Raw genomic sequence first — 115,343 nt, 5'->3', positions numbered from 1 at the left:
ACGGCGGATGCGATCGCTCAGGAAGTCGATGCGGATCCGGAGGACGTCTATCACTGCCTCACCCACCTGGCAGCCAACGGCGAGGTCCAGATCTCCATCGGCAAGACGCCTGCGGAGGATACCTTCCAGCTCTGAGGAAACTCCGACGCCAACCGGCCGGGCCGCTTGTCATCACTCCCGGAACGGAGCGCGGACTTCAGTCCGCTTGGTTTCGCAAAGTCCGGATTCTCCGGGGCGGACTGAAGTCCGCGCTCCAATGAGTCTATTCCGTAGCCGTGATGATGCGCCGGGTGGACGCGGATTTGTGGCCGGGATTCATTTCACCATCGGGTAGTCCGTGATCTGTTCCAGCTTCACCCCGTAGATCCGCGCGATTTCCGGAGCATCGGAGACGTGGTAGGTTTCGTGATAATAGATCTCCTTGATTCCATAGGAACACAGGGTCTGCATGCAGGCGGTGCAGGGCATGGTGGTGGTGGCCACCAGCTTCACCTCCCCCCGCTTGAACAGGCTGCAGAGGTTGATCTCCGCATGGAGCATGAATTTCTGCCGGGCATCGCGGTCCGCCCAGAATCCGTCCGGAGCGATGAACCCCGGAGCCAGGCCGTTGTAGGCCGTTCCGATCACCCGGTTGTCGAAATCAAGCGCCGCGGCCCCCACTTTCCGGTACGGATCCTCCGACCGAAGGCTGGCGACATGCGCCAGCGCCATCGCGTAACGGGGGATCGAAAGACGCTCGGAAGACATGGGTGGACATTGGCCGTCCGTCCGGACGTTGCCAAGCGCAACCCTTGGGGCGTGGCGGCCTTTGGAATACGGTAGGCCGCGACCGCCGGGCGCGCCGATACTTCCGGGCTGGGACCGCGGAATTCATTCCGCTTGGTTTCGCTGGATTCTACGGGGCGGAATGAATTCCGCGGTCCCAGTCCAGGCCAGCCCTACCATTTGCTACTGTACCACCCTTCCCCACCTGGACACATTCCCTCTTGGATTCCGCACCGGCCGCCGCCAGATTCCGCGGAAGTGAACCCATCCCGCTCCGGAGTCCTGGCCGCCATCGCCGCCTTCTTTCTCTGGGGTGTGCTTCCGGTGTTCTGGAAGCTGCTGCATTTCCTGCCTCCCATCTCGATCGTCGCCCAGCGGACGCTCTGGTCGCTGGTGATCCTCCTGCTGATTCTCCGCCTGCGGCGGGAGACCGGCTCGCTCTCCGCCGGACTGAGATCCCCACGCGCCGTTTTCTGGCACCTGCTGTCCGGAGTCATGCTGTCCTCCAACTGGCTGCTCTACATCTGGGCCACGCTGAACGACCACATCATCGAGGGCGCGCTGGGCTACTATCTGAATCCGTTCTTCAACATGCTGTTCGGCGCGCTCTGGTTCGGGGAAAGGCACAACCGGGGGCAGCTCGCCGCCATCGCCATCGCTTTCTGCGGCGTCCTGCTGCAGGTGCAGGCCATCGGCAGGTTCCCATGGATCGCGGTGACGCTGGCGGTGACGTTCTCCCTCTACGCCGTCATCCGCAAGCGCACCCCTCTCGGCTCGCTGGCAGGACTCACCGCGGAGACAGTTTTGCTGGCACCGCTGGCCCTGGGATGGCTCATCCTCCATTCCTCCACCCCTGCGGATGCCTTTGGCACCTCCCCGTCCCAGTTCCTGCTGGTGGCCGCCACCGGGGTGGCCACCGCCGCACCGCTGCTGTGCTTCGGCTACGCGGCGCGGAAGATCAGCCTGACCACGCTGGGCATCCTCCAGTTCATCGGGCCGACGATCCAGTTCCTCATCGGCTGGCTGCTCTATCAGGAGGAGATGGGAAGCCTGCGCCTGGCCTCCTTCGCGCTGATCTGGGCCGCCGTCCTCATCTACGCGTGGGATGCCATGCGTGCGCGGAGAACCCCGGTGGCTTGAGCCACGAACGGGGCTTGCCCCTCGCCCGGCGGGCGGCTACCCATGGGCATGCTTGATGAAGTGCGCTCGTTGTTGATTCTCCAGGACCGTGACCGCCGCCTGCTGGCGCTCGCCAAAGACCTGGACAAACTCCCCCAGGACGAGGCCCGGGCGAACGCGAAGCTCGCCGCCGACCAAGCCGCGGTCACGAAAGCCCACGATGCCCTCCGCGAAGCCGAGCTGAAGGTGAAAAAGGTCGAGCTGGATGCCAATACCCGCCGGACCAGCATCCTCCGCCTCAAGAACCAGCAGTTCGAAACGCGCAAGAACGAGGAGTTCCAGGCGCTCGGCCACGAGGTCACCCGGTATGAGAAGGAGGTTGATGAACTCGAAACCCAGGAGCTGGAACTGATGGAGGAGGTGGACCGGCTGCGGAAAGTCCTCACGGATGCCGAAACCGCGAGGAAGCACACCCAGGGCCTGATCGATGAGGATTTGAAAGGCATCCGTGAACGCAAGGAACGCCTAACCGCCACCCGTGATGAAGTCCGGGAGGAACGGGCGCCGCTGGCCGCCGACATCGAAGGTTCCCTGCTCGCCTACTACGAGAGGCTGATGAAAACGAAGGATGGCCTCGCCGTCGCCCCCATGTTGGACGGCGGCCGGTGCGGCGGCTGCCAGATGAAACTCATCGCCTCCACCGTGGTGAAGGTGCAGGCAGCCTCGGAACGCGCCACCTGCGAAAACTGCGGGCGCATCCTCCACGCCGGCTGAAGATCACCAGAACTCCCTGCGGCGTTCCTCGATCACCACCAGCCAGTTCATCATGGTCACCGGCGGGAGATCCGCCGGGTCGATGAGCGGACGCAAGTTCATGGTGGTGTTCGCCGGGTTGAGCAGACCGTCGTTGATGCCACGTGAATCCAGCGGCCTTGCGGGAGTATCGCCGTCCTTGGCAGCCAGCGACCCGATCTGCCCGGTGACCCCCACGCTGTAGGGGGAGGAATCCGCGCCGAACCGCTTCTCCGGAGCGAACAGGGAACATGGCGGATAATATGGGAGCGTCCCGCTGTAAGCCGCGGGAGCCGCGATGCTGACGGTGTTGAAATCACTGCCGATGTAGAGCCGGTAGTTCGTCACCAGGGAGAAACCCTTCGTGAATGACGAAAGATTCGCGCATTCATTGAGGATGAGGCCGAAATCCCCGCTCGCGGCAGGGAACGAAGGTTTCTTCACCAGAACATTCGAACGGTAGTCCGAATTGACCACCAGGGAATGGTTCACCGTCACGTTGTCCCCACCGATCGCCGCGAGGAATTTCGGGAATCGCTCCGGGAAGACGGAGACACAAATCCGTCCCTGCGGTCCCACCGCCGTGGTGAATGGCACACGGGGGCGGTAGTAGCCCACGCGGGTCCCGCTGCCCGACCATCCGAAGGCGGCATCACTGAAAGTGATGGCACCGGAGACACCCGATTTGAAATAGAGCTTTGAAGTGGTGCCGTAGGCCACATCCACGGGCTCGGTGAAGGTGTAGGTCTCATTCCGGTTGGCCACCTTGACGAAACCGATGGGGAGTGAGGTGGCATTCCCCTGGATCGGAGGAAAGAGATCGGAGCGCCGTGAGCCTCCCTTGTAGTACTCGAACCTGAATTCCGTCGGTGACGGGGAGGTCCCGGCGGTCACCTTCGTGACATCCAGACGCATGGCGCACTGCTTCGCCCCGGAACTGTATTCGTTCCATCGGGTGGTGGAGAGGGTATTGGTCTCGTCATCGTTTGTCACCGAATGGCGGTCGAAGAAATCCTCCCCACGGTTGATGGGGATGAACGCCGCGCGTCCGCTTTCCGAGGGCATGGAAATCGGGAAATACCCGCCGTTGGCCACCTCGAACTGTTCGCGAACTCCCGGCTGGAAAGGATTTCCGTCGAACTTCTGCCCACCGACCGTCGCATTCCGGCTGAGTGTCAGACCGCTCCGTGTGGAAAGGCCGGGCAGTGTGACGCCGGCTTCCACGACCGCACTGTCCGCAAAGACATTCCCCGAGATGTCGATGTTGTTCCAGTCCACCCCGTCCTTGTATTTCCCCAGATTGACGAAGGAGGAGGCGGAGATCGCCAGTTGGGACGGCACCTCGTAGATGGAGAGCACGAACTGCCTGCGGGACAGGGCGGCGGAGGTCAACCCATCGTCATGGTCCGCCAGATCCATCGAGAACCCCCACCAGTTCCTCTTCGCCAGGAAGTTCTCGCCGGGCTTCGCGTATCCGAAATTGATCGCAGGGTATTGCAGGGTCTTGTACTGCTTCGCCGCCAGGCCGCTGTAGTTCTTGTTGTTGGCGATGATGGGATAGACCAGGTCATTGGTGTTCACCGTGCCGTCGGTGGAGACGAGCGCCTCCGGAAAGCCGGTGGAAGCGGTGCGGTTGATTCCTGGCGTCACATACACGGTGCTGGCCGCTCCATGAACGTTGCCGAACATCAGGTTGGTGGTGCCCAACGCCCCATCTCCGGCGTTCGACGAAACGCTGTTCGTCTGGCCGATGTTCTTCTTCCCGTCCGTGGTGATGGAGGTGCCTGCGTTCGCCTGGATGACGGCGTCCGCGAAAATGTTCTGCCACCGCAGGGAATCCCTCGCCGCGCCCGATGCGGCGGATCCATTCTGCATCGCCCTCATCGCCCGGTTCGGCGTGATCGCCACGATGGAACGCAGGATGACATCTTCCTTCTCGCCATAGTCCATCCTGAGCTGGATGTCCGACTGGACGGACTGTGAGAGCAGCGCCCGCTTGTAGGCGAAGATCAGCATGAAGGTGAGGATCGCGGCGGTGGAGATCACCATCACATACGCGACATAGCCCCCCGGGAGGCGGTGTTTCGGATTCGTCTTCATTGCTGCATGGTTCCCGAGTAAGTGAGCCTCTCCTGTCCCGGCCCCGTGAGCTGCATGCGGAGGATGCCATCGGTCACAAAAAACGAGACATTCGCCGCCTTGCGGGTGATGGACCATTGCCGCGTTCCAAGGGTGGGGCTCGCGGATTCCGGTACCAGGTAGTAGTTGAGTTCGTCCCTGCCATCCTTTTTCTCGAAGGCGAGGATGGCCGACCGCATCGTTCCATCCGGCTGGCGGAAGTTCATCAGCATCACCGGGGATGCCGTCAGCCTGGGATTTCTTCCGGCCAGCGCATCGGAAATATTGTCATGGAGCCGGAAGCGGTCCGCCTTTCCCGCCATTTTCCCCACGTAAAGGCCGATCATCGGCGCTTCCTCGCTGAGGAAACTCTGGGCTCCGAGGATCCTCAGAAAGGCGATCTGCTGGTTCACGAGCAGCAGGACGATGGCGGCGATCGCCATCCCCACGCCCATGGCGAGGGTCAGCTCGACCAAGGTCATCCCCTTCCTCATCGCACGGTGCCGGAGTTTCATTGCGTGCGGACGATGGTTCGGGATTTGATGTACTGGCGGCCACCGATCTGGTAGCTCACCACGCTCTGGAGACGCCACACCTTCATCCCGGCGGGGTTGGAGGCAGCGGTGCCGGTCCCGCCATCCGCCGGAAGGTTCCCCGGATCCGCCGTGCGCGAGCGGTAAACGGTCCCGGTGATGGGCCGGTCACCGGGCAGGCGGCCCAGTTCGACCGTACTCTGGGTGGTGTTCGGATAAATGGGCCAGGGAGACGTGTTGGAGGTGATGGTGTCAAAGGGCACCCGCTGCGCGTAGGCCCGCTCATAGGTCATGTAGGCGTCCGTCACCGTCTGCTGGAGCGCCCATTGCCGGGGATGCAGGACGTTGAGCGAGAGCTTCAGCAACACCAGTCCCAGGATCGTCAGGATCGCCATGGAAAGCGTCGCTTCAACAAGGACGAAGCCCCGGCGGGATCCCGGCTTGCGGAAACCGCCGACATTGCGGAAAGTGCGCGTGTGACAGGTGCCGCCAGGATTTCCGGACTGATCCTCATCTTCCTGCTGTGTGCGGCCCGCACCGCGGTCGGCCAGGCGATCCTCGAACCTCCGTTCGGCCTGCAATGGGGTGATTCTCCGCAGAAACTGATTGACTGGGCGGGGAGACATTCGCTGGACGTTAATCTTTTTCTCCCGGGGGATCAACCTGCATTGCGGGTGCTCAGAATCCAGCCGCGGAAGGGCTTCCTGCCGGACACCCAGGCCGGCTCCGTCGAAGGCCGGTTCCTCGGGGGCAAGCTTTACGAAATCACGGTCCATTACTTCGATCCGGAAGCCTCCCCCCAGATCATGGAAGGAAGGTTCGAAGACCTCCGCAAGCAGGTCACCGCGGAACAGGGCAAGCTGACCAACAACCTCCAGCAGAGGACGGTCAGCGACCAGTTCGCCACCAAAACCCAGTCGTTTCATCGGGAGCCGGTGAAGGGGTTGTTCATTTTGCTGGCATTCACGGAGGTGGAGGATCTCCTGCGGAAAAAGCGTGAATCGAAATTCTCACTGATCTACCGCAACGACAATCTGAGGGAGGAGATCAGGCAGGTTCTCGCTTCACCGGAAAAGTGATTCATTCCATGGTTCCCAGCATGCTGTTCACATGCAGGCTGCGGCTCACCTGGAAGGTCAGTTTAGCAAGACGGTCGATGCCGAAGGGAGTGGAGGTGAGCAGCTCCACCGTCCAGGTCCCGTCTGAAGTCACGTATTGGTCCAGATCTACCGGGCGGGCATCATCCTTCGGCACGTTGGCGTCCCCCAGCATGACGGACGAGGGCACCACGATCCCTTCCGTACCAAGAACGGCCGGCCCCTTGTAAATCTGGAGATACGCCCGGGAGTCCGGATACAGGTCGTTGGCAGCCACGGTCAGCGTCCGGATCTTCGCCCGGAACACCTCCCCCTCCGCAATTCCAGAGATGCTGCCGTTCGCGACCGGCCAGATCTGGATGTACTGGGAGGCCAGTTGGGAGGCCGGTGAAAGCAGATCAGGAAGTGAGAAGATGGAGAAACGCTCCTCCCCCCTCACCTTGGTGCGGTCCGCTCCCGCGATGGACGTCACCTGGAAAGAGAACCGCCGCTCTCCATTGCCGGTGATGGAAACCTGTGACAGCAACGTGGCGAGCAGCCGGTCCAGATTGAGTCCCAGACCGCCGGTCCCATAGGACTGCGTATGCTGCAGGAAGGTCACGCTCCTGGCGGCGGCTGGGGCGGTGGCATCGGACGAAAGCCCCGTGACATTCACATCCACCCAGAACGGACGGTCCGCACGCGTTCTGGGTATCGTGGTGTAGGTGTCTTCGGAACGGATCGTCAGCGTGGCCGACGGGATGTAGGCACCCACGAATTTGCTGTCGAGGAGATAGGAGGTCAGGGGGTTGGACTTCACCGTCCACAGCTCGAAACGCGCGCCGTCATTCGCCACGGACAGGCCGGACTGGCGCTCGCCACTTGCGCTGATGTTGCTCAACTCCCACTCCACACCGGACGGCATCTGGATCTGCCGGATGAAATTGGTGTAAGTATAGGTCGTCTGGGCGGACAGGGACGCGACCGTGAAAGCTGTGGCCGAAAGAATCCGGAAAAAGCTCGTTTTCATCAGATCAGTTGGTTGGGGGGGCTGGGGGGGTAGGTTGCAGCTTCGAAATCGGACCGCCCTGCAAGGTGGAGACGACGACGTTGGTGCTCTTCGCCAGACGTTCATTGAGCGCCTCCTCCAACGGGTGCTCTCCGCGTGCCTGGGCGAGCGTGATCTCCTGGGATGTCAGCCAGCCGCGGTTCGCGGCATAAAATTCATTCCAGCCCACCAGCTTGGCTCCGGGCTGGATCCCGACACGGTCCGCGAAGCGGGCGGGCAGGGCCAGAATCGACTTCTTGGGCACCAGGGTCGCCATGCCGTTGAAACAAAGGACGTCCGAACGGCTGATGAGGTCCTGGGGGACGTTTTCCTTGCTGGGATCCTTCCCTTCCTGGCGTGGCAGCTCGCCGAGCGGATCATTGGCCTGCTGCTGCTTCAGAACGCCCGCGAGCTGCTCGTGGGTCGCCGCATCGCGCATCTGCTGTTTCTGCTGTGCGGAGGCCGCGGTGATGGCCATCACCAGACCGGCGGTTCCAAGGATGAGGTGTCGTTTCATGAGGGGGGGTGGTTTTGGAAAGCATCGGCGGCAGGTCACTTGACCTCCCGGAAGGTTACCAGGAGCGCCAGGTCCTGGAGGTCGAACCCACCGTCGTTTTTGTTGGTGTGGGTGAGTTCCATCAGGTAAATCACATCCTTCGGCCCGATCTTCACGCGTCCCTGTCCGTCCAGATACTGGCGGATGAAATCGTCGATGGTGGGCTGCTGGTAGAGTGGCGTGGTCGTGGGTGGCATGTCACCGGTCACCAGAGCCACGACGTTTCCGTTCGGATTGGTGGATCTGAATTGCGTTGACCAGCCGTCGAAATAGTAACGCCCGGCGAAGTTGATGTCATTCCCCGGCTGGATGGTGCCGGTATAGACCACCGTCGAAGGATTCACCTTGTCCTGGGTGTTGTAGAAGATGCGGGAATAGTTGCCGTTGTTGATGCTGATCTGGGCTTCGGTCGGAGCCCATTCCCAGCGGGTGATCTGCCCCCACAGGTTGGTCCAGACAACCTTGACGGAAGCCCCGATGACCCGCACGTCCATCGCCACCTTCACCTTCGGAGTGCAGGTGCCCGGAGGGGTGATCCTGATGATGTCCTTCACCACCGCGGGGTAGGTGATGTCCCAGCTCAACAACGGCCTCTCGCCAATCTGGACGTACGTCGGCGTCGCGGACAGGGATCCGACCGGCACCGGTGGATCCTGGGCCCGGACGTTTCCGGCACAGATCCCGCAGATGGTGAGTGCAACCGCCCGTATGGCGGCGGCTGCGCGGCTTGTTTTCATGGCTGGGTGTGAAAGTGTGTGGCATCCGCCGCTCCGCCAGCCCATGGCCGGAGAAGCCGCCGATCTGGATCAGAGCGGCACGTGCGGTCTTCACCGTTCGTGCCGATTCGGGACAGAATACCTGATCCAGACCGGCCGGAGCAGCACCTATCATAGTCCTGCTCCTGAAATTATATATTACGTGAAGACGGGAGGGGCGGATGTGCGGGGTGTGGGTTTTTGACAGCGGTGGCAGGAAAGCCATTCAGCGGTTGGCGGAGGGATCACTCCATGATTTCCAAGGACCGGCGGGAATTTCGTAATCCTCGGCGAAACGCCACTCCACCGTGGCTCCGCTGCGGAGGTTGAGGAAATCCCGGACAGCCGGACTGAGATCGATGCCCGCCCCATGGTTGCGGTTCGGACGCGGAGGTTCGCTGCCGAAAACATATTGGAAATGATCCGTTTCGAACGGCCCCACATCCTCCCACTGGGCATAGCAGACACGTCCGCCGTGATGGATCACAAGCCACCGTCCCTTGCAGACGGACACATTGTCGCCCCGGTAGCTCCGCCAGAACCAAGGGATGACCTCGCTGGCTTCCGGCCGGTGGCGGCCATCCTTCCCGATGTCATTGTAGGGAAGCGCCACGTAAAAAGGGTTCAACCGCGGAGCGAAACCCACCGGAGCATAGCCGTTCCGCTCCTCCGGGTGATCATACCCGCCGAAGCTGGCCTGCCAGCTCTGGTCCCAGGCGCTCTTCACGTTGGGGGTCGGGTTGTTCCCGGAAGGCTGCTCCCCCACCCAGAACACGGTGGCGGTGATGTTCCGTTTCCATGGCATGTTCGCCCGGATCCTGTCTTCGGACTGCTCCGCCACCCTGCGGGCCACCCGGGGGACTCCGAATGGATCGCTCAGGGAGGAGATCGCCGACCTGCGGTCTTCAAGAAGACCCTGATGCGCTGCTTCCAGCCGGTCGCTGAAAAGAATCGATGCGTCAGTCCCTGCGAGACTGACAACGATCCATCCCATCACCGCTATTAAATTTTTTGTCATTTGCGCGCAAAAAACTCGAACACAGATGCCTTCGGAATGCGCGGAGATTAAAAATATTTTGAAATCTTAACAAATAAAAAATGAATTTATTTGAACAAATTTAAAACTCACCTGTCGCCGCCTCTTTTTCCTCACCCTATGCGGGTTACACCCTCACAGCCACCTGATGAACGGGAGGTGTCATTTTCCCGATCCGGGTCCAAACTTCCCGGGAAGTAACCTATTCATCTAAAAAATCAAGATATTTTAAAAATCTTTAATGTTTGGTTCAACGAAGTTCCCTGCCACCGCTGAAGCGTCTCGCCAACTCCTGGAGGCTGATCTCGCTCAAAGTCGGCCTGCCATCCGCCGCACAATAGGGAAGCTCACACAAGAACAGCTCATCCAGCAAAGGCGCCGCTTCCTTCAGGCTGGCCTTCACCGGCTGGGCGGCCTTTTTCGCCAGCAGCTTCGCCAGCCTTTCGAAGGCAAAGCGTTTCCCCGGAACCCCATCGTGGAGGAGTTCGTCCAGAAGTTCCCGCATGAAAACGACCGGCTGGTCCACGGGGATCGATGCCGGGAGTCCTGATATCTGGAGCGTGTTCCCACCAAATCCGGCCACTTCGATCCCGATGTCACCGAGTGCTTGTCTTTCGTTCAGAACCACATCCAGGTCGCGTGGATCCAGTTCGATCAAGACCGGAACAAGCAGCCCCTGGACCGATATGCCCTCCCCATGGCGGCGCAGCAGTTCTTCGTAGAGAATCCGTTCACGGGCTGCCTTCGGATCGAAGATCACCAGCCCCTCCACACTTTCCAACAGGATATAACGTTGGTGGAGCAGGGCCAGGACGCGGAAACGGGCCGGGGCCGGATCTTCCAGCGGCACTTCCACCGCATCCGGGAGCACCTGCCCCTGCGCGGAAACCGGCAGCGGAGGTTGGATCGCCTTGGTGACGGTCGCCCATGGTTTCAACACGGGCGCGGATTCCCGGACCGGCCGGAATGAGGGGCCGGAAGCGACATCCGCCACCGGCACCACGACGGCTGCGGGGACCACGGGTGCCGGGGGCGGACGCAAGGCGTCGGCCACGGCTTCGACAATGACATCCTTCACATCGAGCGGCCGCCGGAACCTGACCTCCCTCTTCGCCGGGTGGACGTTCACATCCACCAACGACGGTTCCAGATCGATCCACAGCCAGGCGGCGGGGTGCATACCCTCCGCCAGCGCACCCCGGAAACCCTCCACCAGCGCCCGGGAGATCACGGGATCCTCCACCGGCCGGCCATTGAGAAAGACGAACTGGTGGCGCCGTCCCTTCCGCGCATGGCCTGTAGGCAGCAGCAGGCCGGAGACGGTCACGCCATTTCCGCGGGTTTCAGGCACCGTGATCAGCTCACGGGCCAGGTCCGTTCCCACAATCTGGCGGACCCGCCCGATGGCGGAGTCGGCGGGAGGAAGATCAAATACCTCCCGGTCATCCCGCCGCAGGCGGAACCTCACCCGGGGAGCGGCCAGCGCGTGGAGCCTCACCTGATGCTCGATGTGGGCGGACTCCGTGCTTTCCGCGCGCATGAATTTCTTCCGCGCCGGCATGTTGAAGAAAAGCGCCTTCGCCTCGATCACCGTGCCGGGGGCGCAGCCCGCATCCCTCACATCCCTCACCTTTCCCCCATCGACGGAGATTTCAGTCCCCACATCCACCCCGGGCTCCCGGGTGACCATGCGGAAACGGGACACGCTGGCGATGCTGGGCACCGCCTCTCCGCGGAAGCCCAGCGTGCGGATCTCTCCGAGGTCCGCCGAGGTCCGCAGCTTGCTTGTCGCGTGGCGCTCCAGTGACAGCAGCGCATCCTCCCGCGACATCCCGCAGCCGTCATCGCTCACCCGGATCAGCGCCGCGCCCCCCCGGTCCGTATCGACGCGGATCTCCCCCGCCCCGGCGTCGATGCTGTTCTCCACCAGCTCCTTCACCACGGACGCCGGGCGTTCCACGACCTCCCCCGCCGCCACCTGGCTGGCGAGGATGTCTGACAAAACCCGGATCTTTGGCATCGCGCCCCGAATTAACCCGTCTTCCTCCGGGGCATCAATCCCCAACCCTCTCCGTGAGGACAGATGGCATACCAGAACTCGGAGCCGTCTTTCCGCCCGGAAAAACACTCATTCCGTGCTTGTGTTCTCCACCGAAACAGCGTTTGCGTCTGCGTCCCGCGCCAACGGATCCGTTTTCCAAAGGCGTTCTCAGCATCGCACGTCTTATGGATACGCCTCCTTTCTCCGAACTCGGACTCCCAGACCAGCTCCTCGCCGCCGTCGAGGCGCTGGGTTATGAAAAACCTTCGCCGATCCAGGCGCTCAGCATCCCTCCGGCCCTCGAAGGCAAGGACATCCTGGGCCTTTCCGCCACCGGATCGGGAAAAACCGCCGCATTCACGCTGCCCGCGCTGGCAAAGCTGGATGTGAAGCTGGCCGTGCCGCAGGTCCTGATCCTGTGCCCCACCCGCGAACTCGCCGTGCAGGTCTGTGAGGAAGTCCACCGCCTGGGTGCGAAGCTCCCCGGCCTGCACGCCACCCCCGTCTATGGCGGTGCGCCGATGGACCGCCAGCTCCGCGCCCTGCGCATGGGCACCCAGCTCGTCGTCGGCACGCCCGGACGCCTGCTGGACCACCTGCGCCGCGGATCGTTCGATCCGTCCAACATCCGCATGGCCGTCCTCGACGAGGCGGACCGCATGCTGGACATGGGCTTCAAGGATGAGATGGACGAGCTGCTCGCCGCCCTCCCCGCGGACCGCCAGACGCTGTTCTTCTCCGCGACGATGAATCCCGGCGTGTCCCGGCTGATTCAGAAGTTCGGCAACGATCCGCAGAAGGTGGAGATCCAGCAGAAGGCGAAGACCGTCTCGACCATCGAGCAGTCCTACTTCGAGGTGCGCCAGCGCTCGAAGGTGGAGGTGCTTTCCCGCATCCTCGACATGAACCCGCCACGGCTGGGCATCATCTTCTGCAACACCAAGCGCTCCGTGGACGAGTGCACGGAAGACCTCATCAACCGTGGCTACGCCGCCGACCGCCTGCACGGGGACATCACCCAGCAGATGCGGGAGCGCACGCTGAAACGTTTCCGCGACGGCTCCGTGGAACTCCTTGTCGCCACCGACGTGGCCGCACGGGGCCTGGACATCGATGAGATCGACATCGTCTTCAACTACGACCTGCCGACGGACCCGGAGGACTACGTCCACCGCATCGGCCGGACGGGCCGCGCCGGACGCTCCGGCCGCGCCGTTTCCTTCGTCTTCGGCCGTGAAATCTACCGCCTGCAGGCCATCGAGCGCTATATCCGCCAGGTCATCAAGAGGGAGAAGATCCCGTCCGTGGAGCAGGTGGAGGGCCGCCGCGCCGACCTCATCTTCGAACAGCTCAAGGAACGCCTGGAGTCCGGGAAGTTTGATTCCCACCAGGAACACATCGACCGCCTGCTGGAGCAGGGCCACACCCCCACGGATATCGCCGGGGCGCTCGTCACCATGCTGCGTGAATCCTCCGGCCGCGAGGGCGAAGCAATCGAGGAGGACCGCGAGCGTGAACGCCCGGCCCGCCCCGTGCGCGAGCCCCGTCCGTTCCAGGAAAGGGAGGACCGTGGCCCGAGACCGGAACGCGGTGCCCGCGGCCCGATCGACAGGGAACCCGGCATGGCCCGCCTGTTCCTTTCGCTGGGCAAGACCCACGGCGTGCTGCCGAAGGAGATCGTCGGCATGATGTACCGGGAAGCCGGTCTGCCGGACGGCTGCCTGGGCCGCATCACCCTTTTCCCGAAGCACTCGCTCGTCGATGTCCCGGCGGAAATGGCCGACCAGGTCCTCCAGCGCACCCGCAACGCCCGCCTGCGCGGCAGACCGTTCCGCATCGATTACGACCGCGGACCGGAGTGATCGCGTGATCGGATGATCTCCCATATCGGAGAGGGGCGGGCGATGTCCGCCCTTCTTTGTGTCCATTCATCACCGGCGTTTCTTTCCAAACGGAAGAAACGTCAGTTCCCGCCGCTGGCTTCGTGCAGGTATTGGCAGATGAGGGGTATCCTGTCCGCCACGGCGTCCATTTCCAGCAGGCGCTGGCGCAGGTCGGGTTCATGGACGAACTGCTGGCTGACGATGTCCGTCATGAGTGCGGGGGTGTCCGCCCGGTCGATCAACGCGAGGATGCCGTCCCGCACCACCTGCGGCAGGGAGCTGATGGAGTCTTCCACCGCCCCGCGGAGCGTCCGCATGGCTGCCTGAGCCTGATGCTCCGGCTGGAAATGGGAAACGAGTGGCTCGATGGTGGCGGAGGGATAGGGTTCATCCGAGTGCCACCGCAGGAAACGCACCCTCATCACCCCGTGCAGCAGCAGATGGGAGGTCCCGTCGTCCTGCTCACGCGAGGCCCTCACCAGACCGATGGTTCCCACAGGGGCGGAACAGTCCGCGGGGCGGGTGCTTTCATCCCCGAGCAGCCGTGTGACGGCGAAGAAGCAGTTCCCCTCCATGGCCTCTTCCAGCATCCGCCGGTACCTCGGCTCGAAAATATACAGCGGCAGACCGCCATGCGGGAACAGGGTGCAGTCCGGCAACAGCATGACACCGCATCTTTCCGGAAGTTCCAACCCTGACATTTCCCATCAGATAAACACCGCAGGGTGTCGCGCGCAACCGTATCCGTGAGCTTTTGGCTTGAAAAGATCGCCCACCCTGTTTTTTCAAACAGCAATCCGGACCTGCGCCGCTAAGACGCCTGTCTCACCAATCATTCCGTCTCTCATGATCGAAGTCGAAAACCTCACCAAATCCTTCGGAACCAAAGTGGCCGTGGACAACCTGTCTTTCTCCGTGAAAAAGGGAGAAGTGCTGGGATTCCTGGGACCCAACGGCGCCGGCAAGTCCACCACCATGCGGATGGTCACCGGGTTCTTCCCACCCACCTCGGGCGAAGCCAAGGTCTGCGGCATCTCCGTGACGGACCGGCCGGCGGAGGCGAAGACCAAAATCGGCTACCTGCCGGAGTCCGCCCCCCTCTACAATGACATGACCGTCACCGGTTTCCTGAAGTTCTGCGCCAGCGTGCGGGGGCTGCGCGGGAGCGACCGCAACGATGCGGTGGAAAAAGCCATCGAGACCTGCTTCCTCCAAAGCGTGGCACGGCAGTCGATCGACACCCTTTCCAAAGGCTACCGGCACCGCACCTGCCTGGCCCAGGCGCTGCTCCATGACCCGGAGGTGCTGATCCTGGACGAGCCGACGGACGGCCTTGACCCCAACCAGAAGCACGAGGTCCGCCAGCTCATCAAGCGGCTGGGCCAGAACAAGGCGATCCTGTTCTCCACCCACATCCTGGAGGAGGTGGAGGCCTCCTGCACCCGCGCCGTGATCGTGGACCGCGGCAAGATCGTCGCGGACGGCACCCCCGCAGAGCTGATCGAGCGTTCCGGCACCGGCTCCCTCACCGACCTGTTCCGCTCCGTCACCACCCGGGACACCGCAGCAGCCTGATCCCCCAACAGCCCATCTTTTCCCAAATCCATGTTCACGATCTACAAACGCGAGCTGAAAAGCTACTTCACCCAGCCCACCGCCTACGCGATCATCGTCATCTTCCTGCTGTTCGCGCTGGGCTTCACCTTCTCGTTCGGCGCTTTCATCGCCGCGGGCGACGCCTCCCTGGAGTGGCCGTTCTTCGCCTGGCATCCCTGGCTCTACATGCTGCTGGCACCGGCCGTCGGCATGAAACTGTGGGCGGACGAGCAGCGCACCGGCACCATCGAGCTGCTGGGCACCATGCCGATCTCCACCTGGAGCGCCATCATCGGCAAGTTCCTGGCCCCGGCGACGGTCTGGTTCCTCGCCCTGCTCCTCACCTTCCCCATCGTCATCACCGTCAACTATCTCGGTGAGCCTGACAACGGGGCGATCCTTTCCGGCTACCTCGGCAGTTTCCTGGTGTGCTGCACGTTCATCGCCATCACCATGCTGGTGTCCGCCTGCACCCGGGACCAGGTCGTCTGCCTGATCGTTTCCTCCGCGGTCTGCGCCATCATGGTCATCGTCGCCTATGAGCCGGTCGTCACGGAGCTGCGGAAAATCGCCGCTCCTTCGGTGGTCGAGGTACTCACCTCCTTCGGCGTCTGGGAGCATTTCCGCTCGCTCACCCGCGGGCTGTTCCGCGTCCAGGATCTGATCTGGTTCGGCAGCCTCATCATCCTGCCCCTCCTCGGCACCGGCGCCATCCTTTCGGCCAAGCGCGCCTGACCATCCGCAACCCAATATTCCTTTCCTCCACCAACCATGGCCAAAACCACACATCCGGTTACCCGGGCGGCCCTCGGCATCGCAGCCCTCACCGCCATCGCCATCCTCGCCAACTGGCTCATCTCCCTCACTCCCTTCGGGAACAAGGGGGTGGACTTCACCGAAAACAAGATCCTCACGCTCTCCGAAGGGACTCGGGGTCTGGTTTCGGAGCTGGATACCCCGGTCGTCATCCGCTACTACGCGACCCGCAACTCCCCCTACATGCCGGAGGATCTGAAGATCCACATGCGGCGCGTGGACGACCTGCTGAAGGAGTATGCCTCCCTTTCCAACGGCAAGATCCGCATCGAGAACATCGACCCGCAGCCGGACACGGACGCGGAGGACTCCGCCAACCTGGATGAGATCAGCGGCCAGCGCATCAACGACGAGAACCTCTACCTCGGCATCGCCGTGGCGTGCCTGGACAAAACCCGCGTCCTCCCGTTCCTCGATCCGAACCAGGAAACGATGTTCGAGTATGAACTCTCCAAGGCCATCTCCGAGGTGAGCACTCCGAAGAAGCCGGTGGTGGGCGTGATGTCCGCCTTCAACCTGGCCGGCCAGCCGGCGATGATGCCCGGCCAGCAGGGCACCCCCGCCTGGGTCGTCTTCCAGCAGCTCAAGCAGTCCTATGAGGTGAAGTACCTGCCGCTGAACCACACCGAGCTGGATCCCAAGGAACTGAAGGTCCTCCTCGTCTTCCACCCCGCCGGCATCACTCCGGAAGGTGAATTCGCCATCGACCAGTACCTTCTCGGCGGCGGCACCGTGGTCGCCGCCCTCGATGCCTTCTCCGTCTCCGCGCAGATGCTGGGCGGCAACAGCAACCCGATGATGGGCCAGCAGGGTACCCCGGTCAGCTCCAACCTGCCGGAGTTGCTGCCCGCATGGGGCGTTTCCTTCGAGTCCGTGAAGGTGTTGGCGGATCCCACGCACTCCACCGCTCTCGGTGGCAACCGCCAGGGACTCGCCGTGCTTTCCCTGCCGCAGTCCTCCATGCCCCAGAAGGACAACGTGATCACCAAGGACCTCGGCTCCGTGGTGCTGTTCCTCCCCGGCGCGTTCAGCCGCACGGGCGGCAGCGGGGTGTCCGTCAACACACTCATCCGCTCCTCCACCGAAGCCGGATTCGTGGATGCCGTCCGCGCATCCCAGATCGACCCGAGCCTAGCCACCTCCCTCAAGCCGGAGGGCAAGGCATTCGATCTGGTCACCCACCTGAGCGGGAAGTTCAAAACCGCCTTCCCGAAGGGCAAGCCAACCGCGGACGGGGAGGAACCGAAAGAAGAAGAGAAGAAGGAAGGCGAAGCCGCCAAGCCCACCCACCTCACCGAAAGCGCGCAGGACGGCAACGTGTTCCTCATCGCGGATGTGGACGCTTTCTATGACCGCTTCGCCTACAACGTGCAGAACTTCGGGGGCATGCAGATGGCCAGCCCCATGAATGGCAACGCGACGATGCTCTTCAACATCATCGACCAGGCCATCGGTTCGAAGCACCTCATCGGTTCCCGCTCCCGTTCCGCCCTCCGCCGGCCGTTCACGGTCGTCCAGGAGATGGAAGCGGAATTCAACAAGAGCGTGGGAGCGAAGATCACCGAGTTCGAGGACAAGCAGAAGGAAGCCCAGCGGAAGCTTTCCGAGCTGCAGGCGCAGAAAACGCAGGGCAGCGAGCTTTACCTCTCCCCGGAGCAGGAGGCTGAGATCCGCAAGCTGCGCGCGGAGCAGGTCAACTACGCGCGGATGGTCCGCGACCAGCAGAAGGAACTGCGCCGCCAGAAAGATGAACTGGGCGGCAGGATCACCCTGCTGAACGTGGCCGCCATGCCCGCCCTCGTCGTCCTTTTCGGCTTCGGCCTCTTCCTGAAGCGCCGGTCATCCACCCGTGCCCGCTGATACCGCGGGAACCCGAGTCACCCAACCAAAGCAATTTCCCCATTTTCCCATGAACAAACGTCAGGTCATCATCCTCTGGATCGTCGCCGCCGTACTGGCGGCCTCGGTCGCCCTCATCAAACGCGGAAAGGACAAGGAGATCAAAAGCGCAACGAACCGCGCCGCAGGCCAGACCCTGCTGGAGTCCTTCCCCGCCGGCGATGTCACCACCGTTGAAATCAAGGGCGCGGACTCCTCCGTGACACTTGAAAAGAAGGACGGCAAGTGGGTCATCCCACAGCGCGAGAACTTCCCGGCGAAGTCAGGCGGAGTGAACAGCGTCAACGATCTGCTCCGGACCGTCGGTGAACTCAAGATCGCCCAGAGCATGCAGGCGGGCCCGTCCTTCGCCGCACGCTTCGGCATGGATGACAGCTCGGAGGATCCGAAGGAGCGCGGCATCAACGTCACCTTCAAGGACTCCGCCGGAAAGGAACTGGCCCACATCACCGTCGGCAAGAACATCGAATCCGCATCCGGCAGCGGGGTTCCGCTGGCAGGCGGCGGATCCACCGGCCGCTTTGTCCGCAACCATGCGGATGACTCCGGTTTCTACGCCGTCAGCGAGCTTTTCTCCAGCCTCAGCGACCAACCGAAAAGCTGGCTCGCCGCGGACGAATTCCTCCGCGTCGAGAAGATCCAGTCGATCTCCGTGACCCAACCGGGCAAGGAAGACATCGCCTGGAAAGTGGTGCGGGACAAGGAAGACGCCGAATTCACCCTTGATGGAGCTGCCGCCGGTGAGGCCATCGACCCTGCGGCCGCCACCTCCCTGAAGAGCCTGCTCGCCTACAACCGCTTCGACGATGTCGTGACCAAGGCCGAGGTGGAGAAGCGGGCCGTCGCGGACCAGAAGCGCGTGGCCAGCATCAAGACCTTCGAAGGCATCACCTACACCATCACCTTCACCCCATCGAAGGCGGCGGACAAACCCGCATCCTCCAACCCGGAAGATCCCTCCCCCGCCGCGGAAGACACCTATCTGGTGACCGTCGCCGTGGAGGCGGACATCCCCAAGGAACGGAAGAAGGAGGAAGGCGAAAAGCCGGAGGACGCCAAGGCAAAGGATGAAGCGTTCGCCACGCGCACCAAAGAGCTGAATGATACGCTGGCCAGGGTGAAGGCATTCGCGCCCTACACCTTCCAGGTGGCGAAGGCCAGTTTCGAGCAACTGCTCAAAGACCGCGCGACCCTCACGAAGCAGCCCGATCCCCAGCCACAGGATCAGGGTGCCCAGGGCGCTCCCCAAGGAGGAGGTTTCAACCTCCCTCCCGGCATGATCGTCCCGGGAAGCGGCCCGGCCAACCAAGCGGTGACGGAGCCGGTCGAAGCGGTCACCCCTCCGGTCAGCATCCCCGCCGCCGATGAGAAAGCGGAGGGAGAGAAGGCACCTGAAGAGAAACCCGCCGAAGCCCCTGAGAAGGAGTAATCCCTTTCACATCCGATCAATTCAAATGGCCCGGTGACACCGGGCCATTTCTGTTTGGAGGCAGAGGGAGATCACCACTGCACTGTCTCCCATCAGGGAGAACCGCTCCTTCGCCACCCGGTCCGCCGGAAGCGGATGCCCCCCAAACCTGAAAAATAAACGAAAAACCGGGATTTACCCACACGTATTCCGCTGCAACCCAAAGCTTCGGACCTGTGATTTCCCGCCACGCCACTCTCCTCATGCTCTCCGCGCCGTTCGCCGTCGCCGCGGACAAGGTCACTTTCGACGATCACGTCCTGCCCGTTTTCCAACAAGCCTGCCTCAACTGCCACAACCCCGACAAGGCCAGGGGAGGCCTCGACCTCTCCACCTACGGCGCGACGCTCAAAGGTGGTTCGGGCGGAAAGATCGTTGAGCCAGGGGACGCCGGTTCCAAGCTGCTCGGCTGCGTCATCCAGTCCGTCGAACCGAAGATGCCGCCTGAAGGTGACAAGATGGCGGGTGCGCAGATCGACGTCCTGAAGCAGTGGATCGAAGGCGGCCTGCTGGAGAACAAGAGTTCTTCCGCAAAGAAGCCTTCGAAGCCGAAGTTCGAGACCACCATGGGTTCCGACCCCGCCAAAAAGCCGGATGGCCCGCCGCCGATGCCGCAGCATGTCCTGCTGGAGCCGGAGGTGATCACTCCGAAGGCATCCTCGGTTCATGCATTGGCGGTCTCGCCGTGGGCTCCGCTGATCGCGGTGACCGGCCAGCGGCAGATCCTGCTGCACGATACGAACACCCTGGAACTGGTGGGCATCCTGCCTTTCCCGGAGGGTGACCCCATCTCGCTCGCCTTCACTCCGGACGCCCGCTATCTCATCGTGGGCGGTGGCATCCCCGGCAAGTCCGGCATCACGGTGACCTTTGACGTGACGAACGGCTCGCGCCTGCTTTCCGCCGCGAAGGAATTCGACTCCATCCTCGCCGCCGACATCAAGCCCGGCTTCGACATCGTCGCCACCGGCGGTCCATCCCGCCTGCTCAAACTCTGGAAGACGGAGGACGGCGAGATGATCACCTCCATCAAGAAGCACACCGACTGGATCACGGCGCTGGACATTTCCAACGACGGCGTCCTGCTGGCCAGCGGCGACCGCAACGGCGGCGTGTGGGTCTGGGAAACGGACAGTGGAAATGAATTCCACACCCTGCGGGCGCACCAAGCGGGCATCACCGGCCTCGCCTTCCGCTCTGACTCCAACATCCTCGCCTCCGCTTCCGAAGACGGTTCCGTCCGCATGTGGGAGATGAACAACGGCGGCGAGGTGAAGAAGATCGACGCCCACCCGGGCGGGGTGACCGCCTTCGCCTTCGCCCGCGACGGCTCTTTCATCACCGCCGGACGGGACAAGAAGGCGAAGCTGTGGAAAGCGGACTTCAACCTGCTGAAGGAAATCGGCCCGTTGCCGAAACTCCCCACCTCCGTGGTCATCGACGTCGAGAGCAAGAAGGCCTTCGTGGCCGATGCGCTGGGCACCATCCGCGCCTTTGACACCACCGAGGGCAAACCTCTCGGCGAGATCCATGCCAATCCTCCGGCGATCGAAACCCGCATCAAGACACTGGCCGAACGCGCAGGCACCCAGAACCAGCGGCTGGCGGATGCGGAGGCGGCCGCCAAGCAGAAGGCCGCTGCCGTGGAAGCCGCCAAGAAGGCGCTCGCCGATGCCGAGAACACCCTCAAGCAGTCCAGGGAAATCGCCCAGGCCTCCAAGGCGGGCGCGGACAAGGCGAAGCAGGAACTGGACGCCCGCAGAGGCGCGCGCCAGAAGCAGCAGGAGGAAATCAACCGCCTCGCGGAAGCGAAGAAGGCCGCACAAGCTGATACCGACGCGAAGAGAGCCGCGCTGGCCGCACTGCCGGAGGACCAGCGCGACCCCGCCCCGCTATCCGCCGCGGAGCAGAAGAACCGCGAGATCGGCGACCAACTGGTGAAACTCCAGCAGGCCTTCGATGCCCCCGCCAACCAGGAAGGCCCGCTTGCCTCCGCCTTTGAGATGGCGAACAAGACGGCAGGCGTCGCCCAGGCCCGGATCAAACCCGCGGAAGACGCCCTCCCTCCCCTGCGCAAGGCCGTGGAGGAAGCGGGCAAAGGTGCGGCCGCCGCCGTCGCCGCTGCGGAAGCGGTGAAGAACGAACTGCCGCAGATCAAGGTCGCGGAGAAGCACTGGCTCGCCGCCGCCATCAACGCCAGCGCCATCAAGGCCACGGCGAAGGCGGAAACCGCCACCGAGGAATCCGAAGGCGAACTCGCCGGCTTCACGGATGCCCTCAAATCCCTCGAAGCCCAGTTCGCCGTCATCACCGCGAAGCGTGATGAACTCGGCAAGCTCCAGGAACGTCTCACACAGGCTGATCTCGCCGCACCGATCAGGGAGGAATTGACCGCCACCGCCACCGCCGTCGAGGCTGTCATCCAGCGGGAAACCGCCACCCTGCGGAAGCTGCAGGACGACACTCTCAGCGCCCGCTCGACCGTCGAACAGAAGCTCCCCGCCGCCTACCTCGCCTCTTCCGAAGCGAGCCAACTGAAGGCCGCCTACGACAAGGCACGGCAGTAATCCCGGCTGGCCGCATTTCACCAGATTCCCGGCTACGGTCCGGGAACGGTGGAGATCCGGGCGAAGTGCCTCCTACTTCGCCTGTCCCGCTTTCTGCAGGACTTCCTCCGCTTTTTTCATCACGGGATCCCCCCACGCCTCCACCTTCTTCCGCTCCGCCTCATCGAGGGAGTCCGCGCGGTTGCGCTTCTCGAAATTATCGCGGTCCATGTCCTCCAGTGCCACGGGCACATCCGGAGTGATGCCGACACGGTGGGGAGTGCGCCCGGAGGGTGTGTGATAGGTGGCGATGGTGAGACGCATGGCGGTTCCCTGCCCCAGCGGGATGATGTTCTGCACGGAACCTTTGCCGAAGCTCAGCTCCCCGATGATGGTCGCCCGCTTGAGGTCCTGGAGCGCGCCGGCGGTGAGTTCGGACGCGGATGCGGACATGCGGTCGATCAGAACCGCGATGGGATACTCCCGCTTCCGGCGTTGCCGTGAAGGGGTCTTGAGCGATTCCTCCGCCTCATTCCGGCTGCGGGTGGTGACCACGGTGGTGTCCGGGGGAACGAAAAGGCCGAGGATTTTCACGGTTTCATGCAGATCCCCTCCGCCGTTGCCACGGAGATCCAGGATGAGTGACTTCATGCCCGCGTCCTCCAGATCATCGAGGGAAACTTCCATCTCCTTCGCGCAAGCGGCACCGAACGAAGCGAGCCTGATATAGCCGGTGCCCTTTTCCTTGTTGATGATCTTCGCGTCGGCAACGGACCGCTCCTCCACCAGTCGGTGGACGAGGGAAACTTCGGTGGGCTTCGGTTCTTCGGGGGACTTCAGCTTCAGACGGCTCGTCTCCCCCGCTTTCTTCCGCAGGGTTCCGACCAGATCCTCGAACTCCCCTCCCTCCGTGGGCCGCCCATCGATCTCCAGCACGGAACTGCCTGTGGTGATCCCGGCACGCCCTGCCGGGCCGGGAGGAGCCACCGCCATGACATAGAGGCCGGTATCCCGCAGACCGAGCGTCATCCCCAGCGAAGGCACCTCCGGATCGAGCTTTTCATTCGATTTCATCAACGCCGCCATTTCCGGGTGGATGAAGGAGGAAAAGGGATCCAGCCCTTCCATCATCCCCTCCAGCGCGTGGTTGACCAACCGTTCATAAGCCAGCCGATCCGTATCCGGATGGTTTTTCCTGACCGCTTCCAGCACCTGGATGAACCTTTCGATGGCCGGATAGGCGGCTTCCTCCGCATCCGGCGGACCCGCCGGGGCGGCGATGGAAAGCGAAGGAAGAAGCAGGAAACCGCACCACCATTTCATGACCGTCTCTAACACCGCCCACCCGGCTTGGCGCGGGAAAAATTCAATCGGATGGAACACCAGATTTTGGTTGCGGGGGGAGGGATCGGATTTACTCTGTCCAACGACTGCTGTGTGCGTTCGATTTTGGCAGCTAGCCCGAACCGATATCACTACCACGGGATCATAATCCGGCCAATCAGGTCATGCCTTCACAGGAAGACCCACCTAGTCCGGACGGTCCCACTTGTTGAGCTTACGGAACGTGGCTCATAGCGCCAAGAACGGCACAGCGGTTTTCTTTTCCCACCCCGCTCCCCCTGACCTTCAGGGGTTGATTTCTCCCCGGAATCCACGAGCATGTAGCTCTGATGAATCCCTTCAGCGCCGCCTTCTTCGCGTTCCTGGCAGGAACGGGAGTGCTGTCTGCAGCCGCTCCCTCCCAAGACGCCCCCAACACCCAGGGGAGCGCTGCGGAGGCAACCGTCAGGGCGCTGATTTCCGACCTTTCCTCGGAGAACTTCGGGGTGCGTGAAAAGGCGACGCTCAAGCTCTGGACCCTGGGCGAACCGATCCTCGGGGAATTGAGGAAAGCCGCCGCAGGAGATGATCCGGAAGTGGCGTTCCGCGCATCGAAGCTCATCAGGGACATCGAGCATTTCATCACGCCGGACACGGACCCGGAGCTGATCCAGCACGTGGAGGACTACAAGAAGGCGCTCCCCGGGAACAAAGCGGATATTTTCAAGAAGATCGCCATGAAACGGGGATGGCACCAGATCCTGAAACTTTATGCCGCTGAAACGGATCCCGTGATCCTGGGGAAACTGCTGGATCAGGCCTACGAAGCCGCCATCATCGGGGCACGGGAAAAGCTCATCCAGGGGAAGGATGATGAAGCGCGGAAATTTCTGGAGTTGGCACCGCGCGATGCCCGGTCGCTGATGGCCCTGGCCTGCTTCCACCGCACGAATGGAACACTGGAGGAAGAACGCCTGAAGGCGGCCTCCGGACCGGCGGACTGGCGTGTGGCATTGGCCCGTGTGGCGGGTGACACCGCCACCGCGGCGGCTGCGGCGAAGGAAGCGGGTGATCCGGAACTGGCGGCGGCGATGGGGTTGTTCAACGGTGACCTCCTGCCCTGGCTGGATCTCATGAAGGAGGACGGTGAAAACTCCTCGAGAAAACCCTACATGGACATCGTCGGAGGCCGGTGGGATCCCAACCGGCAGGAGGAAGCAAGAATCGCCCTCCGGCAACTGTCCTCCGAAGCCACCACTTCACGGGATGGGGCTGCACGCGCCGGCGCTGCATGGAATCTTTTCCTGGCAGGCTATCCCGACCTGGCGGAAGCCGCGTTGCCCAAGGCTCCGTTGCTCCAGACGATCGACTACTACTCCTCGATCGAAAGGTATGATGAAGCGCTTTCCGCGTTTGGGCTGGATCCTGAGGCACCCGACTTCAAGGGATGGGTGGAGGGGAAATTCGGAGTCTATCTGAACCAGAGGAGATTCGAGAACGAGCGCGCGGAGAACGAATCCGGCGAGGCGGAAAAGGAACTGAAGAGACTGGCTCTCCTCCTCCACCAACTGGGCCTCGAAGCGGAGATGCTCTCCGCCTTCGAGAAGCCGCTGCTTTCAATGGCGGAGACGGATCTGGACGATTTCCTGATCCTGCTGGCCTCCCTCTTTTCCGGAGATCACGGCCCCGGCCCGTGTGACACCGCCGTCCTGGCACAGGCGGTCGCCACGAAATGGGCGGGAGAGGATGAGGGACGCTGGCGCCAGCTGGTCAATCTGGCGTTCAGCGAGGATGAAGTCGCCATCCAGTGGTGGGACTGGCAGGAGGTGCTGGACGGGGATGCAACCTTCGCGGACCGGTTCGAGGGACTCCTTGGATTGTTCGGAGTCATCCCGGATCCGAAACGGACCCGCGACCGCTGGCTGGGCCTCGCATGGAAGGCGGTCGAAAAAGCAACACCCGCCCAGAAGCCGCAGTATCTCAAGCGGATCGCCTACCCATCCGATTTCTCCCGGACGGAGGGCCGGTTCGCGGATATGGCCACCTCCCTGAAGGTGCTGGGCATGCAACCCGCCGCCGACCAGAGTTCCTCCCTCCAGACGCAGAGCTTCATGGGCCTCTCCATCCGGGGTGAGTGGGGGCAGGTGGCGGATATTTTCACGAAGATGATCGCCGGAGACAAAGGCGACAAGGTTTCGCTGAGGCGTCCGGAACTGCATGCCTACCTCGCCGCCAGCCTCAGGCGGGCCGGGCGGGAGGAAGAGGCGGTGGTGCATGATGGCTGGGCCGAAAAGCTGTCGCTGGGTGACTCCGGCTCCTCCATCATGATCTCGAACGCCTATGCCTTCGGTGGCGATATGGAAAGATCCGCCATCTGGCTGGCCCGCTACACCATCGAATCATCGCCCTCCTCCGAACCCTATGGGGATCTCATCAGCGGCTACTCCTTTGATGCCCTCAACCGCTACTCCGTCCAGCTTCTGGAGCAGGGCCGGTGGAAGGAATCCGCCGCGCTTGCGGAAGCAATGGCGCTTCGTGCGAATGACAATGACACGGACCTGTCACAGGCCCAGTTTCTCCTGAACATGCGCCTGCGGGCGGATCTCCCCCACGGTCTGTCCCTCATGGAAAGCGACCGGGAACGGGGTCTCGAAATGCTGGGACGGTGCCACTCTTTCTTTCCCGGGGTGGGCCATCTGGCGGATTACTTTTTCCCCGCTCTGCGGAAGGCGGGCCTGATCAAGGAACATGACCAATATTTCGAGCGGTCCTGGAAGGTCATGTCCGGACTGGCCGAACGCTTCCCACTCTCCGGACAGACGCTGAACGGCAGTGCCTGGCTGGCAGCCCGGGCCGTACGCCGCCTGCCGGAGGCGGAAGCGCTGTCCCGCAAGGCGCTTGCGCTGAATCCGGACGAAGCGGCCTACCTGGACACCCTCGCCGAGGTCCATTTCGCCAAAAAGGACAGGAAAGGGGCGGTGAAATGGTCCATCCTGGCCACGAATTTCGCACCCGGGGACTCAATGATCCGCCGCCAGTATGAGCGATTTTCAACCGATCCGTTCCCCGGGGATTAGATTCCCGCATTCCGGGAGCTTTCTTGGGGGCCGGAGATGAGCATGGCTTGACAGCGGGGCTTCTCTCGGGCGGGATTCCCCGCCCATGGCCAAACTCTCGATCCGCGATCTCGACGTCAATGCGAAGGAAGTCCTCATGCGTGTGGACTTCAATGTTCCTCTCAAGGACGGAGCCATCACCGACGACACCCGCATCCAAGGTGCCGTGCCATCGATCAAGCACCTCATCGCAGGTGGCGCGAAGCTCGTCCTCTGCTCCCACCTCGGCCGTCCGAAGGGCGGACCGGACGCCCAGTTCTCCCTCGCTCCGGCAGCGGCCGCCCTTTCCGAAATCCTCGGTCAGGAAGTGAAGCTCGCCCCGGACAGCATCGGTGAGGAAACCGCCGCGCTCCGCGCCGCGCTCCAACCGGGCCAGGTCCTGCTTCTGGAAAACACCCGCTTTTATCCAGCCGAGGAAGCGAACGAAAAGGACTACGCGAAGGCCCTCGCCGGCAACGCGGAGATCTTCGTGAACGATGCATTCGGCACCGCCCACCGCGCCCACGCCTCCACGGAGGGTGTCACCCATTTCATCCCGAAGGCCGCTTCCGGCTTCCTGCTCGACCGCGAGCTGGAATACCTCGTCGGCAAGCTGGAGAACCCGGAGCGCCCGTTCCTCGTCATCATGGGCGGAGCGAAGGTGTCCGACAAGATCCAGGTCATCAACGCCCTCATGGAAAAGGCCGACGCCTTCCTCATCGGCGGTGCGATGGCGAACACCTTCCGCAAGGCCCAGGGCTACCACACCGGCAACAGCCGCGTGGAGGCGGACAAGCTGGACCTCGCGCTTGAGATCCTCGCCAACGCGAAGGCGAAGGGCGTGAAGTTCCTCCTCCCCGCCGACACCCGCATCACGCAGGAGTTCAAGGAAGGTGCCGAAACCAAGAGCACCCAGCCCTACGAACAGGGTGGCGAAACCCCGGACGGCTGGGAAGGCATCGACATCGGTGACGTGGCCGTGGACGAGTTCGTCGCGGAGGTCGCCAAGGCCAAGACCATCATCTGGAACGGCCCGATGGGCGTGTTCGAACTCGACAGCTTCGCCAAGGGGACCAAGGCCGTTGCGGAAGCGATGGCCGCCAACACCGGCACCACCATCGTCGGTGGCGGAGATTCCGTCACCGCGGTCAACAAGTTCGGCCTGGATGACAAGATGACCTTCATCTCGACCGGCGGTGGCGCCTCCCTCGAACTCCTCGAAGGCAAGGTGCTCCCTGGCGTGGCCGCACTTTCCGACGCTTGATTGAATTACCTGCCAGCTTTTACGTCAAAACACCCGATCCCAACGATATGAACCGCAAGCCGATCTTCGCCGCCAACTGGAAAATGAACAAAGGACCTTCGGAAACGGAGGACTTCGTGAAGAGCCTGCTCTCCAAGCTCCAGGGTTCGAATTTCAACAGTGAGATCGTGATCGCGCCGCCGTTCGTGTCGCTGGCGAAGCTGGCGGACCAGCTCCACACGGCCACCGCCGTCCAGAACGCCCACGCCATCCAGATCGCGGCGCAGAATTGCTCCGAGTATGACTCCGGCGCCTACACCGGTGAGGTGAGCGTGCTGATGCTGCGCGAGTTCTTCGTGCACTACGTGATCCTCGGCCACAGCGAGCGCCGCTCCATCTTCGGTGAGACGGACGCCGTCATCAACGCGAAGATCAAGAAGGCGCGCGAAGCGAACCTGAAGCCGATCTTCTGCATCGGTGAAACCCTCGCCGAGCGTGAGGCCGGCAAGCTGGAGGAAGTGCTCCGCACCCAGATCACCGGTGGCCTGAAGGATGTCTCCGAAAAGGACCTGGCGGAAATCGTCGTCGCCTATGAGCCCGTCTGGGCGATCGGCACCGGCGTCACCGCCACCTCCCAGCAGGCGCAGGAGGCCCACGCCTTCGTCCGGTCGGTGATTTCCGAGCTGTACGGCGCGGACGCCGCCGGCAAGATCCGCATCCAGTATGGCGGCAGCGTGAAGCCGAACAACGCCGCGGAACTGATGGCCTGCCCTGACATCGACGGTGCCCTCATCGGCGGTGCCTCGCTGGAGCCGCAGAGCTTCTTTGAAATCGTCCGGAACGGCACCCAGTCCGCCTGACCGGCCGACGCCACCGGAGCGTATGAAGTTCAAAGGACCCGGTTCCCACGAACCGGGTTTTTCATTTGTCTCAGGCATCCGGACCTTCTACCTTCCCCGCCATGAGACTCTTCGCACGGCTCGCCGCCCTGTTGTTCCTGCTCCTTTCCGGCATCGCCAGCGCGGAGCACGTCATCGTATCCGGCGGTCCATCCCTGAGAAAGTGGGAGAACCTGCGGGTGCCGGATGACCAGCACGACCGCTGGTGGGCGAACTTCATCCGCGCGGCCACCCTCCGCATGGCGGAGGTCCGGCAGGCCTACGGATCGGACGCAGCCATCGTATGGATGGTCCACCAGAGGAGCTACCAGGCCCGTGGCCGGGAGGACGGAAAGCCCTACACCACCTGGATCAACGAGCAGGCGGCGAAGCGGCGCGTCACCCTGATCTGGGTGAACACCACCGGGGACCTCATCCGCGCCATCAACTCCCGTCCGCGCGGTTCCGTCCAGACCTTCGACTACTTCGGCCACTCGAACCGCCACGCCTTCATGCTCGACTACGGCAGTGACATCATGGCGGCGTCCACCGCCTGGCTGCATGAGCGGGATCTGCCGAAGATCAAGTCCTCCGTTTTCTCGAAAAACGCCTACTGCAAGAGCTGGGGCTGCCATACCGGCGAAAGCATGACCAGGGTGTGGAGGAACACCGTGGGCATCCCTCTGGAGGGTGCCAGGGGCAAGACGCTCTACACTTCCGTTGGCCAGGGGAAAATGCCACTCATCGATGGCGGCTGGGCACGCTGACCCGATACCAAGACCGGCATATCCCCCTTCCCTTTCCCATTTTTCACTCTCCCACATGATTCTCTCCGAACTCCAGGCACTCTACGACCTTCCCTTCTTCGAACTCATCCAGCGTTCCCGGAAGGTGCATGAGGCCAACTGGCCGGACGCCGAAGTCCAGCTCTGCACGCTCCTCTCCATCAAGACCGGCGGTTGTTCCGAGGACTGTTCCTACTGCGCCCAGTCCGCCCGCTACAACTCCGGCGTCCAGATCGAACGGCTGATGGAGAAGGAGCAGATCATGGAACGCGCGCGCGCCGCCCGTGAGACAGGCTCCACCCGCTTCTGCATGGGCGCTGCCTGGCGCGGTGTCCGCGGCGGCACCCAGCGCTTCGAGCAGGTGCTGGACATCATCAAGGACGTTTCCACCCTCGGCATGGAGGTCTGCGTCACCCTCGGCGAACTCGGCCCGGAGGAAGCGGTCCGCCTGCGTGAGGCGGGTGTCACCGCCTACAACCACAACCTGGACACCTCCCCGGAACATTACCCGAACATCGTTTCCAGCCATACCTACGACGACCGCCTGCGGACCATCCGCAACGTGCAGGACGCCGGCATGTCCGTCTGCTGTGGTGGCATCCTGGGTCTCGGGGAAACGATCACCGACCGCCTGCGGATGCTGGAGGTCATTTCCAGCTTCAACCCGCAACCGGAAAGCGTGCCGATCAACTCCCTGATGCCGATGCCGGGCACGCCGCTGGCGGAGAATCCCCAGGTCGATCCGTTCGACCTCGTCCGGATGATCGCCGTCACCCGCATCGCCATTCCGAAGGCGAAAGTCCGTCTTTCCGCAGGCCGCACCCGCCTTTCCGATGAAACACAGGCGATGTGCTTCTTCGCCGGCGCCAACTCCATCTTCTACGGAGACAAGCTGCTCACCGCGAAGAATCCGTCCGTGGAGAAGGACCGTGCGCTGCTCGCCAAGCTCGGCCTCTCGACGCTCGCCCCGAATCCGTCGCTGGAAGCCCCGGAGGCCGACTGCGGACTGCCCGCCAGCCCTGCGTGTGCGGGGGCGGGTTGTTGCTGAGGAGGGAGGACATTGCGGCAGAGCCGCTATGTCCGCTTCGCTCCCATTCCTGTCCTCCGGCGGCATTGGCGGAAGAAGGAGGAGAAGTTTTCAGTTCTTGGTTTTCAGGGAAAGGAAGAGGCTGACCACGAGTCTGGCGAATTTGAAGAGTTCCATACTCTTTCTTGGCGAGCTTGGCGTCTTGGCGGTGAATTTTCTCTGATTCGCCAATGCCGTCGGAGGACAGGAGTGTCCTCCCTCCTTACTTCTCCTTACTTCCAGCGGTAGTGGCCGGTGAGAGGATAGGCCGCCAGCACGTCCTCCTCCCTCGCACCGCCACCGATGTTATGTATGACCAGCGGCCTACCATCGGCGGTTTTCTTATCACTCACGATCATGATGTGCGGCAAATGTGGCGGCACGGTGCAGGTGACCAGATCACCGGGTTGGAACGCGGCGTAGTCCACGGGTGAGGCCAGCCTGATGCCATATCCCTTCCGTTCGAAGTATTTCCGCAGATTGGGCACACGCCGGTGGTCGATGTTGCGGTCGGTGCGGCTCAGCCCCCAGTTCTTCGGATAGCTGCCGAAGTTCGCTTTCATGTCCTCGTGGACCAGCTTCTGGAGATCCTGCGAAAGACCATCCCGCAGGGCACGGATCACCACATCCGTACAGACCCCTTTCTCCCGCGGCACGTCGCCATTGGGATAGGAGAGCGACGTGTAGGCAGGGTCATAGGTCAGCGTGACCCCGATCTGCTTGCGCGCCGCCCCGACGATCTTATCCCCCACCTGCGCGTGCAGCGGGACGAGAGCAAGCAGCCAGCAGCATAATGCGGCGCGGATCATTTGAGGGATGTCAGCTCCAGCTTCCGGAATTCCACTTCCGTTCCCTCCGCCTGGAGCGCGAGCTTGCCGGAGGATGCGGTGCTTTTCGAGCCATGGTTCACAAGGACGCCGTTGACGTGGACGATCACCTCGTCGCCCTTGCACTCGATGATCATGGTGTTCCATTCACCCAGCGGTTTCTCGGCTCCGTCGTTGAGGTTGAGGATGCGGCGGGCATCGGCCGGACCGCCGCCGAAGTTCTGGCCTTCCTTCCGCGGGCGGCGCTTCTCCATGTCCGGCACCTCGATGTTTTCACCGATGCACCAGAAGTCCCCCGCGTCGCCGGAGTTCATCTGCACCTCGATGGACTTCGGGAACATCTGGTAAAGATTCCGCGGCTCCGAGGCATGGATGAGCACGCCGCAGTTCCCGCCCTTGCCGGGGAAGCGGTACTCCACCTCCAGCTTGTAGTCGGAGTAGGACTTGTCGCTGACGAGGTGGCCCTTCGGATCCCCTTTGCTGACGAGCAGGCCGTCGCGGACGATGAAGCTCGGAGGCGTCTCCGGCTTGCCGTCGGCCGAGGGAACATCAGGCGTCCAGCCGCTGAGATCCCTGCCGTTGAAAAGCGGTTCGGCGGAAGCGAGCGTGGGAAGGAAAAGAAGTGCGAGGAACGTGGATTTCATAGGATGGGAGGTGATGGGCTGTTGCGTTACCTCTCTACTACGGGCAGCGCCCATCTGTTTCAAGGAACGATCGGGCGTTCCGCTCCTCCGGTGACATCCATTCCGGAAAAAATGGCGCCCTGTCCGAAGCGACGGGATTTCAGGGTTGTATGGTGGCACCGGGACATCATACAAACATGAAACCCCATGAAAGCCCCCGCATTCATCACAGGCCTTTTGTGCCTGGGTTCCGCCGTTTGTGAAGCGACGGTACTCCTCCACCAGGATTTCTCCAGCTATCCGTCCGGCTCCATCCACGGCAGGACGGCGACAGGACCAAATGTCTCCGGAACATGGACCGCCACCAATGACAGCTACGGGACATTTTCCGCCAATGGCAGCCTCCTCTCCTTCGCCCGCACCCAGACGACATCGACCACCCCGATCTCGAAATACGCCCAGTTCACCGTCGCCTCCACACCTGACTCCACCGCCCTCCACCAGGAATTCTGGACCATGGCGACGATTTCCACCGATACGATGCAGGCGGCATTCGTCTCCATTCCCCTCCACCGCGACTCAGGGGCCGCAGGGCAGAGGATTATTTTCGGAATCGACGGCGGAAAGGCATTCCTGGCGACCGGGGCATCCGGCGCGACCCTGAACGGCCAGGTCCTTTCCACCACCACTCCGGGCACCTCCGCCCACACCCTGCTGGTCCGGATGGCCCAGGGATCCAATACCAACGACGACATCTACCATCTCTGGATCGATCCCGACCTGGGCGCAGGACAGGGCGCACTGGGCGCTCCCGATGTCCAGATCACCGGCCAGAATTTCATCTGGAACGGTGGCAGTTCCCTGGGGTCCAACACCGTCGCCGCCAATGTCAGCTTGGGGATCATCACGACCCTGAACGCCACCCAACCGCAAGGCGGCAGCTTTTCCGACATCCGCGTGGCCACGACGTTCGAGAGCATCCTTGTTCCCGAACCCGGGACGACCCTTCTGTTGGTTCCCGGCCTCGCCCTCGTGTGTCTTCGGCGGAGAACGGTTTGACCGGGGTCACGTTGCCCGCTGAAGAGTCCGGGCTGCCCCACAGCCGCGGTCCTCAGGAAACACCTTCGAGAATGCGCGCCGGTTTGCCCTTGCGCAGGGCATTGCGCTGCCATTTGCGGAAACTGAAGTCCCGCTGGCGGAGAAGTGTCTCAAGGGAAGCACCGTCGTGCTCCAACTGGAGGTGGGAGGCGAGGATTTTCCGGAGACGGTAGAACGGGAGATAGTGGTCCTCCTCCAGCTTCCGGCGGCAACCGAGGAAGCACTCAAGGACTTCCTCCCAGTCGGTGCCGTGAATGAGGAGGCCGCGCAGATCGAGCAGGTCATTCCAAGCAGCTTCCGGAGTCGTCCGGAAAAGCTCCTCCACCACCTTTGCGGCGCTCACACGCCAAAAGCGGGCTGGTTCATTGCTCGGGCAACCATTGCTCACGGGCCGACCGTAGCATTTTGAGACTGCGTCGCAATTAAAATCTTCAGCAAATGCATCCGTGTGAGAGGTCATTGCGCGGGATGATACGGTGAGGCCAAGCATTCTCTTGCATCGTTCCGCCCCCCCACCTAGCCTCCGCCCCGCCGTGCCGAAATCCGCTATTCTCGCCTTGGAAGACGGACGCTGTTTCGAAGGAACCGCGTTCGGAGCCACCGGAACCACCACCGGGGAAATTTGTTTCAACACCTCGATGTCGGGGTATCAGGAAGTCATCACCGATCCGTCCTACCGCGGCCAGATCGTGTCGATGACCTATCCGCAGATCGGGAACTACGGGATCAACCTGGAGGACGACGAGTCCAACGGGCCACACATCCGGGGATTTGTCATCGGGGAACTCTGCGAAGTACCGTCAAACTGGCGCTCCCACAAGCCGCTTTCCGAATGGCTCGCCGAGCACGGCGTGCTGGGCATCGAGGACATCGACACCCGCGCGCTTACCAAGCACCTGCGCTCCCGCGGTGCGATGCAGGCCTGCCTGACGACCGAACTGGACAAGGAAGCCGCCATCGCCGCCGCGAAGGCCGCGCCATCCATGGCCGGGTCCGACTACGTGAAGGAAGTCTCCACTGCGGAGGCCTACGACTGGACAGCGGAATCCCGCGAGTGGATCCTGCCGAACGCTCTCGCCGAGATCAGCGGTCCCTACGCGGACCTGCCACCGGTGAAGCACCGCATCGTCGCGTATGACTTCGGCCTGAAGTACAACATCCTCCGCCGCCTGCGGCAGGCCGGTTTCGAGGTGGAGGTCGTTTCCTCGACCACCCCGGCATCCGAAGTGCTGGCGAAGAATCCGGACGGCGTCTTCCTTTCCAACGGCCCCGGGGATCCGGCGGCCCTCGGCTACATCCATGAGGAACTGAAGCAACTCATCGGCAAGAAGCCCATCTTCGGCATCTGCCTGGGGAACCAACTCCTCGCCCACGCCTTCGGCGGCACCACCTTCAAGCTGAAGTTCGGCCACCGCGGCGGCAACCAGCCGGTGAAAGACCTGCGCAGCGGGAGGATTTCCATCACCTCCCAGAACCATGGCTTCGCCGTGGACCCGGATTCCCTGCCGGACGATGTGGAAGTGACCCACATCAACCTGAACGACGGCACCGTGGAAGGCATGCGCCACAAGACCCACCCCGTCTTCAGCGTGCAGTACCACCCGGAAGCCGCCCCCGGCCCGAATGACGCCGCCTACTTTTTCGAGGAGTTCTCCGCGCTCATCGACGAATCGAAGAAGTAGAACCGTCCGCAAAATGCCCCGGAGTGGGAACACATCGTCCTCTCCTCACAACAACCCTCTTCATTAGCGTGAATCCGCGTCCATTCGCGGTTCAAATTCTCCAATCCGTATGAACACCATCGTCGTAGGTCTCCAGTGGGGAGACGAAGGAAAAGGCAAAGTCGTCGATTACCTGACGGAAACCGCTGACGTGGTCGTGCGCGGCCAGGGCGGGAACAACGCCGGCCACACCGTCATCGCCAAAGGCGTCCGCTACATCCTGAACCTGCTTCCTTCCGGCATCCTGTGGGATGGCAAGACGAACGTCATCGGCAACGGCGTCGTCGTTGATCCGGTGGGCTTGGTCGCTGAGATCGAGCGCAACGAAGGCCAGGGCGTGTCCATCACCCCGGAGAAGCTTCTCATTTCCGACCGTGCGCACGTCGTCCTCCCCTTCCACAAGGAACTGGATGCAGCCCGTGAGATCGCGCTGGGCGACCAGAAGATCGGCACGACGAAGCGTGGCATCGGCCCGACGTATGCGGACAAGGTGAACCGCTGCGGCCTGCGCATCGCGGACCTGCTCGACAAGGAATTCACCATCGCCCAGGTCACGCGCCGGGTTGCGGAAGTGAACGAAGTCCTCGCGAAATACGACCTGCCGCAGTTCACCGCCGAACAGGTGATCACGGAAGTCTATGCGGCGTTCGAGCGCCTGCGTCCGCACGTGACCAACACCATCCCCGTGCTGCACAAAGCATGGAAGGAAGGAAAGACCGTCCTTTTCGAAGGCGCGCAGGGCACGCTGCTGGACATCGACTACGGCACCTACCCGTTCGTCACCTCCTCGAACACGACCTCCGGTGGTTCCTGCACCGGCTCCGGCCTGCCACCGAACGCCATCCAGCGCGTGGTGGGCGTGTGCAAGGCCTACACCACACGGGTCGGTTCCGGTCCGTTCCCGACGGTCGATGAAGGGCTTTCCGAATACCTGCATGGCTTGGGCCGTGAGTTCGGTGTCGTTTCCGGACGTCCGCGCGGCTGCGGCTGGCTGGACACCGTGTTGCTCCGCTTCGCCTGCATGGTGAACGGCGTCACCGGTCTGGCCGTGACGAACGTGGACGGTCTGGACGAATACGAGACGCTCCAGATCTGCACCGGCTACGAGATCGACGGCGTGGTCCATGAGCTTCCTCCCGCCGACCGTTCCGCATGGGATAAGGCGAAGCCGGTCTATGAAACGCTGCCCGGCTGGCTGAGCGACACCACCTCCACCACCCGTTACGAGGATCTGCCCGCGAACGCGAAGGCCTACCTCTCCCGCCTGTCGGAGCTTTGCGGCGCGCCGCTGGCCTTCGTCGGCGTCGGACCGGACCGGGTGCAGACGCTGGTGGTCTGACAGCTCTGATTTCGCGGAAAACGAACGCCGTCTTCATCATCCCGCCACAAGTGTTGGTTTCCCTTTCCCCGTGAAATCCGCCACACTCACCGAGAATCCGCCGAGCCAATCCATGCCCCAGCATCCGGACATCCCCCGCCACATCGCCATCATCATGGATGGCAACGGGCGCTGGGCGAAGGAGCGGGGCCTGCCGCGGCGGGAAGGCCACCGCGCCGGAGCGGAGTCCATCCGAGAGGTGATGGAGGCGTGCAAGGAACTGGGCGTGGAGTATCTCACGCTCTATGCTTTTTCCTCGGAAAACTGGAACCGCCCGGAGGATGAGGTGCAGGCGTTGATGAACCTGTTGGACCGCTTCCTCGACGAACAGGCGAAGGAACTGGACAAGCAGAAGGTGCGCCTGCAGGCCATCGGCCAGCTCGACCGGCTGCCGCCGAAGACGCGCGAGCGTCTGGACAGGATCATCGCAAGGACCGCCGGGCATCGCTCGATGACGCTGGTGCTGGCTCTTTCCTACGGAGCGAGGGAGGAAATCGTCGCCGCCGCCAGGGCGCTCGCCGAAGATGCGCTGGCCGGAAAAATTTCGCCGGAGGCGATCAATGCGGAGGCGTTTTCCTCACGCCTCCAGACCGCCGGCATCCCGGATCCTGACCTGCTGGTGCGTACCTCGGGCGAGCTGCGGGTTTCGAATTTCCTGCTGTGGCAGATCAGCTACGCGGAGATCGTGATCGTGAAAAAATTCTGGCCCGACTTCCGCCAGGGGGACCTCTTCGATTCGGTGAAGGAGTACCAATCCCGCCACCGGCGTTTCGGCGCGCTCTGAGAAATCCCCCCTCTGTAGGTGATCTTCACCTTTCCTAAAGGTAGCGGAGGATAGTTTCACGCCATCCGCCGATGAAATCCGCCCGACTGCTGATCCTCCCCCTCGCCGCGCTGTTGGCCGCTGGTTGTGCTTCCCACACCGGCCTGAATGCCGACCAGCCCCTGCCCGCGGACTGGAAGAATGCCGGAGGATTCCCCGTCGCCTCCCCTTCCCGCGACCTCTCCCGCTGGTGGACGAAGTTCAACGACCCTGTGCTGAACCGTCTGGTGGGCACGGCCCTGGAGAACAGCCCGGACATGGCCACCGCATCGGCCCGCATCCGTGAGTCGCGTGCGAATTTCGACGCACAGCGGTCCGCCCTTTTCCCGAGCCTCAGCGGATCCGCCGGCACCAACTATAACGCGGCGAGCAACAACAGCATCGGCACCACCTCGAATTCATTCTCCACCGGTCTCAGCGCGTCATGGGAGATCGATCTGTTCGGCAGGCTCCGCAGCCAGCTCCAGACCGCCGCCGCCAATCTGGGTGCCACGGAAGAAAATTATAACTCCGTGCAGGCGGCCATCGCCTCGGAAATGGCAATCTCCTACGTGACGCTGCGCTCGCTGGAGTCCCGGCTCGCCACCGTCAGGGCCAGCCTGGGAAGCCGCGAGGAAACCTACAACCTGGCGAAGTTCCGCCAACAGGCCGGTCTCATCGACACGCTCGAAGCGGACCAGGCACTCACCAGCCTGCAGCAGGCACGCGCCTCCATCCCGTCCCTGGAGCAATCCTCCGCGCAGACCCGCAACCTGATCAACCGGCTGGCCGGAAAGAACCCCGGCTCCCTCGACGGACTGCTCAACTCCGGACGCAAAGCCGTTCCGAACCCGCAGAAGTCCCTCGCCATCGGGATCCCCGCCGACACCATCCGCCAACGCCCGGACGTCCGTGTGGCGGGCTACCAGTTGCTGGCCGCCGCCGCCAGCGTCCGCTCCGCGGAGGCGCAGAAGTATCCTTCGCTGAACCTTTCCGGTTCTCTCGGCCTGAACACCATCACCTCCGGCAAGCTGTTCAATCCGGAGACCGCCAGCGCCGGACTGGCCGCCGGGATCACCAGCCCCATCTTCGACGCGGGGCGCATCCGAGCGCAGATCGCCGCGAACAAGGCCTTCGAGGAACAGGCGGTGCAGACCTACCGTTCCAACGTCCTGACCGCCCTTTCGGAAGTGGAGGACTCCCTCATCGCCTGCCGGAAATCCGCCGAGCGGCTGGACACCCTGCGGGAGGCGGAAACGTCCGCCAGATCCGCCGCGAATCTTTCCCAGCAGAGATACGAGGCCGGTGTCACCGACATCCTCACCGTGCTCGATTCCCAGCGCACCCTCCTCAGCCTGGAGGAAAGCGTGATCTCCTCCCAGGCCGACCGCGCGATCGCCTACATCCAGCTCTACAAGGCGCTGGGCGGCGGCTGGTCGAAGTAATTTCCCCACACCACTCTCCCATGAAATCCGAGTCCTCCAAAGACCTCGCCACCATCGTCCACAGCGGCCGCCCGAAGCCGGTGCGGAAATGGATCGCCATCATCCTCGTTCTCATCGCGGTGATCGGCGGCTTCCTCTACTACCGTGCGAAGTCAGCCGCTGATGAAGGGAAGCCCGTCTTTGTCACCGAGCCACTGAAGCGCGGCAACATTGCCCTCGGCATCACCGCGACCGGCAACCTGCAGCCCATCAACAAGGTCACCGTCAGCTCGGAACTGTCCGGCATCTGCGAAGCGGTCTATGTCGATACCAACGACGAAGTCACGAAAGGGCAGGACATCGCGAAGCTGGACACCCGCAAGCTCAGCCAGCAGACGGAGAAAACGCGCGCCACGCTCGCCGCCGCGGAAGCCCGCGTCCAGCAATCCCAGGCCACGGTGCGCGAGTCCGCCGCGAATCTTGAACGGCTGGAGGAACTGCACAAACTGTCCGGTGGCAGGACTCCATCCAAAGCGGAGATGGAAACCGCCATCGCCGCGGCGGACCGGGCGAAGTCCGACCTCGAGAACGTCAACGCCGCCGTCGCCGGAGCGAAGGCCGACCTCCTCGCCAACGAAAGCGACCTTTCCAAGGCCATCATCAAATCCCCGGTGAACGGCGTGGTGCTGACCCGCTCGCTGGAGGTGGGGCAGACGGTTGCCGCATCCTTCAACGCTCCCGAGCTGTTCGTCATCGCGGAAGACCTGCGGAAGATGGAACTGCTGGTGGCGGTGGCGGAAGCCGACGTCGGCCAGGTCGAGGGCGGGCAGAGCGCGTCCTTCACCGTCGTGGCGTGGCCGGGCCGCACCTACAACGCCAAGGTGAAGAAAATTTCCTACGGTTCCACCATCCTCGACAACATCGTCACCTATCAGGCGGAGCTGGAAGTCACCAACGACGATCTGACCCTCCGCCCCGGCATGACGGCGACCGCCACCATCGACGTTGCCAAGCGGGAGCAGGTGCTTCTCGTCCCGACCACCGCACTGCGCTTCCGCCCCCAGGACCCGAACGAGAAATCCGCCGCACCCCAGCAAAAGAAGACCTTCATGCAGTCCATCACCTTCCAATTCCCGCGCCGCCGTGGCAGCGGGCGTCCGGGCGGCGGCCGAGAAGGAGAAGGAGGCGGAAAATCCGACCAGGCACAGATCTGGATCCTTTCCAATGGCGAGCCGGAGCAGGTGACCGTAAAGACCGGTCTCACCGACGGCCGCCGGACGGAGATCATCACCGACAAGCTGAAGGAGGGGGATGAGATCATCATCCGCCAGATCATCGCGCCGACCACTCCATGAGCCAGCCCTCGCCAAGCCACAGCGGGGCGATCGAACTCCGCAAGCTCACCAAGACCTACGGTCAGGGTGACGCCGCTTTCCAGGCCTTGCGCGGGGTGGATCTGGACATCCCGGCGGGGCAGTTCCTCGCGGTGATGGGCCCCTCCGGCTCGGGAAAATCCACGCTCATGAACATCCTCGGCTGCCTGGATGTCCCCACCTCCGGGCGCTACAACTTCAATGGCATCGCCGTGGAGACGCTCGGTTCGGATGAGCGTTCGCTGCTCCGCCGCCACGCGCTCGGCTTCATCTTCCAGGGGTTCAACCTGCTGGCCCGCACCTCCGCGCTGGAGAATGTGGAGCTGCCCATGCTCTACCGCGGGGTGCCGAGAAAGGAACGCCATGAGAAGGCGCACCAGGCGCTCAAGATCGTAGGACTGGAGTCGAAGTACAAGAACACGCCCGCCGAACTTTCCGGCGGCCAGCAGCAGCGGGTGGCCATCGCCCGCGCCATCGTCACGGAACCGGGCACGCTGTTCGCGGACGAACCCACGGGCAACCTGGATTCCACCACCACCGTCGAGATCATGCAGCTCCTCCGCAACCTGAACGAGGAGCGCGGCATCACCATCATCATGGTCACCCACGAGGATGAGGTCGCGGCCTACGCGAAGCGCATCATCCGGGTCAAAGACGGCCTGATCGAATCCGACATCTCAAAGTGATCCTCCGCCATGTTTTTCAACACCTTCCTCATCGCCCTCCGGGAGATCCGCCGCAACCTGATGCGGGCGTTCCTCACCGTGCTGGGCATCGTGATCGGCGTCGCGGCGGTCATCACCATGGTGACCCTCGGCCGCGGTGCGACGGAGACGGTCAAAGCACAGGTTTCCAACCTCGGCAGCAACCTTCTCGTTCTCCGTCCCGGCATGGGCTTCGGGCGGGGTGGCGGGCCGGGTGTCCCGCAGTTCAGCGTGGAGGACGCGAAGATCATCAGCGAGCAGGTCGGCGGTATCCGCGCGGTCGCGCCCATCGATGAAGCCTCCTTCAGCACGCAGTATCTCGACAAGGCGCGCACCACCCGGACGTCAGGAACCTATCCGGAGTACTTCAGCATCGGGAAATGGAAGCTGGCGGAAGGACGGTTGTTCGATGAGACGGACATCGCGGAAGGGCGGGCCGTCTGCGTCATCGGCCAGACCGTCAAGCGGGAGCTGTTCGGCAATGAGGATCCCATCGGCCAGCGCATGAGGATCAAGGACGCGTCCATCCAGGTGATCGGCGTGCTGGGGGTGAAAGGCCAGACCGGCTTCGGCCAGGACCAGGATGACACCATCCTGATCCCGCTCACCACCTTCGCACGCCGGATCAAGGGAGCGGCCTCGTTGAAGTCCATCGACCAGATCATGATCTCCGGCGAGGACGGGGCGTCCACGGAAGGGATCATCAACGAAGTCTCCGCCCTCATGCGGGAGCGGCGGAACCTGTCCCCCCATGAGGACGACAACTTCAACGTCATGGACACCCGCCAGATCGCGGAGACGCTCAGTTCCACCACCAAGGTGATGACCACCCTGCTGGGTGCGGTGGCGGGAGTCAGCCTGTTGGTCGGTGGCATCGGCATCATGAACATCATGCTCGTCTCCGTGACGGAGCGGACGCGGGAAATCGGCATCCGTCTGGCCATCGGCGCGCGCGCGCGGGAGGTGTTGCTGCAGTTCCTGGTGGAAGCCATCACCCTTTCCTCCTTCGGCGGCGTGGTCGGCATCAGCCTGGCCTTCGGCCTGTGCGTGTGGCTTTCGAAATTGATCGAGGTGCCGTTCCTGTTCGACCCGAAGATCAACGTGATCGCCTTCATCTTCTCCGCCGCCGTCGGCATCCTGTTCGGCTTCATGCCCGCGAGACGGGCCGCCGCCCTGGATCCCATTGAAGCACTCAGACATGAATAGTTGGAGGTTGTTGGTTGAGAGTTGAGGGAAAGAGATCCTTTCCAACTCCCAACACTCAACTCTCCGCTCTCAACCATCCACCCATGCGCCTCCTCCTCATCGAAGACGATCCCCTGCTCCAGCGCAGCCTCGCCACCGGCCTGCGCGAGGAGAACTACGCCGTGGACACCGCCAGCGATGGCGAGGACGGACTCTTCAAAGCCGGATCGAACGCCTATGACTGCATCATCCTCGACGGGATGCTGCCCGTTTTCGACGGGTGGGAGGTACTGCGGCAACTGCGCCCGGACAATACCACGCCGGTTCTCATGCTCACCGCGCGGGATGCCATCCCGGACCGCATCCGCGGCCTGGATGCGGGGGCGGATGACTACCTGACGAAGCCCTTTGACGGGGAAGAGTTACTGGCAAGGATCCGCGCGCTGATCCGCCGCAACAGCGGACAGGTCAGCAACCTGCTTGAGATCGGGGATGTCACCATCGACACCGCGGCGCGCACCGTTTCCCTGTCCGGTGAAGCAGCCTCCCTCACGCCGCGTGAGTATGCCCTGGTGGAATACCTGGCCCGCCACCGGCCGAAGGTCATCTCACGCAGCGAGCTTTATGAACACCTCTTCGACGAGGATGACGATACTCTCTCCAACCTCCTCGATGTCCACGTGTCGAACGTCCGCAAAAAACTCGGCCATGATTTCATCGTCACCCGGCGCGGCCATGGCTATGCCATCGAGTGACATTCCCATCCCTGAACGCTCTTGATCGGTTTCCTCCATTCCCTGCGCTGGCGTGTCCAGCTCTGGCACGCGCTCATCCTGGGCGTGGTGATCACGGCGCTGTGCCTGCTCGCCTACCGGCTGGCCGCGGAGGACCGCGCGGAGCGGGTGGGGCGGGAGCTGGAGAACTTCGAGCGGTCCTTCATGCGCCGGGTGTGGGAAAAGGCCACGGACTCCAAGCCTGACAGCCCTCCCACCACGGAGGACATCCGGGCGCTGCTGGCAGGGCTGAACACCGCCAGCGACCTGCCCCATTTCATGCGCGGATTGTTCGATCCGAACGCGACGGAGAGTGTCTATCTCGGCTACTGGGATCATGAGGGCAACGTGCTGTTCCGCTCCGCGAACGCACCGGCAGATCTCGTCCGGCCCACGCGCGAGGAGATCGACGACCGGGCAAAACGGACGGACCACGGCCTGACCCGTGAGGTGATCCGGCGCGGCCCGCGTGGTTTCAATGGCATCGTGGGACGGGACATTTCGCCGGACATCGCGGACCTGCGGACGATGGCACTGCAGATCAGCGGACTGGGTGCGGGGCTGTGGCTTTTCGGCCTGCTCGGTGGATGGTGGCTGTCCGGTCGGGCGATCCGCCCCATCGAAAAGATCAGCCGCACCGCCTCCCGCATCACCAACGGGAATGTGTCGGAACGGATCGACATTTCCGACACGGATAACGAGCTGGGCCGTCTCAGCCGGGTTCTCAATGACACCTTTGACCGGCTGGAGTCCGCCATCCACCAGCAGCGGCAGTTCACCGCGGACGCCTCCCATGAACTGCGCACGCCCCTGACGGTCATCCTTTCCGAAACCTCCCGCGGCCTGAAGCGTGACCGCCCCGCGGAGGAATACCGCGACATCCTCTCCACCACGCGTGATGCGGCGGAACGCATGCGCTCCCTGGTGGAGTCCCTGCTGGTGCTCGCCCGGCAGGACGGAAACTCCTCCACGCTCACCAAGGAGTCCTGCGATCTGACCACCATCGCATCGGACGCGGTGAAACTCCTCCGCCCGCTGGCCGATGAGCGACAGATCCGGATCGAGGCCTGGCTTGATGAAATCTCCATCCCCGGCGATGCGAGATCCCTTTCGATGGTGGTGGTCAACCTGCTGTCGAACGCGATCCATCACCAGGATCCCGGCGGCAGTGTCACGGTCCGTGTTTCCGGTGACGCTGACAGGGCCTTGCTCGATGTGGCTGACACCGGCAAGGGCATCGCTCCGGAGCATCTTCCCCACCTGTTCGACCGCTTCTACCGGGTCGATCCGGCACGCGCCGCGACCGGCGGGCATTCCGGATTGGGATTGGCCATCGTGAAAGCCATCGTGGACAATCATGAGGGCACCATCGATGTCACCAGCGCACCCGGCGAAGGCACGGTGTTCCGGGTGTCGCTGCCGAAGGGTTGAGGCAGGGACCGCATTCCATGCGGTCCGGCGGGGGCAATGGCATATGCCGCAGGATGACCGACTCTCCTATTGATCCCCCTTTCGCGAAGGCAGGAAAATCGTTCCAGAAGCGGAATCGCGGGATAATGGAAATCTTCACCGCCTGACCGCATGGAATGCGGTCCCTGCCCTTGCTTCTGTAAATCCGAATTTACACTAAACCCGTTGTCCTGACGGGGCAGGCCGGTTATCCAGATAGGTGCGATGCACCTTTCGAACCAACGCCTGTGGAAGATCATCTGGGGCGGTGCCTTGGGTGCAGCCGGTGCCGCGGTGGTGGTCGCCATCCGTCTGGCCATGGCACCGCATCAGCCTGCGGCGGAGCAGGCGCACGCCGCCACCGTCAGGGAACGTGAGGCGTCTGTGATGAAGGAAGACATCACCGCCCTGCTCTCCAAGGACACTGAAGGAAGGCTGGAGCGATGGATGGAAACGGACCCCGCCGGGATGATGGCGCACATCGACTCGATGGAAGACCGTGGGTTGGCCGCGGAGCTGGCCGGGAGATTCGTGAAGGCCATCCGGAATCCGCACCACGATCTGCTGCTGGATTGGCTCACCCGCCAGAAAGACGGACGCATCGCGGCTCTGGTTTTCCAGGCGATATCGCCCCGCCTGGCCCGGGAGGATGCGGACCGCAGCATTGCCCTGTCATTCAACCTCGGTGATGGACCGGAAGCTCGCACCGCCCGGGAGGCCCTTTTTTCCGAACTGCCGCTGGAGCAGCGGATGCGGCTGCTGGAGCAACAGAAGCCGGACGAGCGTGCGGAGCTGTTGGGAAAGAAGGCCGCCGGTTTTGGAGCGCGGGCACCGGAGGCGTGTCTGGAAATGATCGCAGAACTGCCTCCATCCGCGCACCGCAGCGAGGCGGTGGCGGGGCTGATGAAATCCTGGGCCAACGGAGCGGATACTTTCCGGTTGGCGGATCCCGTTTCGGCGGTGAAGGCGGTGCTGGCCACCAAGGATCCGGAACTGCGGAAGGAGTGCCTGAGGCAGGCCGTCCTGGAGTGGTCCGACAGGAATCCGGATCTGGCCTCCGAATGGATCACGAAGCTTCCCACCGGACCGGACAAGGACGCGGCCATCGGTGCGTTGGTCACACGTCTGGCCCCGGCGGACCCGGCCACGGCGACCGAATGGGCGGCGACTATTGCCGATGAGGCGCTGAGATCGGAAACCATCCGGCGAGTGGGGGCGCAACCATCCGGCAAGCTGAAGAAGGAACCATGAAAGCCACCGCGAAATTCATGACCATCACCCTGGCTGCGGGCTGCCTTTTGGGAGCGGTGATCCCCCTTCCCCCCAGCAAAGGAAAAGCGAGTGCCGCACCATCCGTCGCTACCGCCCGGTCCGGCGTTAACTCCAATCCCGGAAAGGAGGCGCATGATCTGGATGGCATCACCGCCGCCGATGCCGCCGCAGCCGCGACCACGGACCCACGGGGATTTTTCCAAGCCCTGCTCAAGGCGGACCCGCAGCCGTCACGGGAGATCGTGGAAGCGTTCTTCAACGCATGGATCGCGGCAAATCCGGATGCGGCTTTCCAGGCGGCGCTGCTGCTGCCCGGAAGGTTCGGCTACGAAGGGAGGAGCCAGTTCTTTCCCCGGCAGGTGCAGGAACTTTTCCAAACGCATCCGCTGGTGGCGTTGCGCTGGGTGGGACGGATCGAGGGCGTCATGGGTCATGACATCACGCTCCACACCAGGATCGACCGGCTGGATGAACTCCGGCAACTGGACCCGCAGGAGGTCAGCCACTGGCTCAACCGCTGCCCGGTGGGTGGGGTGTCCGCAGGGATGGCGAAGACGTTCGCTGAGGCGCTGGCGAAGGAAGACCCGGCGGCGGCAATCCGCTGGGCGGAGTCCCTGAACGCGGAATACCAGAACGTGGTGCTGCCGATGATGCTCCATCATCTGCGGGCGAAGGACCCGCAGGCGGCGATGGAATACGTCCGCAACGCCCCTTCCCACGTCAGGCAGCATGTCACCCTGTTCGCCATGCAGGCGGACTCCGCCGGGACCATCCTGGGGCAGATGAAGTGGTTGGCCGGGGAGATGGGAGTCACCTCCCACAGCGGCATCAACAGCCTGCTGGGAAGCCTCTACAACAAATCACCGGAGACGGCGATCGCCCATGTGGTTGCCATGGAAGGCACCACCCAGGGAGTGGACGCCGCGCGGGGACTGGGGACCGCCGCATGCCTCTATGGACCCGCGGCAAAAGCAGTGAACATGATCGCCAAGCTGCCGGACTCCCTGCAGGCGGACGCCTTCCGTTCGGCCATGCTTTTCCGCATGCCGGGGGATTTTCCGGCCTTCCTCGGGCCGCTGGCGGATGGCTCGATCCAAGGAGCGAACCTCGATGCCTACATCCGTGAGTTGGTCGGATTCGTGGACGGGGAAAGAGGAACATCATTCGGCCGACCGCAGATCACATGGGGGGTGGCGGAATCCCCGCAGCAACTGGAGGCCTTCCAAAAGTGGATCGGCGACCACCCCGGCCCGCAGCGGGACAAGTTCATCCGCCAGACCATCGAGGTCCTGCGGGACAGGCCCGAGCTGCGGGACAAGGTGTTCGGCAACCTGCCACCGGAGGAAATGAAGCGGATCATGGAGGAGCGGTAGGGCTCCTCTATTTCTCCACCTCGACATCCGGCAGTAGCACCGTCGCCAGGCCCAGCAGCGGCAGGAACGCGCAGATCTGGAAGACGAAGTTGATGCCGTGGATGTCCGCCACTTTTCCCAGCACGGCGGAGCCGATGCCGGCGATGCCGAAGGCCAGCCCGAAGAACAGGCCCGCGACCATCCCCACCTTTCCCGGAAGCAGCTCCTGGGCATAGACCAGAATCGCGGAAAAAGCGGACGCCAGGATGAGGCCGATGAAGACGCTCAGGATGCCGGTGGTGAGGAGGTTCACGTGGGGCAGGGCCAGCGAGAACGGGGCGACACCGAGGATGGAACCCCAGATCACCCGCTTGCGGCCGATGCGGTCCCCCACCGGACCACCGACGATGGTGCCCACCGCCACCGCGAACAGCAGCAGGAACAGGTGCATCTGCGCGCTCTGCACGGAGACATGGAAACGGTCGATCAGGTAGAAGGTGTAGTAGCTGGTGAGCGAGGACAGATAGACATACTTCGAGAACACCAGCACCACCAGCACGCTCATGGCGAGGATCACGCGGTTCCGGCTCACCGGACTCACGGCGGCACCCGCGGCCTTCGGCTTGCGGTGGATGCGGTGCAGGTTGGCGCTCTGCCATTTCCCGATCTGCCACAGCACCAGCACACCCAGCAGGGCGATGGCGGAGAAGACGACCAGCGACTTCTGCCCGTGCGGGACGATGATCCATGCCGCCAGCAAGGGGCCAATGGCGCTGCCCGCATTTCCGCCCACCTGGAACAGGGACTGGGCGAAGCCACGCCGCCTGCCCGCCGCCATGTGCGCGATGCGGGACGCCTCCGGGTGGAAAATGGCCGAGCCACCGCCCACCAGCGCGGCGGAGATGAGGATGGAGTGGAAGCTCCCGGCGTAGGCCAGCGCAACCAGCCCCAGCAAGGTCATGCCCATCCCGACAGGCAGCGAATAGGGCATCGGCCGCCGGTCCGTGACCAGGCCGACCACCGGCTGGAGCAGGGATGCGGTGAGCTGGAAGGCGAAGGTGATGAGGCCCAGTTGCGTGAACGTCAGGGCGTAGTCGTGCTTGAGGATGGGATAAATGGACGGAATCAGCGCCTGGATCGTGTCATTGAGCAGGTGTGAGAAACTGATCGCGAACAACAGGGCGAACACCGTCTCATGGGAGTTCGCCCGCGGTGTGGCCTCCGGAATGGCCGTTGAGTCTTCCATGCCCGCGAAGGTGCTCCCGCCCCTTCCCCCGCTCAATCCAAGGGGCCGGTGCTAACCGTGGTCTTTCTGGTATTTTTCTCGGATCTTCTTCCGGAACTCCGCCGGGCTCATCCCTTCACTGCGTTTGAAGAAGCGGCTGAAATACGATGGATCCGCGAAACCCAGCCCGTAGCCCACCTCGGAGACGCTCATGGTGGAGTGGAGGAGCTGGCGCTTGGCATCGAGCAGCCGCCGCTCCCTGAGGTGCTCCCCGGCGGACTGCCCCGTTTCCACTCTCACCGCATCATGGAGGTGGTTGGTGGTCACTCCCAGCGCCTTCGCGTAGTGGTCCAGCGTCTGCCATTCGTGGTGATGAGCCTCCAGTTCCTGCCGGAAGCGCCGGACCAGGACGGCCTGCCTGCCACGCGCCATGACCGGACTTTCCACCCCATACCACCGTGCGACCTTCACGAACAGGACGCGAAGCAGGCAGCGGGCTACCTCCGCGAATCCCTGCGGTGCGGCATCGTATTCTTCCTGCAGTTCACGGAAAACACCCTCCACCCATGGCAGGCGGTCGTCGGCCAGCCGCAACCAAGGTGCCTGTTCCGTCGTGAAAAAGAATGGGAGATTCATCAGGAAACCGTCCTCCACCCCTTCCTCGAGAAACTCACGGGTGAAGGAGACGATGGTTCCCGACATGCGCGGCCGCGGGACGATGGTGTGCACTTGGCCGGGACTCAGGAAAAAGAGAGTCGCACCGCTGGCCTCAGACTCGCGGAAGTCATGCATGAGCGAACCGTCCCCTAGCAGCAGCGAAACCTGGAAAAAGTCATGATAATGCGGGCGCAGCCGTGTGGGATCGATGGTGAAGGATTCGTTCAGCGGCAGGGTCACGAATCCACCCTCCCGCAGACGATCCTCACCATAGGAAATCATCCCGATCCTCGGCACCTCGCGGCGATTCATGACGATGATCTGGCACCTTTCTCCACAGGGAATCGAGTCCTATCATCTGTACAAGCCCCTATTCTTCCCACCTGCCGGTCCCCGGAGTCCCGCTGGCTGGACATCAATGGCATGCGTGGCGAAAATCGCCCTGTTCCCGATGATCATCCTCATCAAAACCTTCCTCGCCCTTTTCCTCGTCGCCTGGTCCATCTTCGGCGTCTGGATGCTGGTGAAGTTCAATATCCTGTTCGGGCCGCACCGTGACGATCCTGCGGAAACGCCCGGCGCGAGATCCTTCGGAGTCGCCCACGTCGCGTCGGTCTGGTTCGGGTTCTTCGTGCTGGCGCTATATTTCCTGTTCCGTTGAACGGTTGGCTAGGGATCGCCATTCCAATGGCACCCGGTGGGGCGGCTGAAAAACCCGCGATACAGGAATCATCACGCCCCTGTCCGAAGATGGCTTTATGGGCCCCAGGATGGAATGGGATCGGGCGATGATGGTGGATCTCCCAGCCGGACGCCATGGAATGGCATCCCTGCCTGCATGCGCGCCGCATCTATGGCATCACCAAAAAAAGCCGCAACCGGTGCCTCGCCATTCTGTCTTCCCCCCGGATAACAGAACGGCGTCAGCGGCCGGTTGCGGCTTGAGTGAACATTTGATAGCGGGTCCCCACAATCCCGTGAAGGAGTAATTCCCACGCGATCGCGTAGGGGGCCGACCGTGGATCATGCGTGGATGCCCTCGGCGAGTTCCTCGCACATCTTCGCACAGAACGCGGGCAGGTCATCCGGCTTGCGGGAGGTGACGAATCCATTGTCCACCACCACCTCGGAATCCTCCCAGTCCGCCCCGGCATTCCGGAGATCCTTTTCCAGAGCCGCGTAGGAGGTCATGTGGCGTCCCTCCACCAGACCGGCATCGATGAGGAGCTGCGCTCCATGGCAGATGGCGAAGACGGGTTTCCCGGCGTCGAAAAAGTGACGGGCGAACTCCCGTGCCTGTTCCTCCTGCCGGAGTGCGTCGGAATTGATGACGCCACCAGGCAGCAGAAGTCCGTCATAGTCGAGCGGGCTGGCGTCATCCAGGGCCAGGTCCGCCGTAATCTCGTGCCCCCAGTCGTCATCGGTCCATCCTTTGATGGGTTCTCCCGACGGACTGATGATGGACACCTTCACGCCGTGTTCCCGGAGCGCCCCGACGGGTTTTGAAAGCTCGGACTGCTCGAATCCGTCGGTCGCCAGCACCGCCACCCGCTTTCCGCTGAGATCATACTTCGTCTTTTTCGTTTTCATGGTGGAAGCTCCGGCGCAGCTCCCATGCCCAGCCTGCCAGACAAGCATCCACAATGACTTGCCTTCTTTTCCCATCCCGGAGCCGGTGCATCGTGCATGCCGCGGGGGATGCTTTGCATTCAGTTTGGCTTCGGTGTCTTCGGGTCTGAGATGACGCGGAAGGCATATTCCGCGAGCGCCTTGTGCCCGGCCGGGGTGGGATGGAGGCCATCGGCGGAAAAAAGGTGGCGGCTGTCATTCGCACCTTCCGTCACGCTGACGAAGCCGAATTTCCCCGGATCCGCCTCGACCTCATTGAACATGGCGTCCATGTCCAGCTTGATGATCTTCAGCCCGGCGTTCTTCGCCTGGAGCCTCACGATGGCCGCATCCATCTCCGCATTGAACGCTTTGCTAGCATCGGAAACCGCCTTGAGGGCGATGGGCGCCATGTCACCGAGAATAGCCACCCGGCGGACGAGGGATGGGAATTTCGAGCCATCGGAGAGATTCCCCCACATCACGTATTTCACGCCCGCGTCCGCCATGGCCTGAATCTGTCCCTCCACATCCACCACCACCTTCGCCGCTTCCTGGCTGAGGGTGGTCCAGGCTGAGCCGATCTGTTCCGGCTGGATCGCCAGCGCCATCAGATCATTGGTGCCGATGCGGACGATGTGCAGCGCGTCTTTCTTCACCCCGTCCTTGTTGAATTCCGGGTTGAGGTACCGCTTGCTGATCTGGACCGTGAGGTTCTGGCCCTTATTCTGGTCCCGGCCCTTGGCGGCGGCGTAGCCGCTGGTCGATCCCCCCACGGCATAGTTGGTCCCGCCGAAGTAGAAGCCATTCATGCCGGAGGGTTTGAAGCCGGGAATGTCCAGCATTTGCGGACCGGCGAGCTGGGCGACCCAGGTCGGACGGAATTTCACATCTTTCTTATCCGGACCCACCGACCGGTTGCCCATGTCGGTGAGGCTGTCGCCGAAGGTGACGAGTTCCTTGAAACCGCCGGCATGGCAGAGGGCGGCCAAGGAGAGGAACAGAAGCGGGACGAGGGATTTCATGGGTCTTGTCTGGTATGGGAGAGCTTTGGAAGCAGGGGGAACGGTCAGTAGGACTTGGGGAAGAGCGTATTGAAGCGCATGAGATTTTCAATCTGCCCTTGGTTGAGCGCGCCATCGAAGATGTAGATCTCATCCAGATCCCCGCGGAAGAAGCCGGTGCCGCGGCTGCGCTTCGGCTCCTCGTGCCGGAGACTCCTGGCGATCCACACCGGGCGGGCCCCTTCCTCCGAACTCGTGTGGATCCGGGTGACAACCCCCTTCGACGCCGTCGCCTCCATCTTCCCATCCACATAGAGCAGGGCGGGAATGCGGTGGCCGTTCCGTTCGTCCTTGTAGAGAACGACCGCACAGTGATGCCAGCGGCCGTCGCGCAGGTCCGTCGAACCGGTCACCAGCGACGGGTAGATGCCGACGCGCAGCCTGCCGACCGGACCTTCGTGGATGTAGGGATTGACCGATATCTGCCATGCGTTCCCCGTCTCCGCCAGATCCCCCCAGGAGATGATCCCATATCCCTGTTCCGAATCAAAGTCCTCCGGCAGGCGGAGCCAGAAGGCCACCGTCCGCGCGGCGTCCCCCACCACCCCGGGAAAGTGGGTTTCCAACGCGTTCCCCAGGCCATCAAAGGCAAGCGCCTTGCCATAAGGTCCGTCGACCCACTTTGGCAGGGCACCCGGCATTCCTCCGAAGTCCCTCAGTTCCGCAGGGCGGAAATCGCCCGCCGTCAGTTTTCCGAGGGACTTGGTGGAGGTTCCGGCCCCTTCATCCAGCGCCCAGTGGGCATACTCCGGAACACCCGGTGCCTGCGGTGGCATGCTGGTGACGAACGCATTCGCATCGATCCCCCCGCTCTTCCACCAGATTCTGCCGCTGGAGATGAACTTTTCGTTCGTCCCCAGCATCACTTCCCCACTTCCATGGCGCGGACGCACCCGGATCTTTCCTTCGAATACCTCCGCCTCCGTCTCCCCGTCCGCGGCGACATGGAGGCCGAAGGCTTTTCCGGGATCCACCACGCTGCCTCCGGGACTGCCCAGCCTGAATCGCCGGGCTTGTTCCGGGATCCGCACGGAGACCCTGCCCTGATGGATGAAGCCCTCATCCCGCCCCCGGATTTCAAAATCCGCCGGACCTTCCAGAATGACTTCCGCGCCAGTGGCGAAATGGATCTCCGCCAGACCGCTGTCCAGTTGCAGCCGCATGCCCGCCCGCAGGTCTTCCCCTGCCGGAGGCGCCATCCACTTCGCGGAGTCCCCGCGGTGCAGCTTCGCGGCGGTGCCGCGGCCATGGAGGGAAAGTCCCAGCCAGAGAATGAGCAGCGCGGCGATCCCCACCGCCGCCGTCAGCCACCGGGTCTTCCGGCGCGACACCCGCTCCACCCGGTCCATCACCGAAGCGACGAAAGGCGCCCCCACCTCCCGCTCATCTTCAATCCGCTGGATCACGCTGCGGGAAAAGCCGGTGCCAGCGGTGAGATCCCTCAACGCGATCTCCAGGAAACGATCCACCTCCACCTGCCGTCCGAACATCCGGGCAAGCCCGGGATGTTCCCTGCACAGGGTGGCGAGCCTGGACATTTCCTCCCTTTCCAGTCCGCCTTCCAGCGCCCGGATCATCAAACCGCGGAATTCGTTCTCAGTGCCGGTGTTCATGACGTTCCGGAGTTGACTCCCATTTCATTTTCCACGCAGAGGGCCAGCACTTCGCGCAAGCGATAGAGCTGGGTGGTGAGTGCGGAATATCCCTTTCCCGATCTCTCCGCCAGTTCCCTGACACTGGTCCCTTCCAGATAACGGTCGTGCAGCAACTCCCGGGAAGGGCCGTCCATCCTGGAAAGGCAATCCCGCAACGCGGCAAGCCGTTCCTCCGGTCCGCCCGGCCTGTCCCTCTCCTGCCCGCGCCAGAGGATCTCAAGCTCCTGGTAGCCGCCCACCCCCTCCGCGCGGAATTTCCTGCGGTGGTTCCGCACCAGATGATGGGCGATGCGGCGCAGCCATGCGCCGAGGGAGGTCCCTGGATCGAAGTCCGCGAGCTTCCGCCAGGCGATGACAAAGGTTTCCTGCGCCAGATCCTCCGCCTCGCAGCGCACGGACATGCGCAAGGCGGCGAAGGCACGGATGCTCGCCTGATAACGGCCCACCAAGGTGCCGAACGCCGCGAGATCCCCACGTTGCGCCCTCCGGATCAGGTCCGGTTCGTCATCGGGAATCGAGTCAGCGGGCGCTGCCACCATCTGATTGATGTGCCATCAGGGGAAGATGTCACACCCTGATCCCTTTTTTTCCGATGATCGGAAAAAATTTCACCTTTCCGGAGACATCCCCCCCTTCCGGGACATGGAAATCCGGAAGCCCGCGCTTCCCGCAGGGTCTTATCCCTGATGAACCAACCAAGCCGATGTTGAAATCCCCATCCACACTTCCCCGTTCTCTCGCTGGCACGATCTCCTCCGTCATTCTCTCCGCCGCTGCCGCCCATGCGGCGACCGTGACCGTCCCGTTCAGCGAAAATTTTTCCGATACCAGCAAGACCACCGCAGCCGCCTTCCTCTTCACCCAAAGCGTGGGGGGCCTGACAAACATCGTCGGCTCTGGAGATGCCCGCAGGATGCAGATCCTGCTGTCCGCTTCCCAGAACGGCCATGTGAGCGTGGATCACGCACTCACCGGACCGAATGATTTCACGGTGTCATCGTCGGCTCTCCCCTATCTTCTGGATACGGAAGCGACAACCGCCCCCACCATCATGCGGTTCGCCCTTGTCGCCTCCGGCACGGGGAGCAATCTCCATACTTCGGACGCGTACCGCGTCAGCCTGGACTTCATGGCTGGCACGGTCAGCCTGTTGAAAGGAACAGGTACTGCTTTCACTTCCCTCGCGGCGGCATTCACGGGTAACATACCGACCTTCTCCCCATCAACCCCCCTCTCGATGTCCTTGGCCGGCACTTATCTTTCAGCCACATCGGTCCTTCTCACCGGAGAAGTTTCCGATGGGACGAACACGTATTCCTTCACCTACACGGACACGGACGCCCTGGCAGGCGCCTACTACGGATTCCACGGCATCAAGAACGGCACGAGCAGCGGCACGGATACGGAGCGATCCCGCCTCGGAGTCCAGGTGGACAATTTCCAGCTCGATGTCGTCCCTGAGCCATCGTCCGCGCTGCTGGCCGCCGCCGGTCTTTTCGCCTTCTCCACCCGCAGACGCCGCCAGGGATGAAAGCCAGCACGGGGAGCCGGAAGTTTGCCCGCACCGCCATGCTCTGCGTGGCGGGGTGGTGCGCCTTCCCGGCCACATCACATGCCGCGGAACGGTATGACGTGGTGGTCTATGGCGGCGTTCCCTGCGGTATCGCCGCCTCCATCGCGGCGAAGAGAGAGGGGGCGAAGGTCCTGCTGATCGAGCCGACCCGCCATGTCGGCGGGTTGAACACCAGCGGCATCAACACCGCGGAGTCCGAGCACATGCTGAAGTGGACCTTCGGCGGAATCTCGCTGGAGTTCTATGAGAACATGGGCAGGCACTACGGGAAGCAGGAACCCGCCTTCTACTTCGAGTCTTCCGTGGCCGAGAAAACCTTCCTTTCCATGCTGGGGAAGGAGGAGATCCCGATCCGCTACGGCTCCCGTGTCTCCACCGTGGAGAAGGAAGGCACTGACATCCGGAGGATCACCCTGGAAAACGGCTCCACCTTTTCCGCGAAGGTGTTCATCGATGCCAGCTACGAGGGCGATCTGATGGCCCGCTCCGGAGTCGGCCATGCTTCCGGCCGCGAATCCCGTGAACAATACGGGGAAGAGGCCGCCGGTATCCGCTTCGACAAGACCACCCGCAAGGCGGCCACCGTGGATGAAAACGGCAAGCTGCTGCCCGGCATCGACGGCTGGGTGAAGGACTTCACCGAAGGAGCCGCGGACCCGATGGTGATGAACTACAACTGGCGGCTCTGCTTCACCGACGACCCCGCCTTCCGCCGCCCGCTCCCTGCTCCGGCGAACTATGACCGTGCCCGCTACCGCCTGCTGGAAAACTGGATCCACGAGCGGATGGCCTCCCGTGGCAAGGTCGCGCTCAACGAACTGGTCGCCCTGCTAGGCGGAAGGCCGGACCCGAAAAAGTGGGAGGTCAACAACCGCCAGTCCGCCGTCATTTCCACCGGACACTTCGGGGGGCAGAAGGGATATCCGGATGCGGACTACGCCGGACGCGACCGCATCGTGGCGGACCACACGGACTACACGCTGGGTTTTTTCCATTTCCTCGCCACGGACGCCAGCGTGCCGGAAAGCCTGCGCGCGGAAACGTCACGCTGGGGCCTGCACAAGGATGAGTTCGCGGACAACGGCAACTGGCCCTACCAGCTCTACGTGCGGGAAGCCCGCCGGATGAAAGGCGCCTACGTCGTCACGCAGAAGGATGTGCAGGAGGACCGCCGGAAGGAGGACGCCATCGCCATCGGCAGTCATTTCATCGACTCGCATCATGTCCGCAGGCTGGCCGTTTCCCCGACGGAGTTCCTGAACGAAGGGCGTATCTGGCGGCGCGGACATGCCTACCAGATCCCCTACCGCGCCATCACACCGAAGTCCGGTGAATGCACGAACCTGCTGGTTCCCGGCGCGGCCAGTTTCTCCCACGTCGCCTACTGCACCTACCGGGTGGAAAGCACCTGGATGATGGGAGGCCACGCCGCCGGAACCGCCGCCGCCATGGCTGCGGCGGGCGGCATGCCGGTCCAGTCCGTCCCCATCCCCACGCTCCAGGAAAAGCTCCGGAATCAAAACCAGGTCATCGACTTCAAGCCCGGAGCCCCCGAGCTTCATCCCAAGGAAATCTCCACCGAGTTCTGAAAACCCCGCCCGCCATGCAACGCCGCCATTTCCTCCACACCGCCCTCGCCGCCGCCTTCGCCACCATCCCTGCCGTGGCGCAGGGCAAGCGCCCGCCGAAGATCGTCCTCCGTTCCTCCTGGCAGACGGTGAACATCGGGGACATCGCCCACACGCCGGGCGTGCTGGCCATCCTGGAGAATTACTTCCCCGAGGCGGAGGTGATCCTCTGGCCGTCGAGCGTGGCGGATGGAGTCGAGGAAATGCTTCTCCGGCGTTTCCCGAAGCTGGTCATCACGAAGGACCGCAAGATCATCGATGGCTGCGACTTCCTGCTCCACGGCTCCGGCCCCTACCTCACCGCCCACCGCGATGTGGAGATATGGAAGAACGAGGTGAAAAAGCCCTACGGGGTCTATGGCATCACCATGGCCCCCGCCGGCGACCCGGGGATGAAGATCATGAACAACAGCGGCCTGGACGAGCGGACCAAGTCCCTCCTCGACACGGCCGCCTTCGTCTTCCTGCGCGACCCGAAGTCCCTCCAGGTGGTGAAGGATGCCGGGGTCAAGTCACCCATCATCGAGTTCGGCCCGGACGGTGCCTTCGCCTGTGATGTCCGGAATGACGGGAAGGCCATCGCGTTCATGGAAGCCCAGGGTCTGAAGGGGGGCAAGTTCCTCTGCTGCATCCCGAACCTCCGCAATGCCCCTTACTGGCGCATCAAGCGCGGAACCAAGTTCAATCCCGCGAAGCACGAACAGAACGAAAAGATGAAGGAGCACGACCATGTGCTGCTGCGCGAGGCGATCATCCGGATCATCCAGGAGACGGATCTGAACGTCCTGATCTGCCCGGAGGATTCCACGCAGATGCAGGAAGGGAAGGAACTGCTTTTCGACCCCCTGCCGGACGAGGTGAAACCGAGGGTCGCGTGGCGGGACAAGTTCTGGCTCACGGATGAGGCGCTCAGCGTCTATGCCCGCTCCGCCGGATACTTCGGCAGTGAGATGCACACGCCCATCATGTGCGTCGGCAACGGCATACCGGCGATCGTCTGCCGCTTTGTGGAACAGACGACGAAGGGCTTCATGTGGGAGCAGATCGGGCTGGGTGACTGGTTGTTCGATCTCGATGACGAGGAGAACCGTTCGCGGTTGGTCGGGACGGTGCTGGCCATGGCGAAAGATCCCGCCGCAGCCAGGGAGAAGACCGCCAAGGCCCGTGAATACGTCGTGCAACGGCAGAAGGAAACCGTCGCGATCCTGAAGAAGAGCGTGTGATTTGCGCGGGATAGCGAAGCTCGTGAGAGCTCCGGCGGGGTGGATGCCAAAGGATGGTCCGGCTGCGATTTCCCGTCGGTGTTCCCTCGGATGAAGAGATGCAATGAACCGCAGATGAACGCAGATAGGAAAGAGGTAGGAATGGATCTCTTTCATCTGTGGCCATCTGCGGTTTCTTCTATTTGATGGAGATCATCGGGTGAACCGGCTGCGGTTTTCCATGGACTTCCGCCGCCCTCCGAAAGTGGGACCATCACCCCGGAGGAATTCCTTTGAAGAATTTCCGGCTCCTGCCATTTCTCTAGGAAACCCACCCGTCATTTTCGTGAAACCCGTTGCCGCGCTCGTCGCTTCCGCCGCGCTTGTACCTTTGTCCGCCCATGCCGCGACACCACGTGATTTCGCCGTGGACCTGCAGGCCACCGTCTCCGACACCGCCCCGCACATCACCCTTTCCTGGACGGTACGGATACCCGTCACCGGCACGACGCCCATCACCGTCACCACGCAGAGGATCCACCGCCGCCCGAAGGGCTCGAATATCTGGACGCTGCTTTCCACCCTGACAACGACGCAGACATCCTACACGGACACCACCGCCGTCCTCGGTGAATCCTACGAATACTGGCTGGAGAGAAGATTCAGCAGCGGATCTCCGAACATCGCCATCGGATACATCTCCGCCGGGGTGAAGGTTCCGGAGGTTCATTCCCGGGGCATCCTGCTGCTGGTGATCGACGACACGATGATCACCCCGCTGGCCGCCGAAATCTCCCTGCTGAAAGCCGACCTGGCAGCCGACGGATGGACGGTCCGCACCATCACCGCTCCCCGCAGCGGCACCGCCATTTCCACCAAGGCGCTGATCAAGGCGGCCTACGACGAGGATCCGGTGAACACCAAGTCGCTGTATCTGTTGGGACGGGTGCCGGTTCCCTACTCCGGAAACATGGCCCCGGACGGCCACTCCCCCGACCACGTGGGCGCATGGCCCAGCGACGGCTACTACGGGGACATGAACGGGAACTGGACGGACACCACGGTGAACAACACCAACGCCAGCGGAACCCGGAACGACAACGTGCCCGGCGACGGAAAATTCGACCAGAACACCTTCCCCAGCGCGATCGAACTGGAACTCGGCCGGGTGGATCTGGCGGGCATGAACCGCGCCCCGTCCGGCGGGGTCACGGAAGCATCCCGGCTGCGCCGCTATCTCCAGCGGGCCCACCAGTTCCGGCACAAGACGGGAGCCTACGCGGACATCCCGCGGCGCAGCATCATCCGGGACGGGTTCGGGCATTTCAACAACAGCGAAGCCTTCGCCGTCCAGGGCTGGGCAACCGCGCTGACGGCGGTTGGCCCTGTCGTTGACACTCCTGGGAACAACCAGTGGTTCACCCCGGCCTTCGCCTCCGGCAAGGACTACCTCTTCGGCTACGGTTGCGGCGGCGGTTCCTATGACAACGCCTCCAACTTCGGCAACTCCCGGGACTTCGGCACGAAGGCGAGCCGCGTCGTCTTCACCTCCCTTTTCGGCAGCTACTTCGGGGACTGGGCGTCCGACAACAACCTGATGCGCGCGGCCCTGTGCGGGAATGCGGAGGGCACGTCACTGGGGCTGACGTGCTTCTGGAGCGGCCGGCCCAACTGGTTCACCCACCAGCCCGGCCTGGGAGAGACATGGGGCCACGCGGCACGCGCGTCCATGAACTCCGGCCTGTCCGGCGGCACCAACTACACCCCGCAGGCTTCCTTCGGAAACTACGCGCACATCTCGCTGATGGGCGACCCCGCCCTGCGCCTGCACACGGTGGAACCACCACGATCCCTGACCGCCACCAGTTCCAACGGCGGAGTCTCATTGAACTGGGCCGCCTCCACCGAAACCGGAGCGGCGGGTTACCATGTGTACCGCGGCCCCTCTCCGGACGGCCCGTTCACCCGGCTGACCGCGGAACCCCTCGCCATCCCCGGCTACGCCGATGCGGCGGCACCTGAGGGAGCACCGCTCACCTATCTGGTGAAGACGCTCAAACTGGAGAACGTCCCCGGAGGTTCCTACTATAATCTCAGTATCGGATCCCCCGCCACCATCACTCCATCCGCCGCCACACTCGCCGGACCCGCGAATCCGTCGGAACTCGAGGCGATGTTGTCCCTCCCCACCGTTCTCGCCGGATTCCACCGGTTCGAGAACAATTCCAGCGCCGGAGAAGCCGCTGAAGAGACCGCAGCCGGTGTCACCGCCTCCCTCACGAAGTCCACCGACTCACGTTCATCCGGAGGCAGCGACGACAAGTTCTACGGTGACAGCAGGATCAAATCCCCCAACACGTCCGACGGATTCCTCCGCATGACCGGGCCGTTCACCATCACGGTGAACCACGGTGGAGCCACCCCATGGCTGCTCGACTCCCTCCTCCTGGATGCCACCTCCCTCAGCGCGGGTTCGGCACTGAATGTATCGTATTCCGTCAACGGCGGGGCATCCGTGGGCATCACCCCCACACCGCTCGCCCTGCCGACATCCATCGACTCGACCGATCCCCAGCCTTACGGGGACTTTTCCGTGCCCATCCCCGGAGTGACGCTCAATCCCGGCGATGCCATCGTCTTCACCGTCAGCTTCGCGGCGGGAAGCGGCGCCCGTCTGGACAACATCGCCCTCACGGGCGGGCCTGTGACGCCCGCGACCACCATCACCCTGACATGGGCCGACAACTCGGACAATGAAACCGGCTTCCGCATCGAGCGGAAAAGCGGCCAGTCAGGCACCTACGCCACCATCGCTACGGTCCCCGCGGACACCACCCGCTACACGGATACCACCGCTGCCTATCAAGCGGGCATCTACATCTACCGCGTCACCGCGCTCGGCACGGCGGACTCCATCCCGTCCAACGAAGCTTTCCACGAGCCGATCCCGGGGATCGTCGAGTTCACGCAGGCCCTTGCGAAGTATGACCGGACCACCGGCACGGCGTTCATCCCCGTCACCCGCGGCTCCGGCTCCCATGGACAGGCCAGCGTCTCCTTCACCACGGCTAATTCCTCCGCCACGGCGGGCACCCACTACACAGCGACCACCGGCAGCGTGACATGGCAGGACGGGGAGTCCGGCACGAAGTTCATCAACGTGCCCATGCTGACGACGCCGAGTTTCCCCCGCCAGTTCAAGGTCACCCTCAGCAATCCCACCGGCGGCATGGGCCTGGGGCTGCAAACCACCCACTCCGCCCTGATGGAGGATCCGGCAGCGCCGCTGGACGCGCCGTGGACTTCCGCCACCTTGGGCACCATCACCTACAACTCACCCGCGGTCACCGTGGACGGAGCCATCGGTGACGCGATCATCGGCGGCACCGCCCCCGTCGCCGCAGGAACCGCGGAAAGCGGCCATTTCATCCACCAGACGCGCACGGGGGACGGCTCCCTCGTCATGCGGGTGCGGGGTTCCAACCCCGCGCAGAACAACGCCCGGTTCGGCGTGATGGTCCGCTCCGCCCTGACGACCAACGCGCAGATGGCGGTCACCCTTTCCTCGTCCAACACCGGCTTCGGCACGAAGTTTCTCCACCGCACCACCACCGGCGGAGCCACCGTGGCACCGGCGGCACCGGAATGGCCGAACAACACGAACGCCACCATCATCGCATGCTGGGTCCGCCTGACGCGCATGGGGGACCTTTTCGTTTCCGAGGTATCCACCGATGGCACCAACTGGACCCATCTCGCCAGCCAGTCAATCAGTGGATTCCCCGCCACCGCCTACTGGGGCATCTACCACTGCGCGGATTCCGCGGTGGTGGACTACCAGTTGGGCGTCTATGAGAACGTGGCCCTCACCTCTCCGCCTCTGCCCGTCACACCCGGGGGATTCACCATCACCTCCACGGCCTCCACCGGGGCGACGCTCAACTGGAATGCCCAGGCCATGGCGACCGGCCACCAGATCGAGCGGCGCGGAGATGATGGTTCAGAGACCACCTTCAGCGCGTCCGGCCCGGGTTCCCATGCGGACACCACCGCGCAGCCGGACACTTCCTACGAATACCGCATCACCGCGGAGAATCCCGGAGGAAACAGTTCCCCCACCGCCTTCATCCGCACCACCACTCCTCCCGTCGCCGCGGCACCGCTGCGGCCGGGCTTCCTCACTTCCACTGCCACTCCCGGCACCGGCATCGTGCTTTCCTGGTTCGATGCCCCGGCGAACTCCGACACGGTTGAGATCGAGCGGAAAGCCGTCCATGGAGACTGGGTTGCGCTGCACACACTGCCATCCGGAGGCACCGCCTACAGCGACACGTCCGTCCTCCCCGGCGTCCACTACCACTACCGGGTGCGGAACGCCCCCGCAGGCCAGTTTTCCTCATGGGCCACGCGGTTCCCGATGCCATCCGCTCCGGCGGTGGCCGCCCCGGGCACTGCGACCGGCTACCAGCTCTGGCTGCTGGAAAACCAACTGCCGATGGACGAAAGCGGACCCGGCAATGCCACCGCCATTCCTTCCGACGGCTCCGCGCCGCTGCTGGTGAAATACGCCCTCGGCTTGTCCGCAGGTGCATCCAACCTCTCCGGAAAGCTCACCCAGGGAACCCACCAGGACGGCGGACAGACCTATGCCACGTTTTCCTTCACACAGCCGGATCCTCCGCCGCCAGGAATCACCTGCGAGGTCGAGCGGAGTCCTGATCTCTCCCCCGGAAGCTGGAGGACGGACGGAGTGGTTTTCCACGCCAGCACTCCGCAAGCCGGAACTGTCACCACCACCTACCGCCTCGCGGAAACGCAGTCATCCACAGGAAAACAATTCCTCAGGCTGAAAGTGACGAAGAACTGAATCCCCGTCACAGCGTCCCGCCCTGCGGGAGGACACCTTTTCCGGCGGCCTCCAGCAGCATGGCTTCCACCTCCTGCCAGAGGGTGGGCGAGCTTTTCGCTATCACCACATTGCGCTCGTGCACTTGCTTCCAAGTGACGCCGTGCTCCCGCCAGCTCTGGCCGTTGTTGTTGAGGTTCTGGATGAGCGGCAGCAGGCGATCCAGGGCATTGGCAAAGGCGGCCTCGGGCGTTTCCCCCGCCTCGAACTCATGCCAGATGTCCATGAACTCACGGCAAAGTTCCGGAGGTAGCAGGGCGAAGATGCGGTCCGCCGCGGCCTGCTCGCACTCCGCCTTGTCCAGTCGGGCGGCATAGCAGAACGTGTCCCCGGCATCGATCTCCACGATGTCATGGAGGATGACCATCTTCAGCACCCGGAGCTGGTCCAGCGAGGCGGGCATGTGGGGGAAAAGCCCCATCGCCAACAGCGCGAGGCTCCAACTGTGTTCGGCGGAATTTTCCCTCCGGTCCGTGCCGACCACCTTCGTGCGGCGGAGCACGGATTTCAGTTTCTCACACTCGACGATGAACGGGATGACGGTTTCCAGCATGGGTCTGCGCCCGCAAGGACGGCAGGGATTTTCCCGGCAGTCCAGAACCTTCCCCAAGATGGAGGATCACCGGAAGAATGGCCTGCTCGCCCATCACCCCCAAAAACTCGTTTTTTTCTCCACCCGCGCGAGAATGTCCCGTATCTAGCCGCCCGCCCGCTTTCCATGGATTACTCCGCCGTCATTTCCAAACGCCGCCAACGCTTCGCCGGACTCGAGGAAGCCATCGGCGACCCGAACCTGTTCGACAACCCGAAGCGGGCGACGGAGATCCTGCGGGAACACCGGAACCTCAAGGCATCGCTCGACCTGTGGGAGAAGCTGGAGGACACCAGGCGGCAGCTCGCGGACAACGAGGATCTCGCGAAGTCCGGTGACCCCGACTTCGCCGGGATGGCCGCCGAGGAGATCCCCGCGCAGCAGCAGCTCATCACACAGCTCACGGAGGAACTCCAGTATGCCCTGCTGCCCGCGGATCCTACGGAGGACCGCGACGCGCTGATCGAGATCCGCGCCGGAGCCGGTGGGGATGAGGCATCACTCTTCGCCGCCGAACTGATGCGGATGTACCAGCGCTATGCCGACGGGCGGGGCTGGAAATCGGAGCATCTGGAAAGCAGTCCATCCGAGGTTGGCGGCTTCAAGGAAGTGATCCTGAAAATCACCGGCGAGCAGGTTTTCCGCTACTTGAAATACGAATCCGGCGTCCACCGCGTGCAGCGCGTGCCCGCCACGGAAACACAGGGCCGCGTGCATACGTCCACCGTCACCGTCGCCGTGCTACCGGAGGCGGAGGAAGTCGATGTGGAGCTGAAGCAGGAGGATCTCCGGATCGAGGTCTGCCGCGCGGGTGGCGCGGGCGGACAGCACGTGAACCGGACGGAGTCCGCCGTGCAGGTATTCCACCTCCCCACCGGCATCTATGTCCGCTGCGAGGACGGCCGCTCCCAGATCAAGAACAAGGAGATGGCGCTGCAGATCCTCCGCTCGAAACTCTACGAACAGAAGCTGCGCGAGCAGCAGGAGGCGTATTCCTCCCACCGTCGCTCGCTCATCGGCTCCGGCGACCGCTCGGAGAAGATCCGCACCTACAACTTTCCGCAGAGCCGGATCACGGACCACCGCATCGGCCACACCTCGCACAACCTGACGGGTGTGATCGCCGGGGATCTCAGCGAGTTCACCAACGAACTGCAGAAGGCGGAGATGGCGGATCGTCTGGCGGAAGCGGGGCTTTAACCCCTGAGGGTAGCGAAGGTCGTGAGACCTTCGGCTGGGGGGAAGCCCATGGTGAACCGGTGTGGTAGGGGTGTGGGATTGTCCGCCCTGCCGAATCTCTCACGGGATTCGCTACGCCACGAAATCGTAGGCGGCCTCCTTGCCTGTCCCAAAGTTGAATTGGGGTTCCCGCGCGGACAGCATCCCTTCACGCTCCAGTTCTTTCAGGAGGTTCCGGATGCGACGCAGGACGGACCGGCGGCGGTCCGGGCTTGAGGTCGCTATGCGGTGCAACGAACCCTCCTCCTTGAGAACTCGGCCTGCGGTCCATACCACCCGGTGACGTTGTTGGGTCCGGACAATCACTCCGAGAACCTCTTCAAGGGTGATGTCCGGTGATGGAAGTTCTGAGAACGGCAAGCTCCGGCCATTTATCCATCCGGTGGCCGCGTCCGCCAGTCAAAAGGTCCCTGCGGCTGGGGGGGAAGTCCATGGTGAACCGGAGTGGTTGGGGTATGGGATTGTCCGCCCCGCCGAACCTCTCACGAGGTTCGCTACCCACCGGCCAGCGCTTCCTTCGGGCCGAAGAACTCGAAGTGCACCTGCGAGCCGGGCACGCCCCACTCCAGGAGTTGTTGGTAGATGCCGACCATGAAGGGCTTCGGCCCGCAGAAATAGAACTCGCAGTCCTTTTCCGGGATGAGGCTTTCGATCAGTTCCGCATCGATGAAGCCCACGCTGTCATGACCATCATCGCCGGCTTGCGGATCGCTGTAGCGGAAGTGGGTGGAGACGTTCGCATGGGCTGACGCCAGCTCACGCACATCCTGTCCGAAGGCATGGGTCCGGCCGTTCAACGCCCCGTGGATGAAAACCACCCGCCGTTCCGGCTGTGATTTCACCACCGACTCCAGCATGGCCAGCACGGGGGTGATGCCGACACCCGCGGACAGCAGGACCAGCGGCTTGGAATTCCTCACCTCCGGATCGAGGAAGAACTCCCCGCATGGCGGGCCGATCTCCAGCTCCGTCCCCTCCGGCGATCCATGGAGGTATCCGGAGACATGGCCGCTCTCCTCCGCCTTCACGCTGATGCGGAACCCGTGCTCCCGCGGCGCGCCGGAAAGGCTGTAGTTCCTCATGGTGGTGGCTCCGTTGCCATCCGGCACGCGGACGGTCAGGTATTGGCCGGGTTTGTAAGGTGGGACTCCGCCGCCATCGACCGGGCGCAGATGGAACGAGGTGATGACCGTGCTTTCGGCCTTCTTCCGATGGATCACAAACTTGCGGAAACCGCTCCAGCCGTTCGGCGCACTTTCCTGTTCATCATAGATCGAGCGTTCGCGGCCGATGAGGATGTGGGCGAGAAATCCGTAGGCCTCTCCCCAGGCGCGGACCACCTCATGGTCCTCCGGAATGCCGAGCACCTCCTGGATGGATGCCAGAAGGTTCGAGCCGACGATGGGGTAGTGCTCCGGCTTGATGCCCAGGCCGGCGTGTTTCTGGGCGATGCCCTCCACCGCCGCGCCCAGCACCTCCAGCCGGTCCACGTTCGCGGCGAAAGCACAGATCGCCCCCGCCAGCGCGCGCTGCTGGGTGCCGCCGTGCTGGTTCTTCGCATTGAACAGCGGGGCGACCTCCGGGTTCTCCCGGAACATCCGCTGGTAGAAATGGCGCGTCAGTGTTTCGCCATGCTCCTGGAGCACCGGCGCGGTGCTTTTCACGATGCGGATGACCTCTTCGCTCAGGCTGGGTTCGTTGGTGGCATTCATCGGTGCCAGCGGACAACACGCCGGGAGCGCCCGCAATCATGCCGCAAGCGTCTTCTTGATCCATGTCAAGAAACCCACAGGATCGCCTCCATGAAACCTTCCGCCATCCGCCGCGCGGCGCTCGCCTCCGCGCTCCACCAGGCCACCATCTTCAACGGCCTGCCGGAGGATGTGTTGCTGCGGATCGCCGGGTACTCTTCGGTGCGGAAGTTGAAGAAAAACGACATCCTTTTCCGCGAGGGCGAGAAGGTCGTCGGTTTCTTCGTGGTGACGAAGGGCATCATCGAGGCGTTCCGCGCGGATGAGTCCGGACGGGAGCAACTGATCCACCTCATCCACGCGGGCGAGTCGTTCGCGGAACCCGCCGTGGCCGGACTGCCCGGCTACCCCGCCCACACCCGTGCGCTGGAACCGACGGAGGTCATCCTCATTTCCGGGGACGAATTCCTCGCCCACCTGCGGGAGCGTTCGGACCTCGCCATGCGCATGCTCGGGTCGCTCAGCCGCCACCTGCACGAGCTGGTCTCCACCATCGAAAGCTACAAGCTGCGCGATGCGGAGACGCGGCTGCTCCACTGGCTGCTCCAGCGTTGTCCCGCCGGAGGAAAGCCCGCCTCCATCCAGCTCCATGTCTCGAAGCTGGTGCTGGCGGCGGAGCTGGGCACGCGGCAGGAAACCCTTTCCCGCATCCTGGCGAAGCTGAAGAAATCCGGTCACCTGTCCGTTGCCGGCAGGCAGATCGGGGTGCCATCCCCGCAGGCGTTGCGAGAGCTGTTCGAGAGCCAGCTCGCGCCGAAAGTTTCCCTTCCATAGGCTCCCGGGATTTCGCAGGTTGGTAGAAACCCACCTTCGTTTGAAGATCCCGCCCCTCCCATTCCTGGCGATCATCATCGGCCTTCCCGGCCTGCAGGCGCAGCTTGTGAATCCGGGCTTCGAATCGACGCCCCTCACCTCCGGCTGGACGTCCACGGAGGTGACCGCGCAGCAACCGGGGCTGGACGGCAGCGCGAACGCGGCGCGGCTGCCCTACAATACGACGGCCACGCTTTCACAGGCGTTCACCGCGCGCGGCGACTTCACCTTTGACGTGCAGGTGGCCGTTGCGGGCACCACCACCGCGCGGTCGTTCCGGGTGCTGCTGGACACCGGCGCGGGCAATGCCATCGAGCTGCAGGGCGCGCTCGGAAATGCGGTGCAGTTGAACTCCGGCGGCCAGTTCCACCATGTGACATCGCTCGCGGCGGGCACCACCTTCACCTTCCCTGCGGATCGGCTGATGCGCTTCCGCATCATCGGCCGTGGGTTCGGCACGCTGTCCGCCAACTATGACCTGGTCTGGTCCGACCATGGCTCGACGACGCTCAAGCACGCGGCGTTGAACCTCACCGCTTTCACCAATGCCGCCGCGGCGGGTGCCTCCGGCATCTCCGTCATCCGCTTCGACCGGCCGGACAAGGCCGCCCATTCCTATTGGGTGGACAATGTCTCGATCACCACAACGGCGGAAGCCCCGCCCGCAGCGACCCACCAGCTCGTCCTGCCCCCGCCGCCGGAACCACCGAAGATCGTCAACATTTCAGGGGTCTATCCCCACCTGGCCGTCACCAACAGTGAGAACGAATGCGGGATCGGCGCGGTGGTGCCGTGGCAGGGGGATCTGTGGGCCGTCACCTACGCCCCCCACCGGCCGGATGGCAGCAATGACAAGCTCTACCAGATCTCCCCCGCCCTGTCCCTGGGCATCCGTCCGGAGTCCATCGGCGGCACCCCGGCGAACCGGTTCATCCACACCGCGTCGAACCAGCTCATCATCGGCCCGCATTTCATCGACGCCGCGAAAACCGTGCGGACCATCCCCTACTCCCGCGCGCCGGGGCGCATCACCGCCACCGCCGCGCACCTTTCCGATCCCAACCGCGTCTATATGTTCACCATGGAGGACGGCCTCTATGACGTGGACACCCGAGATCTCAGCGTGATCACCCGCTACCCGGACCGGCAGAGCGGCGGGGATGACTTCCTCTTCGGCTACCACGGAAAGGGAGCCTACACCGGCGGGGGCAGGTTCATCGCCGCGAACAACGGCCGCCACGACTACTCCAGCGACCCGGCGCAGGAATCCGGCGTCCTCGCCTCATGGGACGGCTCCGTCCGCGGCACGGCGGACACGAACCCGGAGTGGATGACGGCGTGGACGGAGCACTACCGCGTCCAGACCTGCGAGGTGACCGGCCCCGGCGGCATCTACGGAAACTCCAGTAGCAGCGACCCGGTGTGGACGACCGGCTTCGATGCGAACTCCGTGATCCTGCGGACGTTTGAAGACGGGATCTGGCACACCTGGCGGCTGCCGAAGGGTTCCCGCACCCACGACGGAGCCCATGGCTGGCACACCGAATGGCCGCGCATCCGCGAGGTGCTGCCCGGACACCTGCTCATGCACATGCACGGCATGTTCTACGATTTCCCGAAAACCTTCTCCTCCGCCAACTTTTCCGGACTCTCCCCCATCTGTTCCCATTACAAGATGCCGGTCGATTACTGCACATGGGAGGGCCGGCTGGTGATGGCGAAGAACGACACCTCCAAGTTCAGCAACGACCTGGTGCCACGCGCCCAGTCGAACTTCTGGTTCGGCCAGTTGTCGGATCTCCGGAAATGGGGGGCACCGCAGGGCCACGGCACGCTGTGGCGCACGGCGACGGTCGCGCCCGGCCAATCCAGCGATCCATTCCTGGTGGCGGGCTTCCTCAATGGCACGCTCCATGTGCGCAACACCGGCACCGCCATGCTGCCGCTGGATCTCATGACCTCCGATGGTGTGGGTGGATGGCAGCGCTGGAAAAGCATCACGGTTCCCTCAGGCGGCTATCTGCATGAGCTGCTGGAAAACATGCCCGGCACCTGGTTGAAACTCACCTCCAGCTCCGGTGCCGCCGTCACCGGAATCACCGCCACCATCTTCCTTTCCAATCCGCACCCACACGTTACGCCCGCCTCCGCGGGCACGGACGAGTTCGCCGCGCTGGCGGACATCCGCGACACGGGTGCCTCCAGCGACGGACTCATCCGCGTGATGTCCGGCACGGACCTCAAGCTGGAGTTCGCCTCCAGGCACCAGCCCGCGTCCGGCCCCGCGACGACCGGCTACCACCAGATCGGCGGCGGCATGCAGCTCCAACCGGTCGCAGCCCCCGCCACGGAATCCGCGATGCGGACCGCCGCTGCGACGACGAAGGAGTTCGGATCGGACGCGGCCTCCGCCTGGGTCACCGTCAGTGCTTCCAACACGGCGAAGCTGCGGCTGCCGAAAACCGACCCGCGCTACGACACGGAGTTCCTCTCCGGCTGGGCGCGGGGTTTCCGCGAAGCGGTCACGGAGCGTGTGTTGCTGAACTGCCACGGCACGTTCTATGAGGTGCCGCGTGACAACTCCGGCGGCAGGCGGAAGCTGCAGCCCATCTCCACCCATGGAAAGCGCATCACGGACTTCGCCTCCTGGCGTGGCCTGCTGGTGCTCACAGGTGTGCTCGATTCCGCGCCGGAGTCGGATTCGCTGGTGAAATCCGCCGACGGCTCCGCGCTCTGGCTGGGCGAGATCGATGACATCTGGCGCATGGGCGAGCCGCGCGGCACCGGCGGTCCGTGGCTGGACACCACCGTCACCGCCAACGCGCCATCGGATGCCTACCTGATGTACGGCTACCGTAGTAAATCACTGGATCTCGCCCACCGGTCGCCATCCCCCGTCACCTTCACCGTGGAGGTGGACTTCCTGGCTGACAACACCTGGTCCACCTACGGCACCTTCACCGTCCAGCCGGGCCAAACTTTCACCCATGCCTTTCCGGATGCCTTCCAGGCCCACTGGGTGCGGGTGAAAGCAGGCACCGCCACCACCGTCACCGCACAATTCACCTACGGTCCCGCCGCCGTCCGTGACCGCTTCCTCGACTGGGCCAGGGATGCGGGCCTCGCCACCGGGGCCGGGCGTTCCGCAGTCGCCGCGGACGACTCCGACCATGACGGGCACCCCGCCATCCTGGAATATCTCCTGGGAACGGACCCCACGGGTAATGCCCCCCTGCCGCTGGCCGCCCATCACGGACGGTTCGAAACGATCCTGCGCAGCGGCTCCGCCGACGACCGGCTGGGGTGCACGCTGGAAATTTCCGATACCCTGGAAAACTGGACGCCCAGGCCGGACCTCCTCCAGCCCTCCGCCGACCAGAGCGGGGTTGCCTCCGGATTCATCCGGATGCAGGCGGAAGTCCCTTCCGGATGGAACAAGTGTTTCTTCCGTCTGAGGGCAGGGTTTGCCGCCACCCCTTGAGTGAGCCGTATTTCCGGCGAAGATTTCTGGCAAAAAAACCGTGTCACCAGGGGTAAAATCCGCGTGAATTGCCGTGGAACAGATTCATTGTTCCACCTCAGACACTTTCCCGATGTCCTCCATCCAGATCCTCAACCAATCGCGCCTCCCGCAATCAGGCGCCCTCGTTATCCCGGGTCGCCTTGATTCCCAGCATCTTGCACCCATCGAAAAGCTCTTCTCCGGCCGGAAAATCACTTGGCTGATCGAGGAGCACGCCACCCTGGAACCCGCGATCCGCTCCCATCTGGAGAAATCCGGGTCCGGGGCCATGTATTCCGCGGCGGACACCGCCCCGGCGGCTGCCGGCAACCAGCTCAAGGGCTTCCTTGAGAACGGCGGCGTGCTGATCCACGTCCCGGGCAAGGCGAAGGTGCGCGTTGGCAGCGCCTGCCACATCCCGTCCGCCCACCTGAAGGCTCTCACCGCTTTCGGCCTTCCCATCGTCCCCATCGCCATCGACACGCCCCGGGACTCCCACCTTTCCATCGAGAGCAGTTCCTCCCTGCCACAGGCGGTCATCTCGGTAGGGGAGCCGATCCCTGCGGAAAAAGCGAGCGTCGCCGCCTACCAGCAGAGCCTGCTGACCGCATTCGAGGCCGCGTATTCCTCCCGACCGCTGTTCAAGAAATCCCTGGCGATGGTCCTGCTGCAGGGCCTCAAGAAGCATGCCACGAAGCACAAGGTGCTGGATGGCTCCGATGATTCCGAGCTGGGCTTCGACAAGATCCTCGGCGCGGCCATCGCTTTCTCGAAGCATATCCAGGAAGAGACGGACAAGCCGCGCGTCGCCATCGTCCTGCCGCCCGGAAAGGCGGGCCTCATCGCCAACCTGGCCGTCATCTTCGCGGGGAAGACTCCGGTGAACCTCAACTTCACCGCCGGCCATGATGCGATCAAGTCATCCATCCGCCAATCCGGCGTGGACCGCTTCATCACCGCGGACCCTTTCGTGCGGAAGGTGTCGAGCTTCCCATGGCCGCCGAACCGCGACCTGATCTTCATCGAGCGCACACTGCCCACGCTGAAGAAGCAGATCGTGAAGTGGGTGCTGCTTTCCAAGCTGCTGCCCGCCGCGGTGCTCGGCAATATGCTGGGCCTGAACAAGCGCCGCGACAGCGATGAGGCGCTGCTGCTTTTCACCTCCGGCTCCTCCGGCGAGCCGAAGGGCGTGGTGCTGACCCAGCGCAACGTGCTGGGCAACGTCTGCCAGTTCGCCACCCGGCTGAACCTGCCGCCGAAGTCCTCCATCCTCGGCTCCCTGCCGCTTTTCCATTCGTTCGGCTGCACGGTCACGCTGTGGTTCCCGTGCATCGAGGGCATCAACCTGGTGACCTACCCCAGCCCGCTGGAGACGAAGCGGCTGGCGGAACTCATCGGCCTGCACGGGGTGGACCTGCTGCTGGCGACGCCCACGTTCCTGCGCGGCTACATGAAGCGCATCGAGCCGGCCCAGCTTGCCTCGCTGAAGATGGTGGTCACGGGAGCGGAGAAGCTTCCGCAATCCCTGGCGGACGCGTTCCAGGACAAATTCGGCATCCGTCCGCAGGAAGGCTATGGCCTCACGGAAACGTCCCCTGCCACCAACGTCAACCTGCCTGACCTCCAGGGCGGTTCCGGCGTGCCCGTGCTGCCATCCACCCGCAACGGCTCCGTCGGCCAGATGCTGCCCGGCCTGGCCGTGAAACTCACCGACGCCGCCACCGGCGATGACATCCCCCTCGACAAGCAGGGCATCATCTGGTTCCGCGGTGTGAACATCTTCCCCGGCTACCTCGACCAGCCGAAGAAGTCCGCCGAGGTGCTGGTGGACGGCTGGTTCCGCACCGGCGACGTCGGCCGCGTGGACGAGGACGGTTTCCTCTACATCGAAGGCCGCCTTTCCCGTTTCTCGAAGATCGCCGGTGAGATGGTCCCCCACGAAACGGTGGAAGGCGCCATCGCCAAGGTGCTGGGCCTGGACTCCGAAGCGGAGCGGAAGATCGCCATCGTCGGCGTGCCGGATGAGCAGAAGGGCGAGGCGATCCTGCTGCTCTCCACCATCTCCGGACCGGCGCTTGAGCAGGAGTGCATCGACCTCCGCTACAAGCTGCTCGACCAAGGACTTTCCTCCCTCTGGTGCCCGAAGGCGATCATCCCGGTGAAGGAGATCCCGGTGCTGGCCTCCGGCAAACTCGACATCAAGGGCTGCGAGGAACTGGCGAAAAACCGCTGAGAGCCATCCGGACAGGGTTTCCGGATGGAAACACGGGCTAACAAGGTTTGACCCCGGCAGGTGTGGCGGGGTTTAATCCCGCATCGCTGGAATACCCTTTTCCATGACCGGAGCAAATCACCCGCTGGCCAAGGTCACGCTGCCAATCCTCTTCCTCGCCTGCGCCACGTCCGCAAGGGCGAAGATCGATGATAATGGCAACGGCATGAGCGATGTATGGGAGGCGGCCTATGGCAAATCCCTCATCCCTTCCGAAGATCCGGACAAGGATGGATTCAGCAACCTGCTGGAATCGATCGCGGGCACGGATCCGCACGACGCGAACAGCTTTCCCAAGGTCGAACGGCTGGAGCTTCATCCTGACACGCTGAAGCAGGTCTGGAAAAGCGTGACCGGCGTGAAATACCAGCCGCTCTTTTCCACCGATCTCGGCGCATGGGCACCCTTCGGCCCGATGGTGGTCGGCACCGGTGGCGAGATGGAACTCACCATCGACCGCGCGACCGCCTTCACCTCCGGCGGCGTGGAGCATCTGGTGTGGGACGAACTCACGGGCTGGGGGCTTTCCCAAATCAAGGAACGGGTCACGAACCAGACACCGCCCGCTTTCCGTGGCCGGCTCAGCGCGCTGGACATCCCGCAGTCCAATCCGGACAAGGATTTCTTCGGCCAATGGATCCGCGGTTGGATCATCCCGCCGGAAACGGGTGCCTATCAATTTTTCATCGCCAGCGACGACCAGTCCGAGCTTTGGCTTTCCACGGACAAGGAACCCGCCAACAAAAGACAGATCGCGTCCGTGGCGGAATGGACATCCCACCTGGAGTGGGACAAGTTCCCTTCCCAGACATCGGCCGCCATCACCCTGGAGGCGAACACGCCCTACTACTTCGAGGTCTATCAGGTGGAGGGAAATGGCGGCGATAACCTCTCCGTCGCCTGGCAACGGCCGTCGATGGCGGCAGGGGCGAAGGAGATCATCGGTGGGGCGGCCCTTTCTTCGACCGGCCTATCACTGGCGGAAATGGGGGCCGAGCGGTTGTTCTCACGGATGGAGATTTCCGATGCGGACAGCGACGGCGATGGCCTGACCGACTACGAGGAACGCCTGCTGGGCCTCGATCCGTTCAATGCCACCACCACCCCGCGCGTCGCGGATCTGGATGCGGCGAAGAAGACGCTGGCCAGCCCCAGCAGCGTCAATCTGGGCGTGTCCATCGCCAGGGGTTATGAAAGCACGGGCAGCCCTGCGGAGTTCATTGTGTTCCGCGCAGGTGGCATCGAGCCGCTGACGGTCCACTACACGGTGTCCGGAACGGCGCAGCCTGCCACGGACTACCTCACGCTGTCCGGCAGCGTGACCATCCCCGCTGGCGCGCGGTCGATGAAGATCCCGGTCACGCCCGTGGACGACGGCGAAGTCGAGCCGCAGAAAAATGTGACCCTCACCCTCCAACCGGGAACGGGGTTCACGCTCGGCACTCCGGCGAGCGCCAGCGTGCAGATCGACGACAGCCCGGATGTGCTTTTCATCGCCCAACTGCGCGGCAGCGGGGCCACGCCGTCCGCAGGGACCGGAGTGGCGGCGGTGACCCGCAGCGGCAATGCCCTCACCGGCCATACCAGCCTCAGCTTCGGCGGGATGGGCGGCGCCCAGAGCGGCGCGGAGATTTTCATTTCAGATGATGGGATCTCCGGTCCGGCGGTTTTCACGTATCCCCTCGCCCAAGTGCCCGGCTTGCCGTGGGACTTCCCGCCCGCAGGGGAATTCACCCGCCAGCAGATCATCGACGCTCTGGATGCCAACCGCCTGTGGGTCCGAGTCCTCAGCGGCACACCCGGCACGGTGGAACTGGTGGGCCGACTGCTGCCCGCGCCCGGGTGGGATCAGATGCCGCAACCGGCCACGCCGCCCGCCGCACCGACAATGGCCACCGGAGTCGCGGAGGCAGCCCGCTTCCTCACGCAGGCAACTTTCGGCCCGAATGCCGCGGCTCTGGCCACACTGGAGACGCAGTCTTTCCCGCAGTGGATCGATGCGCAGATCGCGCTCCCTCCTACCTGGCACCTGCCGCTGATGCGCCAGCGCCGGGATGAGTGGCTGGCACGCGGCAGCACCGGTGGTGGCTGGCAGGGGCCGCGGCTGGAGGCATGGTGGCAGACAGCCGTGGATGCACCGGACCAGCTCCGCCAGCGGGTGGCGTTCGCCCTCAGCGAGATCCTCGTCATTTCCCAGAACAGCGCGCTGGACATCGAATACGAGGGCACCGCGATGTACTATGACATCCTGGTGAAACACGCGCTGGGCAACTACCGCGAGCTGCTGGATGAGGTGACGAAAAGCCCGATGATGGGCACCTACCTCAGCATGGCGCGCAACAAGAAGCCGGATCCCGTCACCGGCCACCAGCCGGATGAAAACTACGCGCGGGAGGTGATGCAGCTTTTCTCCGTGGGTCTCAGCATGCGCCACACCGACGGCTCGCTGAAACTGGATTCACGCGGCCTGCCCATCCCCACCTACACCCAGGAGGACACCGTGGGCCTCGCGCACGTCTTCACCGGCTGGGGCGCGCACTACGATCCGGAGGACCCGCCGCACTGGGACTGGGATGGACAGCCCGCCGGGCGACTCGACTGGTTCCACTGGGGTGCGGACCCGCTGCGGCCGATGAGCTTCTACCCGGAGTTCCATGACCGGCAGGACCGCCGCATCCTCGGTGGCGTGACCATCCCCGGCTCGCTCGACGGGGAGCAGCGCATGACGATGGCGCTCGATGCCATCTTCAACCACCCGAACGTCGGCCCGTTCATCGCACGGCACCTGATCCAGAAGTTCGTCACCAGCAATCCCAGCCCCGGCTACATCCACCGCGTGGCCGCCGTCTTCAATGACAACGGTAACGGCGTGCGCGGTGACCTGGGCGCGACGATCAAGGCGGTGCTGCTCGACCACGAGGCACGCGCGCCGGAGGCACGGAATTCCTTCAGCTACGGCAAGCCGTCCGAGCCGCTGATGCGTGCCACCCGCCTGCTGAGGCTGGTCCCCATCGACCGCCCGCTCGCGGCCAGCGGCGACAACCGTCTGTTCCTGAACCTGGACTACCACTTCCCGGAACAGTCCCCGCTCAACGCGCCCTCGGTCTTCAACTTCTTCTCGCCCGCTTACTCCATTTCCGGACCCATCGGGGATGCGGGCCTGATTTCGCCGGAGTTCCAGATCTTTTCCGAGACCACCGCCATCCGCCAGGCGAACTTCTTCCTCGGCGCGATGGAATGGGGCCTCTGGGTTTCCGAGCCGGAGGATGAGGACTCCAACATCGTCCTCCACTTCAACTTCTCCGAACTGGTCGCCATCCTCAACACCCCGGGCAAGACTCCGGTGGAAGCGCAGGGCCTCCTGCTGGACCACCTGAATGACCGCATGCTTTTCGGAGAGATGAGCCCCGCCCTGCGTGCGGAGATCCTGGCCGCCTACGCCGCCCTGCCCGGATGGCTGGACTACTCCTCCACGCCGCAGGGGCAGCGCGCGAGGATGGCCATCTACCTCATCGTGAATTCACCCGAGTTCTTCGTCCAGAAATGAAAGACAACCCATCCCATCCCGGACGCCGCCAGTTCATCGGCCAGGCCGCGTGCGCCGGACTCGGCCTCACGGGGGTGATGTCCACGCTCGGCACGCTGCGCCTTTTCAATGCCTCCCTGCAGGCACAGGGCATCCCCTCCACGCTGGACGACCACAAGGCGCTCATCTGCCTGTTCCTCTATGGCGGCAATGATGCGAACAACCTGCTGGTCCCGCGCGATACCACCGCCTACGCCGCCTACCAGCGGGACCGCGGCGTGCTGGCGCTCAACCGCGACGACCTGCTGCCACTCAGCATCCCGAACGACGATGGCCGCGAGTTCGGCCTGCACCCGGCGATGGGCGCGCTCCACTCCGTCTTCAGCGAACAGAAGATGGCGATGGTCTGCAACGTCGGCACGCTGGTGGGACCGATCACCAAGGCGGAATACCTTTCCGGCGGAGCGGCCATCCCACCCTATCTTTTTTCCCACAACGACCAGCAGATGCAGTGGCAGACCTCCGTGCCGGACTCACCGCGCACGGTCGGCTGGGGCGGCAGGCTGCAGGACCTGCTCCACGCCAGCAACGGGGACTCACAGATCTCGATGAACGTCTCCATCGCGGGGTCGAACTACTTCCAGGTCGGCGAAAAGTTCTCCCAATACCATGTCACGCCCGGCGGCAGCATCGGCCTGGACAACTACCGGGACGACTGGTCGCCGCGGAAGGAGATGTACCAGTCATTCGACCAGATGATCGCCCGCAGCTACGGGCATATCTTCGAGCAGGAACACGCGAAGATCGTGAAACGGGCGATCTCCAATGACACGCTGCTCAAGACGGCGCTGGCCGCCAATCCCCTGCCGACGGAGGCCGCCGCCTTTCCGCTGAGCCAGACGACTACGGAGAGTGGCATCACCTACCTGGCCGCCCAGCTCCGCATGATCCTCAGGATGATCCACGCCCGCCAGGCGCTGGGTATGAAGCGACAGATCTTCTTCGCCGCCATCGGTGGCTTCGACACGCACGACGCGCAGCTCACCGACCACCACGCGCTGCTGAAGGAACTGAGCGATGGCATCGCGGACTTCCACAACGCGACGAAGACGCTCGGCATCAGTGACAATGTCACGCTCTACACCGCTTCCGACTTCAACCGCACCTACAACAGCAATGGCAAAGGCTCCGACCACGCGTGGGGCAGCCACCAGATGATCGTGGGCGGTGCGGTGAACGGCGGCCGCCTCTACGGCCACATCCCGCTGCTGGAGATCGATGGCCCGGACGACACCGGCAGCCGGGGAAGCTGGATCCCGAAGGTGTCCACGGATGAGATGGCCGCCACTCTCGCCCTCTGGTTCGGCGTGCCGGTCGGGGATCTGCCGCAGGTGCTGCCGAACATCGGCCGCTTCGCGAATCCGGATATGGGCTTCATGAACCGCGCCTGATGAGCCGTCCGCGCCTGCTCAGCGCCGGGGTCCTGGCGGTAGTCATTCTGGGCGCGGCGCTTTGGCTTTTCCGGAAAGCGGATGTCCCGCCTGCTCCGGTGGCCCCCGCGGTGGAGTCCCCCGCTTCCCGCCAGACGGCCACGCCTCCTGCGGTGGTGGATACGCCACAACGGATCGCCCTCCGTCCGCCACAGGCTGATGAACTTTCCCAGGTGCCGCCGAATCCCATGGCTGGGGCGATCGGCTCCGCCAAGTTACCGCCGGAACGGGAGATCACCCTGGTGCTGGAGCTTTTCCAGATCTACCGCCGCGAGTTCGGCGCGTTTCCCGCCGGGGAAACCAACGCCCACTTCATGAACGCGCTGCGCGGCGCGAATCCGGGCAAACTGCCGGTCTTTCCGCTGGAGCATCCCCGGCTGGACGCCGCAGGCAACCTCACCGATCCATGGGGACAGCCTTACCATTTCCACCCTGTCTCCCGTGACCGGATGGAGATCCGCAGCAAGGGACCGGATGGTGAAATCTTCACCGCTGACGATCTGGTGGCCCCCGGAAAGTGAGGCGCGGACGATTTCCCGCGATCCGTGTTGGACGTTCCCGCCCGGACCCTTCACGCTCCGCCGCGCATGCCGAACCGCATCGACACCACCTTCGCCGCCCTACGGGAAAACAACCGGAAAGCCTTCATCGCCTACATCGCTGCGGGCGATCCGGATTTCGATGGCAGCCTGGAGGTAATCCGCGGCCTTGCGGACGAGGGGGCGGACATCATCGAGTTCGGCCTGCCGTTTTCCGATCCGCTGGCGGATGGCATCGTCAACCAGATGGCGGCCGACCGCGCGCTGAAGTCCGGCATGACCACCGCCCGCGCGCTGGAACTGATCCGGAAATTCCGCGAAACACACCAGACGCCCATCGTCCTGTTCACCTACCTGAACCCGATCTTCACCTACGGCTTCGAGAAGTTCCACAAGGACGCGGCGGAAGCCGGTGCCGACGGCATCCTCCTGCTGGACCTGCCACCGGACGAGGCGAAGCTGAGCGACGAATTTTCCCAGCAACACGGCCTTAAGGCGATCCGCCTGATCGCCCCGACCACCCCGCAGGAGCGGATCAAGATGCTGGCGGAGTCCTCCGAAGGCTTCATCTACGCCCTCTCCCGCACCGGCGTGACCGGTGCCCACGTCGCCCCGTCGGCGAACATTTCCGCCCAGGTGGAAAACATCAAACAGTTCACGGACACCCCTGTCTGCGTCGGTTTCGGCATCACGACCCCGGAGCAGGCCGCCATGGTCGCCGCCACCGCGGACGGTGTGATCGTCGGCTCCGCGATCGTGAAACAGGTGGAGCTGAACCCCACGGATGCCGCCCGCGCGGTCCGCGAGTTCACCGCCCCGCTCATCGCGGCTACGAAGGGTGCCTGAAACCACGGGATTTGACCTGCCTGCATTTTCCGCCTACCATGCAGGCATGAAAGGCATGCAATACACCATCCGGGGCATTCCGGAAGAGGTCGATGCGGCACTTCGCAAGGAAGCCGCCTCCACCGGAAAATCCCTCAACGCGCTGGTCATCGAGAAGCTGTCGGAGGACTCCGTCAAAAAAAACGCATCCGTCAATACGGACTTCCGGGAGTTCGTCGGCACATGGATCGAAGATCCCGCCTTCGATGAAGCGATGAAGGATTTCGACCGCATCGACCCGGAGGATTGGCAATGAGCCGCAGCATCCTCCTGGACACCAACGCCTACTCCGATCTACGGCGTTCCGGGAAATGGCTTTCCGCCACGGAATCCGCGTCCGAGGTCCATCTGTCCGTCATCGTGATCGGTGAACTTCGCGCCGGCTTTATGAATGGCGGCAAGAGGGAGCGGAACGAACTCGATCTCCAGCGTTTCCTCTCGAAACCCACTGCCCGCGTGGTGGCCCCGGACCTGCAGACCACCCTTTACTATTCCCAACTTCATCTCCAGCTCCGGCTCCAGGGCACCCCGATCCCGGCCAATGATCTGTGGATCGCTGCCATCGCCCTCCAGCATCAGTTCTGGCTCTGCACCTCGGACGCGCATTTCGACCACATCCCGCAGTTGCTTCGCGCCCAACCCTGATCTTTAATTCCGCCACTTCCGCATGCTCCTCCACTTCTACAAAATGAACGGCGCCGGCAATGACTTCATCGTCATCGACAACCGCGACCTGCAAACCAACCTGGACACCGAAACCATCGAGGCCCTCTGCGACCGCCACCGCGGCATCGGTGCCGACGGACTGCTGGCCGTGGAGCCAGCCGAAAAGGGAGCCGACTACAAGTTCCGCTACTACAACGCCGACGGCGGCGAGGCGGAGATGTGCGGAAATGGCGCGCGTTGTTTCGGCCGCTTCACCGCCCACCTCACGGAGGAAACTCCGGACAAGGTGACCTTTGAAACCATCGCCGGGACCCTTGCCGCGGAAATGATCGGTGACGACGTCCGTATCGCCATGTCCGAGCCGAAGGACCTGCGCCTCAACACCGTCACCAAGGTTCAGGGTCTGGACGCGGACCTGCATTTCGTGAACACCGGAGTGCCTCATGTGGTCGCTTTCGTGGATGATCTGGACGATCTGGACGTTTTCAACCACGGCCGGGACATCCGCCGCCATGCCGACTTTTCCCCTGCCGGAACCAACGCGAACTTCGCCAAGGTGCTGGAACCGGGACACATCGCCATCCGCACCTATGAGCGCGGCGTGGAGGATGAGACCCTGGCCTGCGGCACCGGCATGGTCGCCAGCGCCCTGATCCACCACCTGCTCTCCGGCGACCCTTCCCCCATCAAGGTGGATGTGGAAGGCGGCGACACCCTGGAGATCGGTTTCGAAAAAACAGGCGACCGGACCTTCACCAACGTGACCCTCACCGGACCGGCCGATTTCGTCTTCGAAGGCGAGATCGAAGTCTGACCACCGCCGCGCGAACCTGCTTCCTTTCCCGGAAACCGCGCGGCACCCGCCGCGCGGTTTCTTATTTTTCAGACGTTCGATATTGAACGTCCCACCTCCATCCCTCATTTTCCGCCCGCCATGTCCGAACGCAAGACTCTCGACGAACGCAACCAGATGACCGACCTGGAACGGCTCCGCCATTCCGCAGCGCACGTCATGGCCACCGCCATCCTCCGCATCTGGCCGGACGCCCAGTTCGCCTACGGGCCGCCCATCGAGAGCGGATTCTACTACGACTTCGAAATGAAACACCGCGTCACGCCGGATGATTTCGAGAAGATCGAGGCGGAGATGAGGAAAGTCGCGAAGGAGAACCAGAAGTTCGAGCGCAAGGTCATTTCCCGTGAGGAAGCGAAGGCGCTGGCCGAAAGCGGACGTCTCGGCGGCCTGTCGGAGCGCCCGGGAAATCCTTCCCGCTTCAAGCTGGACCTCATCGACAAGATCCCGGAAGGCGAGGAAATCTCCTGCTTCCAGAACGGCGAGTTCATCGACCTCTGCGCCGGCCCACACGTGGGCTACACGGCGAAGTGCAAGAACACGAAACTCATGTCCGTCTCCTCGTCCTTCTACATGGGCGACGAGTCGAAGGGCCAGCTCCAGCGGCTCTACGGCACCGCCTTTGAAAGCAAGGAACTGCTCGAAGAACACCTCAACCGGCTGGAGGAAGCGAAGAAGCGCGACCACCGCCGCCTGGGCAAGGAGCTGGGGCTTTTCCACATCGACGAAGCCGTCGGCCAAGGTCTCATCCTCTGGAAGCCGAAGGGCGCGCTCGTCCGCCGTTCGCTGCAGGAGTTCATCACGCAGGAGCTGGACAAGCAGGGCTACTCCCAGGTCTTCACCCCTCACATCGGCAAGCTGGACCTCTACCGCACCTCCGGCCACTTCCCCTACTACCAGGAAAGCCAGTACCCGGCGATCCCGGAGCGGGACGTGCTGGAAAAGCTGGCGGATGAGGACGCCACCTGCGCCACGCTCATCAACGGCCTCAACGACGGAACCTACGAAGGTTACCTGCTGAAGCCGATGAACTGCCCGCACCACATCAAGATCTTCGCCAGCGACCACCACTCCTACCGCGACCTGCCGGTGCGTCTGGCGGAGTTCGGCACGGTGTATCGTTGGGAGCAGTCCGGCGAGCTGGGCGGCATGACCCGCGTCCGCGGCTTCACGCAGGACGACGCCCACCTTTTCTGCACCCCGGACCAAGTGGCGGAGGAAGTCAAAGGCTGCCTGGATCTCGTCAAAAAGGTGCTCAATACCCTGGGCATGCACGAATACCGCGTGCGCCTCTCCCTCCGTGATCCGGAGTCCGACAAATACGTCGGCTCCCCGGAGAACTGGGACAAGGCGGAGGCCGCCCTGCGCGATGCCGTCCAGACGCTGGGCGTGGACTACACCGAGGAACTCGGTGAGGCCGCCTTCTACGGACCGAAGATCGACTTCGTGGTGAAGGACGTCATCGGCCGCGACTGGCAGCTCGGCACCGTGCAGGTGGACTACAACCTGCCCGTGCGCTTCAAACTTTCCTACATCGGCCCGGACAACCAGCCGCACGTCCCGGTGATGATCCACCGCGCGCCGTTCGGCTCGCTGGAGCGTTTCACCGGCCTGCTCATCGAACACTTCGAGGGCAAGTTCCCTGCCTGGCTCGCTCCGGAACAGGTGCGCGTCCTCCCCATTTCCGACAAGACGCTGGAAGCGGCGGAGGAACTCACCGCCAAGCTGGCCGACGCCGGCGTGCGCGTGACCATCGACCGCAGCTCCGACAAGATCGGCGCGAAGATCCGCAACACCCGCCTGGAGCGCGTGCCCTACATGCTCGTCCTCGGCGCGCGTGAAGTGGAGGAAGGCACCGTCTCCGTCCGCCACCGCGACAAGGACGACCTCGGCACCAAGCCGGTGGACGAGGTCATCGCTTCCATCGTCGAGGAGATCCGCGCACGGTCGCTATAGGGCATTCCGCGTGCTGCGCCCGCTGCAATCACAGGTCATCCAGAGGACTCTGTAGTCCGTGGGCGGTGATCCGCTTTTCGATTCTTCCCGGTTTCGCGCAGCGGCGCAATTCGCGGGCGATTCCCACTTCGTGCAGATGGTGCCGCCTCTTCTCCCCCGTCCAGGGGGCCGGCAGCGTCATCACCCGGTCGTTCCCTCCCTTGCCGTGCCTGACCTCCAGCTTCCCGCAACGCCAGCGTCTCCACCAGCCGCAATCCGCATCCATACATCAGCCGGCCCGCCAGCCCGGCTGCTCCATCCATCGGCTCCAGCAGTCTCCGGATCTCCTCCACCGTCAGCACGACGGGCATGACTTTCCGTCTTTCCGCCCTGATGGCCGGGATTCCTTCGGGATTTTTCCCCAGCACCTCACGATCAAGGAAAATCAGCGCATTGAGCGCCTAGTTTTGCGTACTTTCCGCCACGCGGCCATTCACCGCAAGACCCGTGAGAAACGCCTCCACCTCCGGCGCAGCCATCTCCTCCGGATGGCGCAGCCCATGCCACCTTACAAATCTCCGATACCAACCCACATAGGCTTCCTCCGTTCGACAAGAAACTGCTTCATCCGGATTTTCCCCCGCAACTGGTCCTCCAATCGCCCCTTGTCATCCGATCTATCCAGGCACATGATCAGCTACCCCCCTCCTGCCTCATAGGAAAGGATATTTCCCACCAAACCTGCGATTTTGTCGAATATCACACAAAATCCGTAAATACGCGACATTTATGCCGCCGATAAAATGGCTGGAGAAATCCGACAGTTTTGTTCACCATCTGGGTTGTTCGACAAAGAAAAATAAGACAATGCCACGCGCTAACATCAGAGGCGGAATCTGGTTCCGAAACGTCCCATGGGCCAATGGTCGTTATTGGCGCACAGACATGCCATCGACCGTATTCCTTGATCCTTACGTGAGAGCGGCTAGATACGCGCTGAACGACGGGCCAGTAATACAAATTCCCATGGAAGACTTACGAACGGCTCTCAGTCATTCTCCAGAGCGGGATCTTGGAAGGAAGGTTGGGCCATACAACATCGACCCATTTGCGAAGAGAGTTGAAGACAGTATTGTGAGAATGGAGTTCGGGCCGTTTTCAGATCTTCGCCGTGATGAGATTGACGATTATCACCGTCCGCGATTCGCACGCAACCCACGACAACCCATCCCAAAGGAATTTTATGATATGGCCGACGTCGTTCTCGAACGAGTGCGAAGTGGTTCGATTTCATTTCCGAATCTTGCTGAGAGGATTCGGGACCTGAACCCCACGCTTAATCTGTATGTCTCAAGTGATGGTAGCATACCACGAAGCGAACTTGCTTATGCACTGAGAGTGAATTATCTGAGAGCCTTGGAATCATCCATCGACGAACTAACAAAATAAGTCGAACAAGCGGGTGCAGGCAACCGGCGTTCCGCCGGCGCCTGACCCTTGACGTTCGCCCCCAAACTCAAATCCAACATGATCGATATAGAAGTCACATGCGAATGCGGCCAAAACTACATTTTTGAAGTCGAGCCAATAAACAATCGGATGCCGACTTCCGTTTCTTGCCCTTCCTGCGGTAGCGATGGAACTGCCCTGGCGAACCAGCAGATAAGTAACGCATTCAACACTCTCGATCCAATTCCGCAGTCACTGTATAAGAGTCCGTCCTTACCAGCATCATTGGCAGCTTACCCACCTCCAATCCCGACAGCATCGGGGGTATCGGGAACAGCCAAAGCTAGCCTAATATGTGGAATTGTAGCCATCGCAGGTTCATTTCTGGCAATTCCACTTTTGGCTGCAATTCCTGCGATCATTACTGGTCATTTGGCGCTCTCCTCAATTAAAAAGTCCAATGGAGTAATATCTGGAAGAAGAAAAGCGATATGGGGAACAATTTTGGGATATATCGGGTGCGCCTTATTTTTATTTTTGATAATCTTTGGAGCTGTTACAGCGCCGACCCCGCAATATGTTAGAGAGTCAGATTATCGTCGAAGTAACAATGGGGGTGAATATTCGAGGACGAATAGCAACCTTGGTGAAATAACGAGCCAATGGACAGGAACTAATAGAAGCCCAACGGGGGCTGATATGATTCTTCGAGAGACCTGGCATTTCCACAAGGGCGGAAGAATGGTGTGGTTTTGCACTCCGATCAATGAGAGCGGCGGATCTCAAATCGAAGTATCAGAACAAGGCTATTACCAAATCGTCAAAGACAGGTGGATTCAGATTCACTTTGATAATGGGAACGATCGAGAATTAGAGTTCGTTGGAGACAATCAGATCAGAGGAAGTTCCGACGAGAGCCGCTATTTCCGAACCCAATAGGGCGAACAAGACGGTGGAGGCAACTCCGCTGGGCTCCGCGCCTCACCTTAGACGTTCGGCAAAAAATTTATACACAACAGACAACACAAAACATGGCAATTTACGGAGCAGGATCGAAATGGGACGGCGAAGAAGTCCAAGATGACTTTTTCAGTGAAGATTGTTTTACGATCGGTTGGAACCGCCAGTCCGGAGCTGACTTGCAATCGAGCCTAGCCAGTCTGAAGATAGGAGATATCATTTATCTGAAGTCCAATCAGCCGGGTTCACGCTCTATTCGCGTGAAGGGAATTGGCATTGTTGCAAGGAGCTTCATAGAATGCATCCAGAGCGGGGAGTATCCTTCGGGACAGATCACCAGTTGGGAGAGTTTCTTTATCCGGGTTTGTTGGGTTATTCAGAATGAGTTTATCATCGAGATTCCTGAGGACGAAGGTCGCATGACGAACATTAGAGCCGCTACATTTTATGAAGAGCCACTACCGTTTGTTCAGCAGGCTATCGTTTCTCGGCTTGCTCAAGCGGCTGGACGTACCGTATTTCCACTTTCCGGGGAAGGTCCGGAGCCGGAGCCGAGGGCTCTTAACCTAACACGAACTCAAAGATGACCCCACTTTAAACAACAAGCTGAACAAGGCGGTGCAGGCAACCGACTGAACCCTGCTCAACAAGCGGCAGTGCGTGGAATGCGGAACCGCTTCATAAAGGTAGTCCAAACACCGGCGGCGTTGGCGGCGGGCATGGCGGCTTTGCCCCAATACCCGCCCTCCCTGCTCAGAAATTGAACTGGGCTTGGGGCACCTTCTTCTGCCCGGCTTCCTCCCCGCCTTCGGTGGAGGGCAGGCCGTCGCGGAGTCCGGCGACGGCGAAGTCGAGGAAACGCTCGATATTGGAGTCCATGGAGGGGGTGCCTGTCAGGGATCCCGCCACCCGGTAAAGGAACCCGCTGTGGGTGAGGAGGTGGATCAATCCACCGACGATGAAGTGCAGCCGCCACAGGACCTCATCCGGAGAAAACTCCTTCAGCGCCTTGTGCAGGACCTTGGTGAAGCGCTCCACCACGCTGCGGGTCTGGTACTCCAGCTCCCCGGGCAGGGACACGGATTGTTCGGAGAAAATGCGCCCCAGCAACTGGCAGTAAAGTTTCTCCGACAACTCGGACTTCCCGACCTGCTCGACGATCGGCTTCACGAATGCGGCGATGATTTCCCGCACGTCGTTCCCGTTCCGTTCCGCACGCTCCAGACGTGCCAGACGCTCCTGGTTCACCGGCATAATGTAGCGGCTGATGACGGCGATGACCAACCCATCCCGGCTGCCGAAGTGATAGTTCACCGCGGCGACGTTGGCCCCTGCTTCCTTCGTGATGTCCCGGACAGAAACGGCCTCAAAGCCTTTCTCCGCGAAAAGCTTTTCCGCCGCCTCCACCAATTTCAGCTTGGGGCCACCGTTGGGAACGATTGTTTGATTCATCACCTCCAAACCAAAGCCAATACACCGACATGTCAAACAAAAGCATTTGAAACGAATCTTTGAAGCGATTCAACCAACTGATTTCAAATATTTTAAGAGAACGACAAATTCAATCATGATGGATACTTCCATCACGGATGATGAGGGTGCGATCCCCCACCTTGGCGAGCGACTGGTCATGTGTGACCACCACCAGGGTCACCCCGTGCTCGGTCGCCAGATCCAGCAGGATGCCCATGATTTCGGCACTGTTCTTTGAATCCAGGTTGCCGGTCGGCTCGTCGGCGAAGAGGACCTTCGGCTCGTTGACGATGGCGCGGGCGATGGCGACCCGCTGCTGCTCGCCACCGGACAGTTCCGCCGGGAGGTGGTCGGCACGCTCGCCGAGGCCCACGCGGCGCAGCGCCTTCATCGCCTCCTCCGTGCGATCTTCCCCCGCGATGGCTCCGGGCACGGCGACATTCTCCAGGGCGGTCAGTTCCGGCAGGAGGTGGTAGTTCTGGAAGACGTAGCCGATCCGGGCATTGCGGAACCGCGCCTGTTCCTTCCTGCCGAGCGCGTAGAGGTCCGTGCCGTCGATCTTCACGGTGCCCTGCTCCGGCCGTTCCAGACCGGCCAGGGTGTAGAGCAGCGTGGTTTTTCCGGCACCGCTGGGACCGCAGAGGAAGACCTTTTCCCCCCGCTGGATGGAAAGATCGATGCCATGCAGCACCTCGATGGATTTCCTGCCGATGCGGTAGCTCCGGTGGAGATTTTTCGTCTCGATGACGGTATCGCTCATGGCGGGATCATGGGCACCGGATGGACCGGGGCGCAAGTGCCGCCGATGCCCGTGTTGCTACTTCCCAAACCGCGCGGGCTGCCGTAGTTTCTGCCCGCCGATGACGAAATCCGCCCTTCTGTTCACCCTGCTGGCCACCACTTTCGCGTGGGCGCAGGAGAACACCCCTGCCCCCGCTCCCGCGACGCCCGTCCCCGCGGCGGAGTCCCCCGCCACCACGGACCCGGCGGCCCCGCCTGCCACTCCGGAAGCCCCGGCGGAACCGGAGATCCCGGATGACGGAGTGCGTGTCTCCGTGCTGGGCTACCATGATTTTTCGGAAACCCAACCGGAAACGGCCATGCGGATCCGCACGTCGAAGTTCCGCCAGCAGATGGAGGCCCTCCGGCAGATGGGATTGACGGTAATCTCCATGGGCGACTTCATCGCCTGGAAAAAGGGCGAGAAGACCCTCCCGCCGAAGTGTGTGGTCATCACCCTGGATGACGGCTGGAAATCCGTCTATACGGACGCCTTCCCCATCCTGAAGGAGTACAAGTATCCCTTCACCCTCTATCTCTACAAAAGCTACGTGGACGGCGGCGGAAAGGCGCTCACCACCGGCATGATCGAGGAAATGCTCGCCGCCGGGGCGACCCTCGGCAGCCACTCCGTGAGCCATCCCTATCCCGGGACGGTGAAGGCGATGCGGAAGAAGGGAGCGGACGCCTATGATGCGTTCCTGCGGAAGGAGCTGGGCGAGTCGAAGCGGTTCCTGGAGTCGCAGTTCCCGAAGCACAAGGCGACCACCTACGCCTACCCGGGTGGATTCTACACGGAGGAGATGCTGCCGCTGGCGGATGAGTTCGGCTACACGCACCTGTTCACCGTGCTGCCCGGGAAGGTGAAGCGCGGCATGCCGGCCAAGACGCTGCCGCGCTACATCATCCTGGGGAACTACGACAAGATCTTCGAATTCGCCACCACCTTCCGCGAAGCGGGTTCCGATGCCGGCGGGGCGGGCGCGCCCGGTGGTGTCCCCGGCGGGGGAATCGGCCAGGCACCGGTCCAGACCACGCCCTACCCGGTCACCCCGGAAGCCGGTGCCGTCATCAACACCCGCCTGCCGGAAATCTCCGCCGACCTTTCCACGCTGGAAAATTTCGACCCGGCGTCGCTGGTCATGAAGGTGGGAGGCTTCGGTGAAGTCCCCGCCACGTTCGACCCGGCGGAGAAGAAGTTCACCTGGAAGATCAACCGCCGGCTGCGCCAGCCTTCCTGCGAAGTCACCGTGACGTGGAAGGATATGACGGGCAAGCCGCACAGCCCGCCGCTCCGCTGGTCCTTCCGGATCGACCGCAACTCCGCCTACCAACCCGACGGGGAATAACCCCCGCGACTCCGGCTTTTCCAACTTTCATCCCAACCGACCATGTTCCAATCCCTCGCCGACAATCTCGACAAGACCTTCCGCAACCTCCGTGGCGTAGGGCGCATCTCTGAGAAGAACATCACGGACGCGCTGCGCGAGGTCCGCATCGCCCTGTTGGAGGCGGATGTCGAGTTCGGCGTGGCGAAGGATTTCATCGCGAAGGTGAAGGAGAAATCCATCGGTGAGGACGTCCTGAAATCCATCAAACCGGGCGAGCAGATCATCAAGTTCTTCAACGACGAGCTGACCGAACTGCTGGGTGGCGACCAGGCTCCGCTGGACCTCAACCCGCCCGCGCGGATCCTCATCTGCGGCCTCAACGGCGCGGGCAAGACGACGACTTCCGCGAAGCTGGCGCTGCGCCTGAAAAAGGAAGGCCGCCGCCCGCTGCTCATCGCGTGCGACCTCTACCGCCCCGCCGCCATCGACCAGCTCGCCACGCTGGCAAAACAGATCGACGTGCCCATCTACACGCCGGAAGCGACCGAGACGGACGTGGTGAAGGTGGCGAAGGACGCGCTGGTCTGGGCGGAGAACCAGAACGGCACCGTCCTCATCTTCGACACCGCCGGCCGCCAGGAGATCGACCAGCGACTGGTGGAGGAACTGAAGCGCCTGCACGCCTTCCTCAAGCCGAAGGAGACGCTCCTGGTGGCGGACGCGGCCACCGGCCAGCAGGCCGTCTCCGTGGCCACCCATTTCGACGAAGCCGTGGGCATCACCGGCATCATCCTGACGAAGCTGGACGGTGACTCCCGCGGCGGCGCGGCCCTCTCGATGCGCGCCGTCACCGGCAAGCCGATCAAGTTCGCCGGTGAGGGCGAGAAGCTGGACCAGCTTTTCGAGTTCCACCCGACCCGAATGGCGGACCGCATCCTGGGCAAGGGCGACATCGTCGGCATGGTGGAACAGGTCGCCGACAAGGTGAACGAGGCGGACGCCATGCGCTCCATGCAGCGGATGCAGGAAGGGAAGTTCGATTTCACCGACTTCCTCGACCAGATGAAGATGATCCGCAACCTGGGTCCTCTGGAAGGCCTGCTGGGCATGATGCCCGGCTTCAACAAGATCAAGAAGCAGCTCCCCGCGGACGCCTTCAACAACAAGAAGATGAACCGCACGGAGGCCATCGTCCTTTCGATGACGCCGGAGGAACGCCGCAAGCCGGAGATCATCAAGGGCTCCCGCCGCCAGCGGATCGCCGCGGGATCCGGGACTTCCCTCGTCGAGGTGAACCAGCTCATCAAGCAGTTCGGCGAGATGCGGAAGATGATGAAGTCACCGTCGAAGATGAAAGGCCTCATGCGCCAGATGGGCGGCTCCGGCGGCCTGGGCGACATGATGAAGAACATGGGCGGCGGGAAGTTTCCGGGAGGGAAATTTCCGTTTTAAGTAAGGAGGGAGGACATTGCTGCCCTCCGGCGGCATTGGCGAGCAACCAAAGATTCATTCGCTGAATTCGTATGATTAGCAGCCAACCTTCTTCTCTTCCCTGAAAACCAAACACTGAAAACTTCTCCTCCTTTCCTCGCCATTGCAGCCGGAGGACAGGAGTGTCCTCCCTCCTTTATGTCCGAATTCCTGCATCCAGACAAAGACATCCGGAAGCACGGAGTGAAGCTCCCGCATTGGCAGCAGGATGAGGCGATGCAGTTTGTGACGTTCCGGCTGGCGGACTCAATCCCGCAGACCAAGGCGCGGAAATGGAAGGAGGAGCGTGCGACCTGGCTCTCGCTGCACCCGAAGCCATGGACGCCCGCGAAGGAAAAGGAATACCACAAACGTTTCACGAAGGACTTCGAGAACTGGCTGGATGAGGGGGCGGGAGCCTGCATTTTCAACCATCCCTCGAACCGCGTGCTGCTGGAGGAAACACTGATGCACGATGAGGGAAAGTCGGTCCATCATCAGGCGTGGGTCATCATGCCGAACCACGCGCATCTTCTTTTCACGCCGGTGGCTCCCATCGACCAGTTGATGAAGAGCTGGAAAGGGATCTCATCGCGGAAGATCGGGATCGGTTCCATCTGGCAGAGCGGCTATCGGGATACGATGATCCGGGACGGGGATCATTTTGTGAATGCGGTGCGGTATATCCGGAGAAATCCCGTGAAGCTGCGCGAAGGAACCTTTACCCTCTGGCAAAGTGAACGGGCACGAGCAATCCAGTAAGGAGACTAAGGAGGGAGGACACTCCTGTCCTCCGGCTGCAATGGGAACCCATGGCAAAGGCACCCCTGAACAGAGTAGCCCTTTCGATTCATCGCCAATGCCGCCGGAGGACAGGAATGGGAGCGAAGCGGACATAGCGGCTCGCCGCAGTGTCCTCCCTCCTTACTTCATCTGCGGACCGACGGCTTCGGGGAAGACGGCGTTCGCCATCGACTACGCCCTGCGTAACAACGGGGAGATCGTCAACGGGGATGCCTTCCAGCTTTACCGCGGGCTGGAGGTCCTCAGCGCGGCTCCTTCCGCCGAAGAGAAGGCGCAGGTCCCCCACCATCTCTATGGCGTGCTCTGCTCCACCCAGCGGAACGACGCTCAGGCCTATGTGGATCTCGCGCTGCCGGTGATTCGGGAGATCCAGTCGCGGGGGAAAACGCCCGTCGTCACCGGCGGCTCCGGGCTTTACCTGAAGTTCCTCACCCATGGCGCATCCCCTCTCCCGACGGGCGACGCGGCGCTCCGCGCGGAACTGGACGCACAGTCGCTGGAGGACCTGGTCGCGCAGCTCCAGGAACTGGACCCGCTGGAGGCCAGCCGCACCGCACTGAAGAATCGCCGCTACGTCTCCCGCGCGCTGGAGATCTGCCTGCTCACCGGGGAAAAGGCGTCCACCCTCCGCGACGACTGGCAGTCCGCCACCGCGGAGCGGGAGACACAGCTCCGGGGGTGCTTCATCCAGCGGACGCGCCCGGACCTGCAGGCGCGCATCGCCCTGCGGAGCCGCATAATGCTGGATGGCGGGGCAATCGAAGAGGTCGCCGCGCTTCCGGAGGATTCACCGACGTGCGGCAAAGCGATCGGCGTGAAGGAAATCCGCGCGCTGCTGAACGGAGAGATCGACCGGCCCACCTGTGAGGAACTGCTGGCCATTTCCACCCGCCAATACGCGAAGCGCCAAGAGACGTGGTTCAAGCGGGAGAAGTGGCTGGAAATCGTCCGCCTGTAGGCCGGTTTTCTTTGATCCTCCGTGGAAAACGGGCCAGTCTGGCAGGCACCGGGACGATCCGGACGGGCCATCCACCATGACACGCTTTCTCCTCCTCATCACGCTGCTTTTTTCCTGCTCCCTCCCTGCCGCGGAGCCTGTGCCCGCTTATCCGAACCTGAGCGGAGGGATCAACCAGTACGCCACCTTCCCGCGTCCGCTGGAGATGTATCCGCCGCCGGGCGAAAGCATCGTCGATGCCATCGTCACCCGTGCGTCGATGGATCCGTTCAATGTGGCGGCGACGGTGATTTTCCTGCTGGCCATCGTGCATACCTTTCTCGCCGGTCCCATCACACGGCTGGCCCACCAATACGAACACCTGCATGACGAGAAGCTGGCCAGGCAAGGATCGCTGCCTGGCACCGATCCGGACGCGGTGCCTCCGGTATCCTTCCGTGCGACCATGCTCCATTTCTTCGGCGAGGTGGAGGCCATCTTCGGCATCTGGGTGCTGGCGCTGGCCGGTGCGGCCACCTGGTTCCACAGTTGGACCGACTTCAAGCTCTACATGAGCAAGGACCGGGTGTTCACGGAGCCTCTGTTCGTGGTGGTGGTCATGGCCATCGCCGCCAGCAGGCCGGTGCTGCGTTTTTCGGAGAAAGTCATGTCCCGTGCCGCGGCGCTGGGGAACGGCTCCCCCGGCGCGTGGTGGCTGAGCGTGATGATCATCGCGCCGTTGCTCGGCTCCTTCATCACGGAGCCTGCCGCCATGACCATCGGCGCGCTGCTGCTGGCGAAGAAGTTCTACCGTCACAACCCTCCGGCGAAACTGGCCTACGCCACGCTGGGCCTGCTGTTCGTGAACATCTCCGTAGGGGGCACGCTCACCCACTTCGCCGCGCCGCCGGTGCTGATGGTCGCGGGCAAGTGGCAGTGGGACACGGCATTCATGCTGCAACACTTCGGCTGGAAATCCGCCCTCGGCATCCTGATCTCCACCACCGCGTATTTCCTGTGGTTCAGGAAGGAGTTCTTCCGCATCGCGGACAAGGCGGACGGCATCGAGGATGGCATACTCCACAGCGCGGCATGGACTGAACGCGAGGATCCGGTGCCCGCATGGATCGTGGGCATCCATCTCACCTTCCTGGCGTGGACGGTCTACAGCGCGCACTACCCGGCTTTGTTCATCGGCGGCTTCCTGTTCTTCCTGGCGTTCACCATCGCCACCCGCCACCACCAGAATGACATCCGGATGAAAGGGCCGCTGCTCGTCGGCTTCTTCCTCGCCGGACTGGTCATCCATGGCGGCTGCCAGGGTTGGTGGATTTCCCCGGTCATCACCTCCTTGCCGGACTCCCTGCTCATGCTGGGGGCGGCCATCCTGACCGCCTTCAATGACAACGCGGCCATCACCTACCTGGCCGCGCAGGTGGACGGCATCAGCGAGGGCGCGAAATACGCCGTGGTCGCCGGGGCGGTGGCGGGCGGTGGACTGACTGTCATCGCCAACGCTCCAAACCCGGCGGGGCAGAGCATCCTCGGCAGATTTTTCGAAGGCGGCGTCTCCCCGCTGAGGCTTTTCCTCGCGGCGGTCCTGCCCACCATCATCGTCTATCTCTGCCTCGCGCTGCTGCCGTGATGATGGATTTGCAGCATGAATCGATGACTTAACGGACAAGCCATCCACGTATCCTAGGGATCATGATGAAACCCATTGCCTGCATCGTCCTCGCCATTTCCTCCCTTGGCTTCGCCGCGGAAACCGCCCCTGATCCGAAAGCGGACGGCTGGGTGGCACTCGGCAAGGCGGACTTCGTGCCGGTCAACACCGCCCCCGACACGTGGCAATGGAAGGACGACGGCAGCCTCCACTGCACCGGCCAGCCCATCGGGGTGATGCGCACGGTGAAGCAGTACAAGAACTTCGAGATGGCGGTGTCCTGGTGCCACCTGAAGGACGCGGGGAACTCCGGCGTCTTCGTCTGGGCACCGCAGGACGCGCTGGACAAGCTGACCAAGCCCGGCCTGCCGGACGCCGGCATCGAGGTCCAGGTGCTGGATCCCGGATTCACCGCCGCCTATGAAAAGTCCTCCGGCAAAAAAGGCGACTGGTTCACCTGCCACGGGGATGTTTTCCCGGTCGGCCGCTCGAAGATGGTCCCATTTCCACCGACCTCGCCGAACGGCAGCCGCAGCTTCCCCACCCAGCAGACCACGAAGGGCACGGGCGAGTGGAATCACTATCTGATCCGCGCCGTGGACGGCACCATCCGTCTGTGGGTGAATGGCGTGCAGGTGTCCGGCGGTGAGAAATGCGAACCCGCGCAGGGCTTCCTCTGCCTGGAGTCCGAGGGCTCGCCCATCGACTTCAAGGACATCCAGATCCGCGAGTTGAAGTGAAGCAAGGAGAGTGGACATTGCGGCGGAGCCGCTATGTCCGCTGCGCTCCCATTCTTGTCCACCGGCGGCATTGGCGGATCATCGAAAATTCACCGCTACGAAGCGAAAGCCACGAATCTCCTGACGATACCTTTGCTATGGGTTCCTGTTGCAGCCGGAGGACAGGAATGGGAGCGCAGCGGACATAGCGGCTCTGCCGCAATGTCCTCCCTCCTTACTCCATCCGAATAATGCCTTCGCCGGCATCGGGCATGGTCACCCACATGATGAACAGCGGAAGCTGGAAGGGTGATGTGACGACATCGAACGGCACCGTCACGGGCAGCAAGGCATAATAAACCGGCTGCGGCTCCCGTGGCGGCATCTGGTCCTTCGGCTTGTCCGGCCAGGTGTATTCCCCGCGGGCCTTGTTGAAGGTCGCGATGCTGGCCATGCAGCCGCTCAGGGCAAATGCCGGAACGACGCACAGGAACAGGAAGATCAATCGAGGGAATCTCATCGAAACAAAAAAGGCCGGGAGGAAACATGTCCCCCCCGGCCCGGAAAATCAAATCAAGCTTCCGGAACGACGGGTTCCGCTTCCACGATGACCTTGGTTTTCGCGAAGTCGTCACCCAGGCGGCGGCCTTTTTCCGGTTTCTCCTCACGGAGGAGAAGAACAACCAGCTCGACCGGAGCGATGATGAGGAAGGCGTTGCGGAGTATGCCTTTCTCCCAGTTACCGGTGAGCGGAGCGCCATCAGCGGTGACCGCGCGGAGTTTCATCACCTTCTTGCCGATGCTCTGGCCACCGAGGAACGGCAGCGAGTCCTTCGTCAGAATGTAGCCGAGCGAGGCCAGCGAAACCACAGAAGAAAGGAATCCGGGAAGGATCTTCATCAGCACCAGGCTGGCGATGATGATCGCGCCGTAGTCGATCAGGGCAGCGATGATGCGGGTGTTGAACGGGGCGATGTCACCGGCCTTCACCTCATCCTCATCCGGGACGACTTCCTTAACCTTCTTTTTCGCCTCTTCCGGGATCTCCATGGTGGGCGGAGGGCCGTAGGAAGCCGGGCTGGCAGGAGGCGCGGACGGCGGCGGAGTGAATGAAGGGGCCGGAATGCTGGGCGGCGGAGCAAGGTCCGGAGCTTTCAGATCTGGCGGGCGGAGGCTTGGCTTTTGAGGGTCGGATTCCTGGTCCATGGCGGAGAACAAACCTAATAGCAGCAAAGGAGGAAACGTCGAGCGGAACGTCGGTTCATCCATCAAATAGTGGCTGTTTCGCAGGAGCGGAAGTCATGAGACTTCCGGCTGGGGGGAAGTCCATCAGGAACCGCAGCCGGTTCATTGGTGGAGGTTCCACCCAGCCGAATCTCTCACGAGATTCGCTACGGTATTTCACCAGTCGCGGATCTTCCGCTTGTCTCACCAGTCGCGGATCTTCCGCTTGTCGCGGAGGTCCTTATACTGGCCTTCAAGATCGCTGCTGCCGCGGACCTCGCTGAAACTGGCCATGGCCTTCACCTCCTGCATGGGCGTGCCGGGCTGCTGGCTGTCCTGCGGTTCACCCGGTTGCTCGGCGGCCTGTTGCTCCCCTGCTTCCTCGCCCGGTGGCTTCGGCTGGTTGCCTGCCTGTGCCTGGGCCTTGTCGAGCTGGCTGCGCAGCTCCGTGAGCTGCTCTGTCGCCTGCTCATGGAGTTCCTGGGCTTCATTCTCCCCGGGTGCGAGCGCATCCGCCTGGGCGAAATTCTGGGCTGCCTTTTCCAGGTGGCCGATGTCCTCACGCAGGCGGCTGACCGGATCGACCGGCGGCGGGGTCTGGCCTTTTTTTGCCGGTTGAGGTTCCTGGCCGACCTTGGCCATCTCCTTTTTGCCGATCTCCGCCATGTTCCGGGCGAGCTTTTCCTGGGCCTCCGCGGCGCCTTTCTCCGCCTCCGCGTTGTCCGGGTTGATGGCCAGCGCCTTCTGGAAATTCTGCATCGCGCCGTTGAAATTCTCCGCCGCGCCCTCCACCTGCTTGCGCTCCTCGGCGACGTTGCCGGCATCCATTGCCATCTCGGCCAGGGCCATGTGCGTTTCCTCCAGGTTCTTCATCACCTCCGCCTGGAGGTTCTGCGCCCGCTGGTTCTGGTCGTCGAAGGCCAGCGCCTTGTTCGTCTGTTCCAGCGCTTTCTGGAGGCCTTCCTGTTTCTTCTTCAGGTCGCCCATCTTCGGAGCCTCCGGCTTCGGCTGCATGGCCTGGTCCGCGATCTCCTGCGCGGTGTCCGTCATCTTGTCCGCGACCTCTTTCTTGAAAGCGTCATGCTCCTGGGCGAGAGGCTTGTCGTCAGGCTGCAGCGCGCGCGCCTTCTCATAGGACTGGGATGCCTGGACGTTGAGCTTGTCCTGCTCCGCCTTCTGATTTTTGCCCTCCGGCACCTTTTCGGACCGCTCGCGCAGCATGCGCGCCTGCTCGGTGAGCTTTTCGGCCAGGTTCTCCGTCACTTCATCCAGCTTCTTCTCCGCGTCCTTGTTCTCCGGGTTGAGGTTGGTGACCTTCTCGTAGGCCTCGTGGGCTTTCGTCAGGTGGCTGACCTGGACGTTGAGGTTGGCGGGCTTGTTCTTCTCCGCCTTGTCCGGCTCGGTGATCTGTTCCTGCTGGGCCTGCGCCTTTTCCGCCTCGATGACCGACTTGTCCCCGATATCGAGCAGCAGCTTCTCCAGTTGCTGCTTCGCCACGAGGAGGTTCTTCTCCGTGGTCTTCGTCGGCTTCTCCTCGTTCGCGCTGTGGTAGTATTCCACCGCACGTTCCCAGGCGACGACGGCACCGTTGCGGTTCCACGACTTGCTGACCGTCTGGCCGATGCGGTAGTGGGTGTTGCCGAGCTGGGTGAGCGCCTGCCCGCGCAGCTTCCTGTCCTTGGAAAGGCAGACCTCGGAGAAAGCGTCCGCCGCTTCCTGGTATTGCTGCGCGGCGTAGGCGGCGATGCCGTAGTTGTAGATCAGGTAGTGGTCCTGCGGGCGCTTCTGCACGGCCTCACGCAGCATGGACGCGGCTTCCGCCGCCTTTCCCTCCCGCAGCATGCCTTCCGTCCGGGCGATGAGCGGGTCCGCCTCCGCACCCCATGATGATCCGGCGAGGGCGAACAGCAGGGCGATGGCCAGCGGCGCGTATTTGGTCGTTTCCATGGCTTTGGCGGCGGGTGCCGGGCTTGGTTCCGGGAGAGTGACGGCGGATTTCGGGCGGGGCGGGTTCTTGAGGCGGGTGGAGATGCCGACTTCGGCAGCCAGCAGGAGGATGGCCAGCAACAGGGGAATCTGGAACAGATCGACGAAGTCCTCCAGTTTGAAAACGGCGGACTTCTTCGCCAGCGTGGAAAGCGACTGGTTGTAGAGCAGGTCCCACGTCTTTCCCTCCGGCAGGTAGTCGAAGTAGCGCCCGCCCCCCGCTGCTGCGATGGCGCGCAGGTTCCGCTCGTCCAGCTTGCTGGTCACGGGCAGGCCGTATTCGTCCTTCACAATCTCCGTGACCGGCCCCTGGAAATCCGGCGGCAGTTCCTTGTTCGGCACCTGGCCGCCCTCCGGCGTGCCCACGCCGACGGTGAAGAACTTGATCCGCTCGTTCACATGCGCGGCCTGCACGTCGGTGACGGTATGGCCTTCCGTGTTCTCCCCGTCGCTGACGATGACGACGGCCTTGTTCTTCACGCCGCTGGCATCCAGCGCCTTGCCCGCCACCTTGATGGCCTCGGAAATGTTGGTGCCGCCCAGTGAGATGGACTTCGGCCGGGAATGCTCCAGCACCTCTCGCAGGGCGGTGTAGTCATTGGTGAGCGGTGCCTGGATGAAGGCGTCCCCCGCCATCAGGATGAGGCCGATGCGGTCGCCGGAGCGGGTCTTGAACCACTCCGCCAGGGATGCCTTCACGGAGTCCAGGCGGGAGGGTTTCACATCCCGCACCAGCATGCTCTTCGAGACGTCCAGGATGATGAAAAACTCCGCTCCTTCTTGTTCCTTGCTGCTGTCACGCGGCCCCCACATGGGCCGGGCCAGCGCCACCACCAGCAGCGAGAGCGCCACCGTCACCAGGATGAATTTCCGTTTCTTCGCCCGGAAGTCCACCGACCGCAGCATGGCGGGCAGGCGCGTGGCGGGGCTGAAGGCGGAGAGCTTTTTCCGCGCTCGGGCCTTTGACACACGGTAAAGCAACACCGCGCCGATGACGACCAGCGGCAGCAGGAACAGCAGGTATTTGTGCGCGAAGATCATGGAACCCGGAGCCAGAAGGTGTGATTGGCGATCCACTCGAACAGCAGCAGCACGGCGGCCAGTCCGGCGAACCAGAGGAAAAGCTCATGGTAGAGCATGTGGCGGTTCACCTCGATCTCGCGCTTCTCCATGCGGTCGATCTGGCGGTAGATCTGCATGAGCGAGCCGGTGTCGGACGCCTGGAAATACTGGCCGCCGGTCTTCTGCGCCACCTGGGCCAGCGGGCTTTTCTCGACACCCGCGCCGCGGATGCTGCGGATGTTCATGATCTCCAGCGCGTAGATGCGCACGCCCTTGGTCTTCGCGTAGTCCGCGGCGACCAACGGGTTGTTGCCCTTGTTGTTCTGGCCGTCGGTGACGAGGATCATGACCTTCGACCGGGCCGGGTTTTCCTCCAGCTTGTCCACCCCGGCGATGATGCCGTCGCCGATGGCGGTGCCGTCCATGCGCAGGACGACCATCTTCAGCACGTCCTTGATCCAGTTGCCATCCGTCGTCAGCGGGCTGAGCAGGTAGGTGTATTGGCCGAAGCCAACCATGCCGATGCGGTCGCTGGTGCGGTTGTCGACGAACTCCGAGATGGCGCGGGTGAGCGCTTCCCGGCGGGAAATTTTTTCCGTGCCGACGGTGAAGTCCTTTTCATCCATGGAGCCGGAGATGTCGCACGCCAGCATGATGTCGATGCCCTTGTTCGGGTTCTTGTGCTCCCCCTCCGGCACGCGCGGGCGGGCCATGGCGAGGACCAGCAATGTCAGCGCGACCAGACGCACCGCCCACAGGATGCGGCCGGGAGTGACCTTCCGCGGATTCCCCAGGCCGGCCAGCACGCTGGTGGTGGAGTGAAGGATGGCCGCGGTCTGGCCGGGCCGCCCCTTCCGCCAGAACCACCACAACAGCGGGATGAGGAGAAGGAGCCACCATGGCTGGCCGAAGCTGAACTGCGGGAGGGTCATGGGGAGCCCTCTTTCTTTTCAGGCCCCGTCGGAGGAAGTAAGGAGGGAGGACATTGCGGCAAGCCGCTATGTCCGCTTCGATCCCATTCCTGTCCTCCGGCGGCATTGGCGATGGGCTGGGAAAGGTGACTTTGTTCGGAGATGCCTTTGCTATGGATTCCCGTTGCAGACGGAGGACAGGAGTGTCCTCCCCCCTTACTGATAAACCTCTCCGCCGTCGCATAGAGGGCTTCCATCCTCGGCTGCTCCGTATTGGCGAGGGCGAACTTCACCTTGTCACACTGGAACAGGAAATCGCCCAGGGCGTTCTGCCAGTCCACGGACAGGCGGTCGCTGCGCTCCGCCTCGAACAGGAACTCCTCGGTCGAAAGATGCGGTGCACGGAGGGCGAAGCGGTCCTCGATGTACACGCGCAGCACGCGCGAAACCTCGACCACGAATTCCTTGTAACGCCCCTCGTCCAGCAGCTTGCGGCTGGCTTCCAGACCTTCGCGGGCGGCCACCTCCGGCGGCACGGCGGGTTCCTGGAACGGCAGCCGCCGCTTCCGGTAAAGCCGCCACACGATCAACCCGATGACGAGCAGCACCGCCAGCGCGATGACCGCGGGCCACAGCCACGCCAGCGGCTCCGGCGGGGCGACCAGCGTGAAATCATCCGTGATGTCAGGGGGCGTTTCCTTCATGGATTCTTCTTCATGATGCGGCGCTCGAAAAACTTCTTCAGCTCGATGAGGTAGGGCTTGTCCGTCTCCGCCTCGATGGAGTCCAGACCGGCGCGCTGCAGCATCTTCCGCTGCCGCTCCAGCTTCTCCGCGGTGGCTTTCTCATACCGCTCCACCACCTTCGGGTCGCTGGTGTTGATCTCGACCATCTGCCCCGTCTCCGCGTCCTCCATGGTCACCCACCCGGCCTTCGGCAGGGTCGATTCGCTGGGATCGGAGATGCGGATGGCGATGACGTCGTGCTTCCGGTTGGTGACTTTCAGCGCCTTCTCATAGCCCTCGTCGATGAAGTCGGAGATGAGGAAGACGATGGCCCGGCGCGGGAAGACATGGTTGATGAAATGCAGCGCCTTTTCACAGGAGGTGCCGGTGTTCTCCGGCTCGAAAAACAGGATCTCCCGGATGAGCCGGAACACGTGCGAGCGTCCCTTCCTGGCGGGGATGAATTTCTCCACCTTGTCCGTGAAGAGGACCAAGCCCACGCGGTCGCTGTTGCGGGTGGCGCTGAAGGCCAGCACGGAGGCTATCTCCGCCGCCAGGTCCCGCTTTGACTGCTCCCCGGTGCCGATGATCCCGGACGCGCTGACGTCCACGACGATGGCCATGGAAAGCTCCCGCTCCTCCCGGTATTTCTTGATATGGGTGACGCCGGTGCGGGATGACACGTTCCAGTCGATGGTCCGCACGTCATCCCCGAGCTGGTATTCGCGGACATCCTCGAAGTCCATCCCCCGTCCCTTGAAGACGGAGTGGTACGCCCCCGCCAGCAGCTCCTGGGCGAGACGGTTCGTCCGCACCTCGATCTGGCGGATCTTCCGGAGGTAGGATCGGGGGATCATCGGGCGTTCCTCATTTCGATTCTGTCTGTTCCCCGAGAGCTTCGATCAAAGGGCTGAAAAGCTCTTCCACGGTCTGAGGCTGGAAATCTCCAGTCTCCTGTCCGGTCAGCTTCGCCATGGCTCTCGCGACCTTCGGAGTCTGCGTGTCCACGTAGATTTTCTCCCTTTTCGCCATCTCTTCTTCCACGATCTTCCTCACCTGTTCCGGGCTGGTCCCTTTCCGTTCAAGCAAGTGGGTGCCGAGCGCGAGCAAACCCAGGATGAGAGCCATCTGAGCCAATAGCCGGGTGTTGCGGTTTTCAGCCATGATCAGGGAACGGCCACCTTGTCCAAGACCCAGCTCACCAGTTGCTCGCTGGTTACTTCCTCCGCCTCCGCCTCATAGGTGCGGATCAGGCGGTGGCGCAGGACGTCCGGGGCGATGCTGCGGACGTCGAACGGCGTGACATGCGCGCGGCCCTGCAGGAAGGCGTGCGCCTTCGCCGCGAGGATGAGGTTGATGGTGGCACGCGGGGAGGCACCGTAGCGGATGAGGCCGTCGAGCTTCGGGTCGATGGACTTCGGGTCACGGGTGGCGAGCACCAGCCGGACGATGTAGTCCTTGATCTGCGGATCGACATACACCCGGTCGCTCAGCGAGCGCATGCGGACGATGGTGTCCAGGTCGGTGACGGGGCTGACGGTCGGCTTCGCGCCGGAGGTGCCCATTTTCTCGAGGATGCCCAGCTCCTCCTCATGGGTGCCGTAGTCGACGACGACCTTCAGCATGAAGCGGTCCACCTGTGCCTCAGGCAGCGGGTAGGTGCCGTCCTGGTCGAGCGGGTTCTGGGTGGCGAGGACGAGGAAAGGATCCGGCAGCGGAAAGGTGGTCTCACCGAGGGTGACCTGGTGTTCCTGCATGGCCTCCAGCAGCGCGGACTGGACCTTTGCCGGGGCGCGGTTGATTTCGTCCGCCAGGATGAGGTTGCCGAAGATGGGACCCTTCTTGGTGGAGTATTCCTGCGTCTGCGAGTTGTAGAAAAGCGTACCGACGATGTCCGACGGCAGCAGGTCCGGCGTGAACTGGATGCGCTTGAATACCCCCTGGATGCTCTGGGCGAGCGCCTTGATGGTGGTGGTCTTCGCCAGGCCGGGCACGCCTTCCAGCAGCACGTGACCGTCCGACAGCAGGCCGATGAGCAGCCGCTCGATGACATACTGCTGGCCGACCACGACCTTCGACATTTCCGCCATGATCGCGGGGATCCAGCCGCTGGCTTCGGTGATTTCCTGCTGGAGTCGTTCCAATTCGTCCTGATTCATAAAATGAAGAGCCTATAACGGTGGGGATTTCCGGGATATTTCGGAAAAGAAACGGGCCTAACCGATCGGGGAGGTAAGGAGGGAGGACATTGCGGCAGAGCCGCCATGTCCGCTCCGCTCCCATTCTTGTCCTCCGGCTGGAATGGCGAATTGAATGATAGGTGGATCTATCCCTGTGATGCCTTTGCCCGGCGTTCCGGTTGCAGCCGGGTAAGGAGGGAGGACACTCCTGTCCTCCGGCGGCATTGGCGAATGAATGAACAGGTGGATTTATCCCTGCGATGCCTTTGCTATGAGTTCCCATTGCAGCCGGAGGACAGGAGTGTCCTCCCTCCTTACCCGGCTGCAGCGCGTCTCCCCCTCAGGGAATGAGATCCTTCACGGCATCCCGTTCTTCCTTCAGCTCGTTGATGGTCGCGTCGATCCTGCCCTGGCTGAATTCGCTGACGGGCACGCCCTGCACGACTTCCCAGGTGCCGTCCGCCTTCACGCGGATGGGCATGGAGGCGATGAGGCCTTTCTCGATGCCGTAGGATCCGTCGGAGCAGACGGCGACGGAGGTCCAGTCACCATCCGGAGTGGCGGTGATGAGGCTTTTCACGGTGTCGATGGCGGCATTCGCGGCTGAGGCGGCGGAGGAGGCCCCGCGGGCCTTGATGATGGCCGCGCCGCGTTGCTGGACGGTGGTGATGAACTCGCCCTCCAGCCAGGCCTGGTCGGTGATGACTTCGGTGGCGGGCTTGCCGCCGATCTTCGCGTTGGTGAAGTCCGGATATTGGGTGGCGGAGTGGTTGCCCCAGATGCAGAGGTTGGTGACGTCGGAGGAATGCACTCCGGCTTTCGCGGCGAGCTGGCTTTTCGCCCGGTTCTCGTCGAGGCGGGTCATGGCGAAGAAGCGCTCGTTCGGCACGCCGGCGGCGTTGTTCATGGCGATGAGCGCGTTGGTGTTGCAGGGATTCCCCACGACCAGCACGCGGATGTCCTTCGCGGCGTTGCGGGCGATGGCCTGGCCCTGGCCGGTGAAAATTTTGCCGTTGATGCCCAGCAGGTCGCCCCGCTCCATCCCCGCTTTCCGCGGCACGGAACCGACGAGCAGCGCCCAGTTCGCACCCTTGAAGCCTTCGTCCAGGTCCGCCGTCGGCACCACCTCCCGCAGCAGGGGAAACGCACAGTCATCCAGCTCCATCACCACTCCGTTCAGGGCTGGCAAGGCGGGCTCCACCTCGATCAGGCGGAGGTTCACCGGCTGGTCCGCGCCGAAGACATAGCCGGATGCGATGCGGAACAGCAGCGCGTAGCCGATCTGGCCGGCGGCGCCCGTGATGGAGACTGTGATGGGGTCCTTCATTGGTAATGGGGAATGGAATGAGAGTGGTAGTGATACCTGTTTAGGTTTCGTCCTCCGGCAGGTCAACCTGCATCCTTGGCCAAGGGAAAAAGCGGCCGCCGCGGGCTCTCCCTTCGGGGCTTGCCAACGCAGTATGGCTGCGGAATGCTGGCACCGCCAAAACACAGCGGATCCCCTTGGCCCCTCCATCACCCTCTCAACCAGCCACACCCGCACGCCTGCGCTCGGTGCCGTTCAGGGCGCCATTTGTATGGGCGCAGATCGTGGTGTTCCTCAACTGGCTGTCTGGGGTTGCGGTGCTGACCTGCATCCCCATCCTCCTGATGGAACCGACTCCCAGGAGCACCAAAATCCTGATCGGCAGCGTGGCCGCCTATGCCATCACCACCCTGATCTCATTCCTGAACCGGCGGAAAGTCCTCTGCCCGCTCTGCAAGGGGACACCGCTCGCCGGATCCAGGGCACACGTCCATCCGAAGGCAACGCGGATCTTCCCGCTGGACCATGCGACGTCCGCGGTGTTCAGCCTGATCTTCACGCAGACGTTCCGCTGCATGTACTGTGCCTCCCGTTTCGACCTGCTGAAGCCCCGGCTCCCCCAGCAAAGCCCAGTGGAAACGGACGGCCAGCCGGAGAGCCACTCCTGAGGAATGGCCCCTCCAGGCAGCGCCGTTCAATCCCCGGCGTCTTCCACCCAGCCGTCGGAAATCAGCCCGTCGATGACCACCTGGTTTCTTTTTTCCTCACCGGGGATGTATTTCAGTTTCACGGTGACCATCCGGGAGGATTTCGCATCCAGCGGACGGAGCTTGTCATTCAACGGGGAATCCTGCCTCACATAGCCATAGAGGACATGCTCACGGTCCGGGGAGCGGAGTTCATAGGACTGCCATTTCCTCTCATCACCGAAGCCGAAATTATAGTATTCCAGCATCTTCAGCGTGACCCTGAACAACACGGGCCGCTCCGGCTTTTCCGAGATGAACCGCTGCCAGGGCATCTCCGACCACGCCACGTAGCTCTCCCAGTCGATCTTCAGTCCGTCCTCCCCCCGGATGAATGCGATCTGCTTTTCCTCGAAGTCATTCGTGCGGACGGAGAGCGAGATGAGCCGGCCCCGGTAGGCGAGCGCATTACTGGTGTTGAAGGCGCTCATGCCCGGCGCGGGCACTTTCCCATCCGGATACCAGGCGCGTATTTTCTCCCCCACCCTGCCGGCGTCCCTCACGAAAGGCAGCAGCTTTCCGACGGTGTCCGCCTCCAGGAATCCCCGGGTGAGGGGTTCCAGTTCCGCGATGATTTCCGACTCGCTGCGGTTCATCTCCTGCGGCAGGTCGGTCACTTCGGGAGCGGGCCGCGGGGCCGCCACGGGAGCCTCCCGGACCGGGGCGATGGCGATGGCGATGGGTTCCACTTCCGGATCCTCCCGAACCGCGACCACGATCAATGCCGCCACCACAACGGAAGCCAGCAGACCGGCGATCCACCACCGTCCTTTGCCCGATTTCCTGTGCTTGCCCACACGGACCAACCGCTCCGCCGGGACTTTGTCCCAGTCCGGTTGGTCATCGTCCCTGGATTGCTTCCGGCGGCGCCTGGCCTCCCCTGCGGGGGCTGGAACCGCCCCGCCCTCCGCCGCTTTTCTCTCCCGCGCGCGCTGGAAGGACTCCGGCAGGCTGACGGGTGCGATTTTCTCGATCTTCTTTTCGACCAACGGCGGGGTCGCCTCACCGGCGGCGGGCACCCTCAGCATCCTGCGGCAGCTAGGGCAGATCACCCCACGACCATCATGGTCCCGCGGCACACGGAACACGAACCGGCAATCCGGGCACACGTAACCATTCCACCTGCGGGCCTTTTCCGTCGTATCTGACACATCGCCAGACTGCCTGCTCCACGCAGCCGCTGCAAGCTTCCGCGGGTGAAAATGCGGCGGCATATCCGGATGAAAGGGTTCGCTTGATTTCCCGGGTCATGAGGCATCGCATCGGGAAAGCGCTCCGCATTCGCCCTTGAATCCCCCCCGTTCCCACGGGATGCTGCGGGGACATGGCAGCCGCTACCATCACCCCAGACGCCACCGGCCACTTCGGCCGGTTCGGCGGCATGTTCGTCCCGGAAACACTGATGACCCCGCTGCAGGATCTGTCAGTGGCCTATGAGGCCGCGAAGAATGATCCCGCCTTCCACGACGAGCTGAACGCCCTGCTCACGGACTACGTGGGCCGTCCCACCCCGTTGTATTTCGCGGAGCGATGGACGGAAAAGCTGGGCGGGGCGAAAATCTACCTGAAACGGGAGGATCTGCTCCACACCGGCGCGCACAAGATCAACAACGCCATCGGCCAGATCCTGCTGGCGAAGCGCCTGGGCAAGAAGCGCATCATCGCGGAAACCGGCGCGGGACAGCACGGCGTGGCGACCGCCACCGTCTGCGCGCGCTTCGGCATGGAGTGTGTGGTCTATATGGGGGCGGTGGACATGGAGCGCCAGGCTCTGAACGTGGCCCGCATGCGCCTGATGGGCGCGGAGGTCCGGGCGGTGACCGCCGGCCAGGCGACTTTGAAAGAAGCCGTCAACGAGGCGATGCGCGACTGGGTGGCCACCGTGGACCACACCCACTACATCCTCGGCTCCGCGCTGGGATCGCATCCTTTCCCGATGATCGTGCGGGATTTCCACCGGGTGATCGGTGTGGAGGCCCGGGAACAAATCCTGAAAAAGGAAGGCCGCCTGCCTGACCTGCTGGTCGCCTGCGTCGGTGGCGGCTCAAACGCCATCGGCCTGTTCCATCCGTTCCTGGGCGATGAAAACGTCCGCATGGTGGGCGTGGAGGCTGGGGGTGACGGCATCATCCCGGAACGCCATGCCGCGCGTTTCCAGGGCGGCAAGCTGGGCGTGCTGCAAGGCACGAAGACCTGGCTGCTGGCGGATGAGGACGGCCAAATCCAGCTCACCCACTCCATTTCAGCCGGTCTGGACTACGCCGCCGTGGGGCCGGAGCACGCCTACCTCCAGAACATGGGACGGGTGGAATACACCTACGCCACGGATGACGAGGCGCTGGCCGCCTTCAAGGAACTGGCCCACTGCGAGGGCATCATCCCCGCGCTGGAGTCATCCCACGCCATGGCCTACGTCTCGAAGATCGCCGGCAGCCTGCCGAAGGACTCCATCATCATCGCGAACCTCTCCGGCCGCGGTGACAAGGATGTCGAGCAAGCGGCGAGGCATCTGCTCGGCGGGGTGTGAGGAGTAAGGAGGGTGGACACTCCTGTCCACCGGCGGCATTGGCAATCATCATAGATTCAACGCGAAGACGCTAAGGTCGCGAAGAAGGCGCAAAGGCTATTTGCGGACCTCTTCAAGATTCGGTTTATTCGCAGGATTTGCGGTCAGCCTTCTTCTCTTTCCTGAAAACTGAACACCTCTCCTTCTTTTATCGCCATTGCAGCCGGAGGACAGGAATGGGAGCGAAGCGGACATAGCGGCTCTGCCGCAATGTCCTCCCTCCTTACCTCAATCCAGCAGATCTCCGTAGTGCTTCCGGGCGAGGCCCAGGGACAGGTCCATGATGGCCTGGCTGTTGGAGAGCTTCAGGGCCTCCGCGGCCATGGCGGCGCAGTCGGCGTGGCTGAGCGAACGGATGGCCTGGCCGACGCGTGAAACCTGCAGCGGCCCAACGGACAGTTCCTCGACACGCAGGCCGATGAGCAGCGGGGTGAGGCGGATGTCACCGGCGATCTCACCGCAGATACCCGTCCAGATGCCGTTGTCCAGACCGGCGTCGATGGTGCGCTTGATCAGGCGGATGACCGCGGGGTGGGTGGGCCGGTAGAGGTCCGCGACGTGGGGGTTCACCCGGTCCACGGCGACCGTGTACTGGATCAGGTCATTCGTGCCGATGGAGAAGAAATCGACCTCCGGAGCGAGGATGTCCGCGCAGACAGCGGCGGACGGAACCTCGATCATGATGCCCATGGGCAGCTTCGGGTCGAAGGGGACGCCTTCCTTGTCCAGCTCATCCATGCAGCGGTTGAGCATCTCACGGCCCTGCCGGACTTCCGACAGACCGGAGATGAGCGGGAACATGACGGCCATTTTCCCCTTCGCGCTGGCGCGGAGGATGGCGCGGAGCTGGTCCCGGAACATGGCCGGACGGGAAAGGGAAACGCGGATGCCGCGCCAGCCGAGGAATGGGTTCGGCTCCGGATCGGTCGGTTCCACGGGCAGCTTGTCACCACCGGCGTCCAGCGTGCGGATGATGACCGGGTGCGGTGCCATGGCCTTCGCCACGCGGGCATAGACTTCCTCCTGCTGGAGTTCATCAGGCATTTCCTTTCCGCCGCTGTTGAGGAGGAGGAACTCGGTGCGGTAGAGGCCGACGCCTTTCGCGCCGCTGCTCTTCACCAGGGAAAGCTCGTTCACCAGCTCGATGTTGGCGGAAACGGTGAGCGCGCGGCCATCGGTCGTTTCCGTGGCCTTTCCGCGCATCTTTTCCAGGGCGGTGCGGACACGTTCCTTGCTCGCCTGGAGTTCATCGTAGTGACGGCGTGTCTCCTCGCTGGGGTGGAGGATGAGTTTTCCGGTGTAGCCATCGAGGATGGCCGGGGCCAGTGCCTGGATGTCGATGACCGCGCCGTCCAGACCGACGACGGCGGGGATGCCCAAGGCACGGGCGAGGATGGCGGTGTGGGCGTTCACGCTCCCCTGCTCCGTGGCGAAGCCGAGCACGTGCTTGCGGTCCATCGACGCCGTGTCCGACGGGGAAAGATCATAGGCCACCAGGATATGGCGGTCATCCGGCATCGCCGGGCGCACCTCTTCATCCGGGCGGAAATTCCTCAGGACACGCTGGGAAACGTCCTCGATGTCCGCCGTGCGCTCGCGGAGGTACGGGTCGGAAATACGCCGCATGGCCTCCAGGAAATTCTGCATCACGGCGTAGAAGGCGTATTCCGCGTTCTGCTGCCGCCTGCTGATCGCGTCGATGACTTTCTCCGTGACCGCCTTATCCTCCAGCAGCATCACGTGGGCCTCGAAAATGGCCTGCTCCGCATCCCCCGCCAGGCTCTCCAGGCGGTTCTGCAGCTCGACGAGCTGCTGCTTCGTCAGATCAACCGCGTCGCGGAAGCGCTGTTGCTCGCCCTCCACATCCTCCTCGTCGATCTCATAGACCTCCGGTGCGGAAAAGCCCCTGGCGATGACATGAACCGGGGATATGGCGATGCCCGGCGAGGCTGGAATACCCTCGTAGATGATTTCCCGCTCAGGTTCGCGCGCCACCATTTCTTATCTACCCCAGCGTGGTCGTCCCACCGCCTCCCGGGCAAGGATCAAATTTCGGGAGGCCATATCACCTCCCATCCCCGGAGGGTGGTCAATCTTCCTCGAACTTGCGCTCGATCAGGTCCCCGATGGCGGCGAGCGCGGCGTCCGCGTCCGTGCCTTCCGCATTGACGGAAATGACGGAGCCGTGGCCTGCGGCCAGCATCATCAGGCCCATGATGCTCTTGCCATCGACCTCTTCGCCGTCTTTTTCCACGAAAATATCGGATTGGAAGCGGTTCGCTGTTTTGACGAACTGGGCTGCGGGCCGCGCGTGGATGCCGAGTTTGTTGAGGATCGTGAAGTCTTTTTTGGCCATGGAATGGTAGCTGTCGCCGGGGCACTCTAGGAAGCGGATGCGGGGCATCCAAGGCAAAAGTTACCCCCTCGGAATCCGCCAGTGCCGGAGCGGAACCGGAGGCACACGCCCGTCACGCCTTGTGCGTGCTGTCGATGTAGGCGATGATGGTGGGGATGGCTTCCTCCAGCACCCGTGCGGTTTCCATGTAGGCGGCATTGCCCATGCCGATGGGGTCCGGGACGTCGATGTGGCCGCCTTTTTCCGGAATGCCGGCGAATTCACGGACGAGGTGGAACTTGTCCGAATACTCCGGGAAACGCGCCTCCAGGGTCTGGAGGTGGCTGCGCGTCATGGCGAAAACATGGGTGGCCTCCTCCAGGATGGCCTTCGACACCAGACGGCTGCCGAACTTGCCGAGATCCGCGCCGCGCTTTTTCAGGATCATGACCGTCTCCGGACTGGCGGGTGTGCCCTTCGATGCGGAGACACCGGCGGAGCTGACGGCGTAGTCACCGCGCCCGGCGGCCGCCTTCCGGAACAGACCCTCCGCCATGGGGCTGCGGCAGGTATTGCCGGTGCAGACGAAGAGCACGTGTTTCGGAGCAGACATCGCGGCGGAGGATGCCTCCAAGCCGCCACGCCGTCAAATGGCAATGCCGCGTGCTTGCGCCGCGGGGTGATCCATGTATGATATGGTTCCGTGGAGGAAGTCTGTTACCAGATCGGCAAGCGGCTGCGCGAGGCCCGGGAGGCGGCGGACCTGGAGGTGGATGACGTCGTGTTCCGCACCCGCATCCCCCGCAGCGTGGTGGAGGCGCTGGAAGCGGAGGATTTCTCCGTCTTCACCAGCCCCACGTATGCGAAAAGTTTCCTCCGCCAGTACAGCGAATACCTGAAGGTGGATGCCGAACCTTGGCTGAACGCGCTGGAACCCGCCTCCTATGTGAGCGGGGAGGCCTGGCAGCCGATGTTCTCCGGAGGCGAGCCGGTCCTGCCGGCGGCGAAACGCCCGGTGAAGGATCCACGCAAGAAGGAACAGAAGCAGGAATCCGGCGGCAACCAATGGTCCGCGGCTTGGCTCATGGTGCTGACCATCGGTCTGATCATCGGCGCGGTGAAGGGCTACCATTTCCTGGAGGAGAAATTCGGCCATGAGGAACCACCGCAAAAGGCGGAGGTCCGGGAGGACGGCATCCCCGCAGCTCCGGCGGAAGAGCTGGAACCACGTCCGCAGGTGCCGGTTTCCACCTCCGCCCCCGGTCAACCCGATGTTTCCCACACCACCGCCGGAGTCCCCCACGAAGAACCCCAGAGGAATCCACCGCGCGCGCTGATCATCCGGGAGTGAGGAGTGTCCTCCCTCCTTACTTCCAGCCGGAGATGAGTTTCAGGAACGGCTTCAGATAGCGCTGCGCCTTTCCGGCACCGATGCCGGGGACCTGCATGGCCTGCTCCGCATCGGCGGGGCGGTAGCGTGCCAGCCCCTCCAGCGCCTTGTTGCTGAAGACGACGTAGGGCGGCACATCCTCGTTTTTGGCGATGCGCGCGCGCAGGTCGCGCAGCATGGCATACAGCCCGCCGTCGAAGCCGTGGTCCTTCAGGTTGACCTGCTTTCCGCCCGCATCCGCGTCCGGCCAGCGGAGGGTGTAGGCACGCTCGCCGCGCATGACCTTTTCCCCGGCGGGGGTCAGGGTCATCAGCGGATACTCCCCGGTGACGGTGACAACCAGACCGGCATCCGACAGGGAGCGGGTGAGCGCGTTCACATAGCCAGCCCCCTTGTCCTTGAGCGCGCCATAGGTGCTGAGTTCATCCAGCTTCGCGGAGAGGATTTCCTGGGACTTGCTGCCCGCCAACATCTGGACGATGCGGCCGCGGCCGAACTTCGCCTCCCAACCGCCCGGGATCCGGCGTGACATGCGGGCGACGCCGCTGAGCGCCTTCCGGACAATGAGCGCCTCCTCCTCCGTGGGTGGCCGTGCGGTGCCCGCGCCGCCTTCCCGGCAGATGTCACAGGTGCCGCAGGTGCTGCCGTCGTCCTCGCCGAAGTAGGTCAGGATCCACTGCTGGCGGCAGATGCGGGAGTAGCTCATCTCCACCATCGCCTTCAGCTTCTCCCGGTCGCGGCGGTCCTTTTCCTCGATGGAGTTCTCATCCAGTTCCAGTTGGCGGGTGAGGGTGTGCGGCTTCAGCAGGCGGGTGCCGCGCACGCGCTTGCCGGGGATGTCGAACCGCTCGATGTAGCCGGCGCGGGCCAAGGTGGAGAGCGCGCTGCCCACGGACATGGGGTTCTTCACCTCCGCCCCCTCCGCGATCTCGTCCAGGGTACGGTGCACCTCGTAGTCGCGGTCCGCCTCATTGAGGAGGTATTGGTAGATGGAGCGGATGACCGCGACGGTGGGGTTCGCCCCCTCGATGAAAAACTCCTGCGTGCGGGTGTCCGCGTAGTTGAACAGCATCTCGCAGTAGGCGCTTTCACCGTCCCGCCCGGCGCGCCCGGCCTCCTGGTAGTAGGCCTCCACGCTTCCGGGGATCTCATAATGGACGACGAAGCGGACATCAGCCCGGTCGATGCCCATGCCGAAGGCGTTGGTCGCCACGGCCACATCCGCCTTGCGCGTGATGAAAAGATCCTGCGCCCTTTCCCGCTCCTGGTCGCTCATGCCGCCGTGATAGGCGATGCATTTCACGCCCCAGCTCGCCAGCGTCTCGGACACGCTGTCCACCTTCTTGCGCGTGGCGCAGTAAACGATGCCCGTCTTGTGCGCGGCGATGACGTTGCGCATGCGCTCGTCCTTGTTCGCCGCCTTGTCCACGGCGGTGATGTTCAGGGAAAGGTTCGGCCGGGAGAATCCGCTGACCTGCTCGAACGCGTCGCGGAGCTGCAGGACGTTGCGGATGTCCTCCCGCACGACGGGGGTAGCCGTGGCGGTGAGGGCCACGCACTGCGGCCAGCCGATCTTCTCCAGCGCCTTCCCCAGCCGCAGGTAGTCCGGGCGGAAGTCATGGCCCCACTGGCTGAGGCAGTGCGCCTCATCCACCGCGAAAAGCGACACCTCCACCCCGCGCAGCGCGTTGAGGAAGCTCTCCGCGCGGAAACGCTCCGGAGCCACATAGACCAGCTTGTATTTCCCGGTCCGCATGCCATCCAGCCGCTCCTTCTGCTCCTCCCAGTTGAGGGTGGAGTTGATCATGGTCGCCGCGATGCCGCGAGCCACCAGCGCGTCCACCTGGTCCTTCATCAGCGCGATGAGCGGGGAAACGACAAGCGTGACACCGTGGAAACACAGCGCGGGAAGCTGGTAGCAGAGGGATTTTCCCCCGCCGGTGGGCATAACCACCAGACCGTCACCACCGGAAACGATCCGCGACACCACCTCCTCCTGCCCCTCCAGGAACTTGGAAAAGCCGAAGTACTGTTGCAACGCCTGGTGCGGCGTCATCACGAGCGGCTTGGTTCCGGCTGGGGGCGAAGGCATCTTGAATCTGCGCAAATGAACAATACATCCCGCACGGGGGTCAACCCCGGGAGGGAATTTTGTTCGGCTGGGACCGCGACTGGGACCGCGGAATTCATTCCGCCCCGGGGAATCCAGCCAGCGAAGCCAAGCGGAATAAATTCCGCGGTCCCAGCGGGTTCATCCGATTCTGCTCGCTGGTCAATCATTGAATCCATAGCCTGCGGGCGATGCAGGTATCTCCCAAATTCTCCAAATGAACGTTCTGCCGCGAATCCGGCGACAACGGCACGCGATCCGCTGGAGGGCCGGTTCCGTCATCATTTCATGAAACTCACCCACGAAGACCTGCGAGGCACCTGGATCGTCGAAGGAAGCGAAATCGACCACCTGGGGCCGGGGAGTGAGATCTATCATTTCCAGCCGCCGGACACCTTCATCTATGAAATCCCGCCGTCCACCCGGCGCATCCGTTACCGCTACCAGCTCACGGAGGATGGGTTCACGTATGGCCGGAAAGGCGCGCCAAAGTCTCCCGTGACCGCCTGGCTGGAGGCCGGCTACCTGATCCTCCGCCCACCCCACCTGCGGGAGACGTGGAGCAGGCGGGCGTGACGCGGGCATGTCCCAGTGATCCGGTTTTTTGCACGATGATGTTGCAAGGAGCTATCACCCGCAGATCCACACCAACGCAACTGCAAGGAAAACAGCCATGGCCCGGCTTCTGCGATAGCAGAATCAACCAACCCCACACCACCATGCTACACTGGACACTCGTATTCCTTGTCGTCGCCCTCATCGCCGCAGTCCTCGGATTCAGCGGTATCGCTGGCGCGGCCGCCAACATCGCCTATATCCTGTTCGCGGTGTTCCTGATCCTCTGGATCGTTTCCCTGGTCATGCGGGGGGCGCGCCGTTGATTGAATCCTAACATTGGACGTCCGGCACCGGATGGGCATATTCAGCGTATGCCCTTCGTGCCGAAGCCACACAGCGCCCTCCTCATCGTAGGCCACGGTTCCACCGAGAACCCGGACTCCTCGACCCCGTATTTCGAACATGCGGATGAGATCCGGAAACGCGGCCTCTTCGCGGAGGTGCACTGCTGCTTCTGGAAAGAGGAGCCATCCATGCGGGAGGCCCTCCACATGATCGATGCGGAGGAAATCTACATCGTCCCCGACTTCATCAGCGAGGGCTATTTCACCCAGGACATCATTCCTCGTGAGTTCGGCCTGACCGGACCGACCACCCGGGTGGACGGAAAGACGCTGCACTATACCCTGCCGGTGGGCGTGCATCCGTCGATGACCGGGCTGATCCTCCGCCGTGCGCGGGAAGTCGCTCCGGACGCCGCGCCTGCGGAGACCACCCTCATCATCACCGGCCACGGCACCGGCCTGAACCAGAACTCCACCAAGGCCATCCGCGACCAGGTGGAGCAGATCATTTCCTCCGGCGCGGGCTACCACAAAGTGACGGATGCCTTCATGGAGGAGCCGCCATTCATCGCGGAGTGGGACGCCATGTCCCCCACGGAAAATGTGGTGGTCGTTCCTTTCTTCATCTCCGACGGCCTCCATTCGTATCAGGACATCCCCGTGCTGCTGGGCATGGAGAGCGAGGTCGGGGCCGCCGCCAGCCAGCGGGAGGTCTTCCGCCACAACCCACACCACCTGCGGGGAAAGACGCTCTACTACTCCTCCGCCATCGGCACCGAACGCCTGATCGCAGATGTCATCCTCGACCAGATCCAGGACTTCGATGAAACCCACCGGCCCGAGCCTCCGGCGGCGGCGACGAAAAAGGAAACTGTCACGGATTTCCTCAGCCAGGCCATCGCCGGGGGCGTCCACCGCATCGGTGAAATCGAGATTCTCCGGGTTGGTGACGGATTCACCCTCAGCCACCATGAGGATGCGGCGGCGGCAGGCTCCGCGGGCGGCGGCGGACTGGATGTCCACCACGGACCGGACGCGGCCCGGGACCTTTCCACCTACTCGGAGGAGGGTGAATACCGCTTCAACAAGGCGCAGCCGGATCTCCGCCGGGGCTGGGCGATGAATCTTTCTTCCGTGGCGGACCTGCGGCTCGCTCTGGACCAGTTCTACCCCGCGGCTGTCGGCGTGTGGAAGGCCTTCCGCGAGGGCCGCCTGCAGGTCCAGCACCTGCGGGAAAAGCTGGAGCGCCAGACCGGTATGTACCGCAGCGCGCGATTCATCACCACGGAAGGGGCGCAGGCAACAGTGGCCGCCATCTATGGCCCCGGGAAGCAGTGCTCCCAGCGCATCCTCTGGCAGATCGACGCGGAAACGCCCGTCGCGGACGCGGGAGCCCGCGATTTCAACGGCATCACCGACGGCCTGCCGGAGGCAGAGGCCATCCCGTTGATCTCCGCGGAGCCGTGCAACCATCTGGTCTCCGAATGCCGCAAGGTCTCCAAGGCGGAATATGATGCGAAGACGGCCGCTGCCAGCGGAACCTGATCCGCCCGCTCTAACAGAACGGTTACGATTTCCGCCCGCGTTTCCACCCGGATGCTTTTTCCGATAAAGAATCCGTGACCGGGCCGTTCAGGTGCCGTCAAATCCACCGAACACCAGCCACCTCCCATGCTCCGTCCGCTCCTGATCCTCAGCTCGCTAGCCCCCCTGCTCCACGCCGCCGAACCTACCGGGAAACCGGAGGTGGTCCTCAACACGCCCGGCCTGGTCGCGTTCTGGGACTTTTCCGAAAAGGAAGGTGAGCCGCGCGTGTCGAAGGGCACGGAGCAGAAGCACGCGCTGCTGGAATCCCCGCACGCCGTCCCCCGCGTGGAGGGCGGGCCGTATTCCGGCTTCTCCACGAAGCTGGATGGCAGCCACTTCCTCCGCGTGCCGCGCGCGCAGATCGGCAACCTGGACATCCATGGCAAGGACGCGCAGGTCACCCTGTTCACCGTCATCCGGGTGGATGACATGAAGAAGGGCGTCACCGTCGCGGGCATCTGGAGCGAGGGCAAGGGAGCGAACGACGACGGCGGCACGCGCCAGTATTCCCTGCTGCTGAACATGGGCATGTACGGCGGACCGAAGCGCCTGGTGCCGCACATTTCCTCCGAAGGCGGCGTGACGCGCCGTGCGGACGGAAGCGCCTTCCCATGGTGCGCGGACTATGCCGTGAACCAATCGGAGATCCCCGTGGGCAAGTGGGTCACGCTCGGCTCCACCTATGACGGGAAATACGTCCGCGCCTACTTCAACGGCGTGATGGA

The 115,343-nt window shown here is 63.0% G+C and carries 96 protein-coding genes and 1 pseudogene (2 of these 97 running past the window's edge); 58 read left to right on the top strand and 39 right to left on the bottom strand.

Annotated elements, in window-relative coordinates; all coding sequences use genetic code 11:
• Positions 1-135, top strand: partial view of a glucose-6-phosphate isomerase gene (locus KF712_19225; GenBank protein ID MBX3743125.1) — the 3' end only. Its footprint begins 1,419 nt before the window's first position; only the last 135 of its 1,554 coding nucleotides appear in the window; its start codon lies beyond the left edge, outside the window; the stop codon is at positions 133-135.
• 180 nt (positions 136-315) lie between these two features.
• Here KF712_19225 and KF712_19220 read toward each other — a convergent pair whose 3' ends face one another.
• Positions 316-747 (bottom strand): deoxycytidylate deaminase, encoded by a 432-nt coding sequence (locus KF712_19220; GenBank protein MBX3743124.1) that lies wholly within the window; start codon positions 745-747, stop codon positions 316-318.
• A gap of 276 nt (positions 748-1,023) precedes the next feature.
• Between KF712_19220 and rarD the strand changes: the two genes are divergently transcribed.
• Together rarD and KF712_19210 are read left to right on the top strand one after the other, a co-directional pair.
• Complete coding sequence (gene rarD / locus KF712_19215) at positions 1,024-1,905, top strand: EamA family transporter RarD (protein ID MBX3743123.1); 882 nt, start codon at positions 1,024-1,026, stop codon at positions 1,903-1,905.
• Between the two features lie 48 nt (positions 1,906-1,953).
• Entirely contained in the window at positions 1,954-2,658 is a 705-nt protein-coding gene (locus tag KF712_19210) for a hypothetical protein (protein ID MBX3743122.1), read from the top strand.
• Between the two features lie 3 nt (positions 2,659-2,661).
• Here KF712_19210 and KF712_19205 read toward each other — a convergent pair whose 3' ends face one another.
• Genes KF712_19205 through KF712_19195 form a run of 3 tightly spaced genes read right to left on the bottom strand, consistent with a single transcriptional unit; the run spans position 2,662 to position 5,722 of the window.
• Complete coding sequence (locus KF712_19205) at positions 2,662-4,776, bottom strand: hypothetical protein (protein ID MBX3743121.1); 2,115 nt, start codon at positions 4,774-4,776, stop codon at positions 2,662-2,664.
• Entirely contained in the window at positions 4,773-5,309 is a 537-nt protein-coding gene (locus tag KF712_19200; GenBank protein MBX3743120.1) for a hypothetical protein, read from the bottom strand. Before KF712_19200 ends, KF712_19205 begins: the two co-directional genes overlap by 4 nt.
• Positions 5,306-5,722, bottom strand: a complete 417-nt coding sequence (locus KF712_19195; protein MBX3743119.1) for a hypothetical protein — start codon at positions 5,720-5,722, stop codon at positions 5,306-5,308. Before KF712_19195 ends, KF712_19200 begins: the two co-directional genes overlap by 4 nt.
• Positions 5,723-5,803: 81 nt before the next feature.
• On the opposite strand from KF712_19195, the gene KF712_19190 reads away from it, so the two are divergent.
• A complete protein-coding gene (locus KF712_19190) occupies positions 5,804-6,406 on the top strand; it encodes a hypothetical protein (protein ID MBX3743118.1) in 603 nt (200 codons plus the stop codon).
• Between the two features lies 1 nt (position 6,407).
• Here KF712_19190 and KF712_19185 read toward each other — a convergent pair whose 3' ends face one another.
• The 5 genes from KF712_19185 to mutL all read right to left on the bottom strand — a co-directional run bounded on the left by KF712_19185 (position 6,408) and on the right by mutL (position 11,800).
• Positions 6,408-7,433, bottom strand: coding sequence for a hypothetical protein (locus tag KF712_19185; protein MBX3743117.1), 1,026 nt, complete (start codon positions 7,431-7,433; stop codon positions 6,408-6,410).
• Between the two features lie 4 nt (positions 7,434-7,437).
• A complete protein-coding gene (locus KF712_19180) occupies positions 7,438-7,968 on the bottom strand; it encodes a hypothetical protein (GenBank protein MBX3743116.1) in 531 nt (176 codons plus the stop codon).
• 35 nt (positions 7,969-8,003) lie between these two features.
• Positions 8,004-8,744: a hypothetical protein gene (locus KF712_19175; GenBank protein ID MBX3743115.1), complete on the bottom strand. Its 741-nt coding sequence runs from the start codon at positions 8,742-8,744 to the stop codon at positions 8,004-8,006.
• 244 nt (positions 8,745-8,988) lie between these two features.
• Positions 8,989-9,756 (bottom strand): hypothetical protein, encoded by a 768-nt coding sequence (locus tag KF712_19170; protein MBX3743114.1) that lies wholly within the window; start codon positions 9,754-9,756, stop codon positions 8,989-8,991.
• 292 nt (positions 9,757-10,048) lie between these two features.
• The gene (gene mutL / locus KF712_19165; GenBank protein MBX3743113.1) at positions 10,049-11,800 is read right to left on the bottom strand and encodes a DNA mismatch repair endonuclease MutL; all 1,752 of its coding nucleotides are present in this window, start codon (positions 11,798-11,800) and stop codon (positions 10,049-10,051) included.
• A 224-nt stretch (positions 11,801-12,024) separates the two neighbouring features.
• Between mutL and KF712_19160 the strand changes: the two genes are divergently transcribed.
• On the top strand, positions 12,025-13,701 hold the full coding sequence (locus tag KF712_19160; GenBank protein ID MBX3743112.1) for a DEAD/DEAH box helicase: 1,677 nt from the start codon (positions 12,025-12,027) through the stop codon (positions 13,699-13,701).
• Positions 13,702-13,802: 101 nt separating this feature from the next.
• Here the strand turns inward: KF712_19160 and KF712_19155 are convergent, their stop codons facing one another.
• Entirely contained in the window at positions 13,803-14,387 is a 585-nt protein-coding gene (locus KF712_19155; protein MBX3743111.1) for an LON peptidase substrate-binding domain-containing protein, read from the bottom strand.
• Positions 14,388-14,568: 181 nt separating this feature from the next.
• Between KF712_19155 and KF712_19150 the strand changes: the two genes are divergently transcribed.
• The 5 genes from KF712_19150 to KF712_19130 all read left to right on the top strand — a co-directional run bounded on the left by KF712_19150 (position 14,569) and on the right by KF712_19130 (position 22,068).
• A complete protein-coding gene (locus KF712_19150) occupies positions 14,569-15,297 on the top strand; it encodes an ATP-binding cassette domain-containing protein (GenBank protein ID MBX3743110.1) in 729 nt (242 codons plus the stop codon).
• A gap of 30 nt (positions 15,298-15,327) precedes the next feature.
• Positions 15,328-16,053, top strand: a complete 726-nt coding sequence (locus KF712_19145; protein ID MBX3743109.1) for an ABC transporter permease subunit — start codon at positions 15,328-15,330, stop codon at positions 16,051-16,053.
• A gap of 36 nt (positions 16,054-16,089) precedes the next feature.
• Positions 16,090-17,994 carry a Gldg family protein gene (locus KF712_19140; protein MBX3743108.1) on the top strand — a complete coding sequence of 635 codons (1,905 nt, stop codon included), beginning with the start codon at positions 16,090-16,092 and terminating at the stop codon, positions 17,992-17,994.
• 49 nt (positions 17,995-18,043) lie between these two features.
• Positions 18,044-19,462 carry a DUF4340 domain-containing protein gene (locus KF712_19135; protein MBX3743107.1) on the top strand — a complete coding sequence of 473 codons (1,419 nt, stop codon included), beginning with the start codon at positions 18,044-18,046 and terminating at the stop codon, positions 19,460-19,462.
• A 215-nt stretch (positions 19,463-19,677) separates the two neighbouring features.
• Positions 19,678-22,068, top strand: a complete 2,391-nt coding sequence (locus KF712_19130; GenBank protein MBX3743106.1) for a hypothetical protein — start codon at positions 19,678-19,680, stop codon at positions 22,066-22,068.
• Positions 22,069-22,140: 72 nt separating this feature from the next.
• Here the strand turns inward: KF712_19130 and KF712_19125 are convergent, their stop codons facing one another.
• Complete coding sequence (locus KF712_19125) at positions 22,141-23,370, bottom strand: S41 family peptidase (GenBank protein ID MBX3743105.1); 1,230 nt, start codon at positions 23,368-23,370, stop codon at positions 22,141-22,143.
• Positions 23,371-23,720: 350 nt separating this feature from the next.
• Between KF712_19125 and KF712_19120 the strand changes: the two genes are divergently transcribed.
• From KF712_19120 to bioB, 4 genes and pseudogenes are all read left to right on the top strand, one after another.
• Positions 23,721-26,447 carry a hypothetical protein gene (locus tag KF712_19120; GenBank protein MBX3743104.1) on the top strand — a complete coding sequence of 909 codons (2,727 nt, stop codon included), beginning with the start codon at positions 23,721-23,723 and terminating at the stop codon, positions 26,445-26,447.
• Positions 26,448-26,532: 85 nt separating this feature from the next.
• Positions 26,533-28,568: pseudogene (gene tpiA, locus KF712_19115) on the top strand (triose-phosphate isomerase).
• A 101-nt stretch (positions 28,569-28,669) separates the two neighbouring features.
• On the top strand, positions 28,670-29,353 hold the full coding sequence (locus KF712_19110; GenBank protein MBX3743103.1) for a hypothetical protein: 684 nt from the start codon (positions 28,670-28,672) through the stop codon (positions 29,351-29,353).
• A 55-nt stretch (positions 29,354-29,408) separates the two neighbouring features.
• Positions 29,409-30,419: a biotin synthase BioB gene (bioB, locus tag KF712_19105; GenBank protein ID MBX3743102.1), complete on the top strand. Its 1,011-nt coding sequence runs from the start codon at positions 29,409-29,411 to the stop codon at positions 30,417-30,419.
• Between the two features lie 251 nt (positions 30,420-30,670).
• Here bioB and KF712_19100 read toward each other — a convergent pair whose 3' ends face one another.
• Complete coding sequence (locus tag KF712_19100) at positions 30,671-31,246, bottom strand: DUF1287 domain-containing protein (GenBank protein ID MBX3743101.1); 576 nt, start codon at positions 31,244-31,246, stop codon at positions 30,671-30,673.
• Entirely contained in the window at positions 31,243-31,908 is a 666-nt protein-coding gene (locus KF712_19095; GenBank protein ID MBX3743100.1) for a DUF1080 domain-containing protein, read from the bottom strand. Before KF712_19095 ends, KF712_19100 begins: the two co-directional genes overlap by 4 nt.
• Positions 31,909-32,094: 186 nt before the next feature.
• On the opposite strand from KF712_19095, the gene KF712_19090 reads away from it, so the two are divergent.
• Positions 32,095-32,946: a hypothetical protein gene (locus KF712_19090; protein ID MBX3743099.1), complete on the top strand. Its 852-nt coding sequence runs from the start codon at positions 32,095-32,097 to the stop codon at positions 32,944-32,946.
• Between the two features lie 52 nt (positions 32,947-32,998).
• Here KF712_19090 and KF712_19085 read toward each other — a convergent pair whose 3' ends face one another.
• Positions 32,999-33,328 (bottom strand): hypothetical protein, encoded by a 330-nt coding sequence (locus tag KF712_19085; protein MBX3743098.1) that lies wholly within the window; start codon positions 33,326-33,328, stop codon positions 32,999-33,001.
• Between the two features lie 190 nt (positions 33,329-33,518).
• On the opposite strand from KF712_19085, the gene carA reads away from it, so the two are divergent.
• From carA to KF712_19030, 11 genes are all read left to right on the top strand, one after another.
• Complete coding sequence (carA, locus tag KF712_19080; protein ID MBX3743097.1) at positions 33,519-34,667, top strand: glutamine-hydrolyzing carbamoyl-phosphate synthase small subunit; 1,149 nt, start codon at positions 33,519-33,521, stop codon at positions 34,665-34,667.
• A 109-nt stretch (positions 34,668-34,776) separates the two neighbouring features.
• The gene (locus KF712_19075) at positions 34,777-36,045 is read left to right on the top strand and encodes an adenylosuccinate synthase (protein ID MBX3743096.1); all 1,269 of its coding nucleotides are present in this window, start codon (positions 34,777-34,779) and stop codon (positions 36,043-36,045) included.
• Between the two features lie 112 nt (positions 36,046-36,157).
• Positions 36,158-36,868, top strand: coding sequence for an isoprenyl transferase (locus KF712_19070; protein MBX3743095.1), 711 nt, complete (start codon positions 36,158-36,160; stop codon positions 36,866-36,868).
• 71 nt (positions 36,869-36,939) lie between these two features.
• Positions 36,940-38,331, top strand: a complete 1,392-nt coding sequence (locus KF712_19065; protein MBX3743094.1) for an efflux transporter outer membrane subunit — start codon at positions 36,940-36,942, stop codon at positions 38,329-38,331.
• Between the two features lie 20 nt (positions 38,332-38,351).
• Positions 38,352-39,665 carry an efflux RND transporter periplasmic adaptor subunit gene (locus tag KF712_19060; GenBank protein ID MBX3743093.1) on the top strand — a complete coding sequence of 438 codons (1,314 nt, stop codon included), beginning with the start codon at positions 38,352-38,354 and terminating at the stop codon, positions 39,663-39,665.
• The gene (locus KF712_19055; protein ID MBX3743092.1) at positions 39,662-40,369 is read left to right on the top strand and encodes an ABC transporter ATP-binding protein; all 708 of its coding nucleotides are present in this window, start codon (positions 39,662-39,664) and stop codon (positions 40,367-40,369) included. The genes KF712_19060 and KF712_19055 overlap by 4 nt, the downstream gene beginning before the upstream one ends.
• A gap of 9 nt (positions 40,370-40,378) precedes the next feature.
• Entirely contained in the window at positions 40,379-41,593 is a 1,215-nt protein-coding gene (locus tag KF712_19050; protein MBX3743091.1) for an ABC transporter permease, read from the top strand.
• 83 nt (positions 41,594-41,676) lie between these two features.
• Entirely contained in the window at positions 41,677-42,327 is a 651-nt protein-coding gene (locus KF712_19045) for a response regulator transcription factor (protein MBX3743090.1), read from the top strand.
• Positions 42,328-42,348: 21 nt separating this feature from the next.
• Positions 42,349-43,776 carry a HAMP domain-containing protein gene (locus KF712_19040; GenBank protein MBX3743089.1) on the top strand — a complete coding sequence of 476 codons (1,428 nt, stop codon included), beginning with the start codon at positions 42,349-42,351 and terminating at the stop codon, positions 43,774-43,776.
• Between the two features lie 243 nt (positions 43,777-44,019).
• Positions 44,020-45,045: a hypothetical protein gene (locus KF712_19035; protein ID MBX3743088.1), complete on the top strand. Its 1,026-nt coding sequence runs from the start codon at positions 44,020-44,022 to the stop codon at positions 45,043-45,045.
• Positions 45,042-46,439: a hypothetical protein gene (locus KF712_19030; GenBank protein MBX3743087.1), complete on the top strand. Its 1,398-nt coding sequence runs from the start codon at positions 45,042-45,044 to the stop codon at positions 46,437-46,439. Before KF712_19035 ends, KF712_19030 begins: the two co-directional genes overlap by 4 nt.
• A 7-nt stretch (positions 46,440-46,446) precedes the next feature.
• Here the strand turns inward: KF712_19030 and KF712_19025 are convergent, their stop codons facing one another.
• Positions 46,447-47,664 (bottom strand): MFS transporter, encoded by a 1,218-nt coding sequence (locus KF712_19025; GenBank protein ID MBX3743086.1) that lies wholly within the window; start codon positions 47,662-47,664, stop codon positions 46,447-46,449.
• Positions 47,665-47,715: 51 nt separating this feature from the next.
• Entirely contained in the window at positions 47,716-48,612 is an 897-nt protein-coding gene (locus tag KF712_19020; GenBank protein ID MBX3743085.1) for a helix-turn-helix domain-containing protein, read from the bottom strand.
• Positions 48,613-48,727: 115 nt separating this feature from the next.
• Here KF712_19020 and KF712_19015 point away from each other — a divergent pair, with 115 nt between their 5' ends.
• Positions 48,728-48,961 (top strand): hypothetical protein, encoded by a 234-nt coding sequence (locus KF712_19015; protein ID MBX3743084.1) that lies wholly within the window; start codon positions 48,728-48,730, stop codon positions 48,959-48,961.
• Between the two features lie 362 nt (positions 48,962-49,323).
• Here the strand turns inward: KF712_19015 and KF712_19010 are convergent, their stop codons facing one another.
• The 4 genes from KF712_19010 to KF712_18995 form a co-directional block, all read right to left on the bottom strand.
• Positions 49,324-49,890, bottom strand: coding sequence for a type 1 glutamine amidotransferase (locus tag KF712_19010; protein MBX3743083.1), 567 nt, complete (start codon positions 49,888-49,890; stop codon positions 49,324-49,326).
• Between the two features lie 119 nt (positions 49,891-50,009).
• Entirely contained in the window at positions 50,010-50,933 is a 924-nt protein-coding gene (locus KF712_19005) for an SGNH/GDSL hydrolase family protein (protein MBX3743082.1), read from the bottom strand.
• 44 nt (positions 50,934-50,977) lie between these two features.
• Entirely contained in the window at positions 50,978-52,585 is a 1,608-nt protein-coding gene (locus KF712_19000) for a LamG domain-containing protein (protein ID MBX3743081.1), read from the bottom strand.
• Positions 52,582-53,163: a sigma-70 family RNA polymerase sigma factor gene (locus KF712_18995; GenBank protein MBX3743080.1), complete on the bottom strand. Its 582-nt coding sequence runs from the start codon at positions 53,161-53,163 to the stop codon at positions 52,582-52,584. Before KF712_18995 ends, KF712_19000 begins: the two co-directional genes overlap by 4 nt.
• A gap of 167 nt (positions 53,164-53,330) precedes the next feature.
• Between KF712_18995 and KF712_18990 the strand changes: the two genes are divergently transcribed.
• The 4 genes from KF712_18990 to KF712_18975 all read left to right on the top strand — a co-directional run bounded on the left by KF712_18990 (position 53,331) and on the right by KF712_18975 (position 61,897).
• Positions 53,331-54,158 carry a PEP-CTERM sorting domain-containing protein gene (locus tag KF712_18990; GenBank protein ID MBX3743079.1) on the top strand — a complete coding sequence of 276 codons (828 nt, stop codon included), beginning with the start codon at positions 53,331-53,333 and terminating at the stop codon, positions 54,156-54,158.
• Positions 54,155-55,789, top strand: coding sequence for an FAD-dependent oxidoreductase (locus tag KF712_18985; GenBank protein ID MBX3743078.1), 1,635 nt, complete (start codon positions 54,155-54,157; stop codon positions 55,787-55,789). Before KF712_18990 ends, KF712_18985 begins: the two co-directional genes overlap by 4 nt.
• A 14-nt stretch (positions 55,790-55,803) precedes the next feature.
• Entirely contained in the window at positions 55,804-57,051 is a 1,248-nt protein-coding gene (locus KF712_18980) for a polysaccharide pyruvyl transferase family protein (GenBank protein MBX3743077.1), read from the top strand.
• A 325-nt stretch (positions 57,052-57,376) separates the two neighbouring features.
• Positions 57,377-61,897, top strand: coding sequence for a hypothetical protein (locus KF712_18975; GenBank protein MBX3743076.1), 4,521 nt, complete (start codon positions 57,377-57,379; stop codon positions 61,895-61,897).
• Positions 61,898-61,904: 7 nt separating this feature from the next.
• Here the strand turns inward: KF712_18975 and KF712_18970 are convergent, their stop codons facing one another.
• Positions 61,905-62,489, bottom strand: a complete 585-nt coding sequence (locus tag KF712_18970; protein MBX3743075.1) for an HD domain-containing protein — start codon at positions 62,487-62,489, stop codon at positions 61,905-61,907.
• Between the two features lie 165 nt (positions 62,490-62,654).
• On the opposite strand from KF712_18970, the gene prfA reads away from it, so the two are divergent.
• Positions 62,655-63,728: a peptide chain release factor 1 gene (gene prfA, locus KF712_18965; protein MBX3743074.1), complete on the top strand. Its 1,074-nt coding sequence runs from the start codon at positions 62,655-62,657 to the stop codon at positions 63,726-63,728.
• A 533-nt stretch (positions 63,729-64,261) separates the two neighbouring features.
• Here the strand turns inward: prfA and hmpA are convergent.
• Positions 64,262-65,479 (bottom strand): NO-inducible flavohemoprotein, encoded by a 1,218-nt coding sequence (gene hmpA / locus KF712_18960; GenBank protein ID MBX3743073.1) that lies wholly within the window; start codon positions 65,477-65,479, stop codon positions 64,262-64,264.
• A gap of 90 nt (positions 65,480-65,569) precedes the next feature.
• On the opposite strand from hmpA, the gene KF712_18955 reads away from it, so the two are divergent.
• The 11 genes from KF712_18955 to thrS all read left to right on the top strand — a co-directional run bounded on the left by KF712_18955 (position 65,570) and on the right by thrS (position 82,020).
• Positions 65,570-66,292, top strand: a complete 723-nt coding sequence (locus tag KF712_18955) for a Crp/Fnr family transcriptional regulator (GenBank protein ID MBX3743072.1) — start codon at positions 65,570-65,572, stop codon at positions 66,290-66,292.
• Positions 66,293-66,332: 40 nt separating this feature from the next.
• Positions 66,333-69,812: a hypothetical protein gene (locus KF712_18950; GenBank protein MBX3743071.1), complete on the top strand. Its 3,480-nt coding sequence runs from the start codon at positions 66,333-66,335 to the stop codon at positions 69,810-69,812.
• A gap of 112 nt (positions 69,813-69,924) precedes the next feature.
• Positions 69,925-72,066, top strand: a complete 2,142-nt coding sequence (locus KF712_18945; protein MBX3743070.1) for an AMP-binding protein — start codon at positions 69,925-69,927, stop codon at positions 72,064-72,066.
• Positions 72,067-72,169: 103 nt separating this feature from the next.
• Complete coding sequence (locus tag KF712_18940; protein MBX3743069.1) at positions 72,170-75,652, top strand: DUF1800 family protein; 3,483 nt, start codon at positions 72,170-72,172, stop codon at positions 75,650-75,652.
• Entirely contained in the window at positions 75,649-77,082 is a 1,434-nt protein-coding gene (locus KF712_18935) for a DUF1501 domain-containing protein (GenBank protein MBX3743068.1), read from the top strand. Before KF712_18940 ends, KF712_18935 begins: the two co-directional genes overlap by 4 nt.
• Positions 77,082-77,642, top strand: a complete 561-nt coding sequence (locus KF712_18930) for a type II secretion system protein GspG (GenBank protein ID MBX3743067.1) — start codon at positions 77,082-77,084, stop codon at positions 77,640-77,642. Before KF712_18935 ends, KF712_18930 begins: the two co-directional genes overlap by 1 nt.
• A gap of 66 nt (positions 77,643-77,708) precedes the next feature.
• Positions 77,709-78,506, top strand: a complete 798-nt coding sequence (gene trpA / locus KF712_18925) for a tryptophan synthase subunit alpha (GenBank protein MBX3743066.1) — start codon at positions 77,709-77,711, stop codon at positions 78,504-78,506.
• Between the two features lie 46 nt (positions 78,507-78,552).
• Complete coding sequence (locus KF712_18920) at positions 78,553-78,801, top strand: hypothetical protein (protein ID MBX3743065.1); 249 nt, start codon at positions 78,553-78,555, stop codon at positions 78,799-78,801.
• A complete protein-coding gene (locus KF712_18915; GenBank protein MBX3743064.1) occupies positions 78,798-79,190 on the top strand; it encodes a type II toxin-antitoxin system VapC family toxin in 393 nt (130 codons plus the stop codon). Before KF712_18920 ends, KF712_18915 begins: the two co-directional genes overlap by 4 nt.
• Positions 79,191-79,212: 22 nt before the next feature.
• A complete protein-coding gene (locus tag KF712_18910) occupies positions 79,213-80,025 on the top strand; it encodes a diaminopimelate epimerase (GenBank protein MBX3743063.1) in 813 nt (270 codons plus the stop codon).
• A gap of 120 nt (positions 80,026-80,145) precedes the next feature.
• Positions 80,146-82,020 carry a threonine--tRNA ligase gene (gene thrS / locus KF712_18905; protein MBX3743062.1) on the top strand — a complete coding sequence of 625 codons (1,875 nt, stop codon included), beginning with the start codon at positions 80,146-80,148 and terminating at the stop codon, positions 82,018-82,020.
• Between the two features lie 440 nt (positions 82,021-82,460).
• Here the strand turns inward: thrS and KF712_18900 are convergent, their stop codons facing one another.
• Complete coding sequence (locus tag KF712_18900; GenBank protein ID MBX3743061.1) at positions 82,461-82,592, bottom strand: phage integrase N-terminal SAM-like domain-containing protein; 132 nt, start codon at positions 82,590-82,592, stop codon at positions 82,461-82,463.
• Between the two features lie 934 nt (positions 82,593-83,526).
• On the opposite strand from KF712_18900, the gene KF712_18895 reads away from it, so the two are divergent.
• Both KF712_18895 and KF712_18890 read left to right on the top strand, forming a co-directional pair.
• Positions 83,527-84,387, top strand: a complete 861-nt coding sequence (locus KF712_18895; protein ID MBX3743060.1) for a DUF4190 domain-containing protein — start codon at positions 83,527-83,529, stop codon at positions 84,385-84,387.
• Between the two features lie 92 nt (positions 84,388-84,479).
• Positions 84,480-84,995, top strand: coding sequence for a hypothetical protein (locus tag KF712_18890; protein MBX3743059.1), 516 nt, complete (start codon positions 84,480-84,482; stop codon positions 84,993-84,995).
• A gap of 166 nt (positions 84,996-85,161) precedes the next feature.
• Here KF712_18890 and KF712_18885 read toward each other — a convergent pair whose 3' ends face one another.
• Both KF712_18885 and KF712_18880 read right to left on the bottom strand, forming a co-directional pair.
• Entirely contained in the window at positions 85,162-85,860 is a 699-nt protein-coding gene (locus KF712_18885; protein MBX3743058.1) for a TetR family transcriptional regulator, read from the bottom strand.
• Between the two features lie 109 nt (positions 85,861-85,969).
• Entirely contained in the window at positions 85,970-86,641 is a 672-nt protein-coding gene (locus KF712_18880; protein MBX3743057.1) for an ABC transporter ATP-binding protein, read from the bottom strand.
• Between the two features lie 100 nt (positions 86,642-86,741).
• On the opposite strand from KF712_18880, the gene KF712_18875 reads away from it, so the two are divergent.
• The 6 genes from KF712_18875 to KF712_18850 all read left to right on the top strand — a co-directional run bounded on the left by KF712_18875 (position 86,742) and on the right by KF712_18850 (position 93,609).
• The gene (locus KF712_18875; GenBank protein ID MBX3743056.1) at positions 86,742-88,010 is read left to right on the top strand and encodes a polysaccharide deacetylase family protein; all 1,269 of its coding nucleotides are present in this window, start codon (positions 86,742-86,744) and stop codon (positions 88,008-88,010) included.
• A 42-nt stretch (positions 88,011-88,052) separates the two neighbouring features.
• Positions 88,053-89,444 (top strand): signal recognition particle protein, encoded by a 1,392-nt coding sequence (ffh, locus tag KF712_18870; GenBank protein MBX3743055.1) that lies wholly within the window; start codon positions 88,053-88,055, stop codon positions 89,442-89,444.
• A 177-nt stretch (positions 89,445-89,621) separates the two neighbouring features.
• The gene (locus tag KF712_18865; GenBank protein MBX3743054.1) at positions 89,622-90,224 is read left to right on the top strand and encodes a transposase; all 603 of its coding nucleotides are present in this window, start codon (positions 89,622-89,624) and stop codon (positions 90,222-90,224) included.
• A gap of 97 nt (positions 90,225-90,321) precedes the next feature.
• A complete protein-coding gene (gene miaA, locus KF712_18860; GenBank protein ID MBX3743053.1) occupies positions 90,322-91,224 on the top strand; it encodes a tRNA (adenosine(37)-N6)-dimethylallyltransferase MiaA in 903 nt (300 codons plus the stop codon).
• A 76-nt stretch (positions 91,225-91,300) separates the two neighbouring features.
• Positions 91,301-92,848, top strand: a complete 1,548-nt coding sequence (locus KF712_18855) for a putative Na+/H+ antiporter (protein ID MBX3743052.1) — start codon at positions 91,301-91,303, stop codon at positions 92,846-92,848.
• Positions 92,849-92,910: 62 nt separating this feature from the next.
• Positions 92,911-93,609, top strand: coding sequence for a DUF1080 domain-containing protein (locus KF712_18850; protein ID MBX3743051.1), 699 nt, complete (start codon positions 92,911-92,913; stop codon positions 93,607-93,609).
• Positions 93,610-93,823: 214 nt separating this feature from the next.
• Here the strand turns inward: KF712_18850 and KF712_18845 are convergent, their stop codons facing one another.
• The 9 genes from KF712_18845 to KF712_18805 form a co-directional block, all read right to left on the bottom strand.
• Positions 93,824-94,108 carry a hypothetical protein gene (locus tag KF712_18845; protein MBX3743050.1) on the bottom strand — a complete coding sequence of 95 codons (285 nt, stop codon included), beginning with the start codon at positions 94,106-94,108 and terminating at the stop codon, positions 93,824-93,826.
• A 53-nt stretch (positions 94,109-94,161) separates the two neighbouring features.
• On the bottom strand, positions 94,162-94,638 hold the full coding sequence (locus KF712_18840; protein ID MBX3743049.1) for an RDD family protein: 477 nt from the start codon (positions 94,636-94,638) through the stop codon (positions 94,162-94,164).
• A gap of 378 nt (positions 94,639-95,016) precedes the next feature.
• The gene (locus KF712_18835; protein ID MBX3743048.1) at positions 95,017-97,839 is read right to left on the bottom strand and encodes a VWA domain-containing protein; all 2,823 of its coding nucleotides are present in this window, start codon (positions 97,837-97,839) and stop codon (positions 95,017-95,019) included.
• The gene (locus tag KF712_18830; GenBank protein ID MBX3743047.1) at positions 97,836-98,792 is read right to left on the bottom strand and encodes a VWA domain-containing protein; all 957 of its coding nucleotides are present in this window, start codon (positions 98,790-98,792) and stop codon (positions 97,836-97,838) included. Before KF712_18830 ends, KF712_18835 begins: the two co-directional genes overlap by 4 nt.
• Positions 98,789-99,475: a DUF4381 family protein gene (locus KF712_18825; protein MBX3743046.1), complete on the bottom strand. Its 687-nt coding sequence runs from the start codon at positions 99,473-99,475 to the stop codon at positions 98,789-98,791. The genes KF712_18830 and KF712_18825 overlap by 4 nt, the downstream gene beginning before the upstream one ends.
• On the bottom strand, positions 99,472-100,353 hold the full coding sequence (locus KF712_18820; protein MBX3743045.1) for a DUF58 domain-containing protein: 882 nt from the start codon (positions 100,351-100,353) through the stop codon (positions 99,472-99,474). The genes KF712_18825 and KF712_18820 overlap by 4 nt, the downstream gene beginning before the upstream one ends.
• 10 nt (positions 100,354-100,363) lie before the next feature.
• Complete coding sequence (locus KF712_18815) at positions 100,364-100,660, bottom strand: hypothetical protein (protein MBX3743044.1); 297 nt, start codon at positions 100,658-100,660, stop codon at positions 100,364-100,366.
• Positions 100,661-100,662: 2 nt separating this feature from the next.
• Positions 100,663-101,655: a MoxR family ATPase gene (locus tag KF712_18810; GenBank protein ID MBX3743043.1), complete on the bottom strand. Its 993-nt coding sequence runs from the start codon at positions 101,653-101,655 to the stop codon at positions 100,663-100,665.
• A gap of 361 nt (positions 101,656-102,016) precedes the next feature.
• A complete protein-coding gene (locus tag KF712_18805; protein ID MBX3743042.1) occupies positions 102,017-103,003 on the bottom strand; it encodes a malate dehydrogenase in 987 nt (328 codons plus the stop codon).
• Positions 103,004-103,179: 176 nt separating this feature from the next.
• Between KF712_18805 and KF712_18800 the strand changes: the two genes are divergently transcribed.
• Positions 103,180-103,650, top strand: a complete 471-nt coding sequence (locus KF712_18800; protein MBX3743041.1) for a hypothetical protein — start codon at positions 103,180-103,182, stop codon at positions 103,648-103,650.
• 26 nt (positions 103,651-103,676) lie between these two features.
• On the opposite strand, the gene KF712_18795 is transcribed toward KF712_18800, so the two are convergent.
• Positions 103,677-104,756 (bottom strand): hypothetical protein, encoded by a 1,080-nt coding sequence (locus KF712_18795; protein MBX3743040.1) that lies wholly within the window; start codon positions 104,754-104,756, stop codon positions 103,677-103,679.
• Between the two features lie 296 nt (positions 104,757-105,052).
• Here KF712_18795 and trpB point away from each other — a divergent pair, with 296 nt between their 5' ends.
• A complete protein-coding gene (trpB, locus tag KF712_18790; protein MBX3743039.1) occupies positions 105,053-106,255 on the top strand; it encodes a tryptophan synthase subunit beta in 1,203 nt (400 codons plus the stop codon).
• 267 nt (positions 106,256-106,522) lie between these two features.
• Here trpB and ptsP read toward each other — a convergent pair whose 3' ends face one another.
• The 3 genes from ptsP to KF712_18775 all read right to left on the bottom strand — a co-directional run bounded on the left by ptsP (position 106,523) and on the right by KF712_18775 (position 109,242).
• Entirely contained in the window at positions 106,523-108,292 is a 1,770-nt protein-coding gene (gene ptsP, locus KF712_18785; protein ID MBX3743038.1) for a phosphoenolpyruvate--protein phosphotransferase, read from the bottom strand.
• A gap of 91 nt (positions 108,293-108,383) precedes the next feature.
• The gene (locus KF712_18780; GenBank protein MBX3743037.1) at positions 108,384-108,650 is read right to left on the bottom strand and encodes an HPr family phosphocarrier protein; all 267 of its coding nucleotides are present in this window, start codon (positions 108,648-108,650) and stop codon (positions 108,384-108,386) included.
• 112 nt (positions 108,651-108,762) lie between these two features.
• Complete coding sequence (locus KF712_18775) at positions 108,763-109,242, bottom strand: low molecular weight protein arginine phosphatase (protein MBX3743036.1); 480 nt, start codon at positions 109,240-109,242, stop codon at positions 108,763-108,765.
• A 90-nt stretch (positions 109,243-109,332) separates the two neighbouring features.
• Here KF712_18775 and KF712_18770 point away from each other — a divergent pair, with 90 nt between their 5' ends.
• On the top strand, positions 109,333-109,980 hold the full coding sequence (locus KF712_18770) for a helix-turn-helix domain-containing protein (GenBank protein MBX3743035.1): 648 nt from the start codon (positions 109,333-109,335) through the stop codon (positions 109,978-109,980).
• Between the two features lie 16 nt (positions 109,981-109,996).
• On the opposite strand, the gene KF712_18765 is transcribed toward KF712_18770, so the two are convergent.
• On the bottom strand, positions 109,997-112,111 hold the full coding sequence (locus KF712_18765) for an ATP-dependent DNA helicase RecQ (GenBank protein MBX3743034.1): 2,115 nt from the start codon (positions 112,109-112,111) through the stop codon (positions 109,997-109,999).
• Between the two features lie 306 nt (positions 112,112-112,417).
• On the opposite strand from KF712_18765, the gene KF712_18760 reads away from it, so the two are divergent.
• The 4 genes from KF712_18760 to KF712_18745 all read left to right on the top strand — a co-directional run.
• Positions 112,418-112,705, top strand: a complete 288-nt coding sequence (locus KF712_18760) for a hypothetical protein (protein ID MBX3743033.1) — start codon at positions 112,418-112,420, stop codon at positions 112,703-112,705.
• Positions 112,706-112,848: 143 nt separating this feature from the next.
• A complete protein-coding gene (locus tag KF712_18755) occupies positions 112,849-113,010 on the top strand; it encodes a DUF1328 domain-containing protein (GenBank protein ID MBX3743032.1) in 162 nt (53 codons plus the stop codon).
• A 57-nt stretch (positions 113,011-113,067) separates the two neighbouring features.
• Entirely contained in the window at positions 113,068-114,576 is a 1,509-nt protein-coding gene (locus tag KF712_18750) for a hypothetical protein (protein MBX3743031.1), read from the top strand.
• 126 nt (positions 114,577-114,702) lie between these two features.
• Positions 114,703-115,343 carry the 5' portion of a hypothetical protein gene (locus KF712_18745; GenBank protein ID MBX3743030.1) on the top strand. The gene runs 319 nt beyond the window's last position, so 641 of the gene's 960 nt are visible here — the first part of the coding sequence; it begins with the start codon at positions 114,703-114,705; its stop codon lies beyond the right edge, outside the window.

The organism is Akkermansiaceae bacterium, from assembly GCA_019634595.1.
In the GTDB taxonomy this organism is placed as follows: domain Bacteria; phylum Verrucomicrobiota; class Verrucomicrobiia; order Verrucomicrobiales; family Akkermansiaceae; genus Luteolibacter.
Note: the sequence above shows the minus strand (reverse complement) of the source record. Positions and strands in the feature narration are given on the sequence as shown.

Coding starts and splice junctions, on each gene's coding strand:
- bioB (MBX3743102.1), top strand. CDS start 29,409: ATGATTCTCTCCGAACTCCAGGCACTCTACGACCTTCCCTTCTTCGAA.
- KF712_19110 (MBX3743103.1), top strand. CDS start 28,670: ATGAGACTCTTCGCACGGCTCGCCGCCCTGTTGTTCCTGCTCCTTTCC.
- KF712_18840 (MBX3743049.1), bottom strand. CDS start 94,638: ATGGAGATCCCGGAAGAGGCGAAAAAGAAGGTTAAGGAAGTCGTCCCG.
- KF712_18845 (MBX3743050.1), bottom strand. CDS start 94,108: ATGAGATTCCCTCGATTGATCTTCCTGTTCCTGTGCGTCGTTCCGGCA.
- KF712_19060 (MBX3743093.1), top strand. CDS start 38,352: ATGAAATCCGAGTCCTCCAAAGACCTCGCCACCATCGTCCACAGCGGC.
- KF712_19200 (MBX3743120.1), bottom strand. CDS start 5,309: ATGAAACTCCGGCACCGTGCGATGAGGAAGGGGATGACCTTGGTCGAG.
- KF712_18765 (MBX3743034.1), bottom strand. CDS start 112,111: ATGCCTTCGCCCCCAGCCGGAACCAAGCCGCTCGTGATGACGCCGCAC.
- KF712_19220 (MBX3743124.1), bottom strand. CDS start 747: ATGTCTTCCGAGCGTCTTTCGATCCCCCGTTACGCGATGGCGCTGGCG.
- ptsP (MBX3743038.1), bottom strand. CDS start 108,292: ATGGTGGCGCGCGAACCTGAGCGGGAAATCATCTACGAGGGTATTCCA.
- KF712_18970 (MBX3743075.1), bottom strand. CDS start 62,489: ATGCTGGAAACCGTCATCCCGTTCATCGTCGAGTGTGAGAAACTGAAA.
- KF712_18930 (MBX3743067.1), top strand. CDS start 77,082: ATGAGCCGTCCGCGCCTGCTCAGCGCCGGGGTCCTGGCGGTAGTCATT.
- KF712_19090 (MBX3743099.1), top strand. CDS start 32,095: ATGAAAGCCCCCGCATTCATCACAGGCCTTTTGTGCCTGGGTTCCGCC.
- KF712_18760 (MBX3743033.1), top strand. CDS start 112,418: ATGAAACTCACCCACGAAGACCTGCGAGGCACCTGGATCGTCGAAGGA.
- KF712_19150 (MBX3743110.1), top strand. CDS start 14,569: ATGATCGAAGTCGAAAACCTCACCAAATCCTTCGGAACCAAAGTGGCC.
- KF712_19185 (MBX3743117.1), bottom strand. CDS start 7,433: ATGAAAACGAGCTTTTTCCGGATTCTTTCGGCCACAGCTTTCACGGTC.
- KF712_18830 (MBX3743047.1), bottom strand. CDS start 98,792: ATGACCCTCCCGCAGTTCAGCTTCGGCCAGCCATGGTGGCTCCTTCTC.
- KF712_19145 (MBX3743109.1), top strand. CDS start 15,328: ATGTTCACGATCTACAAACGCGAGCTGAAAAGCTACTTCACCCAGCCC.
- KF712_19125 (MBX3743105.1), bottom strand. CDS start 23,370: ATGAAATGGTGGTGCGGTTTCCTGCTTCTTCCTTCGCTTTCCATCGCC.
- KF712_18810 (MBX3743043.1), bottom strand. CDS start 101,655: ATGAATCAGGACGAATTGGAACGACTCCAGCAGGAAATCACCGAAGCC.
- KF712_19160 (MBX3743112.1), top strand. CDS start 12,025: ATGGATACGCCTCCTTTCTCCGAACTCGGACTCCCAGACCAGCTCCTC.
- KF712_19095 (MBX3743100.1), bottom strand. CDS start 31,908: ATGAAATCCACGTTCCTCGCACTTCTTTTCCTTCCCACGCTCGCTTCC.
- KF712_18955 (MBX3743072.1), top strand. CDS start 65,570: ATGAAACCTTCCGCCATCCGCCGCGCGGCGCTCGCCTCCGCGCTCCAC.
- miaA (MBX3743053.1), top strand. CDS start 90,322: ATGCCGCCGGAGGACAGGAATGGGAGCGAAGCGGACATAGCGGCTCGC.
- KF712_19100 (MBX3743101.1), bottom strand. CDS start 31,246: ATGATCCGCGCCGCATTATGCTGCTGGCTGCTTGCTCTCGTCCCGCTG.
- KF712_19035 (MBX3743088.1), top strand. CDS start 44,020: ATGCACCTTTCGAACCAACGCCTGTGGAAGATCATCTGGGGCGGTGCC.
- KF712_19055 (MBX3743092.1), top strand. CDS start 39,662: ATGAGCCAGCCCTCGCCAAGCCACAGCGGGGCGATCGAACTCCGCAAG.
- prfA (MBX3743074.1), top strand. CDS start 62,655: ATGGATTACTCCGCCGTCATTTCCAAACGCCGCCAACGCTTCGCCGGA.
- KF712_19065 (MBX3743094.1), top strand. CDS start 36,940: ATGAAATCCGCCCGACTGCTGATCCTCCCCCTCGCCGCGCTGTTGGCC.
- KF712_18985 (MBX3743078.1), top strand. CDS start 54,155: ATGAAAGCCAGCACGGGGAGCCGGAAGTTTGCCCGCACCGCCATGCTC.
- KF712_18865 (MBX3743054.1), top strand. CDS start 89,622: ATGTCCGAATTCCTGCATCCAGACAAAGACATCCGGAAGCACGGAGTG.
- KF712_18855 (MBX3743052.1), top strand. CDS start 91,301: ATGACACGCTTTCTCCTCCTCATCACGCTGCTTTTTTCCTGCTCCCTC.
- ffh (MBX3743055.1), top strand. CDS start 88,053: ATGTTCCAATCCCTCGCCGACAATCTCGACAAGACCTTCCGCAACCTC.
- trpA (MBX3743066.1), top strand. CDS start 77,709: ATGCCGAACCGCATCGACACCACCTTCGCCGCCCTACGGGAAAACAAC.
- KF712_18980 (MBX3743077.1), top strand. CDS start 55,804: ATGCAACGCCGCCATTTCCTCCACACCGCCCTCGCCGCCGCCTTCGCC.
- KF712_19020 (MBX3743085.1), bottom strand. CDS start 48,612: ATGAATCGCCGCGAGGTGCCGAGGATCGGGATGATTTCCTATGGTGAG.
- KF712_19140 (MBX3743108.1), top strand. CDS start 16,090: ATGGCCAAAACCACACATCCGGTTACCCGGGCGGCCCTCGGCATCGCA.
- KF712_19155 (MBX3743111.1), bottom strand. CDS start 14,387: ATGCTGTTGCCGGACTGCACCCTGTTCCCGCATGGCGGTCTGCCGCTG.
- KF712_18910 (MBX3743063.1), top strand. CDS start 79,213: ATGCTCCTCCACTTCTACAAAATGAACGGCGCCGGCAATGACTTCATC.
- KF712_19025 (MBX3743086.1), bottom strand. CDS start 47,664: ATGGAAGACTCAACGGCCATTCCGGAGGCCACACCGCGGGCGAACTCC.
- KF712_19135 (MBX3743107.1), top strand. CDS start 18,044: ATGAACAAACGTCAGGTCATCATCCTCTGGATCGTCGCCGCCGTACTG.
- KF712_19000 (MBX3743081.1), bottom strand. CDS start 52,585: ATGAACACCGGCACTGAGAACGAATTCCGCGGTTTGATGATCCGGGCG.
- KF712_19005 (MBX3743082.1), bottom strand. CDS start 50,933: ATGAAATCCCTCGTCCCGCTTCTGTTCCTCTCCTTGGCCGCCCTCTGC.
- KF712_19195 (MBX3743119.1), bottom strand. CDS start 5,722: ATGGCGATCCTGACGATCCTGGGACTGGTGTTGCTGAAGCTCTCGCTC.
- KF712_19120 (MBX3743104.1), top strand. CDS start 23,721: ATGAATCCCTTCAGCGCCGCCTTCTTCGCGTTCCTGGCAGGAACGGGA.
- trpB (MBX3743039.1), top strand. CDS start 105,053: ATGGCAGCCGCTACCATCACCCCAGACGCCACCGGCCACTTCGGCCGG.
- KF712_19030 (MBX3743087.1), top strand. CDS start 45,042: ATGAAAGCCACCGCGAAATTCATGACCATCACCCTGGCTGCGGGCTGC.
- KF712_19180 (MBX3743116.1), bottom strand. CDS start 7,968: ATGAAACGACACCTCATCCTTGGAACCGCCGGTCTGGTGATGGCCATC.
- KF712_18940 (MBX3743069.1), top strand. CDS start 72,170: ATGACCGGAGCAAATCACCCGCTGGCCAAGGTCACGCTGCCAATCCTC.
- KF712_19175 (MBX3743115.1), bottom strand. CDS start 8,744: ATGAAAACAAGCCGCGCAGCCGCCGCCATACGGGCGGTTGCACTCACC.
- KF712_18880 (MBX3743057.1), bottom strand. CDS start 86,641: ATGAGCGATACCGTCATCGAGACGAAAAATCTCCACCGGAGCTACCGC.
- KF712_18775 (MBX3743036.1), bottom strand. CDS start 109,242: ATGTCTGCTCCGAAACACGTGCTCTTCGTCTGCACCGGCAATACCTGC.
- hmpA (MBX3743073.1), bottom strand. CDS start 65,479: ATGAATGCCACCAACGAACCCAGCCTGAGCGAAGAGGTCATCCGCATC.
- KF712_18805 (MBX3743042.1), bottom strand. CDS start 103,003: ATGAAGGACCCCATCACAGTCTCCATCACGGGCGCCGCCGGCCAGATC.
- KF712_18850 (MBX3743051.1), top strand. CDS start 92,911: ATGATGAAACCCATTGCCTGCATCGTCCTCGCCATTTCCTCCCTTGGC.
- KF712_19050 (MBX3743091.1), top strand. CDS start 40,379: ATGTTTTTCAACACCTTCCTCATCGCCCTCCGGGAGATCCGCCGCAAC.
- KF712_18875 (MBX3743056.1), top strand. CDS start 86,742: ATGACGAAATCCGCCCTTCTGTTCACCCTGCTGGCCACCACTTTCGCG.
- KF712_18890 (MBX3743059.1), top strand. CDS start 84,480: ATGGCAATTTACGGAGCAGGATCGAAATGGGACGGCGAAGAAGTCCAA.
- KF712_19075 (MBX3743096.1), top strand. CDS start 34,777: ATGAACACCATCGTCGTAGGTCTCCAGTGGGGAGACGAAGGAAAAGGC.
- KF712_18755 (MBX3743032.1), top strand. CDS start 112,849: ATGCTACACTGGACACTCGTATTCCTTGTCGTCGCCCTCATCGCCGCA.
- KF712_18935 (MBX3743068.1), top strand. CDS start 75,649: ATGAAAGACAACCCATCCCATCCCGGACGCCGCCAGTTCATCGGCCAG.
- KF712_18895 (MBX3743060.1), top strand. CDS start 83,527: ATGATCGATATAGAAGTCACATGCGAATGCGGCCAAAACTACATTTTT.
- thrS (MBX3743062.1), top strand. CDS start 80,146: ATGTCCGAACGCAAGACTCTCGACGAACGCAACCAGATGACCGACCTG.
- KF712_18915 (MBX3743064.1), top strand. CDS start 78,798: ATGAGCCGCAGCATCCTCCTGGACACCAACGCCTACTCCGATCTACGG.
- KF712_19205 (MBX3743121.1), bottom strand. CDS start 4,776: ATGAAGACGAATCCGAAACACCGCCTCCCGGGGGGCTATGTCGCGTAT.
- KF712_18835 (MBX3743048.1), bottom strand. CDS start 97,839: ATGATCTTCGCGCACAAATACCTGCTGTTCCTGCTGCCGCTGGTCGTC.
- KF712_18815 (MBX3743044.1), bottom strand. CDS start 100,660: ATGGCTGAAAACCGCAACACCCGGCTATTGGCTCAGATGGCTCTCATC.
- KF712_19010 (MBX3743083.1), bottom strand. CDS start 49,890: ATGAAAACGAAAAAGACGAAGTATGATCTCAGCGGAAAGCGGGTGGCG.
- KF712_19210 (MBX3743122.1), top strand. CDS start 1,954: ATGCTTGATGAAGTGCGCTCGTTGTTGATTCTCCAGGACCGTGACCGC.
- KF712_18920 (MBX3743065.1), top strand. CDS start 78,553: ATGAAAGGCATGCAATACACCATCCGGGGCATTCCGGAAGAGGTCGAT.
- KF712_18885 (MBX3743058.1), bottom strand. CDS start 85,860: ATGAATCAAACAATCGTTCCCAACGGTGGCCCCAAGCTGAAATTGGTG.
- KF712_18990 (MBX3743079.1), top strand. CDS start 53,331: ATGTTGAAATCCCCATCCACACTTCCCCGTTCTCTCGCTGGCACGATC.
- KF712_18780 (MBX3743037.1), bottom strand. CDS start 108,650: ATGGCCAAAAAAGACTTCACGATCCTCAACAAACTCGGCATCCACGCG.
- KF712_19170 (MBX3743114.1), bottom strand. CDS start 9,756: ATGGGATGGATCGTTGTCAGTCTCGCAGGGACTGACGCATCGATTCTT.
- KF712_18945 (MBX3743070.1), top strand. CDS start 69,925: ATGTCCTCCATCCAGATCCTCAACCAATCGCGCCTCCCGCAATCAGGC.
- KF712_18795 (MBX3743040.1), bottom strand. CDS start 104,756: ATGCTGAGGGTGCCCGCCGCCGGTGAGGCGACCCCGCCGTTGGTCGAA.
- KF712_19070 (MBX3743095.1), top strand. CDS start 36,158: ATGCCCCAGCATCCGGACATCCCCCGCCACATCGCCATCATCATGGAT.
- KF712_18820 (MBX3743045.1), bottom strand. CDS start 100,353: ATGATCCCCCGATCCTACCTCCGGAAGATCCGCCAGATCGAGGTGCGG.
- KF712_19045 (MBX3743090.1), top strand. CDS start 41,677: ATGCGCCTCCTCCTCATCGAAGACGATCCCCTGCTCCAGCGCAGCCTC.
- KF712_18825 (MBX3743046.1), bottom strand. CDS start 99,475: ATGAAGGAAACGCCCCCTGACATCACGGATGATTTCACGCTGGTCGCC.